Here is an 88,528-nt window from a genome sequence, read left to right as displayed (position 1 = left end):
TAAGCTGGTGGCTTACGCCCGGGAAAACAATCTGAAAATCGTTCCGCTTTGTCCGTACGTTCACGCGCAATTCAAACGTCATCCGGAAGAATACAATGATGTCTGGTTCAAAGAAGAAGCATAAAATATAAAGCCCATTAAAGCCATCAAGCGAATGTGACGGAAAAAGTCTATGCTAATTTCGGACATTCTATTAATCAGGAGGAAATTGAATTAGCGAATTCTATTATTTTTAAATAAAATCGATTTATGAAAATCACAAGAATCTTTAGCGATGAAAAGGGCGGATCTCACTTCGAAGACATAGAAATTCCATTAATCAATCAGGGGCAAATCGGCTCTTTATCAGAAAATGTTTCCGTTAAAAAACTTCAATTCAGAAAGGTTTCCGCTGAGTATGATTACGATTTTCATCACGCTCCACAAAGATAGTATATCGTACTTTTAGATGGAGGAGTAGAAATCGAAACCTCGTTAGGTGAAATCAGACAATTTCAAACGGGAGAAATTCTTTTGGTAGAAGATATTTCAGGGAAAGGTCATAAAACCAAAAATCTTGAGAAGAAAGAGCGAACTTCAATTTTTATTCATTTGTAAAAAGTAAAAAGTAAATTTGCTGGGCATCCGGCATTTTCACCCAACATTCAATAATAAAAACTATGCACGAACAACTTCTTTTAATTCTCGGACTTTTAATTGTCGTCATGCTTCTGGTCATGCTTGCACAGCGCATCAGAATTGCCTATCCTATATTTTTGGTATTGGCAGGTTTGGGAATCAGCCTGATCCCCGGAGTTCCGGTTTTACAGCTGGATCCGGATGTTATTTTTCTTATTTTTCTGCCGCCACTGCTGTACGAAGCCGCCTGGTACACCTCGTGGAACGACTTCTGGAAATGGAAACGTACCATCGGATTACTGGCTTTCGGACTGGTTTTTCTGACATCTATTGTGGTAGCATTTGCTTCCCAGGCCTTGATTCCGGGATTTACACTGGCAATGGGATTCCTGTTGGGCGGAATTGTTTCTCCACCCGATGCCATTGCGGCAACAACCGTTTTAAAGGGTCTGAAAGTTCCGAAACGTACCATTGCAATGCTGGAAGGTGAAAGTCTGATTAATGATGCGTCATCGCTTATTGTTTTCAGATTTGCATTGGCAGCGGTGATGACAGGGATGTTTTCGATGCAGGAAGCGACGGGGCAATTCTTCCTTGTGGCTGGAATGGGCGTTGTGGTTGGAGTTGTGGGGGCACACATTTTCTATGCCATTCACCGGTTTTTGCCGACAACTCCCGCGATTGATGCTGCATTGACGGTGATTACGCCTTATGTTTTATTTTTGGGCGCAGAACATTTTCATTATTCGGGAGTGATGGCTGTGGTAAGCGGCGGATTGTTCATGTCGTTCCGTTCGCACGAAATTTTTAAAACCGGGATGACGAGAATCAATATGACCGGCGTCTGGAATACGTTGATTTTTGTTATGAATGCGCTGGTTTTTGTTTTGATAGGTTTGGAACTTCCTGATATTATCAACGGTTTGGGTAAAACTTCTGTGATGGAAGGTATTAAATACGGATTAATCATCAGCTTAATTGTGATTGTGGTGCGTCTCTTATGGATTTATCCTGTGGCACATATTCCAAGATGGCTGAGCAAAAAAGTAAGGAAAGACCCGAGCCCGGGATGGAAAAACCCTCTGATTATCGGCTGGGCAGGCATGCGCGGCGTTGTTTCATTGGCAACCGCTCTGTCTATTCCTGTGATGATGAATAGTGAAACGGCCTTTCCGATGAGGAACCTGATTATCTTTATCACGTTTGTGGTCATTTTCGTGACCCTGGTTTTTCAGGGTCTGACGCTTCCGTTGATTATTAAACTGACGAAAATCGGTGAGCTCGATCCGGTTCTTCCGTCTCACGAGCAACAGGCAAGTATCCAGATCAGGTTGGATAATCTTGCAGTGAACCGTCTGAACGAAAAATATCACTCTAATCTGGAAACCAACAGCCTGGTGGAGAATTTTAAGGATACGGTTGAAAATGATATTATCCAGCAGCAGAGTCATCTGGAATCATTGGAAATGTGCACCAACAGACGGAATGACCTGAATGAATATCATGAAATTATGCTTGATATTTTTGCATTGCAAAGAAAGGAACTGTTTAAAATTAAACGGGAAAAAGAATTCAGTGATGATGAAATCCGGAAAGCAGAATCCCAATTGGATCTGAATGAACTTAAAATCACCGGAAACAAACATCTGTAATACAGGCCAATTTTCCAGCCCCGATAGGAACGGCATCCTTTTTTGCAGATGGAATGAATGGAAGGCTGGAAAAAAGATACAGTGGATAGCGGGAATCAGCTCCTAAAAAATAAATCGATATAACAGTTAAAAGATGAAAACATTAAATTTTTTAGTAATTGGAAAAAATCAGGAAATTCTTGAAACGTTAAAAAGGATCATCGAGAATAATGAAGGCTGGAAAGCGGAAATCCGGAGTGATGAAACCGTGTGCCCGGATTATATCAAAGAAAATGAGGTTGATATCGTTCTGCTGAGTTCCGGGTTGGATGAAAAATATGAAAATGAGATCAAAGTTTTTTGTTCAGCTCTCGGTAAAGATGTGAAGGTAATCGACCATTACGGCGGGGGAAGCGGGCTTCTGAAGAATGAAGTTTATTCACTTTTTCCTAATTTGCAGCCGTAAAATAAATATATGTTCCAGAATATCATCAAAAACATCTCGCGATTTGTCAGTTTAACGGCGGAGGAGGAAAAAATTTATGAAGATTTGCTAAGGCTGCAGAAATTCCCTAAGAAAACACATCTTCTGCGCGAGGGAGAAATTTGCCAGTTCGAGGGTTTTATAAAGGAAGGCTGCGTACGGACTTATTACCTTGATGAAAACGGCTTTGAAGTAACGCTTCTGTTTGCCGTTGAAGATTGGTGGATCACAGATATTGATTCGTTTAACAACAAAACGCCTTCCAGGATTTTTATCGAAACCCTGGAAGATACCGAAATCTATATGCTGGATCCGGAAACGAAGGAAGAACTGCTTGAAAAGGTTCCTAAGTTTGAAAGAGCCTTCCGGATGATGATGCAGCGCTATGTAGTGACGCTTCAGAACCGCTTGGTAAATACGATTTCCCAGCCTGCAACGGACCGTTATCTGGAATTCATCAGGGTGTATCCTACGATTCCGCAACGGGTAGCGCAGTATTATATTGCATCGTATCTCGGGGTTTCCAAGGAGTTTGTAAGTACGATCAGAAAGCGTTTAGCGAATAGAAGTAAAGAATAATATACGCAGAATTCCACTCTTATGGAGGGGTGGCGAAATTTTGAAGGATTTTTGACGGATGGTCATTAGATGCAATAACTTCTTGTTCAGTCTTTACACAATAATAAGTTGTACGAGAGAAAATTCCTGACATCACATGGATTCGATAATATTTAGTTTGTTTTCAGTAAGTTAATAAGTGGAAAAAATAAAAGATAATCAAAGTTTTAAATAAAATTCACCTAACAGAATCATAAATAAGATCATCTGATATTTGAGACCGTTGCCGGATGTTAACAGAAGAAACTTCCAGCATCCGGCTTCCCTCTTCCAGCCTCTGCCAGATTTCCGCTTTGAGTATACTGTTATCTAAAAAAAATCAAATTTATTAAACCAGTTAAATGAAATACCATTTTCGTGGTCTTACCTTTGTTTCATTAAAAACGAATAAATAACTAACCGATATGGACCGTAAAGATTTTTTAAAGAAAGGATTGCTGGGGACAGGAATGTTCGTGACCTCCGATAACACAATGAAAAATGAAATTGATGAGATTCAACCGCTGGAACCGATCGGATATAATCACCTGCCGGATACGGATTCGAAAATCAACGATCATTCTGTGATTCATAAAGCGGATTCGCGCAGTAAGGCCGATCACGGCTGGCTGGTGAGTAACCATACCTTCAGTTTCGGCAATTACCACGATCCCGAAAGAATGCACTTCGGCGTGCTGAGGGTTTTAAATGATGATGTCGTGGAAGGCGGAAAAGGCTTCGGAACCCACCCGCACGACAATATGGAAATCATCAGCATTCCTTTGGAAGGCGACCTGGAGCACAAAGACAGCATGGGCAACACGGCCGTCATCAGAAGCGGCGATATCCAGGTGATGAGTGCCGGAACGGGAATCATGCACAGCGAATACAATAAAAACCAGGATCAGCCGGTAAAATTCCTGCAGATCTGGGTCTATCCGAATAAAAGAAATGTCACTCCGAGATACGATCAGATTACTTTGGATAAGACAAAAGGTCAAAATCAGTTCCAGCAGATTCTTTCGCCAAATTCCGAAGACGAAGGCGTATGGATCCATCAGGATGCATGGTTCCACTTAGGGAATTTTGAAAGCCATACTGAGGCCCTTTACGAAATTAAAAAAGAAGGAAACGGCGTCTATGCGTTCATCATTAAAGGAAGTGCAGAAATCGAAGGGCAGCAAATAGAAGAAAGGGACGGTTTCGGCGTTTGGGATATTTCGGATCTGAAGATCAAAGCCACTTCAGAGAATACGGAAATTCTTTTGATGGAGGTGCCGATGATGCTGTGATTTAAATCAAATTTTTATACCTACTACAAATGAGCTCTCTTTTAAGGGAGCTTTCTGTTTAAGAAAAGTATCAGGCAATCCTTTTCATAAAGCTGTATTACATCTTCAAAAACTGTACTTTTAAATCAGATTTAAAAAGAAAACATATTGTCTTTACAGCCATTAGCAAACGTTTGAATACGAAATAGAAATCTGATGACTTTTCAATTTAGTCGGATAGTTAATCATCTGTTTTTAACAAATTAGCAAATTCCAAAAAAAATCCCGATTTTTGCCCTCTTCAAAATCCCGAGAACTTCATGAAACTTTGTATTGCCGAAAAACCCAGTGTTGCCAGAGATATTGCCAGAGTATTGGGCGCGACGACGCCGAAACAGGGCTATATGGAAGGAAACGGCTATTGCGTGACATGGACATTCGGACACCTCTGCACCCTCAAGGAACCGCACGATTACGGTCCCCAGTACAAATCCTGGAACCTTTTTCTGCTGCCGATTATTCCTTCTAATTTCGGGATTAAATTAATTCCGAACAAAGGCGTTGAAAACCAGTTTAAAGTGATTGAAAGACTGGTGGAAGAATGCGATGAGGTCATCAACTGCGGGGATGCCGGGCAGGAAGGAGAGCTGATCCAGCGGTGGGTGCTGCAGAAGGCAAAATGCAATAAGCCCATTCAGCGGCTGTGGATTTCGTCCCTTACCGAAGAGGCGATTAAAGAAGGTTTTCAGAAATTAAAGCCTGCTGAAGATTATAAAAATCTTTATCTCGCAGGGAATGCAAGAGCGATCGGTGACTGGCTGTTAGGCATCAATGCGACACGGCTTTTTACCAAGAAGTTCGGCGGAAACAAGGCCGTTCTTTCCATCGGAAGGGTACAGACGCCTACATTGGCCATGCTTGTGCAGCGCCAGAAAGAAATCGATGCTTTTACCACCGAAGAATATTGGGAACTGAAAACCAAATACCGCGACGTGATCTTCAATGCAGCGATCGACCGCTTAAAAACGTTGGAACGCGCCGAAAAAGGCTTGGAATATCTAAAGGTAAATCTTTTCGAGATTGTTTCTTTTGAAATTAAGGAAGGCAAAGAGAAGAATCCGAGACTGTTTGACTTAACGGCCCTTCAGGTAGAAGCCAACAAAAAATACGGCTATTCTGCGGAGAATACGCTCAACTATATCCAGAGCCTTTACGAGAAAAAGCATGTTACCTATCCAAGGGTAGACACAACCTATCTATCCGAAAGCCTGCATCCGAAAATAGAAGGCATTCTCCGGAAGATGTACTTCTATCAGGAGCTGATCGCGCCGCTGCTGGAAGCACCCATCCCGAAATCAAAAGCGGTTTTCGATGATGCAAAAGTCACCGACCACCATGCCATTATTCCGACGGAAGTTCCGCCTTCCCAGAATCTGAGCCGTGAGGAAAAGCTGGTGTACGATCTCGTAGCGAAACGTTTTATCGCCGTTTTTTACCCGGAATGTAAGATCTCGAATACGTTGGTGGAAGGAAAAGTAGGAACGATTCCTTTTAAAACCAGCGGAAGACAGGTTTTGGAACCGGGTTGGAGAGCCGTTTATGCCAAAGAGCCGAAAGAAGAAACCACAGACAAAGAAAAAGAAAAGGAAGAGGAACAGACCATTCCTGAGTTTATTGTAGGAGAAACCGGGCCGCATGATCCGATGATCCATCAGGGGAAAACATCGCCGCCGAAACCTTATACCGAAGCGACTCTTCTGAGAGCTATGGAGACTGCGGGAAGACAGGTAGAGGACGAAGAGCTTCGTGAAATGCTGAAAAATAACGGCATCGGAAGGCCTTCGACCCGCGCCAACATCATCGAAACGCTTTTCAAACGGAAATACATCGAGAAAAAAAGGAAAAACCTGATCGCGACCCAGACCGGAATCCAGCTGATCGATACCATTGAAGACGAACTGCTGAAAAGCCCGGAACTGACCGGAGAGTGGGAGTCCAAGCTCCGCAAGATCGAAAGCGGGCAGTATGAAGCCAACCTGTTTAAGGAAGAGCTGATCCAGATGGTGACGGAACTTACCAAAAAAGTGGTGGACGGAAAAGGAAAGGTAATTTCCCTGGAAGAAGAAAAAGTTGAAGTTGCCAAGGAAAAGAAAAAACGGGAACCGGCCGCAAAAAAAGAGCTGGCATCCTGGGAAGAAACCCAGTGCCCGAAATGCAAAGCGCATCACTTACTGAAAGGAAAGACGGCGGTTGGCTGTTCGGATTTCAAAAACTGCGGCTTTAAAGTTTCTTTTGAGATCTTCGGCAAAAAACTGTCGGATAAACAATTGATGGACCTGGTCGTGAAAGGGAAGACTTCAAAGCTGAAAGGCTTTACCTCACATCCGGAAACTTTATCCGAAGGAATTCTTTCCATGGACGAAAATTTTGCCGTAGTTCTTGCTTAATTGCAATCGGAACCATTCTGTCTCTTTACAATCAAAATCTGCGCAATCTCGTTCATCTGCGTGAGAAAAAAAATGATAAGTCCTCTAATACGGGTAAATTTCCTACCTTTAATCTCAGCTAAAATTTTCACAGCATGAAAAAAGTAATCGGGCTGATCATCCTTTGTTTCTGTACGCTCAGCTTTGCTCAAAACTATAATTTTGGGAAAAATCCCGCTGCCGGAAAAATCCTGCACCTTAAAGACGCTGATATTTATTACGAAGTGTACGGAAAAGGAAGACCTTTATTCCTGCTTCACGGAAACGGAGGCAGCATTGACGCGTTTGCCAAAGAAATACCGACCCTTTCAAAGCATTTCATGATTATCGCGATGGATTCGCGCGGGCAGGGAAAAAGTACGGATGCTTCTAAAGAACCGCTGACGTACAGAAAATTTGCCGACGACGTAAAACTGCTGGCCGATGTGCTGAAACTCAAAAAGATCAACATTCTCGGATGGAGCGACGGCGGAAATACCGCGCTTGAATTTGCGATTAAATATCCTGCCAGAATAAATAAAATAATCACCAGCGGGGCCAATGTTTTTCCGGCCGGCGTAGGGGAGAACGAGGTGCAGTCGATGAAACGCGACGTGGCTGAAAAAACAGCCCAACAAAAACCCCAAAGTGAAATCCGCCTTATCCAGCTGATGATTGACGAACCAAAAATTACGAAAGAGCAGCTCAACAACATCAAAGCTAAAACCCTCGTGGTGGCCGGAGAAAATGACCTGATTCTCCGTTCCCACACCGGATATATCGCCAAAGAAATCCCAGACTCCAAACTGAAAATCTACAAAGGTGCGTCACACGGCGTCCCGGTCGAAAGGGCGGAAGAGCTCAGTAAAGATGTTATTGAATTCATAAATAAGCCCTGAACAGAACGTATAGATTAAATTAAACAAATTGCTATGACCCTAGAAAAAAAGCAGCTGATTACCGACAGTTTCAACCGTTCCGAAACTTTAAAATTCTACAAAGCCGAACTCCTGGAAGCGGAAACCGACTTTATCTCGATGAAAATCCCGAAAATGGACCTGATGACCCGGAAGGCCGGGATGTTCAACGGGGCCATGATCGCTTCTCTGGTCGATGTTTCTTCAGATTATGCCGCTGTCAGTCATTACGAGGAAGACTGCTATGTGGTGACGGTCGAACTGAAAGTCAATTACCTGCGGCCGGCAATCGGTGACGCATTGGTTTCAAAATCCTACGTGGTGAAAGGCGGTGCCAAAATCAGTGTCATCCGCACTGAAATTTACACCGTCGATGAAAACGGCGGATCCGAAAGTCATGTCGCGACTTCACTGGTAACGATGATGAAGATAAAATAATTTTAATGTAAGGGTGGAAGAGGGATGCCGGATGCTGGAAGTTTCCCGGTTAATCTCAGCCAATGATATTAAATTTATTTTGTGAATATCTGTATTCAGGAATGCTCTAGTTCCGAAGAGGCGGCTTACAGCACTACCGGGGGCAGCCCGATGACTGGAATCCAATATACATAACACCATTTCAATAGCCAACCCATTGTCTATTAAATTTCCCTCAGAAATGGAATACATTTTGCATACAAACCTCCGATAAAATAAACGTATGAATTTAATCATCCGCCTTCTGGTAACCGCCATTGTAGCTTATTTACTGACCTGGATTTTGCCGGGCGTGCATTTCGCAGGATTTACGGGAGCGGTGATTTTTGCGGTCGTGCTGGGCTTGCTGAACTTATTCGTAAGGCCGGTCCTTAAAATTTTGGGGCTGCCGCTTACAATTATTACGTTAGGTTTATTTACCCTCGTTATCAATGCCATTATCATTCTGATCGCGGACTATCTTATAGACAGCATGGAAGTGAACGGGTTTTTGTGGGCCCTGATTTTCAGCATCCTGCTCTCCGTTGTTACCTCTCTCGCCAATTCGATGTTTTCGGATAGCGATTGATAAAAAGAAATCAATCAATCAAAGGTTATATATCAATCAACTTGGGCGGACTTCGGTTCGTTCTTTTTTTTGACTATACTTCGGAAAAATAGGAATAGCATATTTAATAACAAAGGGTAGTTTTAAATACAGGGAACTGAGTGAATTAATAAAAGCTAACGGGTTTTCAGACCCGTTAGGTTTTGTCTTTCAGTCTTATTTTCAGTGAGTTAGTAAAGTGAAAAGTTTCGGGCATTTAAATCCGATCTGGAAAGAAATTTTATTGAGCGGATAACGAACAACTCAATTCAGACTTAGGATACTTATTTTATGATATTGACTATAAAACTTCCAGCCTCCAGCTTCCCTCTTCCGGCTCCCTCATAAATTAATCCTGATTCCCGCTCCCTGTTTTATTTTAAATAATTAACTTTGGCCATCTTTGAAATGAATAAGAACGGTGCCTTTACAACAGGGCCCCGGTCATAAAAATGAATATCAACATATGAAACTTAAGTACAGTCTGCTGGCTCTGGCAGCTCCGCTTTTAATGAATGCACAACAAGTAATGACGCCTGAAATCCTGTGGACTTTGAAAAAAGTGGGTGTACAGGCTGTTTCTCCTGACCAGTCCTCCCTGATCTATAAAGTAGGCCAGGTGGATCTTAAAACAGAAAAAACAAAAAACGAGAACTATTTTCTTAATGTTCTTAATTACCAGTCGTCCAAAATTGATTTAGGCAAGAAGGCCCTGATCCAGTGGGACAAAAACGGGATCTACGCGCAGGAAGGCGACAAGATTTTCCTTTCCGGAGACAACGGAAAAACATGGACGGAATTTTATACCGTCGGGGAAGCCGATAATATCGTTATTGCCCCGGACGGTAAAAAAATAGCCTTCAGCAAACAGGTACTGATGGAAAAAGTCATGGGAAAGGACAAATATTCCGATACCCCGAAAACCACCGCCCAGGTCTACACGGATCTGAATCACCGTCATTGGGACTATTTCAATGAAGGAAAATACAATCACGTTTTCGTTGTGAATGTTTCCGAAAAGGCAGAGGCTGCCAAAGACCTGCTGGAAGGGAAAATGTGGGATTCGCCGCAAAGGCCGTTCGGGGGAGCCGAAGATTTTATCTGGAGCCCGGATTCTTCACAGCTTTTATACGTGACCAAGCCGAAAAGCGGAAAAGAATATTCCACAAGCACAAATACGGATATTTTCGCCTACGACCTGGCTTCGGGAACAACAAAAAATTTAACGGAAACCAATAAAGGATATGATGTTAACCCGAAATTCAGTCCTGACGGGAAATCACTGGTTTGGCAGAGTATGGCGAGAGACGGCTATGAAGCCGATAAGAACGATATCAAAATCATGGACTGGAAGTCCGGGAAAACAACCAACCTCACTTCCGGCTGGGACGACAGTGTTTCAGGAGACGTTTTCTGGAGCGGGGATTCAAAAACCATTTATTTTACAGCCGCTTTCAGAGGGACCAAGCAGCTTTTTTCATTAGATCCTAAAAATGCGAAGGTTCAGCAGATTACCCAAGGGAACTTTGATGTGAATGAAATTTTTGCTGATCAGAAAAATTCGCTTGTGGTGGGAAGAACAGACATCAACCATGCGACCGATCTTTTCTCTGTAAATATCAAAAACGGAGAAATGAAACAGATCACGGAACCTAATAAAGAAGCTTACGCCAACCTGGCTCAAGGGAAATCCGAGCTGAAGATGGTAAAGACTTCCGACGGTAAGGAAATGGGCGTTTGGTTCCATTACCCGCCGAATTTCGACCCGAATAAAAAATACCCGACGCTGGTGTATTGCCAGGGAGGGCCGCAATCTGCCCTGACTCAGTTTTTCAGCACAAGATGGAACTTTGCTCTGATGGCAGCTAACGGTTATATCGTTGTGGCACCGAACAGGAGAGGAATGCCGGGCTGGGGAACAAAATGGAACGAAGAAATCTCCAGGGACTGGGGCGGACAGCCGATACGGGATTATCTGGCGGCAACCGATTATGCCAAAACATTGCCTTATGTAGACGGCGACCGGGTAGCGGCAGTAGGAGCAAGCTACGGAGGATACAGCGTATTCATGCTGGCTGGAATTCACCAGAACCGTTTCAAGACTTTCATCGCACACGATGGGTTATTCGATATGAAATCCTGGTACCTGACCACCGAAGAATTGTGGTTTGCCAATTGGGATCTGGGTTCACCATGGGAAAAACCGCTTCCGAAAGCCTACACGGAATTCAATCCAAGCAATTTCGTAGACAAATGGAACAAGCCGATCATGATCGTACAGGGCGGAATCGATTACCGGGTGCCTTACGAGCAGGGACAGGAAGCATTCCAGGCGGCAAAGCTTCGCGGACTGAAATCCAAACTGGTCTATTTCCCGAATGAAAACCACTGGGTGCTTCATCCGCAGAACGGGCTGGTATGGCAAAGGGAGTTCTTCGACTGGCTGAAAGAAACCTTGTAAAATAAAAAATGAATATTTATCTTGCGATTGAAAAAAAATCAATCGCAATTTTTTTGAAATTTTAAAATTTAATCATGAATAAAGAATTACAATGAGAACGCTTTTACTTTCTTTTCTACTTGTTTCTGGCTTGGTGTTTTGTCAGAGTTATGAATTTGATTATTTACTAACTTATCAGGCAAGGCGAATAAAGCCAGAAGTAAAAAAGCTTGATGATTATAACGTATGTGTAAATTCTAAAGATCATTCTTATGAAATGAATTCAGATATAGTTAACAAACAAAAAATCAGTTGATAAAAGATCTTAACACTAAAATGAACTATAGATTTGCTGTTCTGGAAAAAGCAGGCCGGTCCCATTTATACAATTATCAATATGCAAGAAGGTTTATTAAGGATGACGCAAAAGATAAAAGATTTGTAAATCGTATTGAAATTGAAAAAACTGGTGAAAATGCATATGTTGTAAAAGCGTATAAAAACAAAAAGGTAAATTTCATTATTGATGTTGAACTTGAAAAAGCAGATTCTGACTTGATGTATTTTCATTTGTCCGATATTTCCGAATTTACCGAAGCAAAAATTTTATCAGAGTTTAAAAGACAGCTACCGCGTGAGAATTACGTAATCAAAAAGATCAGGTTTGACTACATGAACGGGAATGTTTTTACAGAAGAATTAATGGATATAAAAACTATAGATAAAAAAATCGCATTACCGCAAGGTATACGGCAGATGATAACAGAACAGTTTAAAGATTATAAAGATTAAAAGATGTCCGACCGTATTTCATCTTTTCCGCCCATCATTGATATCCATTCCGAAATTTTAATTCTGGGATCTATTCCCGGGGTGAAATCATTGGAAAAACAGCAGTATTACGCCCATCCGCAGAACAAATTCTGGAAAATTATTTTTGAATTGCTTCAGGAGGGTTTTACCGATGATTATTCCGAAAGAATTGAGGTGATAAGAAAACACCATATCGCACTTTGGGACGTGATCGACTCCTGCGAAAGAAAAGGAAGTCTGGATTCGGAAATTAAGAATGAAGAAGCTAATCAGATCGACGAGCTGCTGGACAACCATCCGAATATCAAAGCCATTTTCTGTAACGGCGGAAAATCATACAAGAATCTGCAGAAAATGTTAGGAAAGAATTACAAAATTCCTGTATTTTTAATGCCTTCCACAAGCCCGCTGCACACGATTTCTTTTGAGAAGAAACTGGAAGAATGGAGGAAAATTAAAATGTATTTATGAAAAAACTGATACCGCTGTTCTTTATTCTATCCTTTATCCGGATTTTTTCCCAGGAATATCATTTTGATTATTTCATAAAGCACAAAGATATAAGAACCCAACCGGATCGTCAACAGTGGGTTACCGATTTTTTCTATGATTCCGCAACAAAAGCCAGGCTTGTTCTTCAGGTTAGGGATAAAAAAATTACAGGTACTATTTTTCAGAAGGATCAAAACAGAAGACATGTTTTTAATGTGATTCAATCGGGAGATCATATAAGTTTTGTATATAAACATACCAATCAATTCAAAGATAATGAAAGTAATTTCGGAGATTCCAACAAGGAAAACGTTATAAAAGCTGAGAAAATAGATTCTGCAAATTATAGAATCACTGCTTTTAAAAATTCCAGACTGAAACATAAAAAAATATCTTTGTTGGTCACGCTGGAAAAATCAGATCTGAACTATACCCATATTGGCGCAGATTATACCAGGACTGATGAAATGGAAGAAAAACTGAAAGAATTATTGGATCCGGGTTCTAAATATGTGATCAGAAGAGAACAGATCCAATATTCCTCAGGGTATTTGTTTGATAACGCTCTGACCGGCATTCAGAAAGTAGACCTGACCATTAAAATTCCGGAAAAACTTATCCTGAAAGAGTACAGTTATGGCTCTGATATTGAAGAATAAGAGCAAAACTTATGATTTTGCTCTTATTTTTGTATATGATAGAAATCCGATAATATCTGTTTAATGCTAAGTCAGATATTCATGCAATTTAATAGTCAGTTTCCGGATCTAAATGTTGGCAATAAACTTCCAGCATCCAGCTTCCCTCCTCCAACTTATCAACGCTAAATATTATTTCTCAATCCTATACACTTCCTCATAAGGCTGAATCAGCACCCATCCGTTCCCGGAAAACTTCATCTGGAACTCTTCGCCGCTTCCCCTTCCGATCAGGCTTTTCAGGGAAACGCTGGTTTTCAGTTCAGGGCTCAGGTTGCCGGACCAGGCTACCGTGGCATTCGGATCGGTGAAAACCGGTGCATCAGGCGTTACCAGTAACGTCAGCGGATCGCCGTGGGTCGTGATGGCGATGTGGCCCGTTCCGGACAGTTTCACCTGGAAAAGTCCGCCCGACATCACTCCGGCAATGCTCTTCAGCATCGTGATATCGCTTTTGATGCTTTGCTCATGCGCCAGGACATCGTTTCCGTTCACACAAACCGATTCGTTGTTGAGATACAGAATTCTTACCTTTTTTCCTTCATCCGCCACATATAACTTTCCGGTACCTTCCGCCTTCATCAGTTTGGCACCTTCGCCGCTGATGGCCTTTTTCAGTAAATTGCCGAGACCTCCGGAAAGCATGCCCTGTCTTTCGAAATTGATGTTTCCGACATAACCCACCATGCTTCCGGCTTTGGTCCATACCGACTGGTTGTTCAGGTTAATTTCCAGAAGCTGGGGTTTTTCCAGTTCGAAATAATCCCTTTCCTGCGGGTTTTCTTTCGTTTCGTTTATAAAAGCGTCAATTGAATATTTACTCATAAGGTAATTTTTAATGTGATCAAAAATAGCTTTTTTTGTCTTTATCAGCCCCCGTAAATCCACGGTTTCTTTCCGGATTTAAAATTAATTTAACTTCCGCATAAATAATACTTGACAAAGGGGTGTCTGATGTCGTATATTTGCAGTCCGAAAATTACACCTTGTAATTTCAGTAATTTTTAAACCGTAATTTAAAAAATGAAAACATCAGATTTTAATTTTGATCTTCCTGCAGAATTATTGGCAGAACACCCGTCCGAACACAGAGACGAAGCAAGATTGATGGTTCTGGACAGAAAAACAGAAACCATCGAGCACAAGCTTTTCAAAGATGTGGTGGATTATTTTGATGAAGGAGATCTTTTTATCTTCAACAATACCAAAGTATTCCCTGCCCGTTTATACGGAAACAAAGAAAAAACGGGAGCGAAAATCGAAGTTTTCCTTTTAAGGGAGCTTGATAAGGAAACCCGTGTCTGGGACGTTTTGGTAGATCCTGCAAGAAAAATCAGAATCGGAAATAAATTGTTCTTTACAGAAGACGAATCTTTGGTTGCTGAAGTAATCGACAATACCACTTCAAGAGGAAGAACCCTGAGATTCTTATTCGACGGTTCTTACGAAGAATTCCGGTCTAAATTAAAAGAACTGGGCGAAACCCCGCTTCCGAAATACATCAAAAGAGACGTTGAGCCGGAAGATGCCGAAAGATACCAGACCATCTATGCAAAAGTAGAAGGTGCCGTGGCTGCCCCTACCGCAGGTCTTCACTTTTCAAGACATTTGATGAAGAGATTGGAGATAAAAGGAATCGACTTTGCTGAGGTAACGCTTCACGTAGGATTGGGAACCTTTAACCCGATTGAAGTGGAAGATCTTTCCAAGCACAAAATGGAGTCTGAGGAAATCTTTATTGACGAGAAAAATGCCCGGATCATCAATAACGCAGTAGAATCTCACAAAAGAGTCTGCGCCGTGGGAACAACCACGATGAGAACACTGGAAACCTCCGTTTCTTCCAACAAGAAAATCTCTGCCTTCCACGGATGGACAAATAAATTCATTTATCCGCCACACGATTTCGGAGTGGCCAACTGTATGATTACCAACTTTCACACGCCGAAATCTACTCTGATCATGATGATTGCTGCGTTTGCAGGAAAAGATTTCATCATGCGTGCCTACGAAGAAGCCGTAAAAGAGAAATACAAATTCTACTCTTACGGAGATGCGATGCTAATTTTATAAAAAATAAGTAAAAGAGCCAGGTTAAAAGTAAAAAGTGATCTGAGGAAAAGTAATTTTAGCTCCGGATTTTAAAAGAATAGGAGGGTTACGATTCTGACGGGTTTAATGCTTTATCAGACGAAAGTGCGCGGAACTGAAATATTTTAGCTGCAATCCTGAATAATACAAGCTTTCAACTTTTAATTTGACCTGGCTCTTTATATTTCTGAATTGAATCCTTTTGTTTACCATCAATTTGATTCTTTTTACTTTTACCTTGGCTCTTTAATATTATGAAAGATATCCGGATTTTATCACTCGACCAGCTCAAGGAATATTTTGTTTCTTTGGGAGAGAAGCCGTTTCGTGCGAAGCAGGTGTACGACTGGCTGTGGAGTAAAAATCTTCATTCGATTGATGAAATGACGAATCTTTCGAAAACCCTTCGTGAAAGAATTTCCGAAGAATATACCATCAATCCTGTTTCGGTAGACCTCCTGCAGAAAAGTACGGACGGAACCATCAAAAACGGGGTGAAGCTGCACGACGGCCTGTTGGTGGAATCGGTACTGATTCCTACGGAAACCAGGACAACCGCCTGTGTTTCCTCACAGGTAGGATGCTCACTGAACTGCGAATTCTGCGCGACGGCAAGGCTCAAGAGAATGAGAAACCTTGAAGTAGCCGAAATCGTTGACCAGGTAGCGCTCATCGACAGCCAGAGCAAAATGTATTTCGACCGGCCGCTTTCCAATATCGTTTTTATGGGAATGGGCGAGCCGATGATGAACTATAAAAACGTGGTGGAAGCCATCCGCAAAATTACCCAGCCGGAAGGTCTGGGAATGTCGGCGAGGAGAATTACCGTTTCTACTTCGGGAATCCCTAAGATGATCAAAATGCTGGCCGATGAAGAGCTGAAGGTGAAATTAGCGTTATCGCTTCACTCAGCCATCGAATCCAAGCGGAACGAAATCATGCCGTTTTCCGATAAATTTCCGTTAACGGAGATCATGGAAGCGCTCCAGTACTGGTATAAAAAAACAGGCTCCGTCATTACCTTTGAATACTGCGTCTGGAAAGGCATCAACGACGGTGATGAAGATATCAGAGCTTTAATTAAATACTGCAAGCAGGTTCCTTCCAAAGTAAATTTAATCCAGTACAACCCGATCGGTGACGGGAAATACGACCAGTGCAACAAGCAGGCGGAAGAAAATTATATCCGTCAGCTCGAAAATGCCGGGATCGTTTGTGTCGTAAGAAAGAGCCGGGGCGGCGACATCGATGCAGCCTGTGGACAGCTGGCCAATAAAACGGCAGATTAAATTTCCCTTAAAAAAATTAAAAATTTTTCTTAACGAATTCCCAAAACCTTAAATTTGCAGGACAAATTTGAAGTGATGGTGGATTATTTTTTGGGTGAAGACGGATTGGAAAGCGTATATGCTTGGTCCATTCCGATCCTAGCCGCAATTATCCTGGCTGAAATGATTTACAGCCATGTTTCGGAGGCTAAACTGTATAATGGTAAAGACGTGGCAACCAGCATTTATCTTGCTGCGCTTAATTTCGGGCTCGACCTGGTGATGAAGGCCTTTGCCATGGGCGTAATGTTTTTCTTTTATAACCTGAGGCTTTTTTCCTGGGATTTTACCATCTGGTATTGGCTGCTGTGCTTTGTGGTAACCGATTTTTCCTATTATGTCCTGCATTATGTAGATCATCATTCCAGGGCTTTCTGGGCGGTTCACATTACCCATCACAATTCGGAATATTTCAACCTGACCACCGGTTTCAGAAGTCCGGTTCTGCAGCCTTTATACCGGTACCTTTATTTTTCCCCACTGGCCTTTTTGGGTTTTGATCCGTGGCACATCATGGTCGTATACGCCATTGGCCAGGTATATGGGACCTGGGTGCATACCCAGACGGTAAAAAGCATGGGAATCCTGGAGTATATTCTTGTAACGCCGTCGCATCACCGTGTGCATCATGCCTGCAACATCAAGTATCTGGACCGGAATATGGGCATGTGCCTGATTATCTGGGATAAAATATTCGGAACTTTTGAAAAGGAAGATGCAAATGTACCGGTAAAATATGGAATCTACCCAAAGATGCCGGACAATAAACCCGACACCGTCCTCTTTTACGAATGGCGGAAAATCTGGAAAGACATCAGACAGCCCGGACTGAAATTTTCAGACCGCATCAATTACATCTTCAATTCCCCGGGATGGCGCCACGACGGAACAGGAAAAACCGTAAGGCAGTACCAGAAAGATTATTTTGAAAGAAAAAACAGGAAGAGGTAGGAAAAGGAAAAGAAATTCGGCTTAAATGGAATAGGCTAAGGCTTAGATTCAGTTTTATTTTTTAGACATAAAAAGAAGGATTATCAATCTGATTTACCTGTCAAAAGGAACGGCTTTTTATCCGTTCCTTTTTGATTTTAGCTTAAAAATTTATTGCTAATATTAGTAATTTCCAAGTTTATATTTATATCTTAAGAAATAATATTTTAATAAAATAGAGAGGGATTAATTTAAAATCTTCAACGCACTCTTTGTGATCCTTCCAGGGATCTCAACATAGTATTAGAGATCCGTATCTTACAGGAAGTCTAATCTTATTAGATGATATACGAACAAATTGTTGATGACTACTTTCTCATTTATATTTAAATAAATATTTTTACCTGATGAAAAAGATATTTCTGGTATTTGCCGTAACCATTTCCGCTCTGTCATTTGCCCAACAGTCCAGCCTGCTGAAAGTAAAGAAGTACAGAATCAGTAAACTGGATGAGAGACTAAAGGAGAGCTCGGGTTTAAGCCTGATCAACGGAAGGCTGTATACTTTTAACGACAGTGGCAATTTGCCGGAACTTTTTGAACTGGACAAAAAAACGGGAAGGATCATCAACACCTTAAAGATTAACGGGAAAAACAAAGACTGGGAAGCTTTGGCAAACGATGGAAGCCATTTTTACATCGGTGACTTCGGAAACAACGGCGGAACCCGGAAAGATCTGGAAATTTATAAAGTGCCCCTGAATGCTTCTTCACACGATTCCCTCAGGCTGATTTCGTTTGAATATCCCGAACAGCAGGAATTTGTACCGAAATATTCCGAAACCGATTTTGATGCGGAAGCCATGGTGTATCTGAACGGCAAAATCCACCTTTTTACCAAAGAATGGGGCGCCAAATCAACAACCCATTACCTCATTGATCCGGAAATACAAGAAAAGCAGAAGGCACAGAAGACGGAAACTTACAAAACCGGTTTTATGGTGACGGACGCTTCCTATTTCGATAAAAAATTATATCTGGTCGGCTATACCAAAAAGACCGAAGTATTCCTGGAGGTTTTTAAAGAAACCGGAGCCGGGATGTTTTTCAGAGAAAATCCTAAAAGATACTATCTCGGGAGTGCTTTGGCGATCGGGCAGATCGAAGGTATTGCCGTGGATTCGGAGGGAATTTATATTTCAGGGGAAAAATTCCATTCTCCGTTGGGAGGGGGTAAACAAAGCCTTTATTTTATTCCGAAAGATAAACTAGGGGAGTAAATCCCTTGAAATTGCCCGAAAAAAATTATCTTTGTGGTAATTAATAATTTATCCATCATTCGAAGATTGTGGCCAACACCGTAGAAGAAATCAAGCGACCGATCAATGAGGAAATGAAACTTTTCGAGCAGAAGTTTTATGAATCCATGCAGAGTAAAGTACCTTTATTAGATAAAGTCACCCGTTTTATCGTTACGACAAAAGGGAAACAGATGCGTCCGATGTTTGTATTTCTCTGTGCTAAGCTAGTGGGTGAGGTAAATGAAAAAACCTACCGGGGCGCTTCCATGATCGAACTGATCCACACAGCGACACTGGTGCACGATGATGTGGTGGATGAAAGTTTTAAACGCCGTAATTTCTTTTCCATCAACGCATTGTGGAAGAATAAAATCGCCGTTTTGGTAGGTGATTACCTGCTTTCCAAATCGGTTTTGCTTTCTACCGACCATAAAGATTACGATCTGTTGGGGGTGATTTCAAGGACGATCCGCGAAATGTCCGAAGGTGAGCTGCTCCAGCTGGAAAAGGCCAGAAAACTGGATATTACCGAAGACGTTTATTACGAAATCATCCGCCAGAAGACGGCTACCCTTATTGCGGCCTGCTGTGAAATCGGAGTCCTTTCTAACAGCGCAGATGAAATTCTGGCGAAAAAAATGATGGACTTCGGAACCTATACGGGAATGGCATTCCAGATCAAAGACGACCTTTTCGACTACCTGACGTCCAATGTAATCGGAAAACCGGTAGGAATCGACATCAAGGAACAGAAAATGACACTGCCTCTCATTCATACCTTAAAAACGGCAGAGGAAAAGGACCGGAAATATTATTTCAACACGATCAAGCGGTATAACAACGACCAGAAGAGGGTAAAGGAACTGATCAACTTTGTTAAAAGTTCCGGCGGACTGGATTATGCAATAACTGTAATGAAAGACTTCCAGCAAAAAGCCAAAGACCTTCTGAATGAATTTCCGGATTCCGAAGCTAGAAGGTCCCTGCACATCATGCTCGATTACGTTATTGAAAGGAAATTCTAGTTTAAATTATTTTCAGGGTTACAATAATAACCGCTGAAACTATGCAAAATAAAGCGATTAAAAATAAATAATCCGCAATAGTTTCAAACCGGTTTGCACGTTTTTCATGCTGTGTCCTGATCGCCAGGAATGAAAAGAAACAGCTGAAGGCAAAAAACATGCAGGCTAACCCGGCAAATTCATCCAAATGCGTGCTGCGGCTGATTCTTGAGATCTTTAATAAAGTAATAATCACCAAAGAAAATCCCAGAAGATTGCTTGAAGCATTAAGAATATGGGTCGACTTTTTCTCCACGGCTTACAAATTTATCCCAAGATAGACACAATTTTTTTTATTATCAAATTTTTAAAAAAGATTATTAAAAATTAAAATTAATTTAAAAAGTGTATATTAGCAAAATACTTCAACATTAAAAATATTTAATATCTGGCTATGCAGACAACCTATATTGAAACCCAGCAGATTTCCTTTCAAGATTTTAAAAATCAGATACTTGAAGATTATAAGTCAGGAAGGGTTTCCCGTGAGATGTCCTATTTGGGAAGAAGAGAAGTCCTTACAGGAAAAGCTAAATTCGGTATTTTTGGGGATGGTAAAGAGCTTCCTCAGTTGGCGATGGCTAAAGTTTTTAAGAACGGGGATTTCCGTTCGGGATATTACCGCGACCAGACTTTTGCCCTGGCAGTGGATGCCCTTACGGTGGAAAGCTTTTTTGCACAGCTGTATGCCGATACCAGTGTAGAAAGAGAGCCGGCATCCGCCGGAAGACAGATGAACGGCCACTTCGCAACAAGAAGTTTAAATGGGGACGGAAGCTGGAAAGATCTTACGGCACAAAAGAATATCTCTTCGGATATTTCTCCTACAGCCGGACAGATGCCGAGATTACTAGGGCTGGCCCAGGCTTCCAAAATATATAAATCTGTAACGTTTGAGGGGTCTGAAAAATTTTCAAATGGCGGTAATGAAATCGCTTTTGGAACCATTGGTGATGCTTCTACTGCGGAAGGCCATTTCTGGGAAACACTGAATGCGGCATGTGCGCTTCAGGTGCCGATGATCGTATCGATCTGGGACGATGGTTATGGCATTTCTGTTCCGACCATGAAACAGCGGGCAAAAGCCGATATTGCGGAAATGCTGAGTGGCTTCCAGAGAAAGGAAGGCGAATTCCAGGGATGCGAGATTATCCAGGTAAAAGCCTGGGATTATCCTGCTTTGCTGGATGCTTATGCAAGAGCGGAGCAATTCGCCCGGGTAGAAAGTATTCCGGTAGTGGTGCACGTCATTGAAGTGACGCAGCCGCAAGGGCACTCGACTTCAGGTTCCCACGAAAGATATAAAAATGAAGAACGCCTGGCCTGGGAATCCCAGTTCGACGGACTGGTAAAATTCAGGGAATGGATCCTCAACTATTCTATCGAAATCGACGGCAAGGAGGAGGTGCTGGCTACGGCAGAAGAACTGGACGCTATTGAAGACGAAGCGAAAAAAACGGTAAAAGCAGGTCAGAAAACGGCTTGGGAAAGCTACCAGAAAACCATTACCGATTTGGTGCAGGCGGTATTGCCGTTGGTCGAAAACCTTAAAGGTCAGAACTCTGAAATTGAAGGGTATATCGGTCAGTTCAACAAACTGGTTTCCAAAGCCAAAAAAGATGTTTTCCATTTGATAAGAAAGGCTCTGCTGTCAACCAGAGGATGGGGTTCTCAGGAAAGAAGCCTGTTGATGCAGAAATACCGGGAGATTTTTGAAGTAGAGAAAGACAATTATTCTTCTCACTTATATTCACAGTCCCAGTGGAAAGCGGAGAATATAAAAGAAATTAAGCCGGTCTACTCCGATGCTTCTGAAGATGTAGACGGCAGGGTAGTGGTAAGAAACAATTTTGATAAAATTTTTGAAAAATATCCTGAAACTTTGGTCTTTGGTGAAGATGCCGGAAATATCGGTGACGTTAACCAGGGGTTGGAAGGCATGCAGGAAAAATACGGCGATGTCCGTATAGCCGATACGGGAATCCGTGAAGCAACGATCTTAGGACAGGGAATCGGTTTGGCAATGAGAGGACTGCGCCCGATTGCCGAAATCCAGTATTTGGATTACATCTTATATTGCCTGCAGGGGATGAGTGATGACCTGGCAACCGTACAGTACAGAACCAAAGGCGGGCAGAAAGCACCGGTGATCATCAGAACCAGAGGGCACCGTCTGGAAGGCGTATGGCATTCCGGTTCTCCGATGGCAGGAATTCTGAACCTGTCTAAAGGAATCCTGGTATTGGTTCCGAGAAACCTTACCAAAGCAGCCGGCTTTTATAACACCATGCTTCAGAGCGATGATCCGGCAGTAATTGTTGAATGTCTGAACGGATACCGACTGAAAGAAAAACAACCGGACAACTTAGGGGAATTCACCGTTCCTGTAGGGAAAATCGAAGTGACGAAAGAAGGAAGCGATGTTACCCTGGTAACTTACGGTTCCACCTGGAGAATCGTGATGGAAGCGGCAGAAGCACTGGAAAAAATCGGTATTTCGGCAGAAGTGATTGATGTTCAGTCTTTGATTCCTTTCGATTTAACGCATGAAATCGCTGAAAGTGTGAAAAAGACCAACCGTTTGGTAGTGATCGACGAAGATGTGGAAGGCGGAACGTCTGCTTTCATTTTACAGCAGATCTTAGAAAAGCAAAAAGCATTCAGATACCTGGATTCCGATCCGCTAACGATTGCAGCCAATGATCACCGCCCGGCCTACGCCAGCGACGGGGATTATTTCAGCAAACCATCTGCAGATGATATGGTAGAGAAAATCTATGCCATGTTCAATGAAGCCAATCCTCAGAAATATCCGGCGATATTTTAATTGAGATTTAGATAAAATTTAAAACCGCTTTTTTTGGAAAGCGGTTTTTTGTTGAGAATCATTAATTTTGAAAAGAGTCCGGTAAATTATGAAAATTATTTCCCTATTGTTCCTTTCCATTATCAGAAATTGTATTAGGCATGATCATTTCCTTTGCTGTCTTCTGTTTATTATTCTATATCATTTCGGATTCGCTCGTGGTAATATTGAAAATTCTAGACGGCCTGATTTTAATTAATATAGTCGCTTCGGTTATTGCTTCTTACCTATTTTATGATCTTTCAGACCTGTATAAAATGAAAAATTTGGAAATAACGGTATGCGATATTTATGGAAACAGGCATGAGCATGATAAAGCAATCGAAACATCAAAGTAGGGGTTTCCGCCCAGCCCAAGAGAAATAAAATACATCCTGCTCAATTACTTTTGCAGACGGTTCCCAGGATACAATCCTTGCCGTAAGGGCACTGCACGGATTCCTGGATTCTGATCAGAGGATATTATTTTTCAAAGAAGCAAAATAAGTCCTTAAGGATAAGTGAGTTATTATTGTTCCCAGACCGTTTAGGGAGCACTGCGAATTTTATTTGCTTCAATATAGGAGCATTCATTTTCTAAGCCGCCGTCAATGGAAGGATGCAATCCTCAATGCAGGGTTAATAATTACCCAAAATATAAAAATTACGCCTTTTGCTGATGGGCTGCTTATGAAAAGCAACAGGAATTCAGACCGTTGCTTTCCCTGTCTTTTTCCCTTCTAAAATCGTCTTACAATCCTTCTCTTTCTCAGGATCATACACATGATATTTCATTTCCCACTCTTCCAGCAGATACAGAATCGGCAGCAGGGCCAGCCCTTTTTCAGTCAGCGAATATTCTACCCTTGGCGGGAGTTCCTTAAACTCTTCCCGGATCACCAGGCCGTCGTTCTGCATTTCCCGCAGCTGGTCGGTAAGTACTTTCCGGGAGATCACATTGATGCGTACGGCAAGCTCTCCGAAACGCAGTTTCCGGTCTTTGATCACCAGTACGATGATCGGTTTCCATTTGCTTCCCAAAGCAGACATGGCCTTGCCTAAAGGACAGCTATATTGCATCAATTCGTTCTTTTTCATAACGATTTATTTATAAACGATATACTTTTATATAGGGGTGGCTTAGAAACAAGATCTTACTTTGTTTTTTTACGGTAGCCTTAACCTTCGTCTCAACCTCAGCCTTTACCTTAAGTTACCTTTACGTTACCAACATCAGTTACCGCGAAGTTACTACTTTTTTTTATGATGGGATACAAATACGAACTATTATTAGTTACTTTGTGTAACAATTATAAAAATATACATTAAAAAATGAGCACAGACGCATTGTTTAAGCCTTTTCATTATAAGAATTTAGAACTGAAAAACAGAATCGTCATGGCTCCGATGACGAGAGCCCAATCCGATAATGGAGTTCCAACGCAGCAGATTGCAGATTATTACGCCCGTAGAGCGGAAGCGCAAGTCGGACTGATTATCTCTGAAGGGACGGTTATCAAAAGACCGGCATCCAAAAACATGCAGAACATTCCCGATTTTTACGGAGCCGAAGCTTTGAACGGCTGGCAAAACGTAATTGATGCCGTTCATGAAAACGGCGGAAAAATGGGACCTCAGATCTGGCATGTCGGCGATACCAGAAGTTCGGACGACTACCCGGAGGTTCCTATGGAAAAAGCTTCCACCATGACCCTTGAAGATATTCAGGATACCATCGCTCAGTTTGCTGCTTCAGCAAAATCCGCAAAAGACCTGGGTTTTGATGTCTTGGAAATTCACGGGGCCCACGGATATCTGATCGACCAGTTTTTCTGGGAAGTGACGAACACCAGAACTGACGAATACGGCGGGAAAACGCTGAAAGAAAGAAGCCGCTTCGCCGTAGACATCGTTAAAGCCATGAGAGCTGCCGTAGGAGAAGATTTCACCATCATCATCCGGCTTTCCCAGTGGAAGCAGCAGGATTACTCAGCTAAGCTGGCACAGACCCCGCAGGAAATGGAAGAATGGCTGCTGCCGTTGAAAGAAGCAGGCGTTGATATTTTCCACTGCTCTCAGCGAAGATTCTGGGAAGCTGAATTTGAAGGTTCCGATCTGAATTTTGCCGGCTGGGCAAAGAAAATTACCGGACAGCCGACCATCACGGTGGGATCGGTAGGACTAGAGGGGGATTTTATGGCCGCTTTTGCCGGACAGGGAACCGGGAAAACCGATTTGTCCGAACTCACCAGAAGGTTGGAAAGAGGAGACTTCGATCTGGTTGCCGTAGGCCGCGCTCTGTTGCAGGATCCGCAATGGGTAAAAAAAATCAAAGAAGGAAAAACGGAAGAACTTCAGGATTTTCAACCGGAGAGCATGTCCGTTCTGTACTAAGAGGTGAATGGTAAATTTTGCTTTCGTAAGTCAATGGTAAATTGTTTTTGTACAAAGCCAATTGACGAGCAGCGGATTGACCATTCATCATTCACCTGATTTTACCTATCAATTATTTTAAACGAAACCGCTTCAGGATTTTTTCTGAAGCGGTTTTTAGTTTAATTCGGACAACCTATACTAGTGGAAACACATCTCCAGTAGCCGGGCTTTCCGTTTTTGGGAGGATAGTAGCATTCTACCGTATCTACCGGACATTCCGGAGGATTTCCTCCGTTGATCTTTCGCAGTTCTGATCTTTTTAAGCTTTGTGCATTTTTCATAAGTCTTTGTTTTGGTGAGTATCAAAGATAATATTTCCCGGGCCAATGAAAAAATAAATATAGAAAATACGGATTTTAAAGACTTATTTCAGACATTGTTTTTTACCAGAATATGTGAATAAAGGATCAGGTGCCGGCTGTAAATTCTGAAAAAGTCTTGGTTCAGCAGCTTGCTTCACAGCAGGATCTGTTCGGAATCGAAACTTTTACACGCATAGATTTCGGAGAATTGCTCCTCGGTAATTTTTATAGAACGGCAGACGTTCCGCACTTTTTTAATAGAATGACAAACGACTTTGTATGATCATCAGTACCTTAGACCTTATTTTTGACAAAAGAACTTCCGGCATACAGCTTCCTTCTTTCAGCTTATCACCTTAAAGATAATGCATAGGATCAATAGAATTTTACAGCGTGTTTATCAGAACCTGTCATTTTCATGTTCATGGTGAGGATTAAATAAAGAGAAGAATATATAAAAAGCCGTCTTCAAAATGAAAACGGCTTTTAACAAGATTAAATATCTAAAATTGCCATCATTAAATGACAATAGTGATTCTGCTTTACAGACCGATGCTCTGGGTCGGCTTCAGTTCTTTTCTGATGTTCTTCGGCAGCGCATCCTTATGAACCAGAATAGCCGTCGACTTATATTCTACATACGGTCTGGTCACGTAAAGATATCCTTCGAAATCGTTGGTTACGCCCCATGAATTTTTTACCATATAATATTCTTTTCCAGACTGGTCTTTGGCCAGGCCTACGATATGCATTCCGTGGTCATCGGTCGTGGAAAGATTGTTCAGCGCTTTCTGGCGCATATCCTCGGTGATGGTTTTGTCTTTTTTCGGCTCGGTGAATAACGTTCCCGTATTCTCTTTGGTGATCTGATCCAGGTCAGTGTCCGGAACATAGGCTACGCCGTTTTTATACGAAAAATAAGGCTCTGTAACATCGGTCGCCCAGCCTACGGAATAGCCTTTGCCTACCGCATTATCGATAATGGCTGTCAGATCCTTCATCGGTACGTTCCAGTCGGAATCATGGCTCCAGTTATCCGGAATCGGAACAACGAATTTCTGATAGTACGGGTAATCCTTATAGGAAGAAAGTTCTACATAATCATCGGGGTTGATGCCTACGACTTCCTTTGCGAAAGTCTGCGGCGTATACGATTTTCCTTCATAGGTAAAATTCGCCGGAACTTTACCCAGGTATTCGTCCAGGATTACATCTACGGAAGACATCCAGTTATCCGTCAGCTTTCCTTTTGATCCGGCCTGAACCAGGCTGTCAAGCACCGGTTTCAGCTTGCCCTGCATCTCGGAAAAATTGTTCAGGGTCTGCCCCTGTCTCAATCCGGTATAGGCGTCCTGAGGAACCGCACCGTATTTTTTATACATATTGATGACATCGTGGAGTTCCCCGCCGTCACCCCAGCTGATGGCGCCGTTGTTCAGAACGTATAACTTTGCTTTATCATGGTAAGAATTTCTTGCCGTAAAAATTTCTGCCAGGTCTACGGGCTTTTTGCCCATCCTCTGCATTTCGGATTCCAGGAAAGAATTTCCCGAATAGCTCCAGCATGTGCCCGAAGAACCCTGGTTCTTCACCGAAGTAGCGCCTACGTCTTTCAGTGTCGTAAACTGGAAATTGGTTTTCTGGGACTGGTTGTTTTTTAACTTGTTGATGAGGTCATCCTGGGCATACATCATACTTCCTGCAGACAAAACAAAAAGTAATGATACAAATTTGGCTTTTTTCATTACTATAAAAGATTATTTATACGAATAGTCGTTCCTACCTGAGATTCGTTACAAAAGGAAAAGTTAAATGGAAAAAACGATTTTTATGAGAAGGCCCATACGTACAAATAGGGAAAGCTTTGTTTCAGAGTCATATTGATATTTTATTTAAAAAATTAATAATCTGTTTCGGTTTTTTATTGTGTTGGTTTTCTTGGCTTTAAATTACAGCCGGGATTTGTATGCTTTGCCGAATTAAATTATTTTTAAAAAAAAATAAACCTGTTTCCAACCTTTTGGAAATTTTCTGCATCTATGTAGATATAAAGCCTGATTATGGAACAAGAGCTATTATTGCAATGCCGGCGGAATGACCGCAACGCCCAGCGGAAAGTCTATGAAAAGATGGCCGGAAAGCTGTATACGGTATGCAGGCGGTACCTGAAGAACGATGAAGATATTGAAGAAGTGCTGGCGGACAGCTTCTATAAAATTTTCACAAAGATCAGCCAGCTGCAGAATCCGGATATTTTTGAATCCTGGGCAAAGAAAATTGCCGTGAATGAATGCCTTCAGAAGTTACGGACTGCCCGTGAGCTTCATATTTCGTTGGAAGAAGACTATGCATTCTCTACCGATTCTTCTCTGGAAAACGGGTCGTCAGAAAAAGATATTTTAAGCCTTCTCAATTTTCTTCCCGAAGGTTGCCGGGCGATTTTTAATCTCTTTGCCATCGAAGGCTATCCCCATAAAGAAATTGCAAGCATGCTTTCCATCAGCGAGGGCACTTCCAAATCCCAGCTCAACTTTGCCAGGAAAAGACTTCAGGAACTGCTGGTCAACCAAAACATCTAAATTAAACACAATGGAAAATAACAATATAGATAAAACATTCAATGAAGCTTCCAAAACCCTGGAAGAACCTGCGACTTTTCCGGGGTTTGATAAAGTCTGGGCCAAAGTGGAGGAGAAGCTGGATAAAAAGGAAGAGAATAAAAGAAGAACCACCGGTCTCTGGATTCTTTACGGCATTGCGGCCAGTCTTCTGATCGGTTCCGGTATATTTTATTTCACCAATAAAAAAGAAAACACGGTATCTTCTCACCAGACTATTGCACAGCAGACCGCTTCCTCAAGAAACCAAGCGGCAGAAATCTCTGTACCGATCCGGAGAACTGACAGCACCGTAAAGGCAAATATCATGGAAGAGATACTGAAATCTCCAAACACAAAAACAGCTTTCCGGAAAGTTCCGGAAATAAATGTTCCTGATGCTGTTGCTCCGGTTTGGGGAATGCCTTTGGCACAAACCTTTCCACAGGAAATAGCATCTGCTTCGGATGATAAAGTAATGATGGAAAAAGCAGAACGTCGGAATACCGAAGAAATTATTGCCATGGGCCTCAGAAAGGAGAAAGCTTCCATGGTTCAGGAACTTTCGGCCACTCCTCCTTCGAAAAAGAAGGTGCCCGGACTGAATACCGTTGCCGATACCGCGGAAGCCATCTATTCCAATCGTTCACTGGCATTCAGAAACGATAATCAGGAACCTGAAATTTTAGCCTACAATAAAAACGGTTCATTCAGGAACAACCTAACCGCTTCGGCTTCAGGCGACGGAAATAAACTGACCGCCAACAGGATCGGCAGTAAGGAAGCCTCTATGATAATTCGCGGGAAGGTTTCAGGAGTAGACATCAATTCCATTTCGGAAACACCGGGTTCAGGTAAAGTAGATATTTCCATCAGTTGCCAGGCTTCTTCGCAACTGAACAACAATCCGTTGTTTATCATCGACGGAGCGGTAAACACTCAGGAAATCTTCATTAAGCTTGATCCGAAAAAAATCGAATCCATGCAGGTTTTCAAAGGGGAAAAGGCCACCGCGCTTTTCGGAAACAAAGCAGGCAACGGCGTCATCGTCGTGGAAACCAAAGGCATTTCCGCAAAAGAAAAGCGGAGGCTGAAAAAGCTGCTCCAGGAAAAACCTTCCCCAAAGTAATTTCCCAAAATCTAAAACTGATACCCATTCACCATACCTCTGAAAAAAGAAATTTCTCCGGAAGTTTCTTTTTTCAAACTCTTAATGATGATAAACCATGAATAAAATATATGCACTGCTTTCCCTGTTTGTGGCCTCTTTTTTCTTTGCTCAGAATTCGCAGTTATATTACTACGGGCAGTTTCTGGATCCCAAAGGCAAAGCGCAGAATTTTTTAAAGGTCTACAACAAAAACGGCGGAATTTACGAAATGACTGATGAGAAGGGCTTTGCAGTTATAGCGGCAAAGCCTTCCGATACCCTGGTCTGGAACGGCGGGAAAGACCGGCTGGTAATCCGTTCTTATGGGCTAGAGGAGTTGAAAACTATTCTGCAAAGACGGATCCGGAAGGAAACGGTTAAAAATATCTATACCAAAGATTATGACAATCTTGTTTCCTATAAACAGGAGGCAGATCCGTACAGTGTTGAAAACGCAGAAACGGCTTTAAGCAAAGATTCCGACCGGTATCTCCTTACGGTCCGCAAAATCCGCCAGAAAAATGATACGGTATATAAAATTAAACAGCAGTATCCGCAAAATCTCCTGATCGGTGGAAGTTTTACTTCTTCTTTTGAGGTGAAATCAAGAAATGCCATTTCGGAAACGCAGGGAAGATTCGTGCAGGGAAGATCTGATAACGGCATGCTTGTCTGGAGAGGACCGGAAACGAACGAAATGTTCAGTTTTGGACCCAATATCGTTGAATTGGGTTTTAATAATCAGTCTTATGAATATGATGTAAACGGAAAGCTCGTGCCTCTTTCAGACGGGATTTTTCCTGCCAAAGCCTACCGGAATGATCTTTTTAAAACAATGGTCGGGTTCAGCAACCAACTGAAAATAAATGTTGTGGTTAAAAAAGGATACTACGAAACCTTAAGGCTGTCAGTGGATCTTGGCCAACACAAGGATCCAATGTATTTTAACGATCAGGTTACTGTAACCAGTAATGTTAAAGCCAGAGCCAATGCCAATATAAAAGGATATGCGCTGAATGCCGCATTTGCTTATGATGAAAACATGGCAACCGATGCCAACAGGACCGGCCTTTTCAACAGGATGTACCGGAACGCTTTGCTGACTCCGATTTCGTTCTCAAACGAACAAAGTATTTTACTGCCGAACGGTTCTCAGAGAAGCTACAGCCGGTTTGCAGACAATCCGCTTTTTCTGTCTGAACGGCTTAATAAATACAATTACCGGAGCAACAGCAGCCGATTCAGCTTTGATCTGTCCAGGACCTTTGGAAAATTCAAACTGAATCTCAGCCAATCCTATGAAAATGACCGATACTTGAATTCTGACCTTTACAAACCTTCAACCTCAGGCTTCACCAATGGCATACACAATGCAAGAACACAGCACAATACTTTGCTTCAATCCAATATCCTGGGGAATTATTCATTCGGCAATTACGATTTTAAAAATATTTTCGGTTTTAATTTTATTTTAAATGATCAGAAATCCGAAGTCTTCAATAGCCTGACTAATATTGAAAGCCGATACCAGAGAACTTCTCAAGACTATTTGTTTAACTACAGTTTCGAGCTGCACGGAACAGATATTGAAATAGGATCCAACGTGGGGAATTCATTTTATATTTCCAACACCTCAAAGAAAAATATCTATTGGCTGCCGAAAGCAAATGCCTATATCCGTTTTGATGATATTTTCGATTGGTCAGATTTTAATGTTAGAGCATCAGGTGCTTATACGGAAATGAGTTCCGAGCCTCAGCTTACCAATTCGTATTCTTTTTATGCCACTACCTTACTGAAGGCGGAAAATTCCGGGTTGTATTTCCCGGCTGATGAAGCGGTAACATTCAATGGGCTTTCCAATACCGGTGTAAAGGAGTGGAAAACAGGATTACGTTTGGATGCAGGCCCGAAGATCAGCATCGAAGGAGAATATTTCAACCGTGGAATTTTCAATGATGTTTTCCCGGTTTATGAAAATAACCGGCTTCAGCTTAAGAACCTCGCAGATCATACCTATAAAGGATATGAATTTAATTTTTCCTTCAACCGTCTGAGAATCGGCAGCCATTTTTTCAGTACCCAGAAAGTTTCATTTTACAAATATAGAGATGTTGCCGGTCGTGTGGAAAGCGGATATAATAATCTTGCTGTAGCCGGATTTTCCGATGTATATAAAACCCTTACGCAGGGGCAGGTTTTAGGAGCGGTCATGGGAAGCTATTGGGAGAGGACTGCAGACGGACAGCTGATCATTGATGCTTCCGGTTATCCGCAGAAAGCTGCCGGAATGAAGATCATTGCAGATCCTACACCGGATTTTATAATGAAATTCAATCATCATTTCATTTTTAAAAGGCTGACCCTGGACATCGACTGGGAATGGAAAAAAGGCGGACAGTTATGGAACGGAACTGAGGCAGTTCTTGATTATTACGGGCGTTCGAGGACTTCCGGTGATCAGCGGGATATCAAAAACTACATTTTTGCAGGAATTAATGCCAATGGCAACACCAATGAAACGGCAGTTGATTTTTATGATCCCGGCCGGGATGTCCTGCAGAACCGTTGGTCGAGATACGGCTATTCCGGGGTTGCGGAAGCTTACATTCAGAAAGCGGATTATGTAAGGATCAGCAATATCTCCCTTTCGGCAAATCTACCGGTAAATCAGATAAAGACTTCTTTGGTCCTGACTTTTTATGTGGGTAATATTCTTCTCTGGCAGGCCAATACAGGAGCGGATCCCAATCAGAATTTTTACGATCAGGAAAACGGGAGAGGGCTGGATTTTTTCAACCTTCCTTCGTTCAGGACATTCGGATGCATGGTTTCATTTAAATTTTAAACAATGAATTTCAGATTTACAGCTTATTGGGGTTTTATATTTTTGTTTCTGTCAGGTTTTGCGAAAGCGCAGAATCCGGCAGAGGATTTTGAGAAAGAAAAAACGTACATCCAGACCAGCCATGTTTTTTATAAACCCGGCGAGACGATGGATTTTAAAATTTATGTGGTCGAGGCCAACGATAACCGGCCGGCAAAGCATAGCCGGGTGGTGAACTTTGAGATGACTGATCCCGGCGGAAGTGTAATCCGGAAATCAAAACATGAAGTAAATAACGGCCATGCGGAAGGATCGGTCTATTTTGATGAAGGGATGAAAGGCGGAATATATAAAATAAAAGCTTATACAGACTGGATGCAGAATGAAGACGGGAAAAATGCTTTTGCGAAAGAGATTACCCTGCAGAAAATAGTCTCGCCGAGAATCCTGATGAAGTTGGATTTTCCTAAAAAAGGATACGGCGCAGGCGATGAAGTTTCGGCCGATTTTTCCATGAGAAGCCTGAGCGGACTGCCGATTCCTTTTTATGAAGGCCATTATACGGTACTGCATAACGGTAAAACGGTTTCCGAAGGAAAATTACTAACGGACAAGGAAGGAAAATCCCTGCTGAAGTTTCATCTGCCGGAAGTCCTGGATTCTCCGGATGCATTGCTTCATATTACCGTAAAATTTGACGGCTTTATGGAATCCATTTCACGGAATATCCCGGTTGTTCTAAACAACATCGAGGTGAAATTCATGCCGGAAGGCGGAACCTTTATCAATGGAATCCGGCAGAATATTGCTTTTAAAATATCGGATGAATCCGGTAATCCCGTTGACGCGACGCTCGGGATTTATAATCGGAAGCATCAGCAGTTAGCTGAGGTGCAGGCTTATCATTTCGGCATGGGAAGCTTCCTTTTTCAGCCGGAAAGAGGAGAAACGTATTATGCAAAGGTCATAAAGCCGGAAAATATTTCCAAAATCTATCCGCTGCCTGTAGCCGGAGATCAGGGTATTGTCCTGAATGTGGAAAAAGAAGACGGGAACATCAGGCTGAAAATTACGGCCCCGGAAGCGGGAAATATTACAATTAAAGGAAATTTCAGAGGAAAAGAAGTATATAGCCGGCCGGCAGTAATGAACAAAGGGGAGAATTTTGTGGAACTTCCGGAAAAGGATTTGCCTGCGGGTATTTGCAGGTTTACGGTTTATGAAAACTGCATACCCCAGGCGGAGCGTATTGTTTTTGCCAATGAAGACCGCCGGATGCAAGTGAAGATCGAACCTTCCAAAAAGAATTACCTGCCACGGGAAAAAGTGACCCTCGACATTGAAACAACCGATGAAAACGGCAGTCCGGTTCCGGCAAATCTGGCGATGGCTGTTGTGGATGATAAACTCTGGACTTATGCCGATGATAAGCAGAACCATATCCTGTCCTGGCTGTTGCTGGATTCCGAATTGCACGGAAAGATCGAAAGGCCGCAATTCTATTTTGACAAAAAAGAAGCAAAGGCAAAAAAAAGCCTGGACCTGGTTATGCTTACCAACGGATACCGGTATTTTGAACTGCTCCCGGAAATCATCAGTAGCGGAAAATACAAATACCTGCCCGAAAAAAGAAATCCGGTGTACGGGATTGTTGAAGATGAAAACAAAAGGCCGGTAAAGGCAGAAGTTTTCCTGCTTGAAGAAAATTCCTACGGGAAAAGTAAAATTGTAAAACAGGTAACCGGTGAAAACGGAACCTTTTATTTTACGGATCTCAAAGGAGCAGTAAATTATAAGATCATTGCAAAATCGTTTCAGCCGAAACAGGAAATTGAGGTCAGGATTTTAGCCTACAAACTGAACATCAATCCGCTGGAAAAGCAAAAAATCAAAGCCGTCGATGTTGAAGAGGTGGTTGCGGAAGCCGTGCGTAAAACAATTTCCAAAGAGATGGATAGAAAGACAGATCCTGCCGCAGAAAAACCATCCGGGAGAGCCGGCCGTTCCGATACTATTTCCAAAGACCAGAATATTGAGGAAGTGGTAGTAATGGGAGCGCTTGGAATCAGAAGAACAAAATTCCTTACCGGCGCAGTAACCGTGCTGGAAAAAGAAGAAATCAACCGCCCGAACATTTCTTCGCTGGCAGGAAAAGTGGCCGGACTTGAAATCTCGCCTTCGGGTAACCAGACAAACGGGTACATAACCATCCGTGGCTCACGGTCCCTCTCGAATAAAAGCCCGTTGTTTATTGTGGACGGCGTTCCGGTAGAGAATTTTGACACCAATGTCTATCAGCAGGACCTCAATTCCGTAACCGTACTGAAAGATGCAGCAGCCACCGCGTTATACGGCAGCCGCGGAACCAACGGTGTTGTTTTAATTACCTCTGCCAGATATGGAAATTCAGCAATAAAGCTCGACATCACCCCTAAAACTTATTTTTCAGTAAAAAGTATTCCACAGGACAGTTTGGACTTCTATACCATAGGACGGCAGTTTTCCTACCCAGTGTATGAAACTACTGATACGGCCTACCGCTTCGATTACCGGGAAGTTCTTTACTGGAATCCTGTGGTGGAAACCGACAGCAATGGGAAAGCAAAGGTAGAATTCTATAATTCGGATGCAAATACCACTTTCAGGGTTATTACAGAAGGTATATCCGCTGCAGGATCCGCCGGAAGGGATGAAACTACCTATGCGGCACAAAGCATGATTTCCATCGATGCCAAAATTCCGCAATACCTGACCAGAACCGATATTATGAGTATTCCCGTGGTGATTAAAAACAACGCGGCCGAAAGCCGGACCATGACATTGGATGTTATTGTTCCGAACCGTGTCCAACTGGTAAAGTCAGACAGCATCATTACCCTGAAACCCCTGGAATCCGGAAGGTTGTATGTCAAAATCCGGATGGATGATGTCATAGATTCCAATATTCAGTTTGCGGTGAAATCAGGAAACTTCAGGGAAACGATGATCCTGCCTTTTCAGGTGGGAGAAAAAGGTTTTCCGCATCAGTATTCCATCATTGATAATAAAACGGAAGATCTGAAAATAAATATTCCGGACCATATCAGCAACAGTTTGTATTCGTCTTATTTTGTTTATAACAACAGGGCATTGCAGATGTTCGAAGACCTGGAAAGGCTGAAAAGAGAGCCTTACGGATGCTTTGAGCAGCTCTCTTCAACAGTCTATCCGAATGTTTTTATTCTGGACTACCTGAAATCTTTGGGTAAGATTAATGCTGAAACGGAAAACGAGGTCGTCAGAAACCTGAAAAAGGGGTATCAGAAAATGCTGAGCTACCGGAACCGGGACGGCGGGTTTTCCTATTTCGGATCTTCTGAATCGGATGTTGCGCTCTCCGCATTTGCTTTGCTGGAATTTGAAGCCCTGAAAAGATATATAGCCATCGATCCTAAGATAATCCGTGATCTAACGGCATTTATCCTTTCCGGAAAAAACACGAACGGGACTTTCCGTGTGAAAAGAAGCTATGAAACCGGTGCTTCTTCATCAGATTATCAGTGGTCGAGAAATATCTATGTATTGTATGCCTTATCAAAAAACGGAATCAAGGATCAGCTTGAGGAGGCTTATCAGGTAAGTTTAAAGCGTGCATTGGCTGTAAAGGATTCTTACCAGCTTGCCCTGATGGCCAATATTTCGTCAGACTTCGGCCGGTTTCAGGATTATGACCGGATCATTGAGATCCTGAATAGCCAGTTTGTACGGAAAGAGGTCAAAACCAAAGCTACGTTTACGGGATCATGGGGAAATTCTGCTCACGCTGAAACCGTAGCATTATACCTGATGGCTTTGCAGAAAGACAAAAGGCTCAGTCCGTTGCAACTTACCGGAGTTGCCGATGATCTGATAAATTGCAACGGATATTATGGCTTCGGTTCTACCCAGGCCACTACATTGGCCCTTGAAGCATTATCCGGATTCTTTGCGAAGAATGAGAAAAGCTATGGTACCGATAAACCTGTGATAAAAATAAACGGAGCGGACATTCAGCAGAACACTTCCATCATCTCCGCTCTGCAGAAAGGAGAAAATACCATTGCAGTAAGCTATCCGGCACAAACAGGTTTGCCGTACAAGCTGGAATACGGATATTACAGCCTGAAGGCTCCGCAAAGTGCAGATATTCCTGTTATGATGGAGACAAAGCTTGCCTCTGAAAATCTGAAAGCAGGAGAAATAAGCAGAATGAGCATTACCGTGAAGAACAAAATCAACGGACCGCTGCCGATGGTGACGGCTAAGATCGGAATCCCTGCCGGACTGACCTTACAAAATGCTTTGCTGAAGGATATGTTGGAGAAAAAGCAGATTTCTTATTATGAGATTTTTGATAATTATTTGGTTTTATATTGGGAACATTTTGAAGCCGACGAAACAAAAAGAATCAACCTTGATCTGAAAGTGGAATTCGCCGGGGAATATACGGGAAAAGCAAGCAACATTTACTTATATTATATGCCGGAAGCCAAATACTGGAATGAAGGAATAAAAGTAAATGTTCAGCCGTAGCAGTAATTTGATTTAAATAAACTGAACTTTCAATAGAAGATCAGATGAGTAGGCTGGAAGAAGGAACTGGAAGTTTTGAATATTATGGAATTCAAATTAAACAAAAAAATAATCAGGATTCAATTAAAATACAACAAACTGAAATATAAACACATAATTACAGACAATCAATAAGAAATTTATATAAAACATAATCAATAAGAAATTTCGCTGCAACCTTTCAGGATTTTTACATCTTCTTTAAAGGGAATTTAAATTTATATCGATCAAAAATAATAAACATGAAAAAAACAGGTATAACGATATTGGCACTGATGATATTGCAGGGCTGCAAAACCAAAACCGTTTCGGACCAGGACCAGGCTTCCCAAAAGCTGAGTCTTAAAAAAGATAAAGACCAGGACGGCATCAAGAACGAAGACGATCAGTGTCCTGAAGCCGCCGGGCCGACCGAAAATAAGGGCTGCCCATGGCCGGATACGGATGGTGACGGAATTATTGATAAAGACGATGCGTGCCCGACTGTAGCAGGACCGGCGGAAAACAACGGCTGTCCTTGGCCTGATACCGATGGCGACGGAATCCTCGACAAAGATGATGCCTGCCCGACCGTTCCCGGACTTCCTGAATATAATGGCTGCCCAAAACCAAAAGCGCTAGTGGCTATGGAAGTGGAATCGGTGATTACTTCTTACCGGCAACCATCTTATTACCGTTCTACTAAATATGATAAGACCCTAAAAAAGCCTTCCGGAAAAAACGGAGGGTATGATAATGAAGAGTATGACCGCCTGATTGAAAATCCTTTTGAACTGACGAAAAACCAGCCGCTGTCCACTTTTTCCATTGACGTAGACAATGCTTCATATTCCAATGTCAGAAGGATGATTGCAGATGGAGACGTCGATAAAGATGCGGTGAGGATCGAGGAGATGGTTAATTACTTTAAATACAATTATCCTCAGCCTAAAAACAAACAGCCTTTCTCTATCAATACGGAACTTGGGGCGGCTCCATGGAATCCCGGCCATAAACTGCTGAAAATCGGATTGAAAGGAAAGAACATTCCGATGAATAATCTGCCTCCTTCCAACATTGTATTCCTGATTGATACTTCAGGTTCAATGGAAGAAGAAAACAAACTGCCGTTGCTGCGGTCTTCCTTAAAAATATTGCTTGATCAACTTAGGTCCACCGATAAAGTGGCCATTGTGGTGTATGCCGGGAGTGCCGGTGTTGTACTGCCCCCGACTTCGGTGGCCGAAAAAAGAAAAATAACCGATGCCTTGGATCAGCTGAGCGCCGGAGGAAGTACTGCCGGAGGAGCTGGCATCGAGCTGGCTTACAAACTGGCTCAGGAAAGCTTTATCAGAGGCGGGAACAACAGGGTTATTTTAGCGACCGATGGGGATTTCAATATAGGCGCATCTTCCAAAGGTGATCTGGAAAGCCTGATTGAAGAAAAAAGAAAATCCGGGGTGTTCCTTACCTGCCTGGGCTACGGAATGGGAAATTACAAAGACAATAAGATCGAAACGCTGGCTGATAAAGGAAACGGAAATTATGCCTACATCGACAACCTGCAGGAAGCCAATAAATTCCTGGGAAAAGAGTTTGCCGGTAACCTCTATACCATTGCGAAAGATGTGAAGATTCAGATCGAATTCAATCCGAAGTATGTAAAATCTTACCGTCTGATCGGTTATGAAAACCGGAAATTGAGAAATGAAGATTTTGTGAACGATAAAATCGATGCCGGAGAACTGGGCAGCGGCCATACTGTGACCGCTTTGTATGAGATTATTCCTGCAAACAGCAATTCAGCGTTTCTGCCGAAACAGAATAAGCTTAAGTATGCTTCAGCTTCTGCAAAAAAAGGATTTGGTGATGAATTGGGGACCGTAAAATTCAGATATAAGAAACCGCAAGGGTCAAAAAGCGAAGAAATCGTTCAGACGATCAGGAATACAGATGCTCCGAAAGCAAGTGCTGATTTTAAGTTTGCTTCTTCCGTTGCCTGGTTCGGATTGGTTTTAAGAGATTCAAAACTGATCAAAAAAAGAAGTCTGGCAGAAATCGAAAGCCTGGCCAAGCAGAATACCGGGAAAGACCCGGAAGGCGACAGATCAGGATTTGTAGAAATGATCCGGGATTATAGAAAGATAAAATAAACAAACGTTACCCTATGAAAGAGTTCATTATCATTGCTTTATGCAGCATTTCACTTGCTGCATTCGGGCAAAAACCTGTCTTTGCGGAAGCAAAATTAAATTCAGTTACTTTATACGAACAGTCTGCAGAACTGTACAGCAATACGGCATTTAAAATCCCGAAAGGGAGCTCAGAAGTGGTGATTACAAATATTGCACAGAATATCGATGAAAGCACCATAAAAATAGGCTCGAGATCTAAAGTTTCAGTTCTTACGTATCGATTCACAACAGATGAAAATTTTTACAAAACGGAACTGGATAAAAGAAACCCGCAGCATAAGATGGTCCTGGACAGCATCGCTCTCATGGAGAAAAAATTAAAGGATCTGGATTTCCGGAAAACCGCTTTAGCGAACAGCATCGGCATCCTGGATAAAAACCAGGTCATCAATTCAGGATCTACTTCGTACTCAAAGGAACTTGAAAAGCTGATTGATTATTATCAGAAAAAAAGAACCGACCTGAGCACAGAACTGGACAAAACTGAAACTTCCTATGCTTCTGTTGCCGGAAAGCTGGATAAACTACGGACAAAATTTGATCTTAACAATCAGGAGCTTGAAAAATATCCTACAGGAAAACTGGTGCTGCAGATTTCGAGCGAAGGTCCGGAAGAGGTGAATTTAGACATTAGATACAGCATCCGTGAAGCTTTGTGGAGACCTTATTATGATGTCATTATCCCTGATATCAACTCCAAAGCACAGTTGCTGTATAAAGCAATGGTAAGACAGAATTCCGGGCTGGACTGGAAAAATGTTGAGCTTCATCTGGTTTCCGGATATCCGAATGTGAAGAAACAGATTCCTTCTTTACCTGCATGGAGTTTGTTTTACCAGGAGCCTTTGGCAGGTGCTGTTGCAGGATTACAGATCAACAGGGATGAGCCTTCCGTTTCTGTAAGATCCATGTCATATGCTGCAAAAGAAATGAGCGTTGCCGAAGTTGCCGTGGTTGGTTCAACCGTTTCCAGGAACCAGCTGAATGTGGCTTATGACCTGAAAGACCGGTACACCGTTTTATCCAATAATCAGGATAACAGCATTAATCTGGACCGTATGGAAATTCCTGCAACCTATATGTACTATACGGTTCCGAAAATCGACAGAACCGTATATCTGATTGCAGAGCTGGATAATCTCGATAAATACAACCTCATTAATGCGGAAGCGAATGTAATTTTCGAAAATACGAACGTGGGCAAAACCACGCTTAACGCAGAAAATACAGACCGTAAACTTTTACTCACGCTGGGTGACGATAAAAAGATCAGTGTCAAAAGAGAGGCAATTAAAGATAAGACTATGGAAAAGAGTATTTCTTCATCCAATAAGGAACAGCAGTTTGCTTACCAGTTTACCGTCCGCAACAACAAGAGTGAAAAGGTAAAACTCAGGATCAGGGACAGGATTCCGGTCTCTCAGGATAAGCAGCTCATCATAACCCTCGTCAACAAAGGAGGTGCCACTTATAATGAAGAGACGGGCGAACTGACCTGGGACATCGTTTTAAACGCCAATGAGACCGGAAAATCAGAATTTTCATTTAAAGTCAATTCTTTAAAAAACAGGATGATTCTAGGTTTATAAGCAGCTTGTAGCAATTGGCTTTCTGCTACCGGATTTACAATCAGAATTTTAAAGTTCACAGAGGTCGTAATTAGCTGATAGCAATTAGCTTTTTGCTGTTGGCTTTAAAATCACAATTTTAAAATTCAAAAGCGTATTATAAAATTATTTTAAATACTTATTAAATTATTCAGGGACTTGATAAATGAGCAGAGATGATCTCAGAACAGTAAATTAAAGTTAGTATCAACAGGCATTTCAGAAATGTCTGTTTTTATTTGAAATTAATTTTCAAAAATTATTGAAAATTCAAAAAATATAATTACATTTGTCATAAGAAACTGAAACAACAGAACAATGACACTTTCGGAAGCCAAAGAAAAATACATCCAGACCTGGGGAACGTTCGCCACCAATTGGGGGATCAACCGGACGATGGCACAGGTCCATGCTTTGCTCATCGCAAGTGAAAAGCCGCTCTCAACTGATGAGGTGATGCAGCAGCTGGAAATTTCCAGGGGAAATGCCAACATGAATATCAGGGCACTGATGGACTGGGGAATCGTGAAGAAGGAGTTTGTTAAAGGTGACCGTAAAGAGTATTTCGTGGCTGAAAAGGATGTCTGGTATCTCTTTAAACAGATCACCAAAGAACGCCGGAAAAGAGAAATAGAACCGGTTATTTCTTTTCTGGAAGAACTGAAAGATATTGAAGACAAGGATACGGAAGGCGCCAAAGAATTCATCAAACTGATGAATGATTTCAGCACTGTGACCGGGAAAATCAACAACATCATGGACCTCGCGATCAAGAGCGACGACCATTGGCTGGTAGGAAAAATTACCAACCTGTTGAAATAAAAAAGGGCAAATGCCTTTTTTATTTAGTATAAACTTTCAAAAATTATTGAAAATTTTATAATTATGAAAAACTTATTCATTCATCTGTTCCTGATTTTTTATTTCGGGCTTCATCAGAAAAATTAATAAAAAACAATCACCATGAAAACTTTTATTATCAACGACTTTTATGTTCAGTCCCTGCTGGCTTTATTGCTTATTTTATTTATCATTCCCTCATCTACGAGAGATTTTGCGATCGCTGTTTATTTTCTGATCGCGGTGAATCATCTCATCAGCGCCAACCGGAAAATGTTTTCGGGAACGTATAAGAAAAGTATCCTGTTCAGAATCTATTATACCATCAGTATGCTTTTTATCATCGTTCTTTTTTCATTGGCAGCAAGTGATGGAATTGATATGATAGACCGATTCTGGAATAACTGCGGTAGGAGGGTAATGGATTTTGCAATATGGGGTACGCCGATCCTGGCTCTCATTTATTATCTGATCTGTGTAAATGATTACAGAAAACAATTAAAAAAATAGTTTATGAAAACCCTTAAACACCACACCCTTATTTACGACAGCGAATGCCCGATGTGCAACCTGTATTCCAAAAGCTTCATTGCCGTTGGGATGCTGGATCAGAACGGCAGGCAAGCTTTTACGGAATTGAATGCTGACGCTAAAAAAAGGATTGATTTTAACCGGGCAAAAAATGAAATTGCTCTGGTCGATCATGATAAAAACAGAGTTACTTACGGCTTGGACAGTCTGCTGCTGGTCATCGGCAACTCCTTTCCTGTGCTGGAGAAGATAGCCCGGATCAAACCTGTGTATTGGATTTTCAAAAAGCTCTATTCTTTTGTCTCCTACAACCGGAAGCAGATCATTCCTTCCAAAAACGATCACGGAACAGAAGCGTGTATTCCTGATTTCAATCTGAAATACAGGCTGGCCTACATGGTTTTTGCCGCCGTTTTTTCAGGATATATTTTAAGCCTGTTCTCAGAAAAATTAGGATTGAACCGGAATTTCTTCAGGGAAGCCGCAATCTGTACCGGGCAGATCCTGTGGCAGACTTTAATTCTCAAATTTTACCTTAAAGAAAAGCTTTGGGATTACTTGGGAAATATGATGACCGTCTCCCTGATCGGAACCGTTCTGCTGATTCCCGGATTATTCCTGAACCTGAGCTTCACTTCTTCATTCATTTATTTCGGAACGGTGGTAACCGTCATGTTTCTGGAGCACATCAGGAGATGCAGGATTTTAGAACTGAATATGCTTCCGACCCTTTCCTGGACGCTTTTCAGGATGACCGTTCTGGCTGTTTTAATCTGGAATAATCTTTAAAAGAATTTAAAAATGGCCATTATCCGTCTACATACAACCATTCAAGCCGATATCCGGAAAGTTTTCGACCTGGCCAGAGATATCGACCTGCATCAGAAATCGACTTTCAAAACAGGTGAAAAAGCAATTGCCGGAAGAACTTCGGGATTGATTGAACCAGGTGAAACCGTCACCTGGAAAGCCAAACACCTGGGCGTCATGCAGACCTTAACCACACAAATCGTAGCCATGCAGAAACCTTATCATTTCACCGATGTTATGCTGAAAGGTGCATTCAGATCCATGAAACACCAGCATCTTTTCAGGAAGGAAAATAATAACACCATTATGACTGATATTTTCGAATTTGAATCGCCCTTCGGAATCATCGGTAAAATATTCAATGCCGTTTTCCTTAAAAATTATATGAAGAAATTCCTGCTGGAAAGAAACCGTTTGATTAAAAGGACCGCAGAAACAAAGGATTCAGCTGATGGAAGATAAACTTGTATTAAAATAGTAAAATGATGAACTTTTTAAAAGCAGGATGGCGCAAGCTGGCCATCATTAATTACGAAATAGATCCTGCACTTCTCTTGCAATATCTTCCAATAGGAACGGAACTGGATTATTATCAGGGAAAATGCTATATAAGTCTGGTCGGATTCATGTTTTTAAATACCGGATTGCTCGGACTTCCTGCCTTCATCCGATCAGCTTGCTGATCCTTCCTTTGCCTGCTTAATATGCTGCTTGATAAAAAGAAAACTTTGCGCCTGAAAACATAAACCGGTTTTGATTGATCGTAAACTTCAAAACCTTGAACTTTAAACCTTGAATCTTAAACTTTAAACCTCCTTCCTATGAAAATCATCATCGCTGCCGGAACCGGCTTTCTCGGAAAAAACCTCGAAATCTACTTTACGGAAAAAGGCCACCAGATCTATGTCCTGACCCGGAGCCCAAAACGCAGGAACGAATTTCACTGGGACGCCAAGACCTTGGGCGAATGGAAAAACCTGCTCGAAAATGCCGATGTGCTGATCAATCTTGCTGGAAAATCCGTCGATTGCCGGTATACGCAAAAAAACAGACAGGAAATCTACAATTCCAGGATAAACAGTACAAGAGTTCTTCAGCAGGCCGTTAATGAATGCAGGTCTAAACCAAAAGTCTGGCTGAATGCCAGTTCTGCAACCATTTACATCCATTCCGAAACGCATCTGAATACCGAAGAAAACGGAATTACCGGCGACGACTTTTCCATGAACATTTGCAAAAGCTGGGAACAGGAATTTTTTAAAACAGCAACCGGAAAGATTAGAAAAGTGGCTTTAAGAACATCCATTGTTTTAGGAAACAATGGCGGTGCTTTTCCCAAACTGAAAATACTTACGAAATTCGGGCTGGGCGGAAAGCAGGGCCTGGGAAACCAGAACGTGAGCTGGATCCACATCGCAGATTTCTGCAAAGCGGTGGAACACATCATCGAAAATGGGGAGATGTCAGGCCCGGTTAATGTGACGGCTCCGGCTCCGATGCCCAACGAAAAATTTATGACAGCGCTGAGACGGAAAATGAAAATCCCATTCGGTTTTGATGCTCCTGTATGGCAGCTGGAAATTGCTTCCGTATTGTTGCGGACCGAAACAGAGCTCTTGTTAAAAAGCCGGAATGTCTATCCTGAAAAATTGGTAAAGAGCGGTTTCGGATTTACTTATCCCAAACTTGAAACAGCACTGAATGATTTCATCTGATTTAACATGATCCGAATAATTTCAGAGCCTGTAGATTACAATTTGGAGGCGTATTATCTTAATTTTGTTTTTGAATAGATTTTTGCAGTCTAAGCAGAAGTTACTGGCATCTTTTCTGCGGAAATGAATAATCATAAAAAAGACTGTTTCAAAAGTCCTGCCTAAAGAAACCGGAATTCCTTTAAGCACTTTTGAACTTCTGAAACTATCTTTTGAACCAATTAAAATCCGTATTTATTCTTCAGCAGGAATTTCAAAGGAATTCATTCTATCCAGGTAGTCAAGAACAACTTTCAGCACATCCTCCGGATTTTCTTCAAACATATAATGTCCGGTATCCGCCAGATGAACCAGTTCATACTGTTCAGCGGTTGAAGGAAGCGCATACTGGTAGAATCTATAGGATACATTGCTGGCAATTCCCAGCACCGGCATAGGGAGTTTACGGTAGCTTTCAGCATCCTCAATATCCTGATGAAAAGCCTGATACCATGCATTGGAAGCGCGGATCCGTTCCGGCTGATTGTAGACTGATGCATACACTTCTTTTTCAAAATCGGAAATTTTGCGGTCATCGGTCATCACGTAATGAAAAAGCCAGTCCAGGAGATGCCGGTAGCGTCCTTCCAGCAGTTTTTCAGGAAGTCCTTTAATTTGGTTAAAGCCCATCCACCAGGTATAGGGCTGCTCCGGATTGATTTTATCGCTGAAAGTGCCTGAAGCAGGAATCAGCGGCATCTGCAGCATGCCTTCGCTGGGATGAAGCCCGTCGGCTAGGATTAGTCCGCTCACCGATTCAGGGAAATTATACGCCAGGCTCACCGCTACCATGCCGCCGATATCGTGGCCCAGCACAAAAGCCTGTTTCAAACCAAGCTGCAGGATCAGTTCATGGATATCTGCAGCCATTGTCTTTTTATCATAACCGGATGAAGGAGCTGCAGAACTGCCCATCCCCCGGATGTCAACTACGATCACGCGGTAGTCTTCAGCCAGCGGCAGGGCAATGTTGCGGTAGGAATACCAGGTTTGCGGCCATCCCGGAAGACAGATAATGGGTATGCCGCTTCCTCCGTCCACATAGTGCAGTTCAGTGCCGTTGACATGAATGGTATGGTTGGTGAATCCAGTCCAATCCTGGATCAAAGATTCGTCTGTATATTGGGTTTGCATAAGTAATCATATAATTTTTAAAAGCTGTTTGATTTCGGTTAATCATTTAAATCTAAGGGACGTTTTACACTGAGCATGAAAATATACTTTCTTGCAGAGTATTGTAAGTCCACAAGTCCACGTATAAATAAAAATAGGCTGAATGAGAGTATACCTGCGATCACGATTTAAATAGTCTTGCTCTTTAAATTTTAATTTTCAGAAAGGAATCACACAGCTTTGGGTTAAATTAGACGGGTTTTATCGTAAAGCTTCCTCAGCAGTGTGCCAGGAGAGATCAGGATACCGTCCGTTATCCAGTTCATCATGATGGGCAGCAAACATGCTGTACAGGTACTGCATCTGCTGCCACGCCGGATAAAGTTCACGTTCCCCTTCAGGATGGGTTTTTCTAACTTTCTCAATCGTTTCTTTAAACTGGTCAAGTGTTCCCTGATTCTCCATACGGAAAGGGGTACCGAATACTTTTTTGCTCAACGGCACAAAATCTTCTGGGCTTAGTCGGAAACCGGCAATACGAAGGAATCTCGGGGCCGTTTTGTCCAGTGCGGCGGAAGCTGTAAAAGCAGCCGTGTCTTCAAGGGAAGTAAAATCGATCTTCCAGTCGGACTTTCCTTCGTAGTACGCAATACTTTGGTTTTTCTGATCCAGCAGCGGAATCCCGAAACGCAGGACATAGGAAAAAGCCCCGTTGAAAACAGACGTTAATCTGATCTTACGGCTTTCTGCTATCTGGCTGAATGTCTTCCGCAAATCGAAATTTCGGTTACAGCCTTCCGGAAGTTGGGTGTAGTCGGTGCAGAAATCAGAAGGAATAAAGCGGTGAACACCTGCATCTGCAGCGGCATCCAGCAGTTGAGACTGGGCTTCCACGATCACTTCTTGCAGTCCTGCCAGTGCGGATACCACACAGGATACGCCGGAACAGGCAGCCTTAAGCTGGGAAGGATTATTAAAGTCAGCAGTGAAAATCCGGACTCCGGCTTCCTGTAACGCTTTTACTTTTTCCGGATCGCTTTCGGGGCGGATAACGGCTCTTACTTCTGCACCTCTTTTTAGCAGTTCCCGGCAGATCTTTTCTCCAAGGCTTCCGGTAGCTCCGGCAACCAGAATGATATGTTCCATAATTATAATGATTTATATTAACAGTCAAAACTAGGAATTATCAGGCTGTCTTAAACTACCATCTGGTAGCTTTTCAGGTTACCGGATGTTTTTCCGGATCCGGCTGAGGGCATTCGGGGTAATGCCCAGATAAGAGGCCAGCTGTTTTACCGATACGCGCTGCATGAAATCAGGCTGCTTTAAAAATTCAAGGTAGCGTTCTTCCACCGTCAGGGTCTGGAACCGGATAATTTCATCGATCATCCGCATGGCCATCGATTCCCAAATCTTCCGTCCGAATTCCTGCCAGGCGGGCAATTGCCGGTACAGCATCTCCATATCTTTTCTTTCAATATAACAGAGTTCGGTTTCTTCTATGGCTTCAATATTGAAACGGGTAGGCTGCTGGGGCTTAAAACTGGAAATTTCCGTGAAGAATTCTCCGGGCAGTACAATCCAGGCCGTCAGCTCACAGTCATCCCCGTAAATAAAACGCAGTGCACCGCTTATGAGGAAATAATACCGGTCCGCAATCTGTCCGCGTTTCAGCAGCAGCTGTTTCTTACGGAGTGTTTTGGGATGGAACCTGGAAATTACGGAAGACAGGTTATCTTCACTCAGCTGGCCGGCTTCTTTTCTGACGAAATCAATAAGTTCCTGCATAGATGGGGAATAAGTTTAATACGTATTGTCAACAAATGTATTGTAAAATTTTGAATTAAAATAACGGATACGGTCTTACGGATAAAGGTTATAGAATGAATGTTACAGGCTGGATGCAGAATGAGGAAGCTGTAGCTTTACGGATAAAAAAATCAAGGACTTTTCAATCTGGTGTAATCTGAACACGCCAAAATCCTGAAACCTGAAATCTAATGTGCTTTATTTGATAAACAGTCTCTAATTGTTCTTTTGAAAAACCGTTTGTGAATTCCTTAAAGGATGATTAAATTAGCAAAAACTAAACTTAATGTTCATCTTGCCCAAAACGAAAACCTTATTGTTCTCTTCTTTATTTCTTTCATCTGCTCTTTTTTCTCAGGCCCACAACGTCTCCGAAGGCTATCAGAAACCTACAGATCCCTTGGTAGTACAGAATCTTGAAAACTGGCAGGACCTGAAATTCGGGCTTTTCATGCACTGGGGAACCTATAGCCAGTGGGGAATTGTGGAAAGCTGGAGTCTCTGCCCGGAAGATGAATCCTGGACCCAGCGAAAGCCGGAACATGGTAAATCGTATAACGAATATCTGAAAAATTACGAAAACCTGCAGACGACATTCAATCCGACACAATTTAACCCACAAAAATGGGCAGATGCAGCAAAAAAAGCCGGAATGAAATATGTAGTCTTTACTACAAAACACCACGATGGCTTTGCTATGTTCGACACCAAAGAGTCGGACTATAAAATCACATCTTCCAAAACGCCTTTTTCCACGAATCCGAAGTCGGATGTCACGAAAGAAATTTTCAGTACCTTTAGAAATGAAGGTTTTAAAATAGGCGCTTATTTTTCAAAACCAGACTGGCATTCCGACGATTACTGGTGGTCATATTTCCCGCCGAAAGACCGGAACGTGAATTACGATCCGAAGAAATACCCGGAACGATGGGAAAGCTTTAAAAAATTTACCTTCAACCAGCTTAATGAAATCACCTCCAATTATGGAAAGATTGATATCCTTTGGCTGGACGGAGGCTGGGTGCGCCCTTTCCATACCATTGATCCGAAGGTAGAATGGCAAAGGACCATTAAGGTAGAGCAGGACATCGATATGGACAAGATCGGGACGATGGCACGGAAAAATCAGCCCGGAATCATTGTGGTGGACCGTACCGTTCCCGGAAAATGGGAAAATTATGTAACACCCGAGCAGGCGGTTCCTGAAAAGGCGCTGGATATTCCCTGGGAAAGCTGTATTACGATGGGCGATTCGTTTTCCTATGTGCCGAACGATAACTACAAATCCTCCCAGAAGATCATCGAAACGCTGGTGAAAATCATTTCCAGGGGCGGAAATTACCTGATGAACATTGCGCCCGGTCCGAACGGTGATTATGATCCTGTCGTTTATGAAAGATTAAAAGAAATTTCAGGCTGGATGGACAAAAACCAGTCGGCTGTTTTTGCAACGCGCAGCATCGCTCCTTATCACGACGGGAATTTTTATTATACCCGAAGCAAAGACGGAAAAACGGTGAATGTTTTCCATCTGGATGAAAAAACAGAGTATAAGTCTCCTTCAACCTTACATTTTGAAATCCCTGAAAATTATAAGCCGAAATCATTGAAGATACTTGGCTTGCCAGGCAAAATTCAGTGGAAAAAAACCGGAAATTCCATTGATGTTCAATTACCCGAACAGAGAACCGGATTAAAATATGCAACTGTTATTCAAATTATTCAGTAATGAAGTTAAACCTCACATTCATTGGAATTTCATTATTAGGTTCCGTTTTTATTTCTGCCCAGAAACCTTTGTATAAAGATCCAAAACAGCCTGTTGAAGCAAGGGTTCAGGATCTGCTGAAAAGAATGACGCCTGAAGAAAAATTCTGGCAGTGCTTCATGATTCCAGGTGATCTCGAAAATGTTCCGAAAGGGCAGTATGCACACGGGATTTTCGGGCTGCAGGTGAGTGCCGGAAACCAGGGCGGCGGTGCAGCCGGTCAGATGCTGACCTACAACGCCAATGAGGATGCGGAGAAACTGGCCCAAAAAATAAATGCCATCCAGAAATATTTCATTGAAGAATCAAGGCTGGGAATTCCGATTATTCCGTTTGATGAAGCTTTACATGGGCTGGTACGCGAAGGAGCCACGGCTTTTCCCCAAGCCATCGGTCTTGCCGCGACATTTAATCCCGACCTTATGAAGCAGGTCTCGACTGCCATCGCCAAGGAATCAAAATTAAGAGGAATCCGGCAGATTTTAACACCTGTGGTGAACTTAGCAAATGATGTCCGATGGGGAAGAACCGAGGAAACCTACGGCGAAGATCCGTTCCTGACTTCAGTCATGGGCGTAAGCTTTGTCAGTTCTTTTGAAAATATGGGAATTATTACCACCCCGAAACACTTCCTGGCAAACGTTGGTGAAGGCGGACGCGATTCTTATCCGATCCACTGGAGCAGAAGGTATCTGGAGGAAACACATCTGATTCCTTTTGATAAAGCTTTTCATCAGGGAAAGAGCCGTTCGGTGATGACATCCTACAATCTGCTGGACGGCAGGCCTTCGACCGCAAACCACTGGCTGCTGACGGAAAAATTAAAAAAGGAATGGAATTTCAAAGGATTTGTCATCAGTGATGCCAGCGCCGTCGGCGGAGCCAATGTATTGCATTTTACGGCAAAAGATTATGATGATGCTTCGGCACAGGCCATCAATGCCGGACTGGATGTCATTTTCCAGACCGAATACAAGCATTATCAGCTTTTCATCCCGCCGTTCCTGGACGGACGGATTTCAAGAGAACGGATTGATGACGCCGTGGCAAGGGTATTGAGAGCAAAATTTGAACTCGGGCTTTTTGAAAACCCTTACGTTTCAGATAAAGATATTGACGCTTTAAAGAAACTCAACCATAAGCCTTTAGCGGAAAAAACCGCTGTCGAATCTTTTGTCCTGCTTCAGAATGATAACAAAACCCTTCCCGTTCCGGAAAATATAAGCAAGATTTTGGTCGTAGGAACCGATGCGGCAGATGCGAGACTCGGCGGTTATTCCGGTCCGGGAAATAAAAAAGTAAGCATTCTTGAAGGAATTCAAAATTTCGTTAAAAATAAGAATATTGAAATCACGTATTCAAAAGGAATCGACTGGAACGTGAAGAAGTTTGCCACTGTTCCTGCTGAATTTTTATCTTACGGAAACAAAAAAGGGCTGCAGGGAAATTATTTTGCCAATTCAGACCTGAAAGGAAATCCTGCTTTTGAAAAACAGGACGAACAGCTGAATTTCAAATGGACCTTATATTCGCCGGATCCGGAAAAGCTTCAGCCTGATAACTACAGCGTGCGTTGGACCGGAAAGCTTCAGGCGCCGGAGTCCGGAAAATACCAGCTAGGCCTCCGTGGAAACGACGGTTTCAGGTTATACCTTAACGGGAAATTGCTGATCGATAACTGGGAGAAGCTGAGCTATTCCACCAAAACAATGGATTTTGATTTTGTAAAAGGCCAGTCCTGTGACATTGTTGTAGAGTTCCATGAAAACAGGGGCGAAGCCAACATTGAGCTGATTTGGAATTATGGATTAAATGATGAGCTGAAAGATTTTAATGAAGCCTTAAAACTGGCAAAAAATGCAGATTATATCATCGTAACGGCCGGAATTCATGAAGGGGAATTCCAGGACCGCTCTTCGCTGAGCCTGCCGGGAAACCAGGAACCATTTATTCATGAAGTTTCAAAATTAAATAAACCGGTTGCTGTGGTTTTGGTCGGTGGTTCTGCTATAAAAACAACGGATTGGAAAGATGAGGTCGGAGCCATTCTCGACGTCTGGTATCCAGGGGAAGAAGGCGGAAATGCCATAGCAAAAGTACTGTTCGGAGCAGAAAATCCGTCCGGGAAACTGCCGGTTACTTTCCCGGTGGAAGAAGGGCAGCTGCCTTTATCTTATAGCCATCATCCCACCGGAAGAGGAAACGATTATTACGATCTGAGCGGCGAACCGCTGTATCCGTTCGGCTTCGGATTAAACTATACGACTTTTGAAATTTCGGGGCTGGAACTCAATCAGTCCGCTTATTCCGCCAATGACACCATTATCGCTAAAGTGAATGTAAAAAATACTGGTTCGAGAGCAGGAAGTGAAGTGGTGCAATTGTATGTAAAAGACCTGCTGGCTTCGGTTTCCAGGCCCATTATCGAACTGAAAGGTTTTCAGAAAGTCTATTTAAAACCGGGAGAATCAAAGCAGGTTTCCATCGAAGTTCCGGTAAAAGAGCTGCAATTTCTGGATGAAAAAATGAACTGGACCGTGGAAAAAGGAACCTACCGGATTTTGGTCGGAAACTCCTCAAAGAACCTTCCGCTGAAATGGAACATAGAAATAAAATAATCCTAAAAATATGGTATGATATCTGCTGATCATTGATTGGTAACGGAATGAAATTAATGGAGAATCATTTACATTGAAATCATTCAGCAAAAGTACACATCATGAAAAATTTTTTAATATCAACCGTCATTCTGCTCGGATTATCGATGAACATCTACGGGCAGAGACGTCCGCCGGCACCGCCGCACCCTTCAAAAGGTCAGCTGGCAAACAGCAAATCCCAGGAACTGGCCAGAAAGTACAATACCGAAAGAAAGCTAATCCTGAATCATCCTTTGGCGACGAAAAAAATGAAGCGAGACCAGCTGAGAGCGCTGAATGAAAGATATGCCAACGAAAAGCGTCTGCTGAGCAGTGCAAGATAGCGTCAACCGTTTAATTTAATAGATAAAAGTCCGTTTCATTCTTGAAACGGACTTTTTATTATCTCTATTTTTAAATAAAATTTACGTGCCTGAAGGATCTCTTCCTATATGAATGAAAATATCATTTTTACCATTAAAAAGAATCCTGAAATTTCGCTGCCTGCCAATTTCAGGGAGTGCGTCATTTCCAATATTTTTCCTTAAATTCGCATAAAAATTTTTATAATAATGAACTACGATATTATTGTCATCGGAAGTGGTCCTGGCGGATATGTTACAGCGATCAGAGCAGCACAATTGGGTTTCAAAACTGCCATTATCGAGAAAGAAAACTTAGGAGGAATCTGCCTGAACTGGGGATGTATTCCGACAAAAGCTTTGTTAAAATCTGCGCAGGTTTTTCATTATATCAACCACGCTGAAGATTACGGATTAAATAAAGTAGAGGGAAGCTTCGAATTCCCGAATGTAATCCAGAGAAGCCGTGGCGTAGCCAACAAAATGAGCAAAGGGATTGAGTTCCTGATGAAGAAAAATAAGATCGATGTGATCATGGGGACGGCAAAAGTTCAGAAAGGTAAAAAAGTTTCCGTTACCGATAAGGAAGGAAAAACAACCGAATATACCGGAACGCACATCATTATCGCTACCGGAGCACGTTCAAGAGAATTACCTAACCTTCCCCAGGATGGTAAAAAAGTGATCGGATACCGACAGGCGCTGTCTCTTCCGGAGCAGCCGAAATCAATGATCGTTGTAGGTTCAGGAGCAATCGGAGTAGAATTTGCCGATTTCTATAACACGATGGGAACAAAAGTGACCGTTGTGGAATTTATGCCGAACATCGTTCCGGTAGAAGACGAAGAAATTTCCAAGCACCTTGAAAAGTCCCTGAAAAAGACAGGCATCGAGATTATGACCAATGCTTCCGTAGAAAGCGTGGATACGAGCGGTGAGGGTGTAAAAGCTACCGTAAAAACAGCAAAAGGAAACATTACTTTAGAAGCCGATATTTTACTTTCTGCTGTAGGAATCGCTGCCAACATCGAGAACATCGGATTGGAAGAAGTGGGTATTCAGACGGATAAAGGAAGAGTATTGGTAAACGAATGGTACGAGACTTCTGTTCCGGGTTACTATGCCATCGGAGATCTGATCCCGACTCAGGCACTGGCACACGTTGCTTCTGCAGAAGGAATTACCTGCGTTGAAAAAATCAAAGGAATGCACGTAGAGAAAATCGATTACGGCAATATCCCGGGATGTACCTACTGTCATCCTGAAGTAGCATCAGTAGGCCTTACAGAAAAGCAGGCGAAAGAAAAAGGATACGAGATCAAAGTAGGGAAGTTCCCGCTTTCTGCCAGTGGAAAAGCGACGGCTAACGGAAATACCGACGGTTTCATCAAAGTAATTTTTGATGCGAAATATGGTGAGTGGTTAGGCTGTCACATGATCGGTGAAGGTGTTACCGATATGGTGGCTGAAGCCGTTGTAGCAAGAAAGCTTGAAACCACAGGTCACGAAATCATCAAGTCCATTCACCCACACCCGACAGTTTCCGAAGCAATTATGGAAGCTGCTGCAGCTGCGTATGGCGAAGTGATTCATATTTAATAAATACATAAACTAATAATTAAATACAACAATCGATGTTTAAAAAACTGGCAGCAGAAGCTTTAGGATTGGGAGATATCGGGAAAATCATTTCTTCCCAGGATTATGACAAGGTAGACTCTGATGATTATATCCTGTCTGAAGACAACGAGAAAATTTTCTTCCTGATCAAATCCAGAAGGGACGAATACTGTTTTACCAACCGTGCCCTGATCCATATTGACGGGGCAAGTGCTCTGGATAAAAAAAGAGTCCTGAAGCGATACGAATACTATCAGTTCCCTTTTTCCAATATCGCTTTGCAGACGGCGGGAACCATTGACCTGGATGTGGAAATTTCATTCAATATCGGGAATGTTCCGATGATGATCAGTGTGGCCAAAGGACAGATCGATCAGCTGAAAGACCTGTACAAAGCGTTACTGGCCATTCAGCAGGAAGTTCACCACAACCATTCGTTGCTGAATTTCTCAAACGACAGCATTCAGAAAGCCATTACTTCGGTAGCTTCCGGAAAGCAGGAAAATGTTTCTAAAAGCCAGGAATTAAGAGCCATCAATGAGTATATTTTCGCCTGGAATACTACCAGTTTTGATAAATATAACCAGAAAGATTTTTCGAAAATTTTCGAAAAGTATATTAATAATTAGCAGACTATTCAAAACATACAGCAAGCCCGGAATCTCCGGGCTTTTTTAATGCTTAAAAGGAATTACTCAGCACAGCTTATTATGCTGAGCTTGCCGAAGTACCCCTGTGAAAGGAAATAATATCCCAATCCATGCAAAAAATCCTTGTGAACACTGCGTTTAATCAGAGATTATCCATAAATATGTTAACAAAAAGCTCCAGCATCAAGCTTCTTCTTTCAGCCTTTAATCTGGTTTCTGCTTAGGGTTCACTTTATATTAATTTAATTTTTATTTGTGTTAAAAAATGGCAAAATCGCCGGGTCTGGAAAAATGTGACCCATTATTTTATTCTGTTTTTCTTATATTTAATCCATGAATTCTGAGAAAGTAGGACTGGTATTATCCGGAGGCGGAACCAAAGGCATTGCCCATGCAGGGGTTTTAAAATTCTTAGCTGAAAAAAATATTGCTGTTGATGTGCTGTCCTGCTGCAGCGCAGGTTCTATTGTCGGGTGCCTGTACGCTGTCGGTAAAAAGCCTGAAGAAATCATGGAGTTTTTTAAGTCGGTTTATTTCTTCAACTGGAAGCATTTCGCCTTCAATCAGCCGGGACTGGTTTCGTCCGTAATTTTCCGGAACTACCTGAATCCTGTTTTTGGAGATATGAAATTGGGAGATCTGGATAAAGAAGTGAAAATCGTGGCGACCGAACTCGTAGGCGGTACCGAAAAGATTTTCGACGAGAACTTCAAAATTGTGGATGCCATTATCGCTTCGTGCTCTATTCCCGGCGTGACAACCCCCTATATTATTGGTGATGAAATGTACTGCGACGGCGGCGTGCTGAACAATTTTCCGGCGGACATCATTCGTAAAGACTGTGATAAGCTCATCGGTGTCTTCGTTTCCCCACCCCATGATATCCAGATCAGTGACCTGAAATCCATCAAAGCCATTGTTTCCCGTTCCTACGACCTGCTTTCCTACCGCATCGAAAAGATCAAATTCGATCACTGCGACTGGTTCATTTCATCCCAGGAACTTTCTACCTTCGGGACTTTCGAAAGACGGAAAGACCGTCTCGAACAGATTTTCAACATCGGGTATCTGGCGGCAAAAAACAGTTTCGATAAAAGCCTGTTTTACAATGTACTAAGAAAAGAAGAAGAACGCATTGTTTAAAAGTGGGTGGCGAAAGATGAAAGGCTAATTCGTTTTGTCTGTCAATCTTTAACCTGGTGTCCACAAAGTTCCGGCATAAAAGATTCTGCATATTTCCGCTTATAAGGGTACTTCGACAAGCTCAGCATAACACTTCATTCAGCAAATGATAGCAATGTGCAAAATTCAAGGATGAATGGTCAATCCACTGCGTCTGTCAATTTACTTTACACTAAGAGATTGACAATTGGGTTGTGTCAGCAAAATTCACCATTGACTCAATAAAATTCCCGACTCTAAAGCCGGGAACCTGTATAAATTTTACTCTTAGTTTTTAACAACGTAACCGTCCTGATTAACTACCGTTTTCCCATTCTGATCGGTCACCATCAGAGTATACGGTGCTTTCTTCGCTGAATCCGTTAAGTAATTTCTCCAGATCTGATACGTATAGCCGTTATTGCTGAATTCATAATAATAGTTTCCTCCGGTACCGTCCGGGATCAGTTCGCCGTCTGAAATAATCATGCTCGGCTTGGAAGCTATTTTGCCGTTTACTCCCCAGGATTGGTACAGGTAGTTTCCATTCGGCTGCTGATCGATCTTTATTTTAAACTTTTTAGTTTTGATAATGACTGATTTCGGAATTTTTTCCTTCTGGTAATTTACTTTTGAAACCGGTGTTCCGCTTACAGCGGTATTGGCATTCATCAGTGAAAACTGAGCCACACAGAAAATGCCGAATGCAATTTTTTTGATCATCTTTTTAATGGTAATGGTTAGGATAGGAATTTATCAAATTTAAAGCCAGAAGCATCCGGTTTCTTTTCATTATACTGCTCTTTTTTTATTAAAATATCCTAATTTTAAATGGATGAGCTAATGATTATGTAAAATTTAGGTATTGGTTATCAGTAATTTACGATAATTATTGAAAAATAGTTAAACTTTTTGAAACAACTGAATATTTTTCTTGCGTACATTTGTACCACAAAAGGATCTCTTTCCTTTATCATCGAAATGAAACTAATTAACTTTAAGTTTTTTCTATTAAAAGTATCAGAAATCATTTTCACGATTTTTAATACTTCTCCACCTTCATTTTCTTAATTTTTTAAAAGAATTATCACATAATTCATATCCTGTTTTCTATTCTTAAAAAACAGGGCACTACTCCCGTTTTCAAATTTAATTAAAAACAAAAACTATGGAATTAAGTTTTCATGGCTGGATGATTCCGGCCGTCATCGCCTTGTTGTGCGTTATTTTTTACAAATTTATCTTAAGAATTTTCTTCGGTCTTGTTATTGTTCCCCAAGACAGGATCGGCTTGGTCACCAAAAAATTCGTGCTGGTCGGGAGGCAGGAACTTCCGGAAGGCCGGATCATAGCGACCAACGGAGAAGCGGGTTTCCAGGCTCAGACCCTGGCTCCGGGAGTCTATTTCGGCAAATGGATCTGGCAGTATTCGATCGATTTCCAACCCTTTACCGTAATTCCGACCGGCAAAATAGGGTTGCTCCTTGCCAAAGACGGGGCAGAGTTGGAAACGGGAAGGATTTTAGCAAGAAAAATAGACTGTGATTCGTTTCAGGATGCCGAAGCTTTTCTGAAAAACGGAGGCCGGAAAGGAAGGCAGACCGCCATTATCGCACCGGGATCCTACCGGATCAACACCCTGCTGTTTGAAATTGAGCTGACGGAGCTGACGGAGATTCCCGATAATGCCGTCGGAATTATCACCACAATGGAAGGAAGCCCGCTGGAAGAAGGGCAGATCGCCGGAAAGATTATTAACGGGCACAACAAATTTCAGGATGTTGATACTTTTTTAAACAGCGGCGGTTACAAGGGGCTTCAGGAGCAGGTGATCCTTGCCGGTTCTTATTTCCTCAATCCGTGGTTCACGAAAGTGGAAATGGTAAAAATGACGGAAATCCCGATCGGGCATGTCGGAGTCATCATCAGCTATGTAGGGGAAGACGGCAAAGATTTAAGCGGCGTAGATTTTAAACACGGACATATCGTGGAAAAAGGCCATAAAGGCGTCTGGGCAGAACCCATCGGTCCCGGAAAATATCCGATCAATCCGTACATCATGAAAGTGGAGCTGGTTCCGACCACCAACCTGGTACTGAACTGGGCGTATGAAAGAAGCGAATCCCATCAGCTCGATAAAAACCTTTCCACGATTACGGTCCGAAGCAAAGACGGTTTCCCTTTTAATCTCGATGTGTCGCAGATTATCCACATTCCAACCTATGAAGCCCCAAAAGTAATCGCCCGTTTCGGGAATATGATCAATCTGGTAAGTCAGGTGCTGGAACCGACGATCGGAAACTACTTCAGGAATTCGGCACAGGACAGCGATGTGATTGCTTTTCTCGGAAGCCGTAAAGAAAGGCAGCAATCGGCTAAAGAACATATCAGCAGCGTCCTGGAACAGTACAATGTAAATGCCGTTGATACCCTGATCGGCGCCATCGTTCCCCCTGAAAGCCTGATGAAAACACTGACCGACCGTAAGCTTGCGGAAGAGCAGAAAATTACGTACGAGACCGAAATGCTCGCCCAGGAAACCCGTCAGGCCCTGGAAAAAGAAACGGCGGTGGCCGATATGCAGAAGGAGATCGTAAAAGCCGACCAGGGCGTATTGATCGCTGAAAGGATTGCCGATGCGTCTGTGAAAAAAGCGACCGGGGATGCCAATTCGGTAAGGCTGCAGGCAACAGCGGAAGGAGACCGGCTGAAACTGCTCGCTACCGGGGAAGCTGAAAAAACCAGGCTGCTTGCCAGAGCGGAATCCGAAAAAATAGAATGGCTGGCCAAAGCAAGTGCCGAGCAGATCTCACTGACGGGAAATGCTGAAGCGGAAAAGATCCTGGCCATCGGGAAATCCAATGCCGAATCGTATAAACTGTCGGTGGAAGCCATGGGCGGAAATAATTTTACCCAATTGAAAATTATGGAGAATATCGCCAGCCAGAACGTACGGATTATGCCGGAAGTTCTGATCGGAGGCAACGGTGATGCGGCAAACGGCGGAATCAGCGGCCTTTTGGGGCTTCAGCTTCTGGAACAGGTTCAGAAGAAAAATGCAGCAGCCACTTCAGTAACTGGTGAAAAGCCGGAGGGCAACGCTTAATTATATTTAAAATAAGATTAATGATTGCCATTATTCAGCCTTTAATCGTGGGGCTAACGGTCTGTCTTGCTGTTTTTTCGTCAATCCATATCCGCGACAAAATACTGGAAAAAAAATCTGCTGCCTACTATGAAATTATTACAATCAACCTTATTTTGGTTTTGCAGCTGGCTTGTATCTATAGACAATTGAATAAAAATGAAATGTTAGAAAATATAAAAACGACGGAAATAATCCACAGAAAGCCGGCTTTCTAAATGAAGATGTATCTGATGCTAGAAGATTTAAAAAAACCTCACAGGTTTCTGAAACCTGTGAGGTTTATATATAAATTAAGCCGTATAGCTCGCAAAAGCTTCTTCAAGGCTTTCAAATTTCCCTTTAAATTCATCAATCGGGCAATCTTGGAGGATATTACCTTTATGGATCAGGATGACGCGGGAGCAAAGGGCTTCCACTTCCTGCATGATGTGGGTAGAAAGCAATACCGTTTTCTGCTGTCCGATTTCTTTTACCACATTTCTGATTTCAATAATCTGGTTGGGGTCAAGACCGTTGGTCGGTTCGTCCAGGATCAGAAGGTCCGGCTGGTGGATGATCGCCTGGGCCAGTCCGACTCTTTGCTTATACCCTTTGGAAAGCTGACCGATTTTCTTTGACTTTTCAGGGGTGATGCCGACCAGCTCGATTACTTCATCCACTCTTGATTCCGGGATTTTATGGATATTGGCAACGAACTGCAGATATTCTTTCACATACATTTCCAGGTACAGCGGATTGTTTTCAGGAAGAAAGCCTATTTTTTGCTTGCTTCCGAGTTCATGATCGGTAATGTTCTTTCCATTAAAAATTATCTCACCTTCATCGATTTTCAGGGCACCGACAATCGATTTCATCAGGGTGGATTTCCCGGCTCCGTTCGGACCCAGAAGACCGATGATTTCATTGCTGTCAATAGAAATGTTAATGTTGTTCAGGGCAGTCTGCTCACCGAATTTTTTGGTCAGGTTATTTATTTGAAGAGGCATAGTTTCGTAACGATCTTTTTACAAAAATAAAATAAAAAACTCATCCGGATGAATGAGTTCAGTAATATTTCAAAATGTTTGATTTATTTTCTGGGCTTCCTGTTGCCGTTGGAAATAGGTGCTGTTGAAGAAGCTTGATTTACAGGTTGTTGATTATTCATGTGGTTAATATTGTTCATGGTTGCAGGTTTGTCATACAATGCAGCCTTTCCATTGGTTTTCCCAAAGATTTTGTCAATCTGTTTCTTGTTCAGGAACTGGGATTTTCCTACATACTTTCTGTTTTTGTTAATGTACTGGATAAACTGTACCGTCGGGGTACCGTAATTTTTTTCAAAATGCAGTTCGATGATATCACTTGGAAGTTCAAGAACAATATTGCTTTCCGGAGTATCGATAAATCCGTTGGCAATAAGTTCATACAGACCGGAAACATCCTTGTTCAGATTCTGGAAAGAAAATGATCTGAAAGTATTGAGGTTGGCTGTATTCAGGTCCTGGTAATTCACCGTGAATCGGTCGTCTTTTTTATATAAACCTACGGAATTGTCTTTGCCGATTTCTACTAAAGTTTCATTCTTCAGCACCTTAATCTGCGCAAAAGCTGAAATTCCAAACAGGCACGTAAAGAGTAGAACTATTTTTTTCATAAGCCGGTTTTAATGTTTTACAATCAAATTTCTGGAATAAGTAAAACGGTATGCACGCTTTTTTATTACTTTAAAGCAAATGTAACAAATTTTTTTTTACAAAAAAGGCTACATAATAGATGTTATTTATTCTTTACATGGTGATTTATATTAAACGTTTGATAGTGAATATTTTATTTATGGGTCATTTTTAAGGTTTGTTATGCCTAACAGCCTCAAAATAACTTTTATTTTTATTTTAAATAATTGATAATCAGTACTTAAAGGTTTAAAGGATTATCATGGATATTTTAATTTGAAATAATTGTTAATTTTATACGGTATATAATAATATGGTATTGATTAATTAAATAAAAATTAAATATGAATATTGAAAAGTTAAAAATTTAGTTTAAATTTTAAATTTTGTTATAAAAGGGGAAGTAGTTTAAAAATGCTTTTGCGGATTCGCAAGTTTCCGAACCATCCCTTTAAAAATAATCCCGTGGAACGGCAGAACGGAATACCAGTAAAGCCTGCCACTGAGCCCGTGCGGACGGAAAACCGCCTTCTGCCAGAGCTTGCCTTTGTGTACTTTAAACATCAGCCATGCTTCACCGGGAAGCTTCATTTCAGCAAACAGGATCAGTTTGCCTTCTTTTTTGTTAGCATGGAGAACACGCCAGAAATCCAGTGCATCGCCTTCATGGAGCCGGGTAGCGCTCGTACGGCCTCTTCTGAGTCCCGGTCCGCCTACCAGGATGTCCAGAAAACCGCGTATTTTCCAGAGGCTCTGCCCGTACCATCCGTTGGCCCCGCCCAGAGCAAAAACCCGGTCCAGGCATTTCTCTCGGTCATCATATTCTGCAGAACGAAGATCCGTAAAACAACCGTATTTCGGAACGTCCAGATAGTCTTTCAGGCTGGAATCGCTTCGGCTGCTGATGAAGCTGTCTTTCCAGCTCGATGCAATTTCGTTGTCCTGAATCTTCGCCAGTGTTCTCCGGATGGCAGTGTCATAGGAAAATGGCTGTATGCCGGTAATTTCTTTTATTTCCTTTAGGCTTTCGGGCCTGCATACCACTTCAATCTTCATGCTTCCAACCAGTGCTTTGGCAAGATTATAAGACGTAGAAGTGATAAAGTACAGCCAGTAAGAAGACAGTTTAGGGGTCATCACAGGCAATGTAATAATCGTTCTTTTCAACCCGCGGATTCTCGCCAGTTCCAGCAGCATTTCTTTATAGGTCAGGACATTGTCGCAGCCGATATCGAAATTTTTGTGGTAAGTCTGTTTTTTGAATAAGGTAAAAATCAGGAAATCCAGCACATTGGCAATGCCGATCGGCTGGCATTTGGTATGAAGCCATTTCGGAGCCACCATTACCGGCAGTTTTTCCACCAGGTCCCGGATGATCTCGAACGAGGCGCTGCCGGACCCGATAATAATTCCTGCCCGCAAAACCGTTGCCGGAACTTTGCATTCCATCAGGATTTTTTCCACCTCAAAACGGGAACTCAGGTGTTCCGAAAGCTGTTTCTCATTCACAAGGCCGGAAAGGTAAACCATGTGTTCGCAGTCTGTTTTCTCAATGAATTCTGAAAAATTAACGGCGCACTGTTTTTCCGACTCTGCATAATCGTTGCTGTTGCTCATCGAGTGCATCAGATAATACGCTCCGGAAATATCCCCAGGAATCTTTTCCAGGGTTTCGGGCTTCAGGAAATCTACTTCTATCACTTCGATCTGGGCATCATCAATATCGACGCTTTTTGAAAAACGTCCGGCATCCCTGCAACAGCAGATCACCTGGTAACCCTGTGCCGCAATAACATTAATCATCCGTTTGCCGATATAGCCGGTAGCCCCGGTAAGCAGAATTTTTTTCATAAGATCTGGATTGGTTTGCCGGAATTCATAAATCTCTTATTGATCAGCCAATTCTTTATATGCACCTGTAAAAAGAGATGATCCGGATTCTTCTTTCAGCTAATGAGAAAATTATACCTTTTCCAGTAAATGCCCGAAATAATATTTCTTTTTGCTCAGGTATCCCTCATTGGTTTCATTGGATTCAATCTCCAGAGGAATTCTCTGGTTTAATCTGATCCCGCTGTTCTCCAGTGATTTCAGCTTTTCCGGATTGTTGGTCATCAGACTGATCTCTTTTACCTTCAGAAGATTCAGCATTTCGACCGCTACGCCAAAATCGCGTCCGTCTGCCGGCAGTCCCAGTTTCAGGTTGGCTTCTACCGTATCAAAACCCTTTTCCTGCAAAGCATAAGCTCTCAATTTATTAATGATTCCGATGTTGCGGCCTTCCTGCCGCAGATAAATAATCATTCCTCCGTTTTCCGACATGTATTTCATGGCAGCATCGAGCTGCTGCCCGCATTCACATTTCCTGGAATGGAATACTTCGCCGGTAATGCATTCCGAATGGAAACGCACATTTACGGTTTTGCTGAAATCCGTATGCGCTGCAACCCACACCAGATGCGGGTTCCAGTCGTCCTTATTTTCGGAAAATGCATAAACACTGAATGTTCCGAAGTCGGTAGGGATGTTCGATTGTGCCTGTATCGTCAACATAATTCAAAAATTAAATCGTTTATATAGTACAAATTTATACTTTATTTTAATTGAAAATAAAATTAATTACTAAATTTGTTTATAAATAAATTCTATCATGCAAGAACAAACCCCTCTCACACAGGAAAAGATATTTGAGCGTTACGGAGATTATCTTTTGAATCACGGCGAGCGGCCGAAAAACATTTATCTTTTTGCGAAGGAAAACGGCTTTGAGGAGAAAGAATTTTACCATTTTTTCTCTGGGTTCGACCAGGCTGAAAAAGAAATGCTGGACCATCTGTTCAGGAAATCCCTTGAGCTGGCTGAAGAATTAAATTCCTCACCGGAAATATTGACGAAGGAAAAACTGCTGAATGTCTATTTCATTTTCTTTGAAAACCTGACAATGAACCGGTCATTGGTACTGTCGATTTTAGGAAGAACGAAGGCGCAGGAAATCAGGGCGCTCCAGAATTTGCGGGAAACCCACCGTCAGTTTGTCGGAACGCTGGATTTTAACGAGTGGGAAATGGTTGAAAAGGCAAAACAGGACATCAGGAGGTTCAATGAAAAATCCAGACAGGAAATCCTTTGGCTGCATCTGGTTTCAGCCATCGACTTCTGGAAAAAAGATACCTCACCCGATTTCGAAAAGACCGACATCTTTGTTGAAAAAACCATCGATACCGGTTTTGAACTGATGGACAACGAGCCGCTGCGAAAAGTAATTGACCTGGGGAAATTTCTATGGAAAGAGAAATTCCGATAACGGAAAAGTAAATTAATGTTGACTGAATCAATAAAAATGGGCAATACCATCCTGATCTCATCGAAGAAAGCCCGTTTCAAAAAGAATAATTCAATTTGGCTTTAGCTTAAATCTACCTAAAGCCGCCTATCACCTAAATTTAAAAATGAAAACATTAGATAAAATCCCGACCGGGAAAATTGAACGCACCGGCAGCCTTCTGAAAGCAGGGGCAAAAGTCGGCGTCAATTACCTGAAGTATTACGGGAACAAAATCACGAAAGACGAAGGGGAAGCCCGGAAAATCCTGAATGAAGATAATGCAACGGATATCTACGATTCCCTGAAAGAGCTGAAAGGTTCCGCTTTGAAGGTAGCCCAGATGCTGAGTATGGAAAAGAATATTCTCCCAGTGGAATATGTAGAGAAATTTTCATTGTCGCAGTTCTCCGTTCCGCCGTTGTCCGGGGCTTTGGTCAAAAAAACATTCAGAAAATATTTCGGAAAGAACCCGGAAGCCATTTTCGATGAATTTTCTCAGGAATCGGTGAATGCTGCCAGCATCGGGCAGGTTCATAAAGCGAAGAAAGGAGATAAAAACCTGGCGGTAAAAATCCAGTATCCCGGCGTGAGGGAAAGCATTTCCAGCGACCTGAAGATGGTAAAGCCTATTGCGATGAAAATGTTCAACATCAAAAAAGAAGGTTCGGAATCCTATTTCCAGGAAGTGGAGGATAAGCTGTTTGAGGAAACCGATTATAACCTGGAGCTGAAGCGGAGCCAGCATTTTGCAGTGGCCTGCAGCCACCTCCCGAACATAAAGTTTCCGAACTATTATCCGGAATATTCCTGCGAAAAGATCATTACCATGGATTGGATGGCCGGAATCCATTTTTCGGAATTTACCAAAAAACAGAATACCCAGGATGAACTGAATACCATTGGGCAAACCCTCTGGGATTTCTACATGTATCAGATGCATATCCTGAAAAAAGTACATGCCGATCCACATCCGGGCAATTTCCTGATTTCAGACGACAGCCGGCTTTCGGTAATTGATTTCGGCTGTATCAAAGAGATTCCGGAAGATTTTTATGTGCCGTATTTTGAGCTTGCCAAAGAAGAAAATCTTAAAAATCTTGAGATTTTCCGGGAAAAACTATTTGCGCTGGAAATTCTGCGTGAAGAAGATTCGCCGCGGGAGAAAGAGTTTTTTGCCAAATTGTTCTATGAGCTGCTGGAACTGTTTACCAGGCCTTTCAATAAGGAGAAATTCGATTTTTCAGATGAGGGATTCTTTCAGGAAATTGCAGATCTGGGCCAGCGTTATTCCAAAATCAGCGATATGAAAGGCATGAATACCAACCGCGGATCCCGGCATTTCATTTACCTGAACCGGACGTTCTTCGGACTATATAATATGATGCACGATCTGAAAGCAAAAGATATCAGGATTAACAACTTCAGAAATTTTATAAAACCTTAATATGCCGTCCGGATTGCCCTCCAAAATCTGCGAAGTCTGCGGATTACCGTTCAACTGGCGGAAAAAATGGAAGAAGAATTGGGACGAAGTAAAATATTGCAGCGAAAGATGCCGGAAAAACAAAAAATCAATATCCTCTGGTTTACCAAAAACCTGAGGACCCGCGACTCGGAATCGTTATACAGCATCATGCAGGAAGGATTGCCTTTCCTGGCGGTTTATGTTTTTGATGACCGGGATTTCGGAAGAATACAGTTTGGCAGCAGGAAAACCGGGAAATACCGGGCCAGGTTCCTCCTGGAAACCGTTGAAGACCTGAAGGCGAATTTAAACAGGAAAAACATTTCTTTCCTGATAAAACAAGGAACCACAGGAACCGTTTTTAAAGAACTGTCTGATGAATTCGACATCGTAAAAATCTTCTGCCAGCAGGAATGGACCCGGGAAGAAAAGGAGAAAGAAGATGAAATCAGGAATGTTCTGCCTATGGCAGAGTGGGAAAGATCCTGTTCCCAGTTTCTGGTGCATCCGCTTTTTGTATCCAGGATAATGGATAAAATACCGATGCTGTTTACGGCCTTCAGGCAAAAGGTTGAGAAAAACCTTCTGATTCGGCCGGAATTTGCTTCGGAAAGCCTGATGTATAATAAGTCTGTTATCAAAATCCAAAGCGATAAGGTGAGTTTCGAATCGCTGGGATATGAACATTTTGAAACCGATAAAAGAACGGCATTTCCTTTCAGTGGCGGAGAAGCGCAGGCCCTGAAAAGGCTGAAGTCCTATTTTTCAGAAACCAGGAATCTCAGCAGCTATAAAGAAACCCGAAACGGCTTAGCCGGAACCGATTACAGCTCTAAATTTTCCGGCTGGCTGGCTGACGGAAGCCTTTCTGCAGTCACAGTATATCACGAAATTAAAAAGTACGAGCAGGAATTCGGCAGCAACGAGTCAACTTATTGGCTTGTTTTTGAATTGTTGTGGCGGGATTTTTTCAGGTATGTTTCCATGGAGTACAAAGAGCGGATTTTCTGGAAAAACGGAATCAGTAAGAAAGAATATATTTCCGAAGATCACGAGGAACTGATCCGGCAATGGAAAGAAGGAAACACGGATTCGGATTTTATTAATGCCAATATGCTTGAATTAAAAAAGACCGGATGGATAAGCAACCGGGGAAGGCAGAATGTAGCTTCCTATTTCTGTAAGGTCCTGAAACAGGACTGGCGGGCCGGGGCGGCTTATTTTGAAGAACTGCTGATCGATTACGATGTCCACAGCAATTACGGCAACTGGATGTACCTTGCCGGTGTAGGAAATGACAACCGCGACCGGATCTTCAATCCTGAAAAACAGGCTGAAATGTACGATCCCAACCAGGAATTTATACATTTATGGCTGCAGAACTGAAACATACCGCCCAGCTTGTTTTCCCGCACCAGCTGTTTGAGGATACGGATTACCTGGATAAAGGTCAGCCGGTCTTTCTGCTGGAAGAATTCCTGTTTTTCAGGCAGTATGCTTTTCACAAACAGAAGATCGCTTTCCATCGCGCAACGATGAAATTTTATGAAGATTTTCTGAAGAAGACGGGCTTTAAGGTTGAATACGTAGAGAGCATTTCCCAATTATCCGATATCAGGAAATTCATCCCCAAACTTGAAAAGGAAGGCTTTAAAGCCATCAGGACAACCGATGTCTGCGACCACTGGCTCGAAAAAAGGCTGCAGAAAACAAAACTTGAAGTGGAGATCATGGACAGTCCGTTATTCATCAATACCAAAGAAGACCTTAAGGAATATTTTGAGGGCAAAAGGTCTTATCATCAGACCGATTTTTACAGGCAGCAGCGGATTACCCGGAATATTTTAATGAAAGCGGGAAAACCGTTGGGCGGAAAATGGACATATGATACGGAAAACCGGAAGAAATATCCGAAAAACCGGAAAGCCCCCTCGATTCATTTCCCTGAGAACAACGCTTATTTTAAAGAAGCTAAAAAATATACGGAGAAACATTTTGCAGATAACTACGGAAGCCTGACGGATGAGCATTTGTATCCCACCACATTCGGAGAGGCTGAAAAATGGCTGGTCCAGTTTTTTGAAAACCGGTTTGCCGAATTCGGGGTGTATGAAGACAGCATCGTGGAAAAAGAACATTTCCTGCATCACAGCATCCTTTCCCCATTGCTGAATGTCGGTCTGCTGACGGCGGAAGACGTATTGGAAAAAGCAGTTGCCTTTGCGAAGGAAGATGATATTCCGGTCAACTCGCTGGAAGGTTTTGTCCGGCAGATTGTCGGGTGGCGGGAGTTTGTGCGCGGTGTCTACGTATATCAGGGAACCTATCAGCGGAATAAAAATTACTGGAACCATAAAAACAAGCTTCCGGAAACCCTTTATACGGCAGAAACGGGCATCCATCCGATTGACAGTTCGTTGAAGAAAATTCTGAAGACCGGTTATGCTCATCATATCGAAAGGCTAATGGTCTTTGCCAATTTCATGAACCTCTGCCAATTCGATCCGGATGAAGTCTACCAATGGTTTATGGAAATGTTCATCGATTCCTACGATTGGGTAATGGTTCCGAATGTCTACGGCATGAGCAGCTTTGCCGACGGTGGGAAAATGAGCACAAAACCTTACATCAGCGGAAGCAATTACCTGAAAAAAATGAGCGATTACCCAAGCGGTGAATGGACCGAAAAATGGGATGCCCTGTTCTGGAACTTCATCCATGAGCACAAAGATTTCTTCCAGAAAAATCCACGGCTGTCGATGATGGCCAGGACGCTTGAGAAAATGCCGGAAGAAAAAAGGAAAAAGCATCTGGATATGGCCAGAGAGGTGATTAAGGATTTGGGTCATTAAGGCTACTGCAAATGTAAAGTTTTAGAGGAATCTCGATGTCCCCTCACAAGTGAAGTTTATGTTGAGCCTGTCGAAGCAGCTTTCTGAAACTTTAAAACGGTTAGTAAAAAAAGCTTTGTGGGCTTTGTGTCCGCACAGCATCAAGTCACAAACGGGGCTAGTTAATAGAAAATTCACGAACTCCGGATTCAATTAAAAAGAAAACAATGAATAAAAATTTCAACATACAGGAAACCGACCGCATCATTGAAATGGCATGGGAAGACCGGACGCCTTTTGAGGCTATCAAATTCCAGTTCGGGATCAGTGAGCCTGAAGTGGTTGCGCTGATGCGTTCCGAGCTTAAAGAATCGAGTTTTAAGCTTTGGAGAAAACGGATAAATTCCGGAGCCAGCCAGAAGCATCTGAAAAAAAGAAGTGAAGAAATCCGGAGATTTAAAAGCAGCCGGCAGAGAGCCATCAGCAATAATAAGATTTCGAAGAGATAGGTAAAGACAAAGGCTGAGATTAAGTTTCGATCAGATCTAATAATCTCTGCTTGCTTTATAAGTAAAACGGGCTTTGTGGAGCTTAAAAACAGTTAATAGTACAAAAATCCTGATGAGCTTTGCATTCAAAAAAAAGCTAAGGAATCAACAGGGCTTTGACAGGCTCAGCCTGACAACGGTGAATAGTTAATATTAAAAAATCTCTGTAACTCATATTCAAAAATAAACCATAAAAAAAATAAATATGAAAAACATCGTCATCATCGGCTGCGGGAAAGGCATCGGCCTGGCCACGGCAAAAATCCTTTCAGGAAAGCACCACATTATCGGAATTTCAAAAACCGAAAATCCGGAACTGAATCATCCGAATATCGAATTTCACCGGATGGATATTCTTTCGGGAGATCTTGATGAAATTGCTTTTCCGGAGATTGTTGACGGATTGGTATATGCACCGGGAAGCATCAACCTGAAACCTTTCAACCGGCTTTCGGTGGAAGATTTTAGAAGTGATTTTGAAATCAATGTGCTGGGAGCGGTAAAAATCATTCAGAAATTGTTACCTAACCTGAAAAAATCTGAAAGCGCTGCCGTGGTCCTGTTCAGTTCTGTGGCGGCCAAACTGGGAATGCCTTTCCACGCTTCCGTGTCCGCCAGTAAAAATGCAGTGGAAGGGCTTACCAAAAGCCTGGCGGCGGAATTTTCAGCACAAAAGATCAGGGTCAATGCGATTGCACCTTCTCTAACGGATACCCATCTGGCTGCCCAGTTGTTATCGACGCCTGAAAAGCGTGAGGCCTCTGCCAAAAGGCATCCGCTGCAGAGAGTTGGAAATCCTGAAGAAATGGCGGCCATGGCAGCCTTCCTGATTTCGGATCAGGCTTCGTGGATTACCGGACAGATTTTCGGAATGGATGGCGGAATGGCCAATATTAAGCTTTAACTTAGACTGGTCTTATTTTATTTTAGATTAAATTTGTATTATGAAAACTGACTTTTTCATTGATCTGCTTCATCAGGTAAAAGATTTTGAAAATTCCGGAGCCTGCAAACCTCATTCCAGCGTTGAGGATTTCCGCCTGTGGCTGAACGACCGGAAATACAGGGAGGAAAGCCCGACCAAACTCTTTAAAAATGAAGAGCATGAGGTTTCGTTTATGGAAAATGAAATCTGTAAGCAGGTGCTTTTGCTGGGAAGATATTCCAAGCAGGCCATCCGCAAAGGACTGAAGGATTTTCCCGAACTTGCCAATGAAGAATTCACCTACCTTTACCGTCTTAAAGATGAGCCGAACCTGACCAAAATGCAGCTGATCGAGCGGAATGGCCACGAAAAACAAACCGGAACCCAGATCATCAAACGGCTGCTGGAATCCGGAATGATGGCGGAAAAAAATGATGAAAAAGATAAAAGAAGCAAGCGGCTGAACCTTACTGCGAAAGGAGAGAGGGTGTTCCATGAATCCGTAAACAAGGTGAATATCACTTCGAAATTTTTATCGGGTCAGCTTGATGACCGCGAAAAAACAGTATTGCTGGATCTTTTGAAAAAGCTCAATGAATTTCACGGACATTTTTACCGGGAAGATAAAAGTTCGGATTTGGAAAAGCTGGTTCATTATCAGAGTTAAGAACCGGATTATTTTTAAAATCAGATATTTTTATTTCCTGCATACCTGCTAATTTAAATCAAAAACCTTTTATTGGAAATATACCTGTCTTTTTGCATTTTTTTGTAAAGCAATCTGATGTTCAGGCCTATGGGAAGGGGACGTCTTATCAGCATAATGAAATTAGCGTTGCTGCTTTCATGTGTTGCCGTACGGGGAACAGCATCTGGTTTTTTCCGTGCATATGCTGCGACTAATATAACCGGTCACTTTGCCTGTTTTCGGAGCAGTTTTGTGGAAATTATGCTTCCGCTTTTACTTTCATGCTTTATATTCTTGTTTTTTTATCGGGCGCTTTTTGTGTCCGGGCTCGTGATGGAGCTGACTGCCAAACGGCAGGCTCATACTTTGTCAATATTACGATCCGGATATTGAATATCAAATGAGATTTGCTTGTTACTTTATTAACTAAACTGACTCTGATTCTTACCCTTTACTCCGTTAACTGCTGAAGTAAAGTTGAATATGGTTGGATTTACCTTAAGATCGTATCGGATTTTTTCTGATAATGCTGCCTGCGGCTGAATTTTAGGTATTCATTAACAGTCGTTTTTTTATATTATAATTATCTTTGATGACTAATGGTTTTAATCACCAGGATATTTTAAACAAAAGTCATGTAACCGGTTTTCAATCCCGGTTAGTTAACAAAATATGAAAAAAAAAGTCATCAGAAAAGCTGAGAAATCAGATAATGAAGCGCTTGCAGAACTGATCCGGGATACTTTTACCGAATTTGATGCTCCGAAAGAGGGAACAGTATATTCCGATCCCACGACATACGATTTATACTCATTATTTAAAAAAGAAAATTCCGTGTTATGGGTGGGTGAATTAGACGGTGTTATTTCCGGGTGCTGCGGAATTTATCCTACGGAAGGTCTGCCGGCAGGATGCGCCGAACTGGCAAAATTTTATCTCCGTCCGGAGGCAAGAGGAATAGGGCTCGGGAAAAGCCTGATGATGAAAAGCATTGCAGGCGCAAAGGAAATGGGATACGAAAACGTTTATCTGGAAAGCCTGCCGGAGTTTTCAAAAGCCGTGAAAATGTACGAAAATTCAGGATTCCGATTGCTGGAAAAGCCGTTGGGTAATTCCGGACATGATTCCTGTTCCATATGGATGATCCGAAGCCTGGATGATATCGGCTGAAATCCGTATAATGCTGATCATCTTATCGTTTATATGATGTAGCTTGAGAATATAATCTTATGCAGATTACAATGATTACGCAGATATCAATGCAAAAAAATCTGCTGAATCTGCCGGCTATGCGTGCGTATACTTTTCCCAGCTCAATACTCAATTTCTTACTGCTGAATTTAGAATGAACAACATTAGTCCGAAAGCATTAGCAGAAACAGATCCAAAAATTCCATCATTACAGATAAAGAAGATTTTCTCAGCAATGATGGAAATAGATAGTCAGACAATCTCAGCTTGTTTTATTCTTTAAAGCGGCCATCAGTTTTTCGGCTGCACTTTCGGATGAGGCTGGATTCTGCCCGGTAATCAACAGGCCGTCCTGAACGACGTGCACGCCCCAGTCATCTGTTTTGGAATATTTACCACCGGCATTGTTCAGTTCATCTTCCACCAGGAAGGGCACCACACCGGTAAGCTGAACCGCTTCTTCTTCCGTATTGGAAAAGCCGGTTACCTTTTTGCCTTTTACCAGAGGGTCGCCGTTTTCCAGTTTTATATTTTTGAAAACGCCCGGCGCATGGCATACGGCCGCAACAGGCTTGCTGCTGTTGTAGAAATCCAGAATTAATCTTTGTGAATCCTCGTCATTGGCCAGATCCCAGAGAGGCCCGTGCCCTCCCGGATAAAATACGGCATCGAAATCCTCTGCTTTCTGCTCACTTAATTTCTGCGTATCGGCAATGATCTGCTGTACTTCCTTATCGTTGTAATAGCGTTCCGTAGCAGGAGTCTGCGCATCAGGATCTTCACTTTTCGGGTCAATGGGTGCCTGTCCGCCTTTCGGGGTAGCTACTACGATATCGAATCCCGCATCTTTCAGGGCATAATAAGGAGCTGCAAATTCTTCTACCCAGAATCCCGTTTTTTTTCCAGTGTTTCCCAGTTCATCGTGTGAGGTAACTACAAATAGTACTTTCATTTTATGTATTGTTTTTTAATACTTTTAAGTAAAATGCATGAATCATTGTGATTCAGAATGAACAGAATTAATGCTGAACATTCGCATTTCTTACAATATGCCTGAGGTAGATACAAGTTTGCTGCCAATCCGAACGTATGAAGATTGATTTGGGCCATTTGCTTTATATTTGTTCACCGGTCATTTATAGATATTTAACATCCGGTTAAGGCGGATAAACATTCGGAATGCCGAATCTGAATTTCACAGCTTTTAAACAACAAAGCTCCATTTGACCTGCTGTAATATTTGATTGTTTTCCGAATAATTAATCCATTTCCGTATCCAGCGGAAGCGAGAAAATAAAATCGGAACCTGCACCTACTTCGCTTTCTACCCAGACAGAGCCATGATGATGGTTGATAATTTCCGAACACAGATACAACCCGATTCCAAACCCGGAAATCGACTGCATTTCCTCTCCTTCGACCCGGTAATAACGGTCAAAAATATGCGCAATATCTTCCGGTTTTATTCCTTTGCCCTGATCTTTTACGCTTACATAAGCGAATGTATCGTCTGAAGTGCAGCTGATACGGATGGTGCTGCCGGCAGGGGAGTATTTTACGGCATTGCTGATCAGGTTATGAATCACCTGCTCGATCTTATCCCGGTCGGCATTTACCTGTACGGACCGGATCGGGGCAAAAACCGTAATATGGCTGTCAACCGTTGCTGTTGTTTCTTCTTCAGCGGCTTTCAGCAGATCCGAAAGATCAAACAGCTGCCTGTTGATATGTATTTTTCCGGATTCAAGCCTTGAAATATCCAGGAACCCGTTGATCATCGTCGTCATTTTATTGATCTGTAGATCGGCCTTTTCCAATATTTTAGACAGAAAGTCGTCTTCTGTTGTGGAAAATTTGGCCTGCATCAGCTGAATATAGGTTTTAATGGAAGTAAGCGGGGTTTTCAGCTCATGGCTAACGATACCGATAAAATCGTTCTTACGGATCTCATCCAGCTTTTTTTCGGTAATTTCATGAATGACCCCGGTAAAATATTCTTTACCCTCTTTTTGCTGTATTTCGCCAATGGCACGCACCCACCGTAACTTTTCATCGTGAAAGCCGATAATAGGATATTCCATATCAAAGCGGGCATTTTCCGAAAATGCCCTTTCTACGTTAGCGGCCAGAAGATCCCGGAAATCCGGATGAACCTGGCTGACCGCAGCTTCATAAGACATGAATTCATCAGGGTAGAATCCGAAAAATTCTTTAAGCTTCGGCGAATACGTAAAAACCCGGTCGTCCACACCAATCTGAAATGTTCCTAAGCCGGCTGCATCTACCGCCATCCTCAGGCTTTCCTCTGCACGCCTGATATCGGCACCGGCCAGATACTGATCGGTGATATCCATCAAAACGCCGGTAAAAGCGGAAAACGTACCCGAAGAATCTGCCTTCAGGTTGCCTATTGCCCGCAGCCAGCGGAGCCGCTGATCATGGAACCCGATAACAGGATAGGTAACATCATAATCGCCGTTGTTATAAATGGCATTTTCAAATTTCGCTGTAACGTATGGCCGGTATTCATCAGTAATCTGCGCCAGAGACTGTTCAAGGGATAATGTCTCATCTTCATCATAGCCGAACAGCTCTTTTGAACGGGCATCCGTAATAAATTCCCGGGTATTGGAATGAATGAACCAGGTACCGAAATTTGCAGCATCTACAGCCAGACGAAAGGCAATCTGGCCTTCCTCGATTTTTTCATTAGCTTTAATCAGCTCATCATTTACTTTGGCTATTTCTTTGAGTGTAGCAGCAAGTTCCCGGTTGGTGCCGGCGAGCTCTTTATTAAGCTCCTTGAGGCTTTCCTCCCATTTTTTCCGGTCTGTGACATCCCGGGTTGCCCCTGCAATGGCTTCCACTTCACCGTATTCATTAAGAACCGGCGTGAAAATATAGTCATAAACACGGGTTCCCAAAGTAGCGTGGGGAAAAGATACATCTCCGCGCACCGGAAGTTTTGTTTTAATGATTTCATCGATTTCCCGCTCATGCATTTCGGCATGCCAGGGCTCGTAGCCTATTTCCAGCAGTCCTTTTCCGATCGATTCCTCCCAGGTTCTGCCCCACATATCCAGCAGGGCCTGGTTGGCATAGGTAAACCGGTACTCGAGATCAAAGACGTACAGCAGATCCGGTGTTGAAGAGGCAATGGTTTCATACAGCCTTTTCTGCTGGTCGGATCGTGCCCTGGCTTTTGACAAGGCTTCCTCTGCCTCTTTGCGTTGGGTAATATCCTTTGCTGTGCCGAACCATTCAATAATATTGCCCTGTTCATCCAGAATGGGGATTGCTTTGGAAAAAGTCCATCCCGGCCTGCCGTCTGCACGCACTACCCGGTGCTCGAGCTGGAATATTTTCTTTTCGCGGATGCATTCTTCGATGGTTGCATTTACCAGATCCAGATCATCCGGATACACATTATCCGTCCTCCAGTTGGTAGTGGGAGCATCTGCGTCTTTCAGAAATCCTCTGCCGTCGAGCTCACGCATCTCACTCCAGTCGGGGCTTAATGAATATACCACGTCCGAAGTCGCTTCGATCAGGGCTTTTAGGCGGGCTTCCGTTTCGGCTACCCTTTGATTTTCAGAGGTATATTTATCAGGGAAATTTGTCATATCTTCTTCCGGTTACAGTCATTGCTTAGTTAAAAACACAGGCATTTTATTGGAATAAAGTTAAGATTTTTATCTTGAAACTTATGCCATATTATATTTTCAACCGGCGGTACGTGTGTAACGGATTGCTTTCCAAATTGAAAAGTTGCAGCAATGAACAGAATAATCCGCGATAATTTAATAATTTCAAGAATAAAACGATCAATCAGAAAATTTGAAATAACAGTTGATTACAACCTTACATAATGGTTTTCACGGTGTTTTCTGTAATTTGGTTATGCTCTTCCGCTTTCCGGAATCCGGTTTCCCGGCAGTTAATAAGAAGACAGCCGCTTCCCCGGCTTACAGAATGCCGTACGAACTTCCTGTGTATCCTCGAATCCGGTGTAAGGGCGGCCCTGGGTTTTATTCCGGAGAAAAATATATCCAAACCTGAATATTCAGGTACGGCATCAGCGCGGGATATAAAATGATTTTCTTCCCAGGTCAGATCCGTCCCGTAACTGCAGGCCGTTCTTTTCAGTCTAAGAAAATCTCTTTTAAAGGATTGATAGCGGGTTCCTGCTGCAACTACAGAATACAGGATGCCAAAAACTTTCACATGAATTAAAAAAAAGTGAATTTTGAACCCTGTAACGGTCAAGTAATATCATCTTAATTTATTGAAAGGCAGTCTGCTGCAACTACAGAAAGAAGGAGGTTAAAAACTTTCACAGGAACAAAAGAAAGATCAAATTTGAAATCCTGATATAAATGCAAATCTTACTGGTCTCAAAAATAATAATGAACACATAAGCAGGAATATTGCAGCTGAAAGTTCAGAGATGTTCTTAAATGTACAGTTACAAAATTAAAAACAGAGTATTTCTCCTGATAACTGGGCTATTAACCATACAGTAATTGACAGCACTGTAAAGAGAAATAAAATCAATCGGAAAATATTGAATTATGCACTGCCAGTATTCCCGGATGATCAATTATCAAGTTAAACTAATAATTAAATGAGTACACCATTAAATACAATTTTCAGCTGGTTCGAAGAGGGCGACAGTCCTACGGGATCTCAATTTCGGCAGACCTTTTCTTCATTCCGTCATCTAGATGAAAAAATCAGGATCAATGAAGTGGCAGGATTGCCTGAAGCGTTACAAAATACATTTCCCGACACTGCTTTTGCCGAACATCTCAAAGATCAAAATGCACATGATGCGGTGCTGGCAAAACTCAATGCCTCCAATCTTACGCCTGCTCATGTGGATCAGTGGAAGCAGAAATTGCAAATAAACCTGGCTGCTACGATCGATGGAGCTGAAGAAACCGGAAATGTGTTTACCAAAAAACAAACCGCAGAAATTGTAGATAAGCTTCAGGCAAAGGATAATGAAATACTTGAGCATATCGTTAAGATTAATGAAATGCTGATCTGCGATGACATGGATCTTGATCAACTTCAGGAAATCGTTAACTACATCAAAGAAAGCAGAAAGCAGATCGGATCACTTAGGGAAACCCTTGTCAATGGAATCTCAGATGATAAAATCCGGCTCCTCGGAAATTATTCAGGCTGGGGGATATCCACCTATCAGAATCAGTTTAATGATCTGGTCTTCGGCAAAATCAAAAATATTGAAAAGGAATTCGCTTCGGAAAAAATTATCTATGAACAGAGGGTCAGAGGCAACTCATCGATAAAACATGATCTTGATACATTAAGCTTTGTAATCGATGCTTACGATACAGTTACTCTGTTTACCGTGCCCCTTAAAGTAAGAAGAATAGACCCAAACAACATCGAAGTGCTGTTTGATTCAATACCACCTAATATAATTCAATTAACCATAAAAAAAATATAGACATGGATATTAAATATGCTTATTACAGAAGTTCCGTCGGATATAAAATCGAAGGAAAAACAGACAACGACATTTTAACAGCCGGTGGAGGCACCAGGCCCATCAACTCATTCTGGCATGACGGAAACCTTAATCCGTTGGATTATGTGCCGAAAACACGAACCTTAACCATTAACGGGACCAGCTACGATCTGTCCGCAAACCGCTCTTTTACAACGCCTGATACCATTACCCGCCTGAAAGGAGGAACGTCCGGTTCTCTGGTATCCGGAGATGTTACCCTTGCAGCAGGTGCTAATATGGGGATCAGCCAAACCGGAAATACGATTACCTTATCCTCTACGGATACCACGTACGGCGCGGGAAATGGTCTTACTTTGTCAGGGACTACATTTTCTCTTCCGGTTACTACTTCAGGGAGCGGGAATGTGGTGACAGGGATCGTTCAAACGGCCAACGGAATTACCGTAAACCTGGGCTCTATGCCTACTTCGGCTGATCTCGCCAACTACATTCCGTTGTCGCAGAAAGGTGCTGCAAATGGAGTAGCCGGACTGGATGCCTCCGGATTGGTACCTGCTTCTCAGTTACCGTCTTACGTAGATGATGTCCTGGAAGGATATTATAAACCTGCCGACGGAAAGTTTTATAAGGAGGCCTCGTATACGAACCTTATTAACGGCGAGACGGGTAAAATATATGTATCGCTTGATACCAATAAAACATACCGCTGGACGGGGACAACATTTGTTTATATTACTTCCGGTGCTGTAGACTCTGTAAATGGATTGACAGGCGTAGTAGTTCTTAATAAATCTCATGTCGGTTTAGCCAACGTTGATAACACCGCAGATGCGGCAAAAAGTGTTCTTTCCGCAACAAAATGGACTGCAGTGCGAAGCATTACGCTTTCCGGAGTTACTGCTACGGCGCAGAACATCGATGGTTCAGGGAATGTTTCAATTCCTGTTACTGCTGTTCCCGCAACATTACTTACAGGTACGGCAGCCATCAATACCACCGGATCATCTGCGAAATTAACGACGGCGAGAACGATTTCCGCTACCGGCGACGGAACCTGGGCAGTTACTTTTGACGGTTCGGCCAACGTTGCCTCAGCACTGACATTGGCTGCAACGGGTGTAGCTGCCGGAACTTATGACCAGGTGACTGTTGATGCCAAGGGTAGGGTGACCGCCGGAAACAATATGGTAAGATCGTATACTACTTCTATTTCCGGAACAGCTTCAGTGACCCATAACTTAGGGACAAGGAATTTGGATGTTGCCATGTACGATACGGTAACATTTTATAAAATCGACGGCAGGATCAAACTGACCGATCCGAATAAAATAGATGTTGAATTTGATTCTGCTTTACCAAATCCTGTATCTATAACCGTAACCAGTAAAGATTTGTAAGATGAGCGATATCAAATATGCACTTTATACCTCGTCGAAGGGCTTTAAAGTCGTAGGAGGTACAGCGGCTCATTTTTTAAAGGCCGACGGCAGCACGGATAATACATCTTATATCCCGTATAGTGGCGCGAACGCCAATGTTAATCTCAATGGAAAAAACTTTGAGACTTCAGGCAGATTGACAACCGGGAACGAGATTTTAAATCTTGCATCTGCTTCGATTCAAGGTACCGGCATTATCGATATCAAGTTACCGAATATGAATATCATGGGCGTATTTTACGTTGATATTTTTACTTACGGATCACTTGTCGGTACTTTTATCTGCCAGTTTTATACCTATTACAATAATTCTTTACATTTTGCGGGCAATAATTCAGTTGCATTTTTAGGCAATAATTCAAATGGTTTAACAGTAAGATATGTAACTGTAGGGACAGGTTTTTCTTCAGAGAGGCATATTTATATCGGCGGTTTAACAACAAATTGGGGAAACTGGACTGAAATAAACATCCGTGGATTAATAAATGTTAACAGGGAACCATTAAAAAGCAGTCCTCCGGTCATCAGTTTGATTACGGCTGAAGCATCGCCCCTTAATACATCTTTTACATTCAATGATTTTTCTGTTGAGTCGGCATTAAAGTTAGGTTATTCCAGAAGTATCAATGGTACCCCATTTAATGCAACTGCTGATATTACCACTGAGATCTGGGGAGCCTCCCGGAATCTGACAATCGGGAACTCTACCAAATTGGTTAACGGTTCCGGAAACGTTGCCTGGACTCTGCCGGAAATTGGCGCATTGTCTCTGAGCGGCGGGGAACTGACAGGAGCCTTAACCATAAAGCCATCAAATGGAAGTAGTGGATTTGAACAGGATGTCCTGACATTGCATGATTCAGGAACTGCAGAAGGTAATATTATACCGCTTGCTTTTAAATATGGTGTATCTGCAACCCCGACGGCATTTATCAAGGCTGTAGGAAAAGGATCGAGCGGCAGTAACGGGGCATCCTTCCAGTTTTTTGATAATACTACCAAGCATACGGAAATAAATTCATCCGGCGTCACAGCTAATGCATTTATAAAGGCTGGCGGGACGGCTGCACAATTTTTAAAGGCCGACGGCAGCATTGATGGCAGTTCTTATCTGCCTTCAGCCGCCGCGTCAAATTATCCACTCCGGAGTCTTTTAGGGGGTGATGTTAATTCAATACGGGTTTTAGATACCAGGAATACCAATCCGCTGCCATCTACCGAAATAAAGGCAGGGGTTTTATATGACTTCAAAACGAGTTCAGCAATAGGACTTTCAGGAACAGATGTTGGTACCTACTCAGCTGCTATTACGATGGTGCCTTACAGTGATAATTCCGGAAATATAAATACGGCATTCAGGTTAGCGCAGACAGCCAATTCAATGTATTTTCAGAATTACATATCGGCAGGCAAATGGGGGGCGTGGAATAAGTTGCTGACAAGTAGTGATTTATCAAATTATTATACAAAAACGGAATCTCTGAACCTGTTTGTTGGAAAAACCGGAATTGAAACCATCAGTGATACCAAAACCTTCACCAGCAGCCCCGTTATCCCAAACGGAACCCTGGGTACCCATGCGGTAAACAAAAACCAGATTCAATTGAGTACGGGTGCTGAAGGAGAAAGCGGCCAGCAATTAACCATCAGCGGAAATAATTCGGTAAATCTCACCAACTTTTTCGTGACGTCGAGAGACGGCTCAAGAAATCCGAATGACATCGCCCCGAATTCAACCCCGAAAAGGGTAAGGTTTGATTTTGCTGCAGCCAGCATCGCGGGACTGGGAGCATCCGGAAATTATGCCGGGATTATGACCTATTCGCCCTGGGACGGTACTTCCGCTTCTACCGGAGATTCTTCTTATCAGTTGGCTTTTGCAAACCAGACGGGGATTAACGGCACCGGGGTTCCGATGCTGAAGATAAGGAAAGGGATCGATGGAAACTGGGCGCCCACATGGTATAAATTCTGGACAGAGGCGGATTTTACCTTAACCAATATTCAGCAGTGGAATAATGCTTATCAGAACGGGCTGAGACTGAATCAGGATTTTACCATCTATACAGGAAATGAAGTAATGATTTCAGATAATTACTTTGAAAATGAATCCGGATTGGTAGATGCCAGTTATAAAAATTTTATAGCCGGTAAGATCAATGAATATTATAAATATGGCAGTAATATCCACGGAGGATTCGAAGGAATCAATTACCATCTGGAGCTGCAGACTATAGGCATTGGCGGTGAAGCGGATAAAAATAAGGTAAACGTGCAGGGCTGTGTGAAAGCTACGGAAAACTTTAAGTCAAAAGCCGAAGAGGCTGATACCATCTTCATTCCCAACGGTAACGTAGCATCTCTCAGGAATGAAATTGTTAATGACGAATCAGAATATGCCATTCGGTTGGATCCGCATCATTATGAGATCGATTCTTCCGGTAATCTTGAGGTAAACGATAGAAACAGGTTGATTCATATCATCGGGGAACAGATTAAAATGATGGTTAATTTCAAAGAAATTTATCCCAAGCAACAGATCGTCATTTATAATTTTGATCAGAAGAACTATCCAATGGCAGTTCTGATCCAAGGTAAACATATCTATAATATTGAACCGGGCTGTTTCCTGAGATTATACGTTACCAAATCGTTAAGAGTGATTGCTGAAAGACAGCAGCCCTGCGAATTTATATGGTAAAAATAGCAGAGATCAACTAAATATCAGTATAATTAATTTAAGCCACAATCGGAAGACTTCTGTTTTCTGTTGTGGCTTTGTTTTTCTTAAGCAAAAATCATGAATCAGCGAAAGAATTAAAATGTTCACCTTCAGGTTTTTATACAAGGAACTTATTTGACTTGAATTCAAATAAAAGAATATTTATATAGTAATTTTTCATTTTAATACCGGTCAATATTATCAGCTGTATCAAGATTCTTAAAGACCGGAGAGGATTTGCACCGATCCTGCATGATCTGAAAAAGCTGAAGGAAGCCATGTCTGCAAAGGATAACAAAAAAATCTGCAGCCTGCTTGAAAAACCGGGCGATGCAACGGTGGAAGCCGCTGAAAAAGCCGAAAATGCAAAGGACAGCACTTCCATTAAAACTGGGAAAGGGTCTACTGAAAGTTTCAAAACCAGCCGGAAAACTGACGTTAAAAAGAGCAGAACTTAATAAAATAAAACAGGATATTAATAAACCAATAAATGGATTAATGTTAAGCCATTCAGCAGATCTGAATGGCTTTTATTTGTCATATTTGCTTTATGTTTCTTTTAGATAAAAAATACAATTTTTCCACACGGAGGCTGCAAGGGCTGAAAACAGGATTGAAATTACCTGCTGTAAATTATTGCCGGAAAAAATGTAAACAGGCTAAAAAAACCTGATCTTAAGATATTCAGGAAATCAGCATAGAAACTAAAGAGGTAAATATTATTAAAATATATAATCCATAGCCTCATCTAATATTCCTATCTTCGCAGGATTTAAGACTAACCAAAAAAGGGGATTTCAGTTGAAACAGTTAAAATATTATATTGCCGCAATCATTGCATTTGCCATTTGGGGAACTTTCAGTTTTGTTTTGAAACCATTACATCAATATTCGTCACTTGATATTCTTTTTTACAGGGTTTTCAGCTGCGCAATAATCATGTCATTCATTTCCGTCTTGTTTAAAAAGGGAAGTATCAAGGAAAATCTGCATATCTTTAAAAACCAGCCTCAAAAAGTCCGACAGAAAACGGCTGTTCTGAACATTCTGAGCAGTACGCTTCTCACCGCAAACTGGTTCTCATTCATTTATGTGATGAACCATATCAGCGTAAGAGCGACTTCTGTGGCTTATCTGGTTTGTCCGATTCTTACAACCATCCTTGCCTTCTTTATCCTTCATGATAAGCTCAACAGGTTGCAGTGGCTTTCTGTTATATTAAGCGGAGCAGGATGTATTTTATTATCATACTCTAACCTGATTGATATGCTGTACAGCAGTTTGGTTGGACTTACTTACGCCGTTTACCTTGTTATCCAGAATATTAATAAGAAATTCGATAAATTTCTGGTACTTAATATCCATATTGTATTTGCATCACTTATTTTATTACCGTTTTTTCCGGCCTATTCAAATGCTGTTCCTGCCGAATTTAAATTTTATGCATTCATTGAGGTTATTGCCGTCCTATATACTATTGTTCCGCTTCTTCTGAATCTTTATGCTTTATCGGGAATCTCATCCTCGAAAGTAGGGATGATTTTAAACATTAACCCGATCATCGCTTTTATCCTGGCAGCAACTGTATTTCATGAAAAGCTTGAGTTTATACAGATTTTAGCGTATTCCATTATATTTCTGGCTGTAATTATTTTTAATTCAAAAGAAATCTTTGCAACCAGGTTAAAGCCGGAAAAGATGAAAAAGATCTAGTATATACCTGACTTTTTTATATTACGGTATTTTCAAACGAATCTGAGTTTCTTTGTGATATTTAGAATCACCCTGAATCAGTCCTCATAAAGCCCGGCAATATATTGGGTAATATTCAGCGTCTGTGCGGCATCATCGGCGCAAATGACAACGTAGCTTCCTTTTTCTGCCGTATCAATTGCAAAATGAATGGCCGCTTGGGTATCGGCAATGATCCGATATTCAAAATCAGGCTTGACATCCCGGATGCCCTGTGCTAAAAGTCCGGCGGTCGATTCCTCGCTTCTGCCTCTTGTATCACGGTCAAACTTTATGATAATATGATCATACATAGAGGCTGCAATCTGCCCGAACTCAATAATGTCCTCGTCGCGGCGGTCTCCGGCAATAGTGATAATCCCGGTCTTTTTTTCCTTAATATGCCTCAGGTATCCGGCAAGGGCTTTAAGGCCGTGAGGATTGTGGGCATAGTCGATGATAACGTTCACACCATTGATTTCAAATTCATTGATTCGTCCGGGAGCCTGTTCCGCGTTGGGGGTGAAACCCTTTAAAGCACGCATAATACCATCCGTCGGAATCCCTGAAAAATAAGCTGCCAGAACGACAGGCAGCATGTTCTCAATCATAAATTCCGCTTTGCCATGACAGGTTACAGGTGCTTCGGCAGCATTAAAAACAAAAATTTTACAGGCATTGTTATAAATAAAAATATTAAGGTGGCGGTCTGTATATACTGCGCTTCCACCATTCTTCATATGCTCCTGAAGCCTGGGATTGTTTTCATCGGAACAAAACAGTGCCACCTTACATTTTACTTTATCTTTCATTCCGTATGTATATTCATTTCCAGCATTTAAAATAGCCCAGCCTTCTTTCTTTACGGCACACGGAACCACCGCTTTTACATCCGCAAGATCTGCTACGGTATAAATATCTTTTAATCCCAGATGATCGGCTGCAACGTTTGTAACAATGGCAATATCGCACAGATCGAATCCGAGGCCCGACCTGATAATGCCGCCACGTGCGCACTCAAGCACTGCAAAATCAACGGTTGTATCCTGTAAGACCGTGTGCGCACTTTGCGGGCCGGAACAATCACCTATTTTAATCCTCTCATCTCCCACATAAATACCGTCGGTTGAACTGAATCCCACGGTGTATCCTGCATGAGCTGCTGTATGAGCCATCAGTCTGGTGGTGGTTGTTTTACCGTTCGTTCCGGTAATGGCAACGATAGGAATCCTACCTTCGTCTCCCTGTGGAAACATCAGATCTATTATCGGTTCACCCACTTCCCGTGATTCTCCTTTAGTAGGATACTTATGCATTCTCAGTCCCGGCGCTGCATTTATTTCTATAATGGCACTGCCGTTTTCCGAAAAAGGCCGGGTAATATCAGGGCTGATGACGTCAATTCCGCAGATATCCAGACCAATAACCTTTGATGCTTTTTCGGCCAACACTTTATTCGCAGGGTGTACGGTGTCTGTGACATCCTCCGCAGTGCCGCCTGTGCTCAAATTGGCTGTAGATCTTAAAAATACCTGCTGTCCTTTTGCCGGGATGGTGTCCAATTGCAGTCCCTGTTTTTGAAGGTACTGTTCCGAAACGGAATCGAGACTGATTTTTGTCAGGGCATTCTCATGGCCGTCTCCGCGCAGATGATTGAGGTTTTCCGTTTTTACCAGTTCTGAAATGGTTGACGAACCGTCGCCAATTACAGAAGCAGGCTGCCTGAGTGAGGCTGCAATGAATTTATTACCGATCACCAGCATCCGGTAGTCATACCCTGTAATCTCTTTCTCGATCATCACAGGTTTTGAAATTTCCGCTGCCGATCGGAACCCAATGAGCAGTTCTTCAAAGTTTTTAATACCGCAAGTCACATTTCTTCCCTGATTGCCGTTGAAGGGTTTCGTGACCAATGGATACCCTAAATGTTCTACAATCGTCAGGAGTTCATTTTCATTTCTTGCCAATCTCCCGGAAGGAACCGGTAAATAGGCGCTTTCCAGGAATTTCTTCGTATAATCCTTATCACAGGCAATTTCTACGGAAATACAGGACGTATGCTGGGAAATAGCAGCGCTGATCCTCTTTTGGTTTTTTCCGTATCCCAGAATAGTAAATCCGGCGGGCCCTTTGGTTACAGGGATATTCCGCTTTTTTGCAGCCTCGATGATCATGGTACTTGTAGGTCCTTCACCATACTTACGGTGAGCAACCTGAACCTGCTGCCTGGCTTCACGGAATGTTATAGGAGCCTCATCGCCGCAGAGCGACCGGATCATCTCTGATGCAAGTTTCAGCGATTCCAGACCCGCTTCTTCAATCTCATATTCCAGTACTCCGTAAAATATTCCGGGCGCAGGTATAGCTATATGATAATCAATAGATGAGCCCTGTAAAATCGAAGCCAGGCGTAAAGTATATTCGATCATGGAAAGCCTGAAGTCGTTATGAGAAGATTCAAAATGATATTCTGAACGGAAATAGTCACGGAGCAACTGCTGCTTTTCAGGGAGTATTTCCGAAACCGGAACAGGATCATATTTAATAATAATTAGATGGTGACTGCTGCGTGACCACATGTTTGGCCCCCGCATGATTCTGATTTCATTTGTAATCATAACAATAGTAGTTATTACAATAAATATTTTAAAAGGTTGATAACAGGTGTCAACGAGTTAATTATCAGGATTTTGAAGTGAATCTATAGATGTGGAATCTGATATGGATCTATGATTAGGCTGCAATTCCTTATTAAACTTCCGTTAGCACCGGCGAAAAGTGATATTGAGGTTGTGTTTGCTGCAAACGGATACTGCATCTGCTTTATCCGAAATGTCTGCAACTGCATCTTTTTTGCAGCCACTCATCGTGAAAGCGGTAACAATTACTGCTGTGAAAATAAAATTTCATATCTAATTTTTTTTGGTGTACTCAAAGTTATTATTGTCATCAAGAGTAAGTTATGATTTAGCGCATACGGGTAAAATACTTTTACATTTAAATTGTTTAATTACAGTGAAGCTATGGAGTGTTGCTTCAGTTGATTAAAATTGATAGTCAACGGTAAGATAAAGTAAGGACTCGATTACAGTATTTAAAATGTTTAAAAATTTACCTACAACAATTACCAATCCGGCTACTTTTTAAAGACTGACGATCCCGAATTTTGTCATTGAAATTAAAGTCAGTTTTAAAACATTCAAAAAAGAAGTATGCAAAAAAGAAAATTAGGAAATGGCGGACTGGAAGTTTCCGCGTTGGGATTTGGCTGTATGGGATTAAACTTTCTGGACGGAAAAGGAATGGACAAAAAAGAAGCCATAACGCTGCTTCGCCATGCTGTCGAAAGAGGGATCACATTCTTTGATACGGCAGAAGCTTACGGCCCTTATACCAATGAAGAAATTGTAGGAGAGGGATTGCAGCCCTACAGAAAAGAAGTGATCATCGCTACAAAATTTGGCTGTAAAGAGGCTAAACCGGCGTCAGGATTAGACAGCAGGCCTGAAACGATAAGAGCAGTCACCGAAGCTTCGCTGAAAAGACTAAAAACAGATTACATCGATTTGCTGTATCAGCACAGGGTTGATCCGAATGTTCCTATAGAAGAGGTTGCCGGAACCGTAAAGGATCTGATACAGGAAGGTAAAGTAAAATATTTCGGACTGTCGGAGGCGAGTGCCAAAACCATCCGGAAAGCCCATTCGGTTCAGCCGGTATCAGCACTGCAAAGTGAATACTCCCTGTTCTGGCGGGAACCCGAAAATGAGATCATCCCCACTTTAGAGGAACTGGGAATCGGCTTTGTTCCGTTCAGCCCTTTGGGCAAAGGTTTCCTTACCGGTATGATCAGTACAAAATTGGAAGATGTCGACCGGAGAAATATTCTTCCCCGTTTTACTGAAGAAAACATACAGGCGAACCAGGTTTTGGTGGAAGCGCTTTCTGAGATTGCCGTACAGAAGAATATCACGACTGGTCAACTGGCCTTAGCCTGGCTGTTGGCTCAGAAACCCTGGATCGCACCTATTCCCGGGACAACGAAACTGAAGCGTTTAGAGGAAAACATCCGAAGTACAGACATTGTGCTAACGGCCGGGGACCTGGCTGCCATTGACACAAAAGTAAATGGAATTATACTTTCCGGCAACCGGTATCCCCAATTTTTAGAAGAACAGATCGACAAATAACAACAGAGAATGGAAAATATCAAAGGAAAAGTAATTGCCGTTACAGGCGCAAGTGCAGGAATCGGCAGAGCTACGGCCATAAAACTGGCTGAAAACGGAGCAAAAGTTGTTCTGGGGGCAAGAAATACCGAAAAGTTAAATAAGCTGACGGCGGAAATTAAAACCGCCGGAGGTGAAGCCATCGGTATTGAAATTGATGTGAAAAATAAAGCCGGCCTGGTCCGGTTTGTGAATGCCGCTGTTGAGCAATACGGAAGACTGGATGTGATGGTCAATAATGCCGGTATCAGTCAATTGAGCCGAATTGATGAACTCGATCTTGAAGGATGGGAAGATATGATTGATGTTAACCTTAAAGGCGTTTTGTACGGAATGGCGGCGGCAATTCCTGTTTTCAAAAGACAGCAATCGGGACATATCGTGAATATCATTTCGACCTCAGGATTAAAGATTGTACCGATGCAGGGCATTTATGCAGGAACTAAAAATGCCGTCCGTACCATTGCAGAAGCATTTCGCCAGGAGTCAGACGGCAGCATACGCATAACAGGCATTTCACCTGGATTCGTAAAAACGGATTTTGCGGAAAATATCAAGAATGAAGAAATGAAAACGATGGTTCAGAAAGGAATGGAACAGATGGGCATCGATCCCATGGCCGTTGCCAACGCCGTGATGTATGCAATAAGCCAGCCGGAGGATGTTGAAATAGGGGATCTTGTTATTCGTCCGTCAAAACAAAATTGATTAAATTCGTTAATGAAAATGCAACCTCAACCCGACATCCATCACATCAAAAGCATCTCCCAGCTGATGCGTATTCTGGAGCTTCCTGCACCATTACATCCGTTGATTGCATTGGTTGATTATAATAAGGTTCCGATCGGAATTTTTCCCAAAGGGAACAGAATAAGTCTTGATTTTTACAAAATTTCCTTTAAGCCTTCCTTCACGGGACAAATAAAGTACGGACAGGGATATTATGATTTTGAAGAAGGCGGATTGGCCTTTCTTAAGCCGAAACAGATCGTTTTTCCGCCTGAAGAGGTGGAAAGTTATGAAGGGATGGCCCTGTATTTTCATCCGGATTTTATCCGGACTTATCCATTGGGAAGCACGTTGAATAATTACGGATTTTTCTCGTATGATGTTTCGGAAGCCTTGTTTTTATCGGCAAAGGAAAAAGAAATTATAGCCGGTTTATTTGCTGTAATCGCAGGTGAACTAGACAATAACATCGATGCCTACAGCCAAGACGTTCTGGTATCCCAGATCGATTTGTTACTGAATTACAGCAACCGTTTTTACAACAGGCAGTTTATTACCCGGAAAGCAGTCAACCATGACATCATCACTGCTCTGGACCGACTTCTAAACAGTTA

73 protein-coding genes (1 of these 73 running past the window's edge) are annotated in these 88,528 nt (G+C 42.3%); 57 read left to right on the top strand and 16 right to left on the bottom strand.

Going from position 1 to position 88,528, the window contains the following annotated elements; translation table 11 throughout:
- Nucleotides 1-7: 7 nt before the first annotated feature.
- The 14 genes from FY557_RS09410 to FY557_RS09340 all read left to right on the top strand — a co-directional run bounded on the left by FY557_RS09410 (nt 8) and on the right by FY557_RS09340 (nt 13,450).
- Nucleotides 8-124 carry an N-acetyltransferase gene (locus tag FY557_RS09410; RefSeq protein ID WP_228451754.1) on the top strand — a complete coding sequence of 39 codons (117 nt, stop codon included), beginning with the start codon at nt 8-10 and terminating at the stop codon, nt 122-124.
- A 125-nt stretch (nt 125-249) separates the two neighbouring features.
- Nucleotides 250-432 (top strand): hypothetical protein, encoded by a 183-nt coding sequence (locus FY557_RS20340; RefSeq protein ID WP_228451753.1) that lies wholly within the window; start codon nt 250-252, stop codon nt 430-432.
- 227 nt (nt 433-659) lie between these two features.
- Nucleotides 660-2,270, top strand: coding sequence for a Na+/H+ antiporter (locus tag FY557_RS09395; RefSeq protein ID WP_149246992.1), 1,611 nt, complete (start codon nt 660-662; stop codon nt 2,268-2,270).
- A 133-nt stretch (nt 2,271-2,403) separates the two neighbouring features.
- Nucleotides 2,404-2,715: a hypothetical protein gene (locus FY557_RS09390; RefSeq protein ID WP_149246991.1), complete on the top strand. Its 312-nt coding sequence runs from the start codon at nt 2,404-2,406 to the stop codon at nt 2,713-2,715.
- A gap of 9 nt (nt 2,716-2,724) precedes the next feature.
- Entirely contained in the window at nt 2,725-3,312 is a 588-nt protein-coding gene (locus FY557_RS09385) for a Crp/Fnr family transcriptional regulator (protein ID WP_149246990.1), read from the top strand.
- Between the two features lie 443 nt (nt 3,313-3,755).
- Nucleotides 3,756-4,622, top strand: coding sequence for a pirin family protein (locus FY557_RS09380; RefSeq protein WP_149246989.1), 867 nt, complete (start codon nt 3,756-3,758; stop codon nt 4,620-4,622).
- A gap of 299 nt (nt 4,623-4,921) precedes the next feature.
- Nucleotides 4,922-7,048 carry a type IA DNA topoisomerase gene (locus FY557_RS09375; protein ID WP_149246988.1) on the top strand — a complete coding sequence of 709 codons (2,127 nt, stop codon included), beginning with the start codon at nt 4,922-4,924 and terminating at the stop codon, nt 7,046-7,048.
- Nucleotides 7,049-7,182: 134 nt separating this feature from the next.
- Nucleotides 7,183-7,965 carry an alpha/beta fold hydrolase gene (locus tag FY557_RS09370; RefSeq protein ID WP_149246987.1) on the top strand — a complete coding sequence of 261 codons (783 nt, stop codon included), beginning with the start codon at nt 7,183-7,185 and terminating at the stop codon, nt 7,963-7,965.
- A 33-nt stretch (nt 7,966-7,998) separates the two neighbouring features.
- Nucleotides 7,999-8,421, top strand: coding sequence for a PaaI family thioesterase (locus tag FY557_RS09365; protein WP_149246986.1), 423 nt, complete (start codon nt 7,999-8,001; stop codon nt 8,419-8,421).
- 262 nt (nt 8,422-8,683) lie between these two features.
- Nucleotides 8,684-9,028 (top strand): phage holin family protein, encoded by a 345-nt coding sequence (locus FY557_RS09360; RefSeq protein ID WP_149246985.1) that lies wholly within the window; start codon nt 8,684-8,686, stop codon nt 9,026-9,028.
- Nucleotides 9,029-9,512: 484 nt separating this feature from the next.
- Entirely contained in the window at nt 9,513-11,507 is a 1,995-nt protein-coding gene (locus FY557_RS09355) for a S9 family peptidase (RefSeq protein ID WP_149246984.1), read from the top strand.
- A 315-nt stretch (nt 11,508-11,822) separates the two neighbouring features.
- Nucleotides 11,823-12,278: a hypothetical protein gene (locus tag FY557_RS09350; protein ID WP_149246983.1), complete on the top strand. Its 456-nt coding sequence runs from the start codon at nt 11,823-11,825 to the stop codon at nt 12,276-12,278.
- 3 nt (nt 12,279-12,281) lie between these two features.
- A complete protein-coding gene (locus FY557_RS09345; RefSeq protein ID WP_149246982.1) occupies nt 12,282-12,770 on the top strand; it encodes a DNA-deoxyinosine glycosylase in 489 nt (162 codons plus the stop codon).
- Entirely contained in the window at nt 12,767-13,450 is a 684-nt protein-coding gene (locus FY557_RS09340; protein ID WP_149246981.1) for a hypothetical protein, read from the top strand. Before FY557_RS09345 ends, FY557_RS09340 begins: the two co-directional genes overlap by 4 nt.
- A gap of 171 nt (nt 13,451-13,621) precedes the next feature.
- Here the strand turns inward: FY557_RS09340 and FY557_RS09335 are convergent, their stop codons facing one another.
- Nucleotides 13,622-14,314, bottom strand: coding sequence for an AIM24 family protein (locus FY557_RS09335; RefSeq protein WP_149246980.1), 693 nt, complete (start codon nt 14,312-14,314; stop codon nt 13,622-13,624).
- A 198-nt stretch (nt 14,315-14,512) separates the two neighbouring features.
- On the opposite strand from FY557_RS09335, the gene queA reads away from it, so the two are divergent.
- The 6 genes from queA (at nt 14,513) to FY557_RS09300 (ending at nt 23,030) form a co-directional block, all read left to right on the top strand.
- A complete protein-coding gene (gene queA, locus FY557_RS09330; RefSeq protein WP_149246979.1) occupies nt 14,513-15,562 on the top strand; it encodes a tRNA preQ1(34) S-adenosylmethionine ribosyltransferase-isomerase QueA in 1,050 nt (349 codons plus the stop codon).
- Nucleotides 15,563-15,834: 272 nt separating this feature from the next.
- Nucleotides 15,835-16,869, top strand: a complete 1,035-nt coding sequence (rlmN, locus tag FY557_RS09325) for a 23S rRNA (adenine(2503)-C(2))-methyltransferase RlmN (RefSeq protein WP_149246978.1) — start codon at nt 15,835-15,837, stop codon at nt 16,867-16,869.
- Between the two features lie 75 nt (nt 16,870-16,944).
- Nucleotides 16,945-17,859: a sterol desaturase family protein gene (locus FY557_RS09320; protein ID WP_149247001.1), complete on the top strand. Its 915-nt coding sequence runs from the start codon at nt 16,945-16,947 to the stop codon at nt 17,857-17,859.
- Between the two features lie 386 nt (nt 17,860-18,245).
- The gene (locus FY557_RS09315; protein WP_149246977.1) at nt 18,246-19,118 is read left to right on the top strand and encodes a hypothetical protein; all 873 of its coding nucleotides are present in this window, start codon (nt 18,246-18,248) and stop codon (nt 19,116-19,118) included.
- Between the two features lie 68 nt (nt 19,119-19,186).
- Nucleotides 19,187-20,164 carry a polyprenyl synthetase family protein gene (locus tag FY557_RS09310; protein WP_149246976.1) on the top strand — a complete coding sequence of 326 codons (978 nt, stop codon included), beginning with the start codon at nt 19,187-19,189 and terminating at the stop codon, nt 20,162-20,164.
- Between the two features lie 433 nt (nt 20,165-20,597).
- Entirely contained in the window at nt 20,598-23,030 is a 2,433-nt protein-coding gene (locus FY557_RS09300; protein WP_149246974.1) for a thiamine pyrophosphate-dependent enzyme, read from the top strand.
- A gap of 726 nt (nt 23,031-23,756) precedes the next feature.
- On the opposite strand, the gene FY557_RS09295 is transcribed toward FY557_RS09300, so the two are convergent.
- Entirely contained in the window at nt 23,757-24,146 is a 390-nt protein-coding gene (locus FY557_RS09295) for a winged helix-turn-helix transcriptional regulator (protein ID WP_149246973.1), read from the bottom strand.
- 234 nt (nt 24,147-24,380) lie between these two features.
- On the opposite strand from FY557_RS09295, the gene FY557_RS09290 reads away from it, so the two are divergent.
- On the top strand, nt 24,381-25,442 hold the full coding sequence (locus FY557_RS09290; RefSeq protein ID WP_149246972.1) for an NADH:flavin oxidoreductase: 1,062 nt from the start codon (nt 24,381-24,383) through the stop codon (nt 25,440-25,442).
- Nucleotides 25,443-25,603: 161 nt separating this feature from the next.
- On the opposite strand, the gene FY557_RS20115 is transcribed toward FY557_RS09290, so the two are convergent.
- Complete coding sequence (locus FY557_RS20115) at nt 25,604-25,765, bottom strand: hypothetical protein (RefSeq protein ID WP_185151696.1); 162 nt, start codon at nt 25,763-25,765, stop codon at nt 25,604-25,606.
- Between the two features lie 563 nt (nt 25,766-26,328).
- The gene (locus tag FY557_RS09285) at nt 26,329-27,531 is read right to left on the bottom strand and encodes an aminopeptidase C (protein ID WP_149246971.1); all 1,203 of its coding nucleotides are present in this window, start codon (nt 27,529-27,531) and stop codon (nt 26,329-26,331) included.
- Between the two features lie 315 nt (nt 27,532-27,846).
- Between FY557_RS09285 and FY557_RS09280 the strand changes: the two genes are divergently transcribed.
- From FY557_RS09280 to FY557_RS09225, 12 genes are all read left to right on the top strand, one after another.
- A complete protein-coding gene (locus FY557_RS09280) occupies nt 27,847-28,365 on the top strand; it encodes an RNA polymerase sigma factor (RefSeq protein ID WP_149246970.1) in 519 nt (172 codons plus the stop codon).
- Nucleotides 28,366-28,375: 10 nt separating this feature from the next.
- Nucleotides 28,376-29,512, top strand: a complete 1,137-nt coding sequence (locus tag FY557_RS09275; protein ID WP_149246969.1) for a TonB-dependent receptor plug domain-containing protein — start codon at nt 28,376-28,378, stop codon at nt 29,510-29,512.
- A 97-nt stretch (nt 29,513-29,609) separates the two neighbouring features.
- Nucleotides 29,610-32,381, top strand: a complete 2,772-nt coding sequence (locus tag FY557_RS09270; RefSeq protein WP_149246968.1) for a hypothetical protein — start codon at nt 29,610-29,612, stop codon at nt 32,379-32,381.
- A 3-nt stretch (nt 32,382-32,384) separates the two neighbouring features.
- Nucleotides 32,385-36,911 (top strand): TonB-dependent receptor plug domain-containing protein, encoded by a 4,527-nt coding sequence (locus FY557_RS09265; RefSeq protein WP_149246967.1) that lies wholly within the window; start codon nt 32,385-32,387, stop codon nt 36,909-36,911.
- Nucleotides 36,912-37,192: 281 nt separating this feature from the next.
- A complete protein-coding gene (locus tag FY557_RS09260) occupies nt 37,193-39,082 on the top strand; it encodes a vWA domain-containing protein (RefSeq protein ID WP_149246966.1) in 1,890 nt (629 codons plus the stop codon).
- Nucleotides 39,083-39,096: 14 nt separating this feature from the next.
- A complete protein-coding gene (locus FY557_RS09255; protein ID WP_149246965.1) occupies nt 39,097-40,713 on the top strand; it encodes a DUF4139 domain-containing protein in 1,617 nt (538 codons plus the stop codon).
- 336 nt (nt 40,714-41,049) lie between these two features.
- Nucleotides 41,050-41,553 (top strand): GbsR/MarR family transcriptional regulator, encoded by a 504-nt coding sequence (locus tag FY557_RS09250; protein WP_149246964.1) that lies wholly within the window; start codon nt 41,050-41,052, stop codon nt 41,551-41,553.
- Between the two features lie 141 nt (nt 41,554-41,694).
- A complete protein-coding gene (locus FY557_RS09245) occupies nt 41,695-42,081 on the top strand; it encodes a hypothetical protein (protein WP_149246963.1) in 387 nt (128 codons plus the stop codon).
- Between the two features lie 3 nt (nt 42,082-42,084).
- Complete coding sequence (locus FY557_RS09240) at nt 42,085-42,891, top strand: DCC1-like thiol-disulfide oxidoreductase family protein (RefSeq protein ID WP_149246962.1); 807 nt, start codon at nt 42,085-42,087, stop codon at nt 42,889-42,891.
- A 12-nt stretch (nt 42,892-42,903) separates the two neighbouring features.
- A complete protein-coding gene (locus tag FY557_RS09235; RefSeq protein ID WP_149246961.1) occupies nt 42,904-43,374 on the top strand; it encodes an SRPBCC family protein in 471 nt (156 codons plus the stop codon).
- Between the two features lie 20 nt (nt 43,375-43,394).
- Entirely contained in the window at nt 43,395-43,595 is a 201-nt protein-coding gene (locus tag FY557_RS09230) for a DUF2071 domain-containing protein (RefSeq protein WP_317131778.1), read from the top strand.
- A 138-nt stretch (nt 43,596-43,733) separates the two neighbouring features.
- The gene (locus FY557_RS09225; RefSeq protein ID WP_149246960.1) at nt 43,734-44,627 is read left to right on the top strand and encodes a TIGR01777 family oxidoreductase; all 894 of its coding nucleotides are present in this window, start codon (nt 43,734-43,736) and stop codon (nt 44,625-44,627) included.
- Between the two features lie 234 nt (nt 44,628-44,861).
- On the opposite strand, the gene FY557_RS09220 is transcribed toward FY557_RS09225, so the two are convergent.
- The 3 genes from FY557_RS09220 to FY557_RS09210 form a co-directional block, all read right to left on the bottom strand.
- Nucleotides 44,862-45,800, bottom strand: a complete 939-nt coding sequence (locus FY557_RS09220; protein ID WP_149246959.1) for an alpha/beta fold hydrolase — start codon at nt 45,798-45,800, stop codon at nt 44,862-44,864.
- Between the two features lie 240 nt (nt 45,801-46,040).
- On the bottom strand, nt 46,041-46,925 hold the full coding sequence (locus FY557_RS09215) for an SDR family NAD(P)-dependent oxidoreductase (RefSeq protein ID WP_149246958.1): 885 nt from the start codon (nt 46,923-46,925) through the stop codon (nt 46,041-46,043).
- A 78-nt stretch (nt 46,926-47,003) separates the two neighbouring features.
- Nucleotides 47,004-47,567: a Crp/Fnr family transcriptional regulator gene (locus FY557_RS09210; RefSeq protein WP_149246957.1), complete on the bottom strand. Its 564-nt coding sequence runs from the start codon at nt 47,565-47,567 to the stop codon at nt 47,004-47,006.
- Between the two features lie 307 nt (nt 47,568-47,874).
- On the opposite strand from FY557_RS09210, the gene FY557_RS09205 reads away from it, so the two are divergent.
- The 6 genes from FY557_RS09205 to FY557_RS09180 all read left to right on the top strand — a co-directional run bounded on the left by FY557_RS09205 (nt 47,875) and on the right by FY557_RS09180 (nt 55,770).
- Nucleotides 47,875-49,317: an alpha-L-fucosidase gene (locus FY557_RS09205; protein WP_149246956.1), complete on the top strand. Its 1,443-nt coding sequence runs from the start codon at nt 47,875-47,877 to the stop codon at nt 49,315-49,317.
- Entirely contained in the window at nt 49,317-51,974 is a 2,658-nt protein-coding gene (locus FY557_RS09200) for a beta-glucosidase (RefSeq protein WP_149246955.1), read from the top strand. The genes FY557_RS09205 and FY557_RS09200 overlap by 1 nt, the downstream gene beginning before the upstream one ends.
- Before the next feature lie 101 nt (nt 51,975-52,075).
- Nucleotides 52,076-52,339, top strand: a complete 264-nt coding sequence (locus FY557_RS09195; RefSeq protein ID WP_149246954.1) for a hypothetical protein — start codon at nt 52,076-52,078, stop codon at nt 52,337-52,339.
- A gap of 228 nt (nt 52,340-52,567) precedes the next feature.
- Nucleotides 52,568-53,956 (top strand): dihydrolipoyl dehydrogenase, encoded by a 1,389-nt coding sequence (gene lpdA / locus FY557_RS09190; protein WP_149246953.1) that lies wholly within the window; start codon nt 52,568-52,570, stop codon nt 53,954-53,956.
- A 35-nt stretch (nt 53,957-53,991) separates the two neighbouring features.
- Nucleotides 53,992-54,606, top strand: a complete 615-nt coding sequence (locus tag FY557_RS09185; protein ID WP_149246952.1) for a PH domain-containing protein — start codon at nt 53,992-53,994, stop codon at nt 54,604-54,606.
- A 354-nt stretch (nt 54,607-54,960) separates the two neighbouring features.
- Entirely contained in the window at nt 54,961-55,770 is an 810-nt protein-coding gene (locus tag FY557_RS09180) for a patatin-like phospholipase family protein (protein WP_149246951.1), read from the top strand.
- Between the two features lie 306 nt (nt 55,771-56,076).
- Here FY557_RS09180 and FY557_RS09175 read toward each other — a convergent pair whose 3' ends face one another.
- Nucleotides 56,077-56,511: a hypothetical protein gene (locus FY557_RS09175; protein ID WP_149246950.1), complete on the bottom strand. Its 435-nt coding sequence runs from the start codon at nt 56,509-56,511 to the stop codon at nt 56,077-56,079.
- Nucleotides 56,512-56,956: 445 nt separating this feature from the next.
- On the opposite strand from FY557_RS09175, the gene FY557_RS09170 reads away from it, so the two are divergent.
- Nucleotides 56,957-58,894, top strand: coding sequence for an SPFH domain-containing protein (locus tag FY557_RS09170; RefSeq protein ID WP_149246949.1), 1,938 nt, complete (start codon nt 56,957-56,959; stop codon nt 58,892-58,894).
- A 332-nt stretch (nt 58,895-59,226) separates the two neighbouring features.
- Here the strand turns inward: FY557_RS09170 and FY557_RS09165 are convergent, their stop codons facing one another.
- The 4 genes from FY557_RS09165 to ribA form a co-directional block, all read right to left on the bottom strand.
- The gene (locus FY557_RS09165; RefSeq protein ID WP_149246948.1) at nt 59,227-59,922 is read right to left on the bottom strand and encodes an ABC transporter ATP-binding protein; all 696 of its coding nucleotides are present in this window, start codon (nt 59,920-59,922) and stop codon (nt 59,227-59,229) included.
- An 83-nt stretch (nt 59,923-60,005) separates the two neighbouring features.
- A complete protein-coding gene (locus FY557_RS09160; RefSeq protein ID WP_149246947.1) occupies nt 60,006-60,572 on the bottom strand; it encodes a hypothetical protein in 567 nt (188 codons plus the stop codon).
- A 427-nt stretch (nt 60,573-60,999) separates the two neighbouring features.
- Entirely contained in the window at nt 61,000-62,442 is a 1,443-nt protein-coding gene (locus tag FY557_RS09155; RefSeq protein ID WP_149246946.1) for an SDR family oxidoreductase, read from the bottom strand.
- A gap of 111 nt (nt 62,443-62,553) precedes the next feature.
- Nucleotides 62,554-63,144, bottom strand: a complete 591-nt coding sequence (gene ribA / locus FY557_RS09150) for a GTP cyclohydrolase II (protein WP_149246945.1) — start codon at nt 63,142-63,144, stop codon at nt 62,554-62,556.
- Between the two features lie 97 nt (nt 63,145-63,241).
- Between ribA and FY557_RS09145 the strand changes: the two genes are divergently transcribed.
- The 9 genes from FY557_RS09145 (at nt 63,242) to FY557_RS09105 (ending at nt 71,543) form a co-directional block, all read left to right on the top strand.
- Nucleotides 63,242-63,895 carry a TetR/AcrR family transcriptional regulator gene (locus FY557_RS09145; protein ID WP_149246944.1) on the top strand — a complete coding sequence of 218 codons (654 nt, stop codon included), beginning with the start codon at nt 63,242-63,244 and terminating at the stop codon, nt 63,893-63,895.
- A 145-nt stretch (nt 63,896-64,040) separates the two neighbouring features.
- Nucleotides 64,041-65,360 (top strand): ABC1 kinase family protein, encoded by a 1,320-nt coding sequence (locus FY557_RS09140; protein ID WP_149246943.1) that lies wholly within the window; start codon nt 64,041-64,043, stop codon nt 65,358-65,360.
- A gap of 1 nt (nt 65,361) precedes the next feature.
- Complete coding sequence (locus FY557_RS20620; protein WP_149246942.1) at nt 65,362-65,517, top strand: DUF2256 domain-containing protein; 156 nt, start codon at nt 65,362-65,364, stop codon at nt 65,515-65,517.
- Nucleotides 65,469-66,767 (top strand): DASH family cryptochrome, encoded by a 1,299-nt coding sequence (locus FY557_RS09130; protein WP_149246941.1) that lies wholly within the window; start codon nt 65,469-65,471, stop codon nt 66,765-66,767. The genes FY557_RS20620 and FY557_RS09130 overlap by 49 nt, the downstream gene beginning before the upstream one ends.
- On the top strand, nt 66,752-68,233 hold the full coding sequence (locus tag FY557_RS09125; RefSeq protein WP_149246940.1) for a cryptochrome/photolyase family protein: 1,482 nt from the start codon (nt 66,752-66,754) through the stop codon (nt 68,231-68,233). The genes FY557_RS09130 and FY557_RS09125 overlap by 16 nt, the downstream gene beginning before the upstream one ends.
- A 206-nt stretch (nt 68,234-68,439) precedes the next feature.
- Entirely contained in the window at nt 68,440-68,721 is a 282-nt protein-coding gene (locus tag FY557_RS09120) for a TIGR03643 family protein (RefSeq protein WP_149246939.1), read from the top strand.
- A 244-nt stretch (nt 68,722-68,965) separates the two neighbouring features.
- Nucleotides 68,966-69,664 carry an SDR family NAD(P)-dependent oxidoreductase gene (locus FY557_RS09115; RefSeq protein ID WP_149246938.1) on the top strand — a complete coding sequence of 233 codons (699 nt, stop codon included), beginning with the start codon at nt 68,966-68,968 and terminating at the stop codon, nt 69,662-69,664.
- Between the two features lie 40 nt (nt 69,665-69,704).
- The gene (locus FY557_RS09110; RefSeq protein ID WP_149246937.1) at nt 69,705-70,352 is read left to right on the top strand and encodes a MarR family winged helix-turn-helix transcriptional regulator; all 648 of its coding nucleotides are present in this window, start codon (nt 69,705-69,707) and stop codon (nt 70,350-70,352) included.
- A 693-nt stretch (nt 70,353-71,045) separates the two neighbouring features.
- Complete coding sequence (locus FY557_RS09105; RefSeq protein WP_149246936.1) at nt 71,046-71,543, top strand: GNAT family N-acetyltransferase; 498 nt, start codon at nt 71,046-71,048, stop codon at nt 71,541-71,543.
- A gap of 283 nt (nt 71,544-71,826) precedes the next feature.
- On the opposite strand, the gene FY557_RS09100 is transcribed toward FY557_RS09105, so the two are convergent.
- The 3 genes from FY557_RS09100 to FY557_RS09085 all read right to left on the bottom strand — a co-directional run bounded on the left by FY557_RS09100 (nt 71,827) and on the right by FY557_RS09085 (nt 75,788).
- Nucleotides 71,827-72,516 carry a type 1 glutamine amidotransferase domain-containing protein gene (locus tag FY557_RS09100; protein ID WP_149246935.1) on the bottom strand — a complete coding sequence of 230 codons (690 nt, stop codon included), beginning with the start codon at nt 72,514-72,516 and terminating at the stop codon, nt 71,827-71,829.
- A gap of 307 nt (nt 72,517-72,823) precedes the next feature.
- Nucleotides 72,824-75,187: a PAS domain-containing sensor histidine kinase gene (locus FY557_RS20335; protein ID WP_228451751.1), complete on the bottom strand. Its 2,364-nt coding sequence runs from the start codon at nt 75,185-75,187 to the stop codon at nt 72,824-72,826.
- Nucleotides 75,188-75,425: 238 nt separating this feature from the next.
- Nucleotides 75,426-75,788 carry a hypothetical protein gene (locus FY557_RS09085; protein ID WP_149246934.1) on the bottom strand — a complete coding sequence of 121 codons (363 nt, stop codon included), beginning with the start codon at nt 75,786-75,788 and terminating at the stop codon, nt 75,426-75,428.
- A 400-nt stretch (nt 75,789-76,188) separates the two neighbouring features.
- On the opposite strand from FY557_RS09085, the gene FY557_RS09080 reads away from it, so the two are divergent.
- The 5 genes from FY557_RS09080 to FY557_RS09060 all read left to right on the top strand — a co-directional run bounded on the left by FY557_RS09080 (nt 76,189) and on the right by FY557_RS09060 (nt 82,938).
- Nucleotides 76,189-77,040, top strand: a complete 852-nt coding sequence (locus FY557_RS09080) for a hypothetical protein (protein ID WP_149246933.1) — start codon at nt 76,189-76,191, stop codon at nt 77,038-77,040.
- Nucleotides 77,041-77,042: 2 nt separating this feature from the next.
- Entirely contained in the window at nt 77,043-78,461 is a 1,419-nt protein-coding gene (locus FY557_RS09075; RefSeq protein ID WP_149246932.1) for a hypothetical protein, read from the top strand.
- A 1-nt stretch (nt 78,462) separates the two neighbouring features.
- Nucleotides 78,463-81,204, top strand: a complete 2,742-nt coding sequence (locus FY557_RS09070) for a hypothetical protein (protein WP_149246931.1) — start codon at nt 78,463-78,465, stop codon at nt 81,202-81,204.
- Between the two features lie 299 nt (nt 81,205-81,503).
- Nucleotides 81,504-81,683: a hypothetical protein gene (locus tag FY557_RS09065; protein ID WP_149246930.1), complete on the top strand. Its 180-nt coding sequence runs from the start codon at nt 81,504-81,506 to the stop codon at nt 81,681-81,683.
- Between the two features lie 343 nt (nt 81,684-82,026).
- Entirely contained in the window at nt 82,027-82,938 is a 912-nt protein-coding gene (locus FY557_RS09060; RefSeq protein ID WP_149246929.1) for an EamA family transporter, read from the top strand.
- Nucleotides 82,939-83,015: 77 nt separating this feature from the next.
- Here the strand turns inward: FY557_RS09060 and cphA are convergent, their stop codons facing one another.
- Nucleotides 83,016-85,574 carry a cyanophycin synthetase gene (cphA, locus tag FY557_RS09055; RefSeq protein ID WP_149246928.1) on the bottom strand — a complete coding sequence of 853 codons (2,559 nt, stop codon included), beginning with the start codon at nt 85,572-85,574 and terminating at the stop codon, nt 83,016-83,018.
- 594 nt (nt 85,575-86,168) lie between these two features.
- On the opposite strand from cphA, the gene FY557_RS09050 reads away from it, so the two are divergent.
- The 3 genes in view from FY557_RS09050 to FY557_RS09040 are tightly spaced (at most 18 nt apart) and all read left to right on the top strand, a layout consistent with a single transcriptional unit that may run on beyond the window.
- Nucleotides 86,169-87,146, top strand: coding sequence for an aldo/keto reductase (locus tag FY557_RS09050; protein ID WP_149246927.1), 978 nt, complete (start codon nt 86,169-86,171; stop codon nt 87,144-87,146).
- 9 nt (nt 87,147-87,155) lie between these two features.
- Nucleotides 87,156-87,893 (top strand): SDR family oxidoreductase, encoded by a 738-nt coding sequence (locus tag FY557_RS09045; RefSeq protein ID WP_149246926.1) that lies wholly within the window; start codon nt 87,156-87,158, stop codon nt 87,891-87,893.
- 18 nt (nt 87,894-87,911) lie between these two features.
- Nucleotides 87,912-88,528, top strand: the 5' portion of a protein-coding gene (locus FY557_RS09040; RefSeq protein WP_149246925.1) for a helix-turn-helix domain-containing protein. 298 nt of this gene lie beyond the right edge of the window; only the first 617 of its 915 coding nucleotides appear in the window; its start codon is at nt 87,912-87,914; its stop codon lies beyond the right edge, outside the window.

The sequence above is a fragment of the Chryseobacterium sp. SN22 genome, from assembly GCF_008329705.1.
GTDB lineage: Bacteria > Bacteroidota > Bacteroidia > Flavobacteriales > Weeksellaceae > Chryseobacterium.
Note: the sequence above shows the minus strand (reverse complement) of the source record. Positions and strands in the feature narration are given on the sequence as shown.

Coding starts and splice junctions, on each gene's coding strand:
- FY557_RS20340 (WP_228451753.1), top strand. CDS start 250: ATGAAAATCACAAGAATCTTTAGCGATGAAAAGGGCGGATCTCACTTC.
- FY557_RS09395 (WP_149246992.1), top strand. CDS start 660: ATGCACGAACAACTTCTTTTAATTCTCGGACTTTTAATTGTCGTCATG.
- FY557_RS09390 (WP_149246991.1), top strand. CDS start 2,404: ATGAAAACATTAAATTTTTTAGTAATTGGAAAAAATCAGGAAATTCTT.
- FY557_RS09385 (WP_149246990.1), top strand. CDS start 2,725: ATGTTCCAGAATATCATCAAAAACATCTCGCGATTTGTCAGTTTAACG.
- FY557_RS09380 (WP_149246989.1), top strand. CDS start 3,756: ATGGACCGTAAAGATTTTTTAAAGAAAGGATTGCTGGGGACAGGAATG.
- FY557_RS09375 (WP_149246988.1), top strand. CDS start 4,922: ATGAAACTTTGTATTGCCGAAAAACCCAGTGTTGCCAGAGATATTGCC.
- FY557_RS09370 (WP_149246987.1), top strand. CDS start 7,183: ATGAAAAAAGTAATCGGGCTGATCATCCTTTGTTTCTGTACGCTCAGC.
- FY557_RS09365 (WP_149246986.1), top strand. CDS start 7,999: ATGACCCTAGAAAAAAAGCAGCTGATTACCGACAGTTTCAACCGTTCC.
- FY557_RS09360 (WP_149246985.1), top strand. CDS start 8,684: ATGAATTTAATCATCCGCCTTCTGGTAACCGCCATTGTAGCTTATTTA.
- FY557_RS09355 (WP_149246984.1), top strand. CDS start 9,513: ATGAAACTTAAGTACAGTCTGCTGGCTCTGGCAGCTCCGCTTTTAATG.
- FY557_RS09350 (WP_149246983.1), top strand. CDS start 11,823: ATGAACTATAGATTTGCTGTTCTGGAAAAAGCAGGCCGGTCCCATTTA.
- FY557_RS09345 (WP_149246982.1), top strand. CDS start 12,282: ATGTCCGACCGTATTTCATCTTTTCCGCCCATCATTGATATCCATTCC.
- FY557_RS09340 (WP_149246981.1), top strand. CDS start 12,767: ATGAAAAAACTGATACCGCTGTTCTTTATTCTATCCTTTATCCGGATT.
- FY557_RS09335 (WP_149246980.1), bottom strand. CDS start 14,314: ATGAGTAAATATTCAATTGACGCTTTTATAAACGAAACGAAAGAAAAC.
- queA (WP_149246979.1), top strand. CDS start 14,513: ATGAAAACATCAGATTTTAATTTTGATCTTCCTGCAGAATTATTGGCA.
- rlmN (WP_149246978.1), top strand. CDS start 15,835: ATGAAAGATATCCGGATTTTATCACTCGACCAGCTCAAGGAATATTTT.
- FY557_RS09320 (WP_149247001.1), top strand. CDS start 16,945: ATGGTGGATTATTTTTTGGGTGAAGACGGATTGGAAAGCGTATATGCT.
- FY557_RS09315 (WP_149246977.1), top strand. CDS start 18,246: ATGAAAAAGATATTTCTGGTATTTGCCGTAACCATTTCCGCTCTGTCA.
- FY557_RS09300 (WP_149246974.1), top strand. CDS start 20,598: ATGCAGACAACCTATATTGAAACCCAGCAGATTTCCTTTCAAGATTTT.
- FY557_RS09295 (WP_149246973.1), bottom strand. CDS start 24,146: ATGAAAAAGAACGAATTGATGCAATATAGCTGTCCTTTAGGCAAGGCC.
- FY557_RS09290 (WP_149246972.1), top strand. CDS start 24,381: ATGAGCACAGACGCATTGTTTAAGCCTTTTCATTATAAGAATTTAGAA.
- FY557_RS20115 (WP_185151696.1), bottom strand. CDS start 25,765: ATGAAAAATGCACAAAGCTTAAAAAGATCAGAACTGCGAAAGATCAAC.
- FY557_RS09285 (WP_149246971.1), bottom strand. CDS start 27,531: ATGAAAAAAGCCAAATTTGTATCATTACTTTTTGTTTTGTCTGCAGGA.
- FY557_RS09280 (WP_149246970.1), top strand. CDS start 27,847: ATGGAACAAGAGCTATTATTGCAATGCCGGCGGAATGACCGCAACGCC.
- FY557_RS09275 (WP_149246969.1), top strand. CDS start 28,376: ATGGAAAATAACAATATAGATAAAACATTCAATGAAGCTTCCAAAACC.
- FY557_RS09270 (WP_149246968.1), top strand. CDS start 29,610: ATGAATAAAATATATGCACTGCTTTCCCTGTTTGTGGCCTCTTTTTTC.
- FY557_RS09265 (WP_149246967.1), top strand. CDS start 32,385: ATGAATTTCAGATTTACAGCTTATTGGGGTTTTATATTTTTGTTTCTG.
- FY557_RS09260 (WP_149246966.1), top strand. CDS start 37,193: ATGAAAAAAACAGGTATAACGATATTGGCACTGATGATATTGCAGGGC.
- FY557_RS09255 (WP_149246965.1), top strand. CDS start 39,097: ATGAAAGAGTTCATTATCATTGCTTTATGCAGCATTTCACTTGCTGCA.
- FY557_RS09250 (WP_149246964.1), top strand. CDS start 41,050: ATGACACTTTCGGAAGCCAAAGAAAAATACATCCAGACCTGGGGAACG.
- FY557_RS09245 (WP_149246963.1), top strand. CDS start 41,695: ATGAAAACTTTTATTATCAACGACTTTTATGTTCAGTCCCTGCTGGCT.
- FY557_RS09240 (WP_149246962.1), top strand. CDS start 42,085: ATGAAAACCCTTAAACACCACACCCTTATTTACGACAGCGAATGCCCG.
- FY557_RS09235 (WP_149246961.1), top strand. CDS start 42,904: ATGGCCATTATCCGTCTACATACAACCATTCAAGCCGATATCCGGAAA.
- FY557_RS09230 (WP_317131778.1), top strand. CDS start 43,395: ATGATGAACTTTTTAAAAGCAGGATGGCGCAAGCTGGCCATCATTAAT.
- FY557_RS09225 (WP_149246960.1), top strand. CDS start 43,734: ATGAAAATCATCATCGCTGCCGGAACCGGCTTTCTCGGAAAAAACCTC.
- FY557_RS09220 (WP_149246959.1), bottom strand. CDS start 45,800: ATGCAAACCCAATATACAGACGAATCTTTGATCCAGGATTGGACTGGA.
- FY557_RS09215 (WP_149246958.1), bottom strand. CDS start 46,925: ATGGAACATATCATTCTGGTTGCCGGAGCTACCGGAAGCCTTGGAGAA.
- FY557_RS09210 (WP_149246957.1), bottom strand. CDS start 47,567: ATGCAGGAACTTATTGATTTCGTCAGAAAAGAAGCCGGCCAGCTGAGT.
- FY557_RS09205 (WP_149246956.1), top strand. CDS start 47,875: ATGTTCATCTTGCCCAAAACGAAAACCTTATTGTTCTCTTCTTTATTT.
- FY557_RS09200 (WP_149246955.1), top strand. CDS start 49,317: ATGAAGTTAAACCTCACATTCATTGGAATTTCATTATTAGGTTCCGTT.
- FY557_RS09195 (WP_149246954.1), top strand. CDS start 52,076: ATGAAAAATTTTTTAATATCAACCGTCATTCTGCTCGGATTATCGATG.
- lpdA (WP_149246953.1), top strand. CDS start 52,568: ATGAACTACGATATTATTGTCATCGGAAGTGGTCCTGGCGGATATGTT.
- FY557_RS09185 (WP_149246952.1), top strand. CDS start 53,992: ATGTTTAAAAAACTGGCAGCAGAAGCTTTAGGATTGGGAGATATCGGG.
- FY557_RS09180 (WP_149246951.1), top strand. CDS start 54,961: ATGAATTCTGAGAAAGTAGGACTGGTATTATCCGGAGGCGGAACCAAA.
- FY557_RS09175 (WP_149246950.1), bottom strand. CDS start 56,511: ATGATCAAAAAAATTGCATTCGGCATTTTCTGTGTGGCTCAGTTTTCA.
- FY557_RS09170 (WP_149246949.1), top strand. CDS start 56,957: ATGGAATTAAGTTTTCATGGCTGGATGATTCCGGCCGTCATCGCCTTG.
- FY557_RS09165 (WP_149246948.1), bottom strand. CDS start 59,922: ATGCCTCTTCAAATAAATAACCTGACCAAAAAATTCGGTGAGCAGACT.
- FY557_RS09160 (WP_149246947.1), bottom strand. CDS start 60,572: ATGAAAAAAATAGTTCTACTCTTTACGTGCCTGTTTGGAATTTCAGCT.
- FY557_RS09155 (WP_149246946.1), bottom strand. CDS start 62,442: ATGAAAAAAATTCTGCTTACCGGGGCTACCGGCTATATCGGCAAACGG.
- ribA (WP_149246945.1), bottom strand. CDS start 63,144: ATGTTGACGATACAGGCACAATCGAACATCCCTACCGACTTCGGAACA.
- FY557_RS09145 (WP_149246944.1), top strand. CDS start 63,242: ATGCAAGAACAAACCCCTCTCACACAGGAAAAGATATTTGAGCGTTAC.
- FY557_RS09140 (WP_149246943.1), top strand. CDS start 64,041: ATGAAAACATTAGATAAAATCCCGACCGGGAAAATTGAACGCACCGGC.
- FY557_RS20620 (WP_149246942.1), top strand. CDS start 65,362: ATGCCGTCCGGATTGCCCTCCAAAATCTGCGAAGTCTGCGGATTACCG.
- FY557_RS09130 (WP_149246941.1), top strand. CDS start 65,469: ATGCCGGAAAAACAAAAAATCAATATCCTCTGGTTTACCAAAAACCTG.
- FY557_RS09125 (WP_149246940.1), top strand. CDS start 66,752: ATGGCTGCAGAACTGAAACATACCGCCCAGCTTGTTTTCCCGCACCAG.
- FY557_RS09120 (WP_149246939.1), top strand. CDS start 68,440: ATGAATAAAAATTTCAACATACAGGAAACCGACCGCATCATTGAAATG.
- FY557_RS09115 (WP_149246938.1), top strand. CDS start 68,966: ATGAAAAACATCGTCATCATCGGCTGCGGGAAAGGCATCGGCCTGGCC.
- FY557_RS09110 (WP_149246937.1), top strand. CDS start 69,705: ATGAAAACTGACTTTTTCATTGATCTGCTTCATCAGGTAAAAGATTTT.
- FY557_RS09105 (WP_149246936.1), top strand. CDS start 71,046: ATGAAAAAAAAAGTCATCAGAAAAGCTGAGAAATCAGATAATGAAGCG.
- FY557_RS09100 (WP_149246935.1), bottom strand. CDS start 72,516: ATGAAAGTACTATTTGTAGTTACCTCACACGATGAACTGGGAAACACT.
- FY557_RS20335 (WP_228451751.1), bottom strand. CDS start 75,187: ATGACAAATTTCCCTGATAAATATACCTCTGAAAATCAAAGGGTAGCC.
- FY557_RS09080 (WP_149246933.1), top strand. CDS start 76,189: ATGAGTACACCATTAAATACAATTTTCAGCTGGTTCGAAGAGGGCGAC.
- FY557_RS09075 (WP_149246932.1), top strand. CDS start 77,043: ATGGATATTAAATATGCTTATTACAGAAGTTCCGTCGGATATAAAATC.
- FY557_RS09070 (WP_149246931.1), top strand. CDS start 78,463: ATGAGCGATATCAAATATGCACTTTATACCTCGTCGAAGGGCTTTAAA.
- FY557_RS09065 (WP_149246930.1), top strand. CDS start 81,504: ATGTCTGCAAAGGATAACAAAAAAATCTGCAGCCTGCTTGAAAAACCG.
- cphA (WP_149246928.1), bottom strand. CDS start 85,574: ATGATTACAAATGAAATCAGAATCATGCGGGGGCCAAACATGTGGTCA.
- FY557_RS09050 (WP_149246927.1), top strand. CDS start 86,169: ATGCAAAAAAGAAAATTAGGAAATGGCGGACTGGAAGTTTCCGCGTTG.
- FY557_RS09045 (WP_149246926.1), top strand. CDS start 87,156: ATGGAAAATATCAAAGGAAAAGTAATTGCCGTTACAGGCGCAAGTGCA.